Raw genomic sequence first — 113,493 nt, forward strand, 5'->3', positions numbered from 1 at the left:
TTCGAACTGCGCCTGGCTTCGCCAGCCGCCGGTCCCGCTTCGGCACTCAGAATGTGTCTCGTCCCACTCACGCGGGATTCGAACTGCGCCTGGCTTCGCCAGCCGCCGGTCCCGCTTCGGCGTGCCTTTGGGGCACGCCTCGGGCGGTCCCACTCGCAGGTTCGAATCCCAGGTCACTCCAGCAAAAAACCCCCGGCAAGCGGGGGCTTTTGCTGGAGCCAACTACAGGATTCGAACCTGCGACCTGCTGATTACGAAATAGTGTATCGCGGCTGTTCGGGGTGGTTTGGGTTCGTTGCCTAGCTGAAAAATATACACTTATTTTTAAAAAAATGGTGCGGAGTGGTTGACTGTGGTCCACATTCTCCGTCAGAATCCCGTCAAAGTGATTTTTTGGGGTTTGGCCGTGGCGCTCCGTCAAATTGAGATCAGCAAGGAATCCCTTGATGGCCTGAAGCCCGCAACGATGGCCTATGAGGTGATGGACACGAGGCTGGATGGATTCGGCGTGCGCGTGAATCCATCAGGAAAGATCGCCTTCATTCTTCGATGGAGCCTCCATTGCCGGGACGGGCGCGGAACGCTTGGAACTTACCCAGTGATGACCGTCGCGGCCGCCCGTAAGAAAGCCTCTGTGTGGATTGGAATGGTGGCCAACGGCGAGGATCCGCGTCTGGAGAAACAGCGCCTACGGGCCGCGCAGACAGTGAAGGAATTTATGAAGGACTGGCTCAGCAAGCACGTCTCGCAGCTGAGCAAGAAGACCATCAAGGATTACACCCGTATCGCGAACAAGGTGATCCTCCCTGCCCTCGGTACCCGCATGGTGGCAGATGTGACCGAGAAGGATGCCCTTGAGCTTCACCAGTCCTTAGCGGCCCACCCTCGTTCCGCAAATATGGCCCTTGCGGTGCTCTCCAGCGCCCTTTCCAGCGCCGAGGAGTGGAAGCAGCGGCCGCAAGGCTCGAATCCCTGCCTACACGTCCTCCGGTTCGAGGAGGAGGAGCGAGTCAGGTCTCTCAGTGAAGAGGAAATGGCCGCCTTCACAGCCTTCCTCGATCAGAACGAGGAGAAGCATGCCCTGCCAGTTGCTCAACTGCGCCTCCTCTTGATGACCGGTGCACGTCTCGATGAGGTTAAGAAACTCGAGTGGGCTTGGGTGGACTTGGAAGGGGGTGTGATCTGCATCCCGAAGGGTCAGCACAAGACAGGCCGAAAGACCCAGAAAAACCGCCTGGTGGCATTGGGACCGAACGCGGTGGAACTGTTGCGAGCGCGGGCCAAGCGGAAGCTGTCGAAGTGGGTCTTTCCTGGTGAAGATGGTCCCTATTCCGGCCTACATAGCTGGTGGCAGCGGCGACGGAACACCGAATTGAAGAAGATCGGCCTGAATGATTTTCACATCCATGATCTTCGCCACACATTCGCCACCTGGGCCAGGCTGAAAGACGTGGACCTCGATGCTGTGGGAGATCTCCTCGGGCACACCACGAGCCGTCAAACCCGCCGGTACGCCCATGTCATGCCCACCAAGCTGAGGGCTGATGTGGGTCTAGTCGAGCAAAGCATGTCCAAGGGAAGTTGATCTAGCGATTGAGGCATTGAGAAAGAGGAGTGGCAAGGAATTCATACGCAGGACAGAAGTAAACCAACAACCTCCCGAGTAACTCTCGGGCCAACCTTTCGAGAGGTAACGAATGGAAAGCCTTTCAAGTAATTCATCTTCAAATAGCACTGTGACCTCGGAATTCGCTGAATTCGTTTTCCAGCGCGCTCAGCGGTCTGGCTATCTCTTAGAGTCCCTGCGTCACGCTCTAGCTGATCTAGGCCGTCCTGATTTGATCGCAATTCTTGATCTGGTGAACCAGGACACCTTCAAAATCATGGAAACCAGTCGGGGACTCCAGGAAGAGTGCATCCGCTTTCAGACACTGGAGACCTTGGTTGACCTACAAAAAATGGCGAAGCTAGGCGGCCCCCGTGCCCGGCCTTTTGCATCCCGGATAGCCCAGCGCATCACAGCCTGAAGTAGTAATGGGGAGATCGGATGATGAACCTAATTGAGACTTCGACGGGATCAAGAGCGCGGGTTACGACCTTCGTTCCAAACACCAAGCCTGCCTCAAAGGAGAAACCAAAAACGGTTCTGGAGGTGTTTCGAGAACTCGCGGAAGAATGCGAAGCAATGCCGGTTCTTGTTCCTCCTCTCGCCTGCGACGTAAAGATTCGTGCTTCACTCCTGCGCCTTCCGAAGGGTTACCGAAGTGCCCTAAATCTTACAAAAGGGTGCAAAATCCGAGCGATCATACACAACGGATGGTTGGAGCTGAGGTTGAAGACGATTCGTCATCCCAAGGGTGGCAGCAATGGATGCGATAAATTAACTACCAGCGAGGCCCGTTGCGCCCCTGTCATGTCCATTGAGGCGGCTTCGTTTCAGGTTGAACATGAGCAATATCTTGCAGAGCTGGCTCGATTCGACCAGGCGCCCGAGATCGCCATCACCAGTCGGGGAGATTTCCGACTCAGTCACCCAGTGTTTATTCCGCTTGGATGGCGGGAGGGAGATTGGATCAGGGTTGTCCTTGAGGAAGATCACATGCGCTTAATGCGGGTCGGATGATGAGCCATATTGAGTCGTCCTTGATGATTGGAAGGGGATTAATCCGATTAACACCCCTGGGGGAACCACGGGCCATGGAGTGTGGCCCGCACCCTTGACCAGACGGGATGTGAGCAACAATCCAAAGAAAGGATGCTGTCCCCAGGTCAAATGCTTCGTTATCCAGTAGTATTTTTTCGGGTTTATCGTCGCATTTTATATATTCATTGCGCTTATTTTGTACCACGGAAGGTTCCAAATTTTTCTCCAGATCAACCCTACCTTGGGTTGTCAGCGGACCAGTAGTCATTCCCTGACATTCACGAGGCGGGCGAAATGGTTCAGGATTTTTCACGATCTTCAGGGCGGGCCAACCCCGCACTGTTGCGTTCGGAGTTGGTTGGACTTTATGTAATCGAGCAGCTGGCTGCCGGACGTGTCGTAACGACACAGGCGGCCGTTGAGGAACTCTTGGGGGCCGAGCTGCTCCCGCCAGGCCTGGAGCAATTCAGGGGGCTGCGCCCTTCACTCACGCGTGGCATACCGAGCGTCACGGCGTCCCTTGGCTGAAAATACGCCAGGAAACAAGATCTACGCGCCAATTCAGGAATGCGGTGGGTACATGCGCTTAGGAGGTGTGTGAATGGGTGTTAATTACAAAATCGATCAGACCATTAAAATCGTATCAATAGACAAGAAGACTCGAGATGAGGAAAAAGCCAAAGAAGATACGGCTGCGCGACTTGTCGCCAAACAGCGAGAGGCGAGGAATCAAAAGTTGGCTTTATATCGTTTTGCACATGCGGCGGTACGTGAATCCTTCCGAAGCGGAGTGAGTTTTGAAGGGGACATGCTCGACGCAGAGGAGTTCCTTCGTCACCTTACCGATGCTGATCGAATCTTTGTCTACAACGCAGGAGGAGGAGCTGAATGTATAACTTCCTCGCCGGTTCTGCTTAGGATCCTGGTTTCCGCTTACGGCACCAAAGCAGGAACAGAAGGGCAGGCTGCTCCATTACCGAAATCCGATGTGGACAAGTTTGGAGAGGCTCAGTTAGGTAGGTTGATTCGCTCCAATCACCATATTTCAATCCTTGCCCCTAAATGCAAGGTTTGGTGGTCTCCGGAAGGTCGGTTAGAAAATATTACCGGTCCTGTTCATCACGTTCATACAGATATCGTGAGGCGTGAAATCTATCGTTGGAAGGTCATCAGCCTTGGTTTGGAAGGTGCTGCATCGCATTTTCTCAACATTATAGGTAAAAAAGAAAGGGCGATGGAATGGCTGATGTCCTTAGTGTAAAGCTCACTGCAGACGGCATCCAGGATGTGGTTAACGCCTTGAAGAAGGTGGAAGACCAAGCCGGGAAAACAGGCAAGGTCCTTGGGGGGGCGCCTAAGGGCCTCAGTAGTCGCCATCTACATCAGCGGGATGAGGACTGTCGGCATCTTCAATAGGGGGAAGGTGTAAATGGAATTTCAACCCATGCTTTCACTCCGGACTATCAGCCTTCTAGCAGGTGTCTCACGTCAACGTGTTCTCCGAGAGATCGCCGCTGGTCACTTGAAGGCCCACACAGTGGGTAAGCGAACCGTCATTCTCGCATCGGACCTGGTGGAGTGGTTGGGTACGAATCCATCCAACAAACAAGGCGCATCGTCGGTTAAACCGACGGTCCCACTTTTGGCGGGGATTACGCCGGGGAACCCGATGCGTTATGTCCAGCGGATTGCCTATTCTGTTGCAGAATTTGCGGCCCTCACATCCCTATCCATCAAAACGATTCATAGGCAGATTGCAGATGGACGCTTGAGGGGGCTGAAAATCGGTCCAAAGGGACGCCTGGTCATCCCTGCCGAAGCGGCCGAAGAATGGCTTCGAAGTCTTCAGGTCAGGAAAGTGGGTTAGACATGGGGGTTCTGGTTGGTTTTCACAGTCTGGCGATGAGCATTGCAAAGGTCGAGGAGGAAGCTGCGCCTTCACGGGTAGTCATAGTTGAGCCTATCTCTGTTCGAGAGGCCCTTGCATCAGACATCCTCGGTATCCCAGTAGAAACATTGCGCCAGCACCGGAAACGACGCACCGGCCCCCGTTACAGGAAGGACGGGGCAAGCGTCATCTACCTGGTGAAGGATCTTCGTGAGTGGATCGAAAATCTACCTTCCCCAGAGTTGGCCTCGTGATCGGCCGGAAGTGGAATACCTGGGAATCGTCTGCCGACCTGGCAGCAGTACCCGGGCTTCGTGAAACCATTCACAGGGCTCAAACCCAGCCTTTGATCAACCCCAAGGAATCCGAAAACCTGCGCCGCACGGTGTTGGAGACCTTCGCGGAAATACTAGAGATCTACCTGAACGATAACGAGCTGCGATGGCGCTGCGACCTGGTCAGCCGCACCTACCCGCAGATGCCCATGCAGGCAGTGTTCAGGGCCATCGAGATCGAGATCGGTGTGAACGCGGCCTACCTCAAAAAGGTCTGGTATGGCAATCGCCGCAAGGCTCAGGTGCAGGAAATCGTCACACGGAAACTGAGGGACAATCGCAACGGCAAGGTGCAGGAATGAAGGCCCTGCCCTATTACAAATTCTACTGGCAGGATTGGCGGGCCTCGAGGACCGTCCAGCGGATGAATTATGTCGAGCGTGGGCTATACCGTGAATTGCTCGATGAATGCTGGGTCGAAGGATCAATCCCCTCAGATCATGTCGAGTTGGCCGACATTTGCGGGTGTCCCGAGCAAGTGCTAACGGATGCTTGGCAGATGCTAAGCAAGTGCTTCAAGGATGCTGGGAATGGACGTCTCATCAACCTGCGACTGAACGAAGAGCGTACAGAGCATGACCAAATAAGGGCCGCCAAAGCGATTGCCGGGAGATCTGGAGGCCTTGCTAAATCCAACAAGGTCACACCCCTTGTAGCAGATGCTAAGCAACTGCTCGCGGCGGCTAGCGGATGCCATATAGAAGAGAAAGAGAAAAAGAAAAAGAAGAGTAGAGAAGAAAAACACACCCCCCCACCCCCTAAAGGGGGAGGCTGTGAGGCTGATGAATGCGTAGATGAGGTTCTAACCATCTGGCGAGAGGTTTGTGTCCCTGCAGGGCTGCCTGAGGTGATCAAGGTCACTCCGCCACGCAGGAAGGCCCTTCGGGAGCGATTGAGGGACCAGGGTTGGATCGACCTTTTTCGAGAGGCCTGCATTTACGCGGCAAGATCTCCAGAGGGTTCCTGGATGCGTGGTGAAGGGGAGATGCGGTGGAAGGCTACCCTCGACTACTTCTTGAAGCCTGGGAGCGTCGAAAAGACCGTGGAGAAGGCCCGTGCTCCGCTTTCGGTGCTCAGGCCTCCATCCAATCGTCAGCCTGTGATGGCCGCCGATGAAGCGCACCGCCTTCAAGTCCAGAGAATGCCGGTCATGAAACTTGAACGTGTGGGTGCCTCATGACTATTCACGAATACCACCCTCGTACTCGAGAACTTCTCCAGAGAGCTGGCTTAAGTCGGAGAGAATTGCGCGCCCTTGAGGAAACACCCATTCATTCCCTCCCAGGCGAATCATCAGGCTATGGCCTCATTGGGCCTGTTGGATGCGGGAAGACGTGGTCCCTTATCCAGCGCATTGCACAGGAGATCAATGCCTACGTGCTTGATCAAGACAGTCCGGAAACCGCTTGGTTGAAGTCGATGATCGAGGTCATTGACGGAATCCGTTACGACGTGTGCCGGTCCATTGTGTGGGTGAGTTGGCCCGACCAGGCCGAGAATCTTAAACGCATGGTTCTTGACGCTCAGGCCGTGAGTGAATGGGTCAAACAGGCTTCCGAGTGCTGGTTGCTTGTGCTGGACGATCTTGGAGCGGAAAGAGTGCGTGGGGTCGACGACTTCTCGCGATCCGTGCTCGCAGAGGTCATCGATAGCCGGTACAGGAACGAGGAAATGGTTTGCTGGACCAGCAATTTGAGCGCAGAGGAATTGGCCGTTTTTTATCGCGGGCGAATTGCTTCCCGTCTTCTAAGCGCATGGCCACCCTTCGAATTGGAAGGCCCTGATATGCGACTACAAGCCATCAGCCCATTACCTGGGGAGGGGCTGCTATGACCTGACTACCTCTGAATTCTTCGGTCTCTCACGCGATTTAATCCTTCCATTTTTGGAGAACCCATGAAATTGAATGTCAAAGAACTGCAAAAGGAATTGGCTCAGGCTCAGAGTGAGCTTGGAATCCTGAACCAGACAGGTGAACAAGCTCAGAAGGCGATAGACCAGGCCCAAGAGCGGGTTGTATCCGCGACTGAGCGCATTGCCAAGGCCCAGGCAGCCTTCGGGCGGGCACTGGTGATGGGGAAGGGCGAAGAACCGGCGCGAGTCGAATTGGAGAACGCTCAACGCGATCTGGCCTCCACTCAAAACGAGATTGATGCAGTGCTCTTGGTCCACGAGGAATGCAACAGCCGTGATATGGATACCCGGAGGAACCAGATTGGCCTGAGGATCAGAGAATTGAATCGATTGGTCCGAGAGGCCATTGTTCAGCAAGAACTTTCCAAGGTTGATCAGAAGACCCTGCAACCTCTCCTGCGTGCCTGGGCCTTCGAAGAGGGGCCTGGAACTGGGCATGGCTTCGCGCAGTGGTTTTCCTCCCGGTATCAGAACTTCATCCTTCATCCGGAGGAGATGAAGCGATTGGGCGCGGATGTCCGATCCGAGTACGGCGTCTGAATCATCCACACAAGGGGTCACAACCGTTGTGGCCCCTTGTGCCACCTTCAAAAGGAGTCATTCCATGCAAATCAGTGAAACACAGAAACAGGCTGCCAAAAACTATGCTGATGCTATCGAAGACCTGATGAGAAAATCAGCCGCACAGGGCAAACCCATCACGGCATCCGAGGCAGCTCATGCACTTGGAATTACGCCCTTAGGCCTCTCTCTCTCTCTTGAGAGGCAGGAAGCCAATCGTGATCTTGAGAGGGCGAAAGTGTTGGAGGCGTCCTCAAAAAACGTCTCCGAGCATCGTTCATCTTTCCGATCCATAAAGGGTGCGGGTGGCGGCCAGACACAAAACAATGACCCACAACGTTCAGAGAGAATGGCCAGCTTTCGCCGCAACCCATTTTTCTTCCCTCGTTAGAACACAAGGGAGAGCCATGATTCACCTGAGTATCGACACCAAGGGCTTGATAGACAAATTGAAACTAATCCGGGAATCGGCCTTGAAATATGCGGTGAACATCGGCTTGAACAAAGCTGCTAGAGAAGCCGCTATTGCATTTCAAAATGAGATCAATACAAAGGTAGACCGACCAAACCCATTAACACAAAGGGCCTCAAAATTCCTTCCGGCGCAGAAATGGCCGGTTCCCAGATTTAGGTCCGGGCTAAATGTGAAGGTCGGGTTGAAAAAGAGAGAGCTAATGGCCGGTTGGCCAGGAGCTTCCAGGAGATGGTAGCTTGGCTTCCATCTCCGGAGAGGGTAGAGCAACGCTGGGAAGCGACTTGAGCGCTTCGGAGATGCACCGGACGGTGTTGGCCAGGGGAAACGCCCTGGCCTTTTCTGTCAGGGCGTTGGCCTCCACCGGGGGTGCCCAAAGCGATAAATCCCGGGGGTCCGGGGGCAGAGCCCCCGTCGCAGGGAGACCGAGCTGAGCCAGTTCAATGGTGCAGCGGAACTCGGTTGGGGTGAGGTAGCCCAGGCTGCTGTGCGGGCGCTCCTCGTTGTAGCGACGGCGCCAGGCTTCGACGATGACCTTGGCCTCAGCCAGGCTGGAGAAGGCCTCCATGTTCAGGCATTCGTCCCGGAACTTGCTGTTGAAGCTCTCGGCCACGCCGTTGGCCCAGGGCGAGCCCGGGGGGATGTAGAAGGTCTGGGCACCGGTGGCCATCAGCCAGACCTGGAGGTCATGGGCGATGAACTCGGGGCCGTTGTCACTGCGCAGGAATGCGGGCCATCCCCGGGTCTGGAACAAGCGTTTGAGGACCTGCATGACCTCCTCGGCCTTGAAGGAGGAGGCCACTTCGATGACCAACGCCTCCTTCGTAAACTCGTCGGTGAGCGTCAGGCACTTCACGACCTCGCCGTTCAGGCAGCTGTCGTGGACGAAGTCGTAGGACCAGACCTGGTTGGGATACCCGGATTTCATCGGCACATGCTGGCCGGTCCGGAGGTGCTTTTTGGGACGCCGCCGGACCTGGAGGCCATGGGCTTTGAAAACCCGGTGGACCCGTTTCAGGTTCACCCGGAGCTGGAGCCGCCTCAGGAGGGCCCAGACGCGCCGGTGGCCATAGCGGGGGTTGGCATGGGCAAGCTGGACGATCCGCTCGTCCAGCCCATCCAGTTTCACCCGGCGTGAATACCGGACATAGGAACGGCTCAGGCCCATGGCCCGGGCAGCGCGCCGCTGGGAGAAGCCGGTGGCCGTCAGGTATGCCGCCCCCTCCTTTCGCTGCGACGCGCCACTCATTTTTTTCGGAGAACCGTTTTCAGGGCTGCGATATCCAGCTCCCGTTCTGCCAGAAGGCGCTTGAGCTGGGCGTTCTCCTTCTCAAGCTGCCGCATGTGCCGGACATCGGAAACCTCGACTCCGCCATACTTCTTTCGCCATCGATAGAAGGTCTGCGCCGTGATCCCACGGGCCCGGCAGAGGGCATCGACCGTCTGCTCCCCCTTCTCCGCCTCTCTGAGAAGCCCCACGATCTGCTCCTCGGTGAACTTGCTTGTCCTCATTGGATCCGACTCCTTTGGAGTGGACCTTAACATTTAGCTTGGCTCTATTTGGAGGGGACAGGCCAGAAAGGGCGCGATGAGGCCTTGGTTTTTGTGATGGACGATAAAGACAAGGGTGTTCCACCTTCAAAATATCTAAAAGCACTTATCATGGGTGGATATCGCGCAAACAAGAAATCTGAAAACCTATTGCGAGCAAAGGGCATCCTTCCGCCAGGCTGGCAGATCCAACCCGGCGATGATGCACCCCTGGATCAGTACGGCAACCTGCGCGGTGGTGGCGCTCGTTACGTGCAGATCTTGTCAGGCCTCCAAGCTCACAGTGAGGCCGGTTTTCAAATGAACCGGACGAACCGGAGCATGGGACGGGCCATAGCTTCTGGGAAACCATTGAAGGAATTCTTCGTTCTGTACAGCACTCAAACCAAGACCCCCTTAGGCGTCTTCACACGCAGCGGGCGGAAGGGGAAAAAGGTCAGCCAGATCCTCAAGTTCACGCCGAAGCGGGCTCGCTACAACAAGCTCCTGAACTTCAAGGCGACGGTTGAAAAGGCCTTTATTGATAATTTTGAAAAATATTTTCGAGAGGGGCTTAAAACAATGATCCAAAAGGCGAAATCTTGGTAATTGGATTTTCTAACAGAGTAGAGGCATTCAATGAACAATGTAACGATGAAGCGCATCCGACTCTATGGTGCCCTGCGTTCCAAATTTGGAAAGGAATTCCGCCTGAATGTGGCCACACCGGCTGAGGCGGTCCGCGCCCTGTGTTCGATGGTACGGGGGTTCAAGGAACACCTGCAGAAACATTCAGAACCCGGGTACCAGATCATCGTAGGTGGTGAGGCCCGTGGTGAACAATTGCTCGAGGCACCCATGGGCGAAGAATTGATTCAGATTGTACCTGTGGTGGCGGGCGCCAAGGACGGGCTCACCACGTTGGTGCTGGGTGCCGCCCTGGTGTACCTCAGTGCGGGCACGGGGGCTTTCTCTCTGGCCGGGTGGGGTGCTTCCGCAGGAATGGCCAGCGCTGTGGGCAGCCTGGGCTTGGCCATGGTCATGGGTGGGGCAGCGCAGATGCTCAGTTCGCCGCAAGATCTGAACACCCAAGCCGGAGATAAGGGACCTGACGACACGCCCACTTATGCTTTCAGCGGCCCGCACCTCACCACAGGCCAGGGCAATCCAGTTCCAGTCGGCTATGGACGCCTGCGCATTGGAGGAGCCATCGTTTCCTTGGGCATCAGCCCGGAAACCTGGCCAGACAAGGGTTTCGGAGGTAAGGCCGCAGACAATAATGGGAACCCTGGCGGGACTGGCGACTTGACGCCTTGGGTGTGGGCCGTGGGTCCATCCTGACGGGTTTCCAAGAATTCCCGCCGCGGTGACACCGCACCGCGGGCACAAGGATGGCACGTTCTTGGCGGACAGAAGGATCCTCCATCTTTCTGGAAGTGGTGGTGGGGTGGCCTGGGTTTAGTGGGCTCAGGTGATACCTACCAAACAAAAGGCCGGTGCGCCGATCGGGGCATGGTGCCGCATGACCCCGAACTTTCGAATTCTCGATTCAGGTACTAGACCCTCATTTGAAATGAGGGTTCCTTCCTCGCCTAACTCACTGTTTTAAAGGAGCCATTACATGAGCAATCCTCAAATCGTCAAATGCTTCACAGCTGAAGGAACAATTCTTCCCTACCGTATCGTCAAGCCAGGTGCCGGTGATTTTGGTGTAGTTCAGGCAGCCGCAGCTGCAGACAAAATAATCGGCGTCACCATGCCATTGGTCAGCGTTGTTTCTGGTGACAGCGTTGAAGTCGCGCAGGAGGGCATTGCTGAAGTAAAACTTGGTGGAACTGTCACCCGTGGTGATTTCCTCGTATCAGATGCGAGCGGCCAAGCCATCACCGCCGCGCCGGCCGCCGGCACGAACAACGTGCTGCTGGGTCGAGCACAGATATCAGGCGTCTCAGGGGACATTATTCCTGTGCTGCTCACTTTGGGTTCATTCCAGGGTTAGCAGATGAACGAACCGGTGCGCCTTCCCCAAGTGCCCAAAAGCTATCGCTGTGGGCCTGTGACAATGATTCCGCGTGGTGGCCGTTGGCATTTTCGTTACCAGCTCGGGAACGAGCGGAAGCTGCGCACGACGCGGGAACCATTGAAGAATAGGGCCAGGGCAGAGCAAGTTGCATTGGACGCCTACGATGCAGCGAAATTGCGTGCGAGAGGCGAAGAACCAGAACCACGATTACACCAGGCCGTGGACCTTTGGATCCGAGCCAATGCCCTGGCCAAGAGCCGAAGTCACATCGAGAACATCGAGACCTTTGGAAGGAAACACCTCAACCACCTGGCTGACCTCCGGCTGACCCAGCTCACCACAGCCCAGGTTGAGGATGCCCGACGCATCTTCATGGAGACGCACGCCGCATCGAGCGCAAATCAGTGGCTGACCTACCTTCGCCTGATTTGTCATTGGGCAATCCGCCGCAAGATGATTCGTGCGATGCCCTTCGATGTGGCGGAATTGAAGGTCAAAAGGGTCAGGAAACCTCTGCTTCCCAAGGAGAAGGTTTCTGTTTGGCTGGCGGAAGTGGACGCTCTCACGGAACACGAACCAAGTCTGGGCCTAGTTCTACGTCTTGAGATTGGCCTGGGATTGCGGGGAAGTGAGGCGCGCCAGGCGCGTTGGGAGTGGCTAGATATCGAGCGCAGGACATACACCCCTGGGGATACCAAGGGCGGGGAGGCGTGGGCACGGCCGGTTCCCGAATGGTTGCTGGCAGAACTGCAGCGCATCGCCAAGCCACTCGGATGGATGGTGCCTGGATTGGCCGGTACACCCGTCAGCCTCTCGAGAGTGCAACGGATCATCGATGCCGCCTGCAAGGCAATTGGTATCCCCAGGTTCACAGCTCACAGGCTGCGTGCGACCTATGCCACCTGGTTGGCCGATGAGGGAGTACCACTTCACACCATCAAGAACGCCTTAGGGCACAAGGATATAAGGACGACAGAGGGCTACCTGCAGGTGGATATGCGAGGGGTTGCCGAGGCCCAGAAACGCATTGCCATCAAGACCGGCATGTCCGGGATCAAAAGTGGCAACCCAACCCGTACACATCGAGACTGATGCTGGATCTATCTTTTACCCTTAGTAGTGTTTCAGAAGGAATCGATATCAGGTCACCCAAGATTACAAATCGCGCCGCGTCTAACCAGCTCAGATCACGCGGTGCGTCAAGGTGCAACCCTTGCATGGTTTGGGGATGGCACCCTCCCCGGCGAGGCGTTCACGGGTCCTTCCAGCACCTATGCCTCGCGGGTAATTCCGACCCAAGGCCTATCAGTGCGTAGGGATTTGAAACACCGTTTCGTAATCGCCATGGGCAATGTGTAGGCATTCAATCAAAACCATTCTCAATATGTAAGGAATCATTGAGAGAACACAACGGATGGTGCCCCTGAATCTTCGCTTTGATCATCAAATAACATATTGAATTTAAAGGCGTTGGCTAAGTAATACGGTTCGTGGATGCTGCTGCCCAAGCAAGGGTCGGAATTCAAATCCGACCCTTGCAAAGGTGTGAAGGGAGCGTTCGCACCTTTGGCTTGGGACAACAGGGTGTTCCTGCTGATGATCTAGTTATGAATCAGCTTATGAATAAATTCAGGGCTCGACATGAAGTCGAACCCTGACCACCCTAGCTTTGAGCTAGGGGTACTTCTGGGGTGAGATTGCGGGGAAAATCCGGCAAATCAAATGCGAAAGTGAAACAGGCCATTCGCCAAACAAGGATTTCACCTTTTTCGCTGGAAATCCGAGGGTGGGGCACCAGCCCGGCATTTCGCCCGACGATCGGTGCTCACATCCGCATGGCCAAGGGTGCACGCCGTGCTCCACGGCCCCCGGCGCGGCCTCACTCAGGCCCAGTGCTAGGCCATGGGGTCTCTTTGCCCGATCTAGAGACTGATTTGTATGCTTGGCGTGGGTGGTTCGGTGTGGCGCTCAGCGTGTAGGCCAGTTTTCCCTTCTCAACCATTGGGGTGAGGTAATCCTTGAGCACGTAGTCCTTTGCCCTACGAAGCAATGTCGCGATCTGATCTGCGGTTAAGGGTTGAACAAGGCAAAGCTCATAAATGAACTGAGTTACCTTTTGTTTTGCTTGGTACTTCCCTGGACGATGAAGGTCCAGGAGCCGCCTAGCTTCAATCGAGGCCTCCAGAGACAGCCCCAGATGCTGGAATGGCCACTGCCTGGGGGACTCTGGTGATTCAAAGGTCAACTCTGGAGGTTTGGTGGGGAGGTCTGGAGATTTGAGTCCAATTTCTTTGTTTTCATTGTTTAACTCTGGAGGTTTGCCTTCACCCTCGATCAGGTTCCCCCCCGTCAGGTCCATGAGAGGGACTTGGACCCCAATGGGAATGGATTTGGGGCGGAGGGGAAAAGCGATTGGGTCGAGCAGAAATTGCGTCGGAACATAGTAGGTGGCCGCACCTTTTGCCTGAGACGCCAGCAATCCGATGTCTCGCAGCCTACGCAAACGACTACTGGCACTCAATGTGTCGAGCAAGGCGATAGTCCGGAAGGTGGCATTGTCGATTGCGCCGGATTCTCGAGCGTGAATGATTGCCTGGGTTTCTTCCGGGGATAATCCAAAGGATTTGAAGTTGCCCAGCCAAGCAATTGTTTGTTCATCAAGCAAATTGTGAAGCCAAAAAGTTGATAAAAAGAAATTGTTCTCACGATCCGATTCAAACGCAGGAGGTCCAAGGCCTGCTCCAGCCATTAATCGCTGCATTACTCGAATTCCGCTCCCTTTATTTTCTGCGAAGCGGGCTTCAAAAAGAATTTGGGCAATATGGGGATTCCTTGGCAATGAGCCTGGTTCCCCTAGGCGATCAATAGATTTGATCGAATATCCTGGGTTTCTTATTTCAATTCGATTGGAATAACGAATAACTTGTACTGGCGAAGATTCGCGGTAACTCCGGTGAATCAATGCATTCACAACGGCTTCGCGAATCACGGCAATCGGTATCGTGGGTGTGTCGGTTCGTTGAGCATCAGCTTCCTTTAAGGAGAAGGCTTTGGGGAGACTTTCAACGATAACGCCTTGGGTTTTTTGGATAAGACGGAACAAGGGTTCCCTGATCTCAAGGCTTTCGAATCGATTTTCAGGATCTTCAACCCATTCCTTACCGTGCACACGCAAATAATCAACTCTCATCATAGGGAACCATTTTCTAAGTGCCCTTTTGGTCCCGAACAGCACGATTCCTGCCACCGTAGGAGTCAGCTGACCTTGAAAATCCTTCACGCATCCAAGCGCATCCAGCAACTCCTCATCTGACCATCCCAGCACCTCAGGATCCTCACCACGCTCACGGCGTATTTTTCGATAATCCTCGATTACTTCTGGGTCCAGATCTTCGAGAGTGGCCCCACGAACCGGTGATGCGTCGAAGGTTTCGCTTCCCCTGCCGTCAAAAAGCAATGAAAGGTCCTCATCACTGCACACCTGGTCGGCAGACCCAATCCGCCGATATGTTCCCTTCGAAATTCCAAGGGCTTTGAGGTAGATCGGTTTTTCTGCTCGATTGGCCTCTGGAACATGAACACACAGAACGACCTTGCCATCGATGACAGCTGGTTCAATCTGTGGGCGGAGAGGGACGTTGAAGGCCTGTGAGCAGGCTGAAGCCAAGTCCGTTTGAATCTTGTCTGGATTGGTGATTCCACGAACCACATAGCTTGGGCTGCCGTCTTCGGTTGCCTCCCGCTCAACACCCAACAGAAGCATCCCACCCCCTAGGGCTGGTTCGTTGGAGAAGGCGGAGATCGTCTCTTTAATGGACCTTCCAACTTCATTGCAGAGCTTCGCTTCAAGCTTTGGATGCTCATCGACCTGGTTGAGCTCTTCTAGAAGCTTGATCGCGTCCATATCTCTTGGATGCCCTCGATTACCTGACGGTGAGTCGGCCGGGAACGGCCGTATGGAATGCATGATGCCCCGGAGAATGGCTCCAGGTCTGCGAAAATATCAGGGCATAACTCCACGAAGGGAGCTTTTTTGGCCACTCCAGACCTCAGCCGTCCGTACGTTCAAGCCTTTTGTGGGGGCAAATTTTTAAGTGGTACCCCTCGATACATTTTGGTCCAAGTGGCTGATTGGGCAGTTCAGGCGGAGTGTTTTCCCAATGTGGCCACCATGGTGAAGAAGAAGGGTGGCCGGATCGTGCTTGGGTGGCACCTATGGGAGATCCCGGGATTGCTTCTTGAGGCTGAATATCACTCCGTCTGGGAAAAACCATCGGGCATCCTGGTGGACATCACCCCTCAGCGCCCGGGATTTGAGGAGGAGCGAATTCTTTTCGTTCCGCGCCGGAAGGATCACCTGCCCAAAAACCCACCGGACAACATTCGTCAGCCATTGAGTGATGACCCAGATATTGCCTTGATGTGCAGCCTAAAGGCGCAGTACGTGAAGCTCAGTTCCCAAGGGGAACCTGAGAAAACGCCTGGTCATTACCGGCTACCCATTGATGTGGCAAGAAAGATCGAAACAGTAATGGCAGAGCACCAAGCAGTGATGGTTCGCCTTTCTGAGAAATATCCAGATCAGTTCAGGGCCTAGCGCTGTCATCGGGTACCAGGCACTCACCAAGCGGATTTGAAATCCAGGTGGCCAAGGGTGCACGCCGTGCTCCACGGCCCCCGGCCTCACCTGGGCAGCGCAGCGCAGCGGGGCGGCCTGGTGTCCACGGGGAAGAACCGGACCCAAGCTGCCGGATCTTTGGAAGGACGGCTCCGGAACTTCCGCTCAAAAATGAGCAAAAGCCACACTTTGAGGCCAGGACCTCAGATCGCAGCTCACGTCCCACCCGGTCAAGGATGCAGGCCGCGCTCCATGGCCCCGGATCCCCCCTGCACCGTCCTCACCTGGGCAGCGCAGCGGGGCGGCCTGGTGGCCACGCTGCAGCCCACGACCTGGTGGAGGCCTCCCTTCCTGGGTTCGTTGCTCGCGCAGCACCTGGTCAAGGGTGGAGGCCGTGCTTCCGGCTCCGGTGCACCCCCGGCGTGGCCTCACCTGGGCGGCGCAGCGGGGCGGCCTGGTGGCCATAGGGAAGCACAGAACCTGCTGGAATCCCAAAGGGTCACATTTAAAATGCGACCCTTTGACCCCCCCTTGTAGGCCTCACCTGGGCAACGCAGCGTGGCGGGCGGCCCAGGGAAGCATAGGAGCTGGTGGAATCCCAAAGGGTCGCGCTCCAAACGCGACCCTTTGCCCCCCCCCACTTGGTGGGCCTCCGTCAAAACTCCGTCAAACCCCAAAAAAAGGCCCCTGCAAAGGGGCCTAAGTGTGGAGCCAACTACAGGATTCGAACCTGCGACCTGCTGATTACGAATCAGCTGCTCTACCAGCTGAGCTAAGTTGGCGCTGGCCCTCCAGTTTGCCCTGGGAGGCCTTGGGAATCAACTACTGGCCGAACCCGGCGGGCAGTTTCATGCCCAGGTTCTTCACCAGGAAGGCCCAGAGGTCGGCCCGCTCGGCGATGAGCTTGGCGGTGGGCTTGCCGGCGCCATGGCCTGCGTTGGTCTCGATGCGGGTGAGGACGGGCGCCGGTCCAGCCTGATCGGCCTGGAGGGTGGCGATGAACTTGTGGCTGTGAGCGGGCACCACGCGGTCGTCATGATCGCCGGTGGTCACCAGGGTGGGCGGATACTTCACGCCGGGCTTCAGGGTGTGCAGCGGCGAGTACTTGATCAGGTTGGCGAAGCCTTCCGGGGTGTCGCTGGACATGTAGTCGCTCTTCCACATCCAGCCGATGGTGAACTTGTGATAGCGGAGCATGTCCATGACACCGACGGCGGGCAGACAGGCGCCGAAGAGATCAGGGCGCTGAGTCATGCAGGCGCCCACCAGCAGGCCGCCATTGGAGCCGCCCTGGATGGCCAGCTTGGGGGTGCTGGTGTATTTCTCCTTGATGAGCCACTCGCCCGCGGCGATGAAATCGTCGAAGACGTTCTGCTTCTTTTCGCGCTTGCCGGCTTCCCACCAGTCCTTGCCGTACTCGCTGCCGCCCCGGAGGCAGGCCACGGCATACACGCCGCCCATCTCCATCCAGACCTGGGCGATGGGTGAGTAGCCAGGAGCCTGGGGAATGTTGAAGCCGCCGTAGGCATAGAGCAGCGTGGGGTTGGCGCCATCCAGCTTCAGGCCCTTCTTGTAGGCCAGGAACAGGGGCACCTTGGTGCCGTCCTTGCTCGGGTAGAAGACTTCCTTCACTTCGTAGTCAGCGGGCCGGATGTCCACCTTGGGCTGCCGGAAGACGGTGCTGGTGCCGGTCTTCAGGTCGTAACGGTAGAGGGTCGGGGGCTGGTTGTACGAGGTGAAGGTGTAGAAGGTTTCTGTATCCTCGCGGCGGCCGCTGAAGCCGCTGAGGTTGCCCAGGCCCTCGGGCTGGATCTCTTTCAGGAACTTGCCTTTCAGGTCGTAGAGCTTCACCACGTTCAGGGCGTCGATCTTCCAGGTCACGGCGAAGGTGTTGCCGAACAGATCCACGGCGGAGAGGACATCCCTGCCCTTGCCCTCGGGGATCAGATCCTTCCAGGCGGCGGGCTCGGGGTGTTTGAGATCCACAGCCACCAGGCGATGGCGCGGCGCGCCGGCATCCGTGTGGACATAGAAGGTGTCGCCATCGTTGCCGATGATGCGGTACGAACCGTCGTACTTGTCGAAGAGGGGCTTCACGGGGCTGCCCGGCTGCTTCAGGTCCTTCAGGAACACCCGGTTCTTGCGCTCGGTGCCCTGGCTCTGGGAGATGATCAGCCAACGCCCATCATCGGTGATGCCTGCGCCAAAACCCCAGTCAGGCTGGTCGGGGCGTTCATAAACCACCACATCCTTCTCGACGGGATCGCCCAGCTTGTGGAAGAAGAGCTTCTGATTTTTGTAGACGGCAGTGAGGGCCTTGCCCGCCTCCACTTTCGGATAGTCCGTGTAGTAGAAGCCGCTGGCATCCTTGGCCCAGCTGTTCACAGCCAGGCGACCCGCGGGAAGCGCATCGGGCAAATCGACACCCGTAGCCACGTTGCGCACCTTCCAGGTGCTCACGTCGGAGCCGCCCTTGGACAGGTTGTAGGCCACGTATTCGCCCTGCTCGCTGAAGCGCATGCCGCCCAGGGCCACCGTGCCATCTGTGCTCAGGGTATTGGGATCGAAGAACACCCGGCCCTTCTCCTCCAGGCGCTCGGTCAGGTAGATCACGGCCTGGTTCTGCAGCCCGGAGTTGTAGGAGTAGATGTAGAACTTCCCATGCTTGCTGGGGGCGCCGTACTTCTCGTAGTTCCACAGCTTGGTGATGCGGGCCTCGATGATCTTCCGCTCGGGGATGCCTGACAGGTAGGCCTCGGTCACCTTGTTCTGGGCTTCCACCCAGGCCTTGGTTTCAGCGCTGTGATCATCCTCCAGCCAGCGGTAGGGGTCGGCCACCTTGGTGCCGAAGTAGTCGTCGACCACATCGGCTTTGCGGGTGGCGGGATAGGGGATGGGCGTCTGTGCGCTGAGAACGGTGGCGGCCAGGGCCGTGAGACAGAGGCGGGGCAAGGGGAAAGGCATGAAGGTTCCTCCTGAGGACAGCGGTTCCCCAGGATACCTCGTTAGACTAGGCTGCCAAGGTTTTCCCGCTTCGGCCCTCAGGGTTTCAGGCCCAGGTGCTTCACCAAAAAGGCCAGCACATCGGCCCGTTCGGCGATCTGCTTGGCCGTGGGCTTGCCCGCGCCATGGCCTGCGCTGGTCTCGATGCGGGTGAGGATGGGCGCGGGCCCCGCCTGGGCGGCCTGGAGGGTGGCCGTGAACTTGTGGCTGTGGGCGGGCACCACACGGTCATCGTGATCCCCCGTGGTGACGAGGGTGGGCGGATACGTCACGCCGGGTTTGATGGTGTGCAGGGGCGAATACCTCATGAGAGTCTCGAAATCCTCCTTCGTTTCACTGCTGCCGTAATCACTCTTCCAGCCCCAGCCCAGGGTGAATTTGTGGAAGCGCAGCATGTCCATGACACCCACTTCAGGCACCGCCGCACCAAACAAATCGGGCCGCTGGGTGAGGCAGGCGCCGATGAGCAAGCCGCCGTTGCTGCCGCCGTTGATGGCCAGCTTCGGGGTGGAAGTCACTTTCTGCGCGATGAGCCACTCGGCAGCCGAGATGAAATCGTCGAAGACGTTCTGCTTCTTCTCCTTCCGGCCCGCGTCGTACCACTCCAGGCCGTACTCCCCGCCGCCCCGCAGATTGGCCAGGGCATAGACGCCGCCCATCTCCAGCCAGACCATGGTGGAGACGGAGAACCAGGGCGTCAGCGAGACGTTGAAGCCGCCGTACCCGTAAAGCAAGGTGGGATTCTGGCCGGCCAGCTTCAGGCCCTTCTTGTGCACAAGGAACATGGGGATCTTCGTGCCGTCCTTGCTGGGGTAGAAGACCTGCTTCACCTCGAAATCCGCGGGTTTGAAAGCCACTTTCGGTTCGCGGAAGACGCTGCTCTTCCCCGTTTTCAAATCCAGGCGATAGATGGTGCCCGGATAGGCGAAGCTGCCGAAGGTGTAGAAGGTTTCCGTATCCTCGCGGCGCCCGCCAAAGCCGCCTGCTGTGCCCAGGGCGGGCAAGGCGAGGTCGCCTGTCTTCCGACCCTTCAGATCGTAGAACTCGACAGCGGAGTGGGCATCGCGCATCCAGGTGGCGATGAAGCGGCCTCCCACCAGGGAGACCGACTCCAGCACATCCTTGCCCTTGGCCTGGGGGATGATCTCCTTCCACTGGGAAGGCTCGGTCTGGCCACGGCGGATGGCCACCAGGCGGTTGCGGGGCGCGCCCTGGTTCGTGCTGACGTAGAACAGGTCGCCCTCATTGTCGACGATGCCGTAGGCCGCGTCCATCTTGTCGAGGAGGGGTTCCACAGCAGCGCCGGGCTGGCTCAGGTCCTTGAGGAAGAGGCTGCTTTCCGGATTGGTGCCCTTGCCGCAGGAGATCACCAGCCAGCGGCCATCGTCGGTGACACTGCCGCCCAGGTACCACTCAGGCTGATCAGTCCTCTGGTAGACCAGTTCATCCGCACTCTGAGGCGTGCCCAGTCGGTGGAAGCAGAGCTGGTGGTTGTTGTTCACGCCGGTCAGCGCCCCGCCCTCCTTGGGGGCCTCGTAGCGGCTGTAGAAGAAGCCGCTGCCATCCTTCAGCCAGGAGGCGCCGCTGGCCTTGGACCAGCGGATTTCATCGGGCAGATCCTGGCCGGTGGCCACGTCGTGAACTTTCCAGGTCTGCCAGTCGGAGCCCGCCACGGACACGGAATAGGCCATGAGGCGGCCATCCAGCGTGAGGCTGATCCCGCTGAGGGCCACGGTGCCGTCCTGGCTCAAAGTGTTGGGATCCAGCAGCACGCGCCCCTTGGCCTTGGGATCGTCGCTGACGAAGAGCACGGATTGGTTCTGCAGGCCGGTGTTGTAGGAATAGAAATAGCGCTTGCCGCGCTTGAAAGGGGCGCTGAATTTTTCAAAATCCCAGAGCTTCGTGAGCCTCGCCTGGATTTTGGCCCGGCCTGGAATCTGCTCCAGATAGCCGAAGGTGACCTTGTTCTGGGCCTCCACCCAGGCCTTGGTCTCCGCGCTGTTGTCGTCCTCCAGCCAGCGGTAGGGATCGGCCACCTTGGTGCCGAAGAAGTCTTCCACCACATCGGCTTTGCGGGTGACGGGGTAGCTCAGGGGCGTCTGGGCCGAAAGGGCGGTTCCAAGGGCGATGACCATGGGAAGGATCCTCATTGGATGATCTCCTGACGGGGAGCCATCTTCCCACCACCGGGTGCTCAAGCCTAGCCGTGCAAGGGGGCGCGCTTGGTGGTAGGGTGCCTCCATCCCTGGAGGTTTGATTTGGTCCCACCATCCAGCAAGAAAGTCTTCGTCCTGGATACGAACGTCCTCCTGCACGATCCGAATTCCATCCTCCACTTCCAGGAACACGATGTGGTGCTGCCCATCGTGGTGATCGAGGAAGTCGACCATTTCAAAAAGGATCAGACCGAGGTTGGCCGCAACGCGCGCACGGTCTCCCGCCTGCTGGACAAGCTGCGCGCCACCGGCAGCCTCAGCCGGGGCGTCCCCCTGGGCGGCGGTGGCACGCTCAAGGTGGACGTGGCCGCCCACAACCTCGACATCGGCATCCTGTCCGCGGACAAGCACAAGGCCGACAACCAGATTCTGGCCTGCGCCCGGGAGCTGCTGCACACCTGCAAGGACCGCGTGGTCCTGGTCTCCAAGGACACGAACCTCCGCATCAAGGCCGATGCCATCGGCGTCCAGGCCGAGGACTACACCACCGACCGCGTGGAGATGGATGAGCTCTACACCGGCCACAAGACCTGGGAGGTGGAGCCCACCAAGATCGACCTGCTCTACGACGGCGGCCTGAAGCCGGACGCGGAACTGTCCCTCTTCCCCAACCAGTATCTGACCCTGGTGGACCAGACCAATCCCAGCCACACGGCCCTGGCCCGGTTCATGGCTGCTGAGGGCCTGCTGCGCCCCCTGCGGCGCATGGAGTCCTATCCCTGGGGCATCAAGCCCCGCAACCGTGAGCAGCAGTTCGCGCTTGAACTTCTGCTGGATCCCACGGTGCAGGTGGTCACGCTCCTGGGCAAGGCGGGCACCGGCAAGACCCTGCTGGCCATCGCCGCCGGGCTGCAGCAGGTGGTGGATGACGAATCCTACGACAAGATCCTGGTGAGCCGTCCCGTCATGCCCATGGGCCGCGACCTGGGTTACCTGCCGGGCGACATCAGCGAAAAATTGCGGCCCTACATGCAGCCCATCTACGACAACCTCGAGTTCATCGTGGGGGCCAACACCGAAGCCCGGAAGCGCACCACCATGACCGCGGGCCAGCTGGAAGAGGCCGGGTATCTCAGCGTCGAGCCCCTCACCTACATCCGCGGCCGCAGCATCCCCAAGCAGTATCTGGTGGTGGACGAAGCCCAGAACCTCACGCCCCACGAGGTAAAGACCATCCTCACCCGTGCGGGCGAAGGCACCAAGGTGATCTTCACCGGCGATCCGCACCAGATCGACAACCCCTATGTGGATGCCAGCACCAACGGCCTCAGCTTCCTGGCCGAACACTTCAAGCACCTCGACATCTCCGGCCACGTCACCCTGCAGAAGGGCGAGCGCAGCAAGCTGGCCGAGCTGGCGAGCAACCTCCTCTAGGAGCCTGCCATGGCTGATTCTTCCTGGGATAACGGCGGTCAGGGCGTTCCCGTCAAGACGGGCATGCCCCTCTGGGTGAAGATCACCATGGGCTGCGGGGTGGCCTTCCTCCTCGCGGTTGTCACCTGCGTGGGGGCGGGTGCCTTCTTCGTCAACAAGGTCAAGAAGGATCCCGAAGGCTTCAAGAAGCAGGTGCTGGGCTTCGCCATCGACAAGATGAAGCCCGAATGGGAGGACTTCCGGGCCGTGGTGAATCAGCTGCGAACCCCGGCCGGCTGTCAGGCCCTGTACACCGCCAATCCGGAACTGGCCAAGACCTGGCCCACTGAAAAAGCCTTCCTGGAGGCCGCTGAAGGCTGGCGGAAGGACCTGGCCCCCACGCCTGAACTGACGCCGGAGCTCATGGAGCACCACGGCCTGCGCATGAACAAGAACTACGGCGGTCGGGTGGAAGTGGGCTGGAGTCCCAAGGAGGGCCGGGCCGTCTGCGTCACCTTCGACCGGGCCCGCCTGCCCGGAGACACCGGCCCCCGGCACGTGCTCGAACTGGACGTTCGCTAGCCCTTCCGCATTGAGCCTGCGCGGTTTTTCCGCCAAGATGCAGTTATGACTGCAGCTTCTGGATCCGTATCTGATGCCCTGGCCCTGCTCACGAAGGGCACGGTGACCTGCCACAAAATCGAGCAATTGGAAGCGAGGCTCAAGGAAGGCCGCCCCCTGCGGATCAAGGCGGGCTTTGATCCCACGGCCCCGGACCTGCATCTGGGCCACGGTGTGCTCATCCGCAAAATGGCGCAGTTCCAGAAGCTGGGCCATGAAGTGACCTTCCTCATCGGCGATTTCACGGGCCTCATCGGCGACCCCACGGGCAAGAAGGCCACTCGCCCGCCCCTCACCCGGGAAGAGGTGCTGGCCAACGCCGAAACCTACAAGGCGCAGGTCTTCAAGATTCTCGATCCAGAAAAGACCAAGGTCCGCTTCAACAGCGAGTGGCTGGGCAGCATGGTGGGCGAAGGGTGGATCCGCCTGGCCTCACGGTTCACCGTGGCCCAGATGCTGGAGCGCAACGATTTCGCCAAGCGCATGGAAGCCCGCGAGCCCATCGCCCTGCACGAACTGCTCTACCCCCTCACGCAGGCCTATGATTCCGTGGCCCTCCAGGCGGACGTGGAACTGGGCGGCAACGACCAGCTGTTCAACCTCATGCAGGGCCGCATCCTCCAGGAGGCCTCGGGCCAGAAGCCCCAGGTGGTCCTCACGGTACCGCTGCTGCTGGGCCTGGACGGCGTCGAGAAGATGTCCAAGTCGCTCGGCAACTACATCGGCTTCATGGAGGATCCAGACACCCAGTTCGGCAAGGCCATGAGCGTGAGCGACAGCCTCATGTGGGACTGGTATCTGCTGCTGACAGACAAGCTCCCCGCAGCCATCGAAGCCCTCAAACAGGGCCACCCCATGGACGCCAAGAAGGCACTGGCCCGCCAGATCGTGGCTGATTTCCACGGCCCGGCCGCCGGCCAGGAGGCCGAGGAACGCTGGATCAAACGCTTCTCGGAGCGCAGCCAGGAGCAGGCCCCCGAGGTGGCGGTCGCCGCCACGGAGGGCGAGGTCCAGCTGTCCCGCCTGCTGGTGGACCGTGGGCTGGCCGCCAGCCGCAAGGAGGCCGACCGGCTCATCAGCCAGGGCGCCGTGAGCCTGGATGGGCAGAAGGTCGGTGATGCCTCCCTGCGTCTGGCCCTGCAGCCCGGACAATCGCTGTTGGTGAAGGTAGGCAAACTCAAGCTCGAGCGATGGGTGGTCACATGAGCCTTCCGGCCCTCAAGGATCTCTTCGCCCGGCACCGGGCGCGCGCCACAGGCCTGTGGCGGCTGGGCCAGGAGCTCAACCGGACCGTGTTCATGGAGGCGGGCGATATCGTCTTCGCCGCCAGCACCCACCCCCTGGACCGCCTGACCCACCTGCTGGTGGAGCGCGGAAAGATCACCCAGGCCCAGCTGGACTACGCCATGGCCAGCCTCAACCCGGCCATGTCCATCGGCAAGAACCTCATCGAAATGGGCTTCATCACCCAGCGCGACCTGCTGGACGTGGCCCGTGCCCAGGTGGAGCGAGTGGTTTGGGCCTGCATGGCCAATACCGATCAAGTGCCGGTCTTCGAGGAGAAGGATCTCGATGCCACCACCGTCCGCCTGCCTTTCGACACCGCCGCCATGCTGCTGTCCGGGGTGCTGAACCTGGTGGACCGGGAGCGGGTGCTGGAGGAACTCGGCCCCCTCAACCAGGTGGTGGTTCTGGAGGGCCGCCGCCACCAGGAACTGAACCTGCCGCCGGATCTGGCCAAGCTGCCCGCCATGCTGGATGGCAGCCGCACCCTGATGGAGCTGAGCCGCGAAACGGCGGTGGAGCCCTTCCGGCTGGGAGCTTTCATCTTGTTCCTCCGGGAAATGGGCTGGGCCCGGCTCCACGAGCTCCCCCCCCTGGACCGGCGGGCCCTGGAGCTGGCCCTGGATCCACCAGAACCAGCCCAAACCACCCCCGCTCTCCCCGATCCCGCTCCGGCGCCCCAGCCTTCCCTTTTCGCCGAGATCCACGCCAGCCAGCACCCCACCACCAACCTGGAGCACCTGTCCGAGGCCCTGGACCAGTTGGGCCCAGAAGACGAACTGGAGGACCCCTTCCCTCCCACGCCCGCTCCCGAACCCGGGGCCCACCCCTTCCTCCCGGCCGAACCAGCGCTGCCCATCTCCCACGAGGCGGAGGGAACCACCGAAACCCTGGAGCCGCCCAAGGCAGAGGCCGATGGGGCCAAACCTTCCAAAGCGGTCTTGATCCTGGCGGCCCTGCTGGCTTTGGCGGTGGGTTCCTGGGCCGGCATCAGTTGGCTGCGTCGGCACCGGTCCACTGCTCCTATCCCCAAAGCCCCTGAAACTGCCTCACTGATCAAACCCAGCCCCAAACCTGTCGTCGCCGTTCAGCCTTCCCCTGCTCCGCCAAACCCGGAGACGGTCAAACCCGCACCTGAGTCAGAGAAAACGCCTGAACCGAAGCCTGAGCCCAAGCCCGAGTCCAAACCGGAGACCAAGCGGACCGCACCTGAACCTGCCAAGTCAGCCCCCCCAGCACCTGCCAAGCCCACGCCCCCACCACCTAAACCGGAACCAGCCGCCACGCCCTCGCGTGGAGAGCGCCTCCAGGCCATCGTTCAAGGTGACATGAAGCGCGCGGTGGCCCAGGGCAGCGCCCAGCGCAAGGCCATCCAGGGCCGCTGGACCCTCCGGCTGGAGATCGCCTGCCAGACCAACACCGTCCAGCATGCCGCGGACCTGCTCAAGACCCAGGACCCTGACCTGTTCCTGGTCCCCATGGTCATGCGGGATGGCCGCACCTGTTACCAGATCTTCTTCGGCTCCTATGGTTCCGAAGCCGCGGCCCGGGCCGCGGCCAAGAAGCTGCCCCCACCCTTCCTGGCCGAGGGGAACCGTCCGAAACCCTTCCGGGCTGCCCAGATTCCCGACCGTCAATAGCTTTTTGCAAATAGAACAACCACAGGGTATATGCCTATTCGCATGACCGCTCCTTTACAAAAGGTCTAATCTCGTTCATACTTAATATGTATACGAGATGGTTCATTTAATAGAACCAACTGATCTTTGTGGAGTCCGATGCTGTCCCCCTTTCACCCCACCAATTGGAGTCAGGCCTGTGCGTCGTGGATCCACGAGATCCACATCGCCTTCGACCCTCCAGTCCCGGTGGAGCCTGGCAAGGGCGGCTTCCTGCGCCTGATGCGCTGGAGCACGCCCCGGGTCGCCGGTCTGGTCATCCTCAGCTTCACCCTCCACTGCACCCGCCCCCCGGCCTACACGCCCGCCACGAACACCTCGCGCAGTGGCGGCACAAGCCTGGGTGCCCAGGCCTATGTGGAAGAGGGCATGGCCAGCTGGTACGGCGGCAATGATGATGGATTCGCTGGCCGACCGACTGCCAGCGGGGAAATTTTCGACCCCGAGCAGTACACCTGCGCCCATCGCACCCTCCCCTTGGGCAGCTTCGTGGAGGTTGAGAACCTCGACAACCACCGGCGTGCGGTCCTCCGGGTGAATGATCGAGGGCCGTTCATCAAGGGGCGGATTCTTGATCTCTCCAAGCGGGGCGCCCAGGATCTGGGCATCCTCGGCCATGGCACTTCCCGTGTCAGGCTGCGTTCGGTGGATGCCATGGGCCTTCCCACCGCCCTCGATCCCGCTGCCTCCCAGGCCGACCCCTTTGTTGTACAGGTGGCCTCGCTTTCGGATCCCAAAAACATCGATGCACTTACACGCGAACTTGAAAACACCTTCGGCGTGGTGTCTCTGCAAAGTGCCGTGGCTCGCAATGGTCAGGCCGTGAAGCGCGTTCGTGTGGGCAGCTACACCACCCGCCAAGACGCCGAGCAGGCCGCCGAACAGATCGCCAAACTCCTGAAGGACCGCGGTGTCGAACCCTTCATCACCCGCCAGCACTGACATGATCCGGGGGGGACCACCTACTCGCTCTGATCGCGATGTCCCCCCCGGAACCCCCCACGCGGTGCCCGGGCAGAGCCCGTTCACCACGTCTGACCCCCTGCGCCCCTTCCTGGTGATTCCGGCCGGGGGACGCGGGCTGCGCATGGGTGGCGGACTGCCCAAACAGTTTCGAGACTGGGATGGCCGCCCCCTCCTCCAGGTCACAGTTGAAGCCTTTTTGGCACCCGGCATGCCGCAACTCGCCGGCATCGCTCTGGCCGTGCCCGAGTCGCACCTGGAAGAAGCGCGCAGCTGGTCCTTCCAGGTGCCCTGTACGGTGGTGCCCGGCGGAGACACCCGCCAGGAATCCGTGTGGCTGGCCCTGCGGACCCTGCCCAACCTTCCCCTGGCGCCCGTGATGATCCACGATGCCGTGCGCCCCTTCCCCCCCGCCGCCCCGCTCTGGGAGGCCCTGGAAGCCCTCAATCGCTATGACGGTGTTCTGCTCGGAGAACCTTCCACCGACACCCTCAAACGGGTAGACTCCCTGGGCCGGGTGCTGCGAACCGAACCGCGGGAGGAATTCTTCCGGGCCCAGACGCCTCAGATCGCCCGCCTCGGTACCTGGCTTCAAGCTTTCCAATCGGCACATGAAGCAGGTTTTACGGGCACGGACGACGTGGCCCTGCTGGAGCGCCTGAGTCTGGCCGTGAAACTCATCCCCAGTCCCAGTTCCAACCTGAAGCTCACCACCCCCGAGGATTGGGAGCGCTCCCGGCCCCACTGACCACAGTGTGTGGTGACAGCGGCCACAGCATGTTGCCAATCATTAATATTTAAATCTTGAAATAATTTGAATAATCATATGGCATAGAAATGGCTTGAAGACCTGCGAGGATGCACCATGCCCCGCAGCACCACGCCCCAGACCCTGAGCCGCGAGATCACCATCTCGGGTCACGGTCTGCACGGCAACCGGCCCTGCACGGTCCGGCTGGTGCCCGTATCCAAGGCTTCAGGCTTGGTCTTCGTGCACACCCCCACGGGAACTGAAATCCCCGCCAAGGCCGACCTCGCGGGTGATCTGGTACTGTCCACCACTCTGGTGAAGGATGGTGTCCGCCTCCAGACCATCGAGCATCTCCTTTCCGCCCTCACCGGCCTGGAAGTTGAGCACCTCCGCATCGAAGTGGATGCCGAGGAACTGCCCATCCTCGATGGCAGCGCCGCCCCCTGGGTGGACGCCATCCTGCAGGCAGGCGTGAAGGGGCTGGAAGGCCGCCGCCGCTTCATGAAGATCACCCAGCCCGTGGAAGTGCGGAACGGTGACCGCTGGATCCGCGCCCTGCCCTTCGACGGCCTGCGTCTCCGCTACGTCATCGATTTCCCCATTCCCGCCCTGGGCCGCCAGAGCCGTGAGCTGAGCCTCACCCCCGAGAAGTACCGCCGGGAGCTGGGTGCCGCCCGCACCTTCTGCCTGGCCCAGGAAATCGACATGATGCGCGCCCGGGGTCTGGCCCTCGGCGGCAGCCTGGACAACGCGGTGGTCTTCGGTGCCGATGGCCCTCTGAACGAATCCCTCCGCTTTGAAGACGAAGCCGTGCGCCACAAAATGCTCGACCTGGTGGGCGACCTGGCCCTGCTGGGCGCGCCGCTGCTGGGTCTGGTCGAGGCTCACGCCGCTGGCCATGCCATGCACGTGGCCCTGGCCCAGGCCATCCTGGCCAACCCCAGCCACTGGGAGTGGACCGAGGACGCCGAGCCCGCCAACGTGCGGTTCTTCTTCCAGCCTTCTGAGCTCAGCATCGCCGCCCAACCGGCCTGATCGCGATTGCCCTTGGGCACGATTCAGGATTTGCGGTTGCGGTTCACGGCATGATGCTGGCAGTCTGGTCCCTTCACCTTCGAGGTGCACAGGTGTTACTTCATCTCCATCCATGACCTGATCGACCGGGCGGACCTGCCCGGATGGGTGGCCTCCCTGGCCAGGAACAAGGAGATGGAAGCGGATACCCAGCAGGCCGTGTCGGCCATCCTGGCTGACGTGCGCCTCCGGGGGTTGGCAGCGGTCCGGGATTGGACCGGGCGCCTGGATGGGGTCCAGCTGGAGCCCTCGGCCCTGCGGTTCCCCGTGTCGACCCTGGAAGCTGCCCGCCTGCACCTGGACCAGACTCAGCCCGACCTCATGGCCGCCCTTCGGGAACTCATTGCCAACGTGCGCCGCTTCGCCGAAGGCCAGCGCCGCAGCCTGCTGGATCTGGAGCTGCCCCTGCCCGGCGGCGGCACGGTGGGCGAGCGCTGGTGCCCCTTGCAGACGGCCGGGGTCTACATCCCCGGCGGACGGGCCTTCTATCCTTCCACCTTGGCCATGACCGTCATCCCTGCCCAGGTGAGTGGCGTGGCACGCATCGTCGGCGTCACGCCGCCCAAACCTCAGCCCACCCTGCCTGGCGCCTGGGGCGTGGATCCCCTGGTGCTGGCCTGCGCCGCGGAACTGGGCCTCACCGAGCTGTATCCGTTCGGCGGCGCCCAGGCCCTCGGCTGGCTGGCCCACGGCGAGCCCGCGGTGGATCTCATCGCCGGGCCCGGCAACCGCTTTGTGGCCGAAGCCAAGCGCCAGCTCATCGGCACCTGCGGGATCGATTCTCTGGCTGGGCCCACGGAGCTGCTGGTGATCGCCGATGGCAGCGCCGACCCCACCTGGCTGGCCGAGGATCTCATGGCCCAGGCCGAGCACGATCCCGATGCCGCCGCCGTCCTGGTGAGCGAAGACCGGGCCCTGCTCGAAGCCGTGGCCGCAGAGCTGCAAACCCGCACCGACGCTTCACCCCGCCGAGCCATCCTCGAACAGAGCCTGGCCAACCATGGGCGCCTCGTTTGCGCCAACCGCGAACTGACCATCGCCCTCGCCCAAACCTGGGCCCCGGAGCACCTGGAGCTTTGCGTTGCAGATGCGGACGCCTGGCTGCCCCACCTCACCACCGCAGGCGCCCTGTTCATCGGCAGTGCCAGCGCCGAGGCCTTCGGCGACTATGGCGCGGGCCCCAACCACGTGCTGCCCACGGATCGCAGCGCCCGCTACGCCAGCCCCCTGGGCGTGGCCACCTTCCTGAAGCGACAGAGCCTCCTCCGCCTGGCACCCGCGGACGCCGCGGCCATGGCCCCCTGGGTGAAACGCCTGGCCGAAGCCGAAGGCCTCACCCACCACGGCCGCAGCGCCGCCCTTCGCGGCCACCATCATCTCTAGGGAACGCCCGTTGCACCGGCGTTCCGCTTCGCTTCTCTCCCCAGGAAGCCTGGTTTCCTCCTACCCTCATGTCGAGTCCATCCATGTCGCTGCTTCGCCCTGACCTGTCCGACCTGCCCGCCTACCAGCGGCCTCCCGAGCCCTCCGGCGGCGTACGCCTGCACATGAACGAACCGGCCCAGGACTGGCCCCGGGAAGCCAAGGAGGCTCTGCTGGCGCGGCTCCGCGACCTGCCCTTCCACCAGTATCCCGAGCGTCAGGCCGAGCTCACGGAAAGGCTGGGCCGACGCCTGGGGGTACCCGAAGGTGGCCTGCTGCTGGGTCCGTCTTCTGGGGCGCTGCTGGATCTGGTGGCCATGGCCGGGCTGAGCGCGGGAGACACCGTGGCCATCCCCGAGCCCGGCTTCAGCCTCTACCCCATGTTGGTGCGGCGCCACGGCGGGCGCGTGCGCCTGGTGCCCCAGGGCACGGGCTTTCCCCTGGAGCCCTGGTTCGCAGCCCTGGATTGCCGACAGATCTGGCTGACGCTGCCGAACAATCCCACCGGCGCCTGGCTTTCGCCCGAAGAACTGGAGCCCCTGCTGGCGGCCATCGCCGCGCGGCCCAACCCACCCCTGGTGGTGCTGGACGAGGCCTACGCGGAGTTCGCCCCCGCCACCCACCGCCTGGCCGTGGACCGCTATCCCAACCTGCTCCTGCTGCGCACCTTCAGCAAGGCCCTCGCCTCCGCCGCCTGGCGCATCGGCTATCTGGTGGGAGATCCCACGCTGGTGGCCAAACTCGCCACGCTGCAGCTGCCCTATTCCCTGCCTTCGGCCAGCCTTGAAGCGCTGGATGTGGCTTTGGATTTCGCGGCGGATTTCGAGGCGGCCGTGCGCGCCGTGCCCGAGCGCCGCGACCGTTTCGCCACGGCCCTGACCAGCTATCAGGCTGCACCCAGCGCGGGCAACTTCCTGCACATCTCACCGGATCCCTCCTCAGCCCTTGAAGCCGCGGGCCTGAAGGCCCGCCGCCTGCCCGGCACCGACGCGGCGCGTGTCACCGTGGGCACCGAAGCTGACACCGCCCATGCGGCTTCGGCCCTGGGCGCCACCCTGCCCCCGCCAGCGCCCCGGCCTCGACGCAGGCTGCTGGTGCTGGACATCGACGGCGTGCTCATCGACGCGGGCCGCAGCTTCATGGATTCCGTGGCTCGGGCCCTGGCGGAGCTGCGCCCGGCGCTGCCCTGGTCCGACGACACCTTCCAGGCCTTCAAGCGGCTAGGCGGCTTCAACAATGATTTCCGACTCACGGCAGGGGCCCTGGCCCTGACGGAACGACATGGGGATGTGGATCTCCGGCCCCTGCTGGAAAGCGCCAGAGGCCGCGGCTTTCCCGAGCTCGAGCCGCGCATGCAGGCGCTCGAGCCCATCGCCCAGGGGGTGGTGCAGAAGCATTACGCGGACACCATCCACAGTGAGCGGCCCACGGTGACGCTGACGGAGCTCCGCAGCACCGGCTGGGATCTGGCCGTGCTGACGGGCCGTCCTCCCGACGAGCTGGAATTGGCCTGGCAGGTGCTCGGCTTCAAGTTGCCCGCGGTCTGCGACGCCGCTCCCCACCTGCGCAAACCGGAACCGGCGGGCCTGCTGCAACTGGCCGATGCCTTCCGCGCCGAGGATATCGTTTTCGCCGGCGACACCATCGATGACGCCCGGTGCCTCCGAGCTGCTGCGGCGCTGCGTCCCGAACTGCGGTGGCGCTTCGCGGCCATCGGTCCCGACCGCGCCCACTTCGCCGCGCCCCAGGACCTTTCCTTCGCCGGGCTTCGCGAATGCCTGCCCGTGTTGACTCAGGAGCTGCCATGAGGACCGCCACCATTCAGCGCGCCACCGCGGAAACCGAGGTGAAGCTCAGCCTAGGTCTTGATGGGGGCCCCGATGGGGGCGAAGCCCGCATTCACACGGGCCTGGGCTACTTCGATCACATGCTCATGCAATTGGCCCGGCACGGCGGCTTCGCGCTCGACGTAGAGGCCACGGGCGATCTGCCCGTGGACAGCCACCACCTGGTGGAGGATGTGGGCCTCTGCCTGGGCGACGCGCTGAAGCAGGCCCTGGGCGAACGTCGCGGCCTGGTGCGCTTCGCCCACGCCTACGTGCCGCTGGACGAGGCCCTCGCCCGGGTGGTGGTGGATCTCTCCGGCCGTCCCTGGTGCGAATTCCACGCCGACCTTCCCCCCATCATTCTCGGCGATGGGTTCCAGGTGGAGATGGTCCGGGAATTCTTCGTGGCCCTGGCCATGCGCGGTGGCCTCGCCATCCACGCCGATCTGCTGCGCGGCGTGAACACCCATCACAAGGTCGAGGCCCTGTTCAAGGCCCTGGCCAAGGCCCTGCGCCAGGCCACGCGCATCGAAGGCAGCGAGCTGCCCTCCACCAAGGGAACCCTCTCCGCATGAGCGAGACTGACGTCATCACCCTGATCGACTACGACGCCGGCAACCTGGCCTCACTGGAGGGCGCCCTGGATCGCCTGGGCCTGCCCTACCAGCGGGCCGCCACACCGGATGGCATTGCGCCCGGCGGCCCCATCATCCTGCCGGGCGTGGGCCACTTTGAAGCGGCGCAGCGCTCCCTCCGCGACCGCGGCTGGTGGCGCCTGCTGCCCACCCTCGTGGCCGAGGGCCGGCCCCTGCTGGGCATCTGCCTGGGCCTTCAACTGCTGGCCGAAGGCAGCGAAGAAGCGCCCCGCGCCTCGGGGCTCGGCCTCATTCCAGGCCTCGTGCGCCGCCTGGGCCCCGGCGTGAAGGTGCCCCACATGGGCTGGAGCCAGGTGAGCGAACACCACATGCATCCCGCGCTGCCGGATCTCGACCGTGCCTGGCTCTACTTCGTCCACAGCTACGCGCTGGAACCCACCGTGGAAACAATCTGTATCGCCGAGCACGGGCGGCCCTTCGCGGCCATCCAGGCCCGGGGGCTGGTGCTGGGCTTCCAGGCGCACCCGGAGAAATCGGGCGAGGCGGGCCTGTCCATGCTGAAGTCCACGCTCGCCTGGATGGGCGTGGCGGCGCCCGCACCGGAGGTACCGTGCAACTGATCCCCAGCCTCGACCTCATGCAGGGCCGCCTCGTGCGGCTGCGCCACGGCGATCCCAGCCAGGCGACCTTCTACGATCTCGATCCCGAAGCCTGGATCGCCAGCCTCGTCGAGGCTGGGGCCCGCCGCATCCACCTGGTGGATCTGGATGGCGCCTTCGGCCGCCCGCGCCAAGGCCGCTTCACGGAGTTCCCAGCGCGCTTTCCCCAGGTCCGCTTCCAGGTGGGCGGTGGGTTGCGCGACCGCATGGCCATTGAGGAGGTGCTGGCCCTGGGTTTCGATGCCGTGGTGGGCACCCTCGCCGTGGAGCAGCCTTCCGCCCTGCGCGGACTGCCCGGCAGCCACCTCATCGCCGCCCTGGATTTGAAGGGGGATCGCATCGTCACCCGCGGCTGGCAGGCCTCCAGCGAATGCGCGTCGACCGATGTCTTCGAGGCCCTGCTCAGTCTGGGTTTCCACCGCGCCCTGGTCACCGACGTCAGCCGTGACGGAACGCTGGAAGGCCCTGGGCTCGAGGCCGCCGCCTGGGTGGCCCGCGAGGGTTTCCAGGTGCAGGCCTCTGGCGGCGTGAAGGCTCTGGCGGATCTCAAGCCCCTGGCCCTCCTCCCCGGCGTGGTGGGCGCCATCAGCGGCAAGGCCCTCATGGAAGGCTTCATCCCCCTGGATGATCCGCGCACGCGCGCGGCGCTGGAAGGAGTGTCCTGATGCCTGCCAAGCGCATCATCCCCTGCCTGGATGTGAAGCAGGGCCGCGTCGTGAAGGGCGTGCAGTTCAAGGATCTCCGCGATCTGGGCAACCCTGTGCAGTTGGCCCGCCGCTACGATGCCGAGGGCGCGGATGAACTGGTGTTCCTGGACATCGCCGCCTCCATCGAGAACCGCGGCACCCGCGAAGCCTGGGTGCGCGAGGTGGCCCACGAACTCAGCATTCCCTTCACGGTGGGTGGCGGCGTCTCCCACGTGGAGGATGCCCGCAGTCTGCTGCGTGCCGGTGCCGACAAGGTGGCCGTGAACACCGCGGCCGCGCTGCGCCCCGCCCTGGTGCGCGAACTGGCCGAGGCCTTCGGCCGCCAGTGCGTGGTGGCGGCGGTGGATGTGAAGCGCGATGCGGCTCTGGGCTGGCGGGTCTACCTGAAGGGCGGCACAGAGCCCACGGAGCGCTCGGCCCAGGATTGGCTGTGGGAGCTGAGCGAGCTCGGTGCCGGGGAGATTTTGCTTACGTCCATGGATCGCGACGGCACGGGCGAGGGCTTCGACATCCCGCTGCTCGACCTCGCTTCCAAGCTGCCCATCCCCCTCATCGCTTCCGGCGGCGCGGGCCGGGAGATCCACTTCCTGGAAGCCCTGGAGCACGGCGCCGATGCGGTGCTGGCCGCCACCCTCTTCCATGAAGGCATCCTGTCCATCTCCCAGCTCAAGGCCTACCTGGCCCACAACGACCTTTCCGTACGGATCTGACATGGATATCAACGCCCTCCGCTTCGGCCCCGACGGCCTCATCCCCGGCATCGTGCAGGACCGCGCCGGCGCGGTGCGCATGATGGCCTGGCTCAACCGAGAGTCTTTGCAGATCACGCTGGACACCGGCTACGTCACCTTCTGGAGCCGCTCGCGCCAGGCCCTGTGGACCAAGGGCGAAACCTCCGGCCACCGCCTGAAGCTCGTCCAGATCCGGCCGGACTGCGACGCGGATGCGCTGCTCATCCTGGCCGACGCCGAGGGCCCCAGCTGCCATCGGGGGACCTTGACCTGCTTCGATGGTGAGCAGATGCCTGCCACCCTGCCCTGGCTGGATCAGCTGGAGACACTGCTGCAATCCCGCAAAGCACAGGCCGATCTGGCGGGCAGCTACACCCAGAAACTCTTCGCCCAGGGCGTGGATCGCATCGCCAAGAAAGTGGTGGAGGAGGCAGGCGAAGTGATCCTGGCCGCCAAGAACGAAGATCGCGAGGCCTTCCTCGGCGAAGCGGCGGACCTCCTCTTTCACCTGGAGCTGCTGCTCATCGAGCGCGGCGCCTGTCTGCAGGAGGTGGTGGAGGTGCTGCACAGCCGCCATGCGGAACGCTCGGGAGGAACCGCCTGATGCCCGTCCGCACGCCCCACTTCCCCGACCTGCTCTTCGACTCTGCGGCCCGGCTGCGACGCTGGGAGGGCGCCCTCATGGGCCTGCTGGAAACCCACGGCTACCGCGAGCTGCACCCTTCCCTGGTGCTGCGCGAAGCCATCCCGGAGGGCTCTCTGCGCTTTTTCGACGGGGACGACCTGGTGGCCCTGCGCTGGGATTTCACTGTGTCCCTGGCGGGCCTGCTGGCCCGGCGCTTCACCGAACCACCCCCGCGCGTGGCCTATGCCGGTGCTGTCTTCCGAAGGCCCGTGCAGCCCTGGGAGGCCGTGGAGCGCTTCGAGGTGGGCTGCGAGCGCATCCAGGCTGAAGGCGAGAGCACGGGCGAAGCCGACGTGGAACTGGCTCGCCTGCTCATGGCCATTCCCGGCGTACTGGGGCTGAAGAGCGCCATCCTTCACCTGGGCCACGCAGCGCTGGTGCGCCGTCCGCTGGAGGCGGAAGGGCTTGCGCCGGATCTGGCCGAGGCTGTGGTGGCGGCCCTTTCCCGGCGCGCGCCGCACCGGGTGCGCGAAGCCTTGGCAGGCCATCCCGCCGCCGCGCGGCTCTCGGCCCACGCCGAGGCCCTGCTCGCCGAACTGGATGGGCCGCGCACGCTGGAAGCCCTCAAAGCTAGCCCCTATGCGGGTCTGCTGCAGGAGGAGCGGGAGCACATGGAGCGCGCCCTGCAATCCCTGCTGCCCATCCTGCCGCCCAATCTGGAGCTGCGGGTGGATCTCGCCGACGTGGCGGGCCTGGGCTTCTACACGGGCCCCACCCTGCGCCTGTGGGCCCCGGGCGCGCAGCAGGAACTGGCCGCCGGTGGCCGCTATGATCGCCTCTTTCCTGGCCTGGGGCGCCCCTGGCAGGCGGCGGGCTTCTGCGTGCGGCTGTCACGGCTGCTGGACCTGGCCACCACCCGCCCTGACCTTTTTGAGCCACTCCCATGACGCCAGCCTCTATCCTCATCGCCTTCCCTAAGGGCCGCCTCGGCGACGAGCTGGTACCCAAGCTGGCGGGCACCCCGCTCGCCCTGGACGCCGCCGCCCTCAAGTCGCGGGTGCTGCGCATCCCCACCGCCACGCCCGGCGTGGCCGCCCTGCTCCTCAAGGGCACGGACCTGCCGCGCTACGTGGCCGCGGGCGTGGCGTCCCTGGGCATCGTGGGCTCCGACACCCTCGATGAATTGGACATGGACCTGCTGGAGCTGGCGGATCTGGGCTTCGGCGCCTGCCGCCTCTCCCTCTGCGCTCAGGAAGGCGTCACGCTGGAAGCCCTGCGCGCCAAGCCCCATCTGCGCCTGGCCACCAAGTTCCCCAAGGCCACTGAGGCCTGGCTCAGCCGCGAAGGCCTTACCGCCGAGCTGGTGCCCCTCAGCAGCAGCGCCGAGCTGGCGCCCCTGCTGGGTCTGGCCGACGCCATCGTGGATCTCGTGCAGACCGGCGGCACCCTCCGGGCCCATGGCCTGGTGGAGACGGCGGTGCTGGGACACTCCTCGGCCCGCCTCGTGGCGGCCCGCGGCGCCTACCTCAGCGAACCCAGCCGCATCCGGCCCCTGGCGGAACAGCTGCTGGTGGCGCTGCAATCCAGGTAGGTCACTTAGGAATCACGGGCTCGGGATTTGATTGTGTACTCGAACCAACTAATCAGCTTCGTCGAAACAGCGTAGAGGAGGTTCCACCCACCGGAAAGATATCCGCCGCGGCCCTCATGAGGTGCTGTTCATCATGCTGATTCCCATTCGCCCCACCCTCATCTTTGCCATGATGTTTGCACTCGGGCTATCGGCGCTACCTGTAAGTGCCAATCAGGTTGTTCACCCGAGATCTGGGAAGCTGAAAGCGCCAACAAACAGCTTTCTTGGAGCCTCGGGTGAACCTCCACAGTTCAGCAAAGTCTTGCCCCGCCAGTCGAGCATTAATGGTGAAGCGCGTTCTGGAGCCTTGGAACGGAAAAGATCATCCTCGTGGGTCATTCCTTTGGTTCGATTCTCGGACTGCGGATGGTGAAGGCGCGACCTGAATTCTTTCGCGCCTACGTCGGCACCGGGCAAGTGGCAGACAGCACGCAGAGCGACGCAGCCGCCTACCAGGGCTTGTTGAAGAAGGCCATAGCCAGCGGCAATCTGAGGGCCCTTGCCGCATTGAAAAGCATGGGTCAGCCTCCCTACGCTTCGGGGCAGGGATACCGCCTTCAGCGGACCTGGGCCAATCACTTCGAGGGGGCTGACCAGTTCCTGTTTGGCACCATTGGGCTAACGCTGGTTGCCCCCGGAAATTCGGTGCAGGACATCCATGATTCCGTGGCGGGACAGATGCTGAGCGGGGAGCGCCTTGTCCCGCAAACGACCTCCCTGACACCCAATGAGCTAGGGCTGGAATTCGCAGTGCCAATCCTCTTCTTCCAGGGAAGGGAAGACTTCACCACGCCAACCTCCCTCTCGGAACACTACCTCAACGCCATCAAGGCTCCACGCAAAGCATTCGTCCCCTTGGCAGGAGGTCATTTCACCGTATTCATGAACTCGCACCAATTCCTGGCCGAACTGATCGCGCGCGTCCTCCCTTTATGCGCGGAGAAATGATCCATCCTCGGACAAGCCTTCTTCCTCCAGGATTCCTGCTGTTCGAACGTCACCCCTCCACGGGAGCCGCCCTTCAGCGGAACGCCGATCGATGCTCCAGGGCCCACCGGGTGAAGGAGATGGGTTTCCGTCCCAGCACGCGCTCCACGGTGTCCGTTACCGTGGCCAAGTGCCCCTCCCGGACCGCCCTCCACAAGGCCACAAGGGCCTCCGCCACAGCCGGAGGCAGCCCCTTGTGGCAGAGCCCTTCAAATGCTTCCCCGTCGCTGATGGGGTGAAACCGCAGAGGTTTGCCGATGGCTCCGCCGATCCTGGCCGCCATTTCGGCATAGCTGAGCGCCTCGGGACCGGTAATGGGCCACGAGGTTTGATGCGCTCCGGAGAGCAAGGCTTTGACCGCCATCGCCGCGATGTCGTCATCGTGGATCATGGCGATGCGGCCCTCGCCCGTGCTGGCCCGGATGGCCCCCTCCGCTTGAATCGAGGACGCCCAGGCGAGGGCGTTGGACATGAAGCCCGCTGGTTGCAGGAAGGTATAGGAAAGCCCCGTAGCGCGGATGGCAGATTCTCCCTCGGCATGCCAGGCACCCACGGAAGATCCATCCGTCCGATGAACATCGAAGGAGGAGAGCTTCACCAGGCGCTTCACCCCCGCTTCCCGGGCCGCTTCCGCGGCGAGACCATCCAGCTTTCCCAGCGAGGGCCCCCCGTTCACCAGAAACAGGCCTGCCATGCCCTTGAGCGCCACCGAGAGCGAGGGCCTGTCACTCAGATCGCCCTCGGCCACCTCCACCCTATCCCCGAAGCGGGCCCAGGCTTTGTCGCGATCGCGCACGAATACCCGCGGGCGCAGGCCGAGGCCCGCAAGGCGCTCCACGACGCGGCCTCCGATGTTTCCGGTGGCACCAGTGATGAGATAATTCATGAGGTTCTCCCAGTATCTGTATGTTTGCTCATATATTGAAGTAGCCTATTTGGATGACTCATAAAGATAAACTCGCATACGAAATGACCACGGATATGCGTGGTTGCGATGGATGCATTCCTTACCTATAAATAAGCTCATGTTCTAAGGAACACCCATGCCCTCGAAACCCCCTGCGCCCCGCCGAAAACCCATTCAGCAGCGATCCCTCCAGACCGTGGACGCCATCCTGGATTCGGTGGTGAAGATCCTGAAACGGTGGGGGCTTGAGGCTGTCACCACCAACCGCATCGCCGAGGTGGCCGGAGTCAGCGTCGGTTCCATCTACCAGTATTTCCCCGACAAGCGGGCCATCTTCACCGCCCTGCACGAACGCCATGTGGAGGGCATCTGCCGCCTCATCGACCACACCCTCCGCGACCATGCGGCCACCTCGCTGGAGGCCTTCGTACGAGCCTTGGTGGAAGCTCTGATTGAAGCCCACGAGACCGATCCTGAGCTGCATGACCTGTTGAGTTCTGAGGTTCCCCACGGAGCCCAGGGCGCCCGCACCTATGACCTGCGTCTCCGCGGCGCCTTCCTGGTGGTCCTCGCCTCGGAATCCCAGTCGCGTCATCCGCCCAGCCACTGGAAGCGGAAGGCCTTCGTCCTGCCCCATCTGGTCGAGGCCCTATGCCACGGGGCCCTGCGAAACCGACCTTCAGGGCTGCCCCTCAAAGCCGCCAAGGAAGAGGCTGTCCAGGTCGTCCTCTCCTACCTGGGGCGCTGACCCGCAGGATTGGCGACGTCCATGCCAACGACCAAATCAGTCCGGCTGCGCGGCCAGCACCCGCTGGTGGCCCTCACCCCACCCGGCGATGGCATCGAGCACCGGGCGCAGGGTCCGGCCGTAGGCCGTGAGCGTGTAATCCACCCGCGGGGGAATCTCAGGGTAGATGTGGCGCTCCACGATGTCGTCCCGTTCCAGTTCCCGCAGGGTCTGGGTCAGCACCTTCTGGGAGATGGGCGGGATGCGCCGCTTGATCTCGCCGAAACGAAGCGCCTCTTCCCGCAGCACCCAGAGGATCACGGGCTTCCACTTGCCGCCCACCACGGCGAGGGCGGTCATGACGGGACAGGGACTGATCACGGACACGGCGGTTTCCTCGAGGTGACTTGGGCGCAAGAAGGTGCTTACTTGTGGGCCTCCCGGGCGCCCCCTATCGTCCAGCCATGGCAGGGAGCGCGCCGCTCCCATGATCCTCGAAAGGACCCCCCATGGCATCCCGAATCCTTCGCCTCGGTGTGATCTCCCTGGCCCTCGCCGGTCTCGGCGCCTTCGCCCAGGAGGCCCCGCGCCACAGCTTCACCTTCGCCGGCAAGCGGCCCTCCTACGACCGCAAGGAAGTGGTGTCGGACATCGCCCTGTCCTCCGTGCAGTCCGAGGGCCGCTTCTCCATCCTCGATGAGATCTGGCACTCCGACTTCGTGGTTCCGCCGCACTTCCACGCCACCCATACCGAAGTGTTCTACATCCTCGGCGGTTCCGTGGAGTGGACCGTGAACGGCGAAACCCACGTGATGAAGACGGGCGACATGGTCTACATCCCGCCCCGCTCCATCCATGCGGTCAAGGTGGTGGGCGGCAAGGACGCCCACATGCTCATGCTCTACGAGGCGGGCGGCTACGAAGAGCACATCCTCCGCGAACAGGCCTACACCGAAGAACAGATGAAGGACCCCAAGCTCAAGGCGGAACTGCGCAAGCTGAACGACTTCAATCCGGTGACCAAAACAAAGTAGGAATCAGCCAGACGAGCATGAATGGCGGGGCCGTCCTTTCCTGGGCGGCCCTCAGCTGCCCAGCCAGAGGAGGCGGCGGAGGAAGGGGATGCCCAGGTTGGAGTGAAGGGTGAACGAGACCACCACTCCCGCGGCAAAGCCAAGGCCGGTGCGGGTTCGGCACAAAGGCCTCGTGAAGCGGGGAAGGATCGTGCCCCAGAGCAGGCCCACCACCAGGGCCCAGAGGCAAACCCAAGCCGAGGGGTAAAGGACAAAGGCCAGCCCCAAGAGCACCAGCGGCACCGCGTTTGGCACATGGGAAAGGATCTCTCTCAGCCTGGGCAAACCGGCCACGGCCACGCCCAGGGCAAAGACCGCCAGCGCTCCAGGCCAGGTGCCCGCGAACTGGAAATCGAAGCCGGGTTTCGGCAGCACCAATCCAAGCAGGGCCGCTGCCCAGAAGGCATTGATGTGATGGGCGGAAGGCCAGGAGGGTTCTTCCTCGGGCAGTTGGCCAAAGGCCAACAGGAAGCCGGAGAGCCCCGCACCGAGGAGGGTCAGCGTGGGGTGCCAGGTGCCCGCGTATTCCCAGGCGGCCACCCAGATCCATAGGCCCGTGCCCGTGTGCTCACCGGGATGGGCCTGGGCCACCACCGAGAGGCACAACCCCAGGAGTGCGTAGACGGCCGCGAGGCCCAGGTGGGTGGTGTCGGCGAAGCCCAGGTTGAAGGTCCGGGTCAGGAACAGGGCGCAGATGAGAGCGATGAGCCCGGCAACCCGAATCGTCCCCTTGCGCAGCACCCAGGCCTGGTGACGGCAGATCCAGTCCATCAGAGGCAGGAGCAGGATCGGCAGCAGGAGCAGGAAGGTGGCCGGGCGCCGGAAATCCAGGCGGTAGAGGGTCAGCAGCCGCATCAGGCAGCCCAGGTAGAGGAAGAGCCAGACGGCGCTCATGGGCGACCTCCCTGAAGCCAGGTGCCCGAGGGCGTGCTGGCGATGGGGGTGGGGCTGGGTTGGCCCGGCAGGTCCTGCGTGTAGCGGACGAGCCTCCCCTTCTCGGTGATCAGAATCCGGTAGCCGTGGTAGCGCAGGGGCCAGCGGGTCACGCGGCGCAAGGCATCACCCAAGGCTGTGGTCACCACGAATTTCGTACCCGGGAAATCCGGTGTGTCATCGCGGAATCGGCCCGCGGCGTCGAACACCGCATCCTGATGCCAGTGCCCGGTGAGCACGATGGGCACCTGGCGGTCCAAGCAGAGCTTGACGAGACCCTCTCGGTAGCCGAACAGGGGCCCTCCGCTCTTCTCGCCATCCCCATGAATGGCAGGCCCGGGCGGGAAAACGGGATGGTGCAGCTGGATCAGGGGCACCCGGCCCTCCAGATCATCCAGCTGCCCGCGGAACCACTGGAACTGGCTTGGCGTCAGGCGGTCGCGGCCGTGGGCCGAATCCAGACTGAGGATGGCGAAGGGTCCGAGGTTGACGCGATGGGTGGTGTTGATGCCGAAGGTGTTCAGGTAGCGTGCCCAACCGCCCCGCTCGTGGTTGCCAGGACAGGCGATCACCGGAATGCCCAGGGCCTCCAGACGCCGGAATTGACTCACCAGGAAGGCGTACCACTTGGCGCTGGAATCATAGGCCAGGTCACCGGAAGCCAGGATCGCATGGGGTTTCAGGATGGCCATCTCATCCACGAAGCGCTCGAGCATGGCCTCCTTCCCCGTGCTGGGGAAATCCGCCACATGCACCAGGACCATGCGATCCGGAACTGCCCCTTCGCTCCAGTGCTCCAGCCCATCCAAGGGCAGCCGCAGCGCGCCCGCAACTGGGGTGGGATCCGCCAGGGTGATCCAGTGCTGGTTTCCCGTCTGGCGGTGGCTGAGGATGCGGCGTCCGCCCTGCTCCAGCCGCAGGCCCCACTGCCGCTCCAGGGCCGCTGCGGCGGTGCGCCAGGGGACGAAAGGAAGGCTGGTGGCGAAGGACACCTCAAAGGCCTTGCCTGCGGGCACGATGGCCGGTGAGCCGAAGCGAGGCGCGTCCAGGCGCGTTTTCAGGGGCAGGCCCACCGCCAGCAAAGCCAGGACGGCGCAGAAATAGGGGAGGATCCACGGTTTCATGGCCGCCTCGCGATGGGCTTGTTGTGGGAAAGCAGGAATTTCGACCACTGGTGAAAGCCCTTGCCCAGCCGGGTCATGGCCTGGGCGCGCACCGGCTCCTCCGCACCATGATCCCGCGGAACGGCTTCATCCAGCCGATAGAGGCGGGACACGCCATTGGGTTCCACATTCACATACCAATCGCCCTGGAGCAGCCCCACCCGGGCCGGGCGCCGGAACGTGGTAAAGGTGAAGGCCGCCGCCTGGCCATTCCAGGCTGGATTCAGGAGATCCTTGCCGAGGGTCTGGTGTTCCAAGGGCCGCCCCATCAGCGAAACCAAGGTGGGCAGCAAGTCCATCTGCGTGCCCACGGTGGAGACCCGCTGGGGTTTCAGCAGGCCAGGCGCGTAGATGACGCAGGGGATGTGGTGGATGCCCAGGGCCAGGTCGCCGAAGCGCTGGTCGGTCATGCCGCGGGGAATGCCGTGATCCGCCCAGAGCACGTAGATGGTGTTGGCGAAGGCGGGGCTCTTTTCCGCGCGCTCGAAGAACTTCCGCAGGCTGTAGTCCATGAGCCGCACGGCGTTGTATTCCTCGTTGTCGACGAAGCCCGCCCGCTCGAGTTCATCGCGGTTCCGCTTCTCCACCTGGAAATCCTTCAGGTGGCCTGGAATGGTGAAGGGCGGATGGTTGCCGCTGGTCTGGATGTAGGCCCAATAAGGCGCGCTTTCCTTTTCCAGCACGCCCTGCGCTTCCAGCAGGAGATCGGCATCGCAGACGCCCCACACATCCACCCTGGGGGCCTTGAAGAAGCCCTCTTCGTACAGCTTCAGATCCTTGAAATTGTTCTTGAGGATGCCGCGCATCTGGGCCCAGTTGGCGCTGCCGCCCAGGAAGTAGGATTTCCGGTAATCGCCAAAGGCGCTCAGGGCCGAGTGCTGATCCAGCAGCAGCGGGTTGCGAGTGGCATTCTCCACAGAGCTCACATCCGGAATGCCGAACAGCGTGGCAAACATGGAGCGGCTGGTGTTCTCCATGGCCACGTAGAAGCGGTCGAAGAAGATGCCCCGCGCCGCCAGGCCATCCAGGTAGGGCGTGGGCTTCAGGGGATTGCCCAGGATGCCGGTCTTGAAGCCAGCCAGGCTTTCCAACTGGATGAGCACGATGTTGGGCCGACCCTGGACCAGGGGGCGTGGCTCCTGATGGCGACGCAGGCTGGGCAGGCCCTGGTCGTCGGTTTCGACGGGAATGCCGAAATAGGCCGCCAGATCGGGCTGCGTGGCCTTCACCTGCGCCAAGTCGAAGCCGCCATCCATGTCCCGCCGGGTTTCCAGGAAAAACAGGACAGGGTTCAGGGCCAGATGCGCATGGAAGCTGGATTTCGCTTCAAACGCTTCCGACCAGCGCAGCGGATAGGCGCTCCACTTGGCCCACATGAGGGCAATGAGCAGGAACGTAAACGCAACATTCACGGTCCGCCGCGCCCAGGGCGCAAGCTCGAGCCCACGCAGGCCGCGGACCAGACGGCGGAGTCCCCACAGAGAGGCCAGGGTGAGCAGAATCAGCGCCAGGGCCAGGCGGCCGAAGGGATAGCTCTCCCACATCATGCGCAAGCTGGTCCGGGCATTCTCCAGGAACATCAGCAGGGTGCCATTGAGCCGTGTATGAATGTAGCCATAGCTGCCCGCATCCACCATGTAGGCGAAGATCAGCGTGACGATCAGGGCCGTGGCGAAGCTGCCCCAGATCCAGCGTCCGCTGCGCTGGGCGAGCCCGTGGCCTGGCGTTCCAAAGCGGTAGGCGGGCACCAGGACCAGGAACCCGAGCAGGAAGGGCTGGGCGGCGCGGTCATCCACCATGGCCACCAGCACCAGGGTCACGTAGCAAGCCAGGGCGAGAATCAGCAGCCAGGGCGCCAGGGCCTTCCGCCATGGCGCCACAGCCGGGGCGGCCTGGCCGTTGCCCAACAGCAGCCAAGTCGGCATCACCAGGATGGCGGCCAACCGCAGATCGAACTTCAGCCCCAGGTAGAGCCCACGCCAGGTATCAGGATCTTTCAGGCCACGCAGCCCCTCGAAGCCAGTCAGGAAGCCAAGACGGGCCAGGTTGAAGACCACGGCCAGGGCCATGAGCAGCAGCACCATGGACAAGAGTTTGGAGCGGTTCGGCGCACTGCGATCCATCCGGCGCATCCTCAGGGATTGGTCGAGATCAGGCGGGGCTTGGGTGGGGGGCTGAGAGGTGGAAGTGACTGAACCCTAGGGTTGGACTTTGCCGTAGATGTTGTCGCGCTGCCAGGGTTCGTACCCGGCGGCGGTGATCATGCGGGTCATTTCGTCCTTGTTCACGCTGTAGCAGGTGCCTGCGGCGCTGACGACATTCTCTTCCAGCATGAGGCTGCCCATGTCGTCGCAGCCGTAGTGAAGGGCCAGCTGCCCGGTCTTGCGGCCCATGGTCACCCAGCTGCTCTGGATGTGTGAGAAGTTGTCGAGGAAGATGCGGGCCACCGCGATGGTGCGCAGGTATTCCACATCGGTGGGCTTGGGCACCTTGCCTTCCCAGGGCGTGTGGCCGCTCTGGAAGGGCCAGGCGGCAAACGCCGTATAGCCGCCGCCGTTCTGCCGCGCCAGGGCACGGTCCTGCTGGTTGCGGAGCGCCTCGAAATGGTCGATGCGTTCCGCCAACGTCTCCGTGATGCCAAACATCATGGTGCCCGTGGTTTTCACACCTTCTTCGTGGGCGGCCTCCATCACTTCCAGCCACTTCTCGCGGCCGCCTTTGAGGGGCGCGATCTTCTTGCGGATGCGATCCACCAGAATTTCGGCACCGCCGCCGGGAATGGAGCCCAGGCCCGCGTCACGCAGATCCGCGATGGTCTTGCGAAGGGTCTGGCCGCTGAGCTTGGCCATCATCTGGATCTCCACAGGCGAGAAGCCGTGCACCCAGATGCCCAGATCGTGATGAAGGTAGCGCACCAGATCCAGGTAGTAGTCCCAGGGCAGATCAGGATTCACCCCGCCCTGCAGCAGGAAGCCCGTGCCGCCGATGGCCTGCGTTTCTTCGGCTTTCTGCTTCAGCTGCTCCTTTGTCAGCACGTAGCCGCGGCTGTCACCGGGCTTGTGATAGAAGGCGCAGAAGGTGCAATAGACGTTGCAGACGTCGGTGTAGTTGACGTTGCGGTCGATGACATAGCTCACCCGGGCAGGGTCATTGTGCCGGTCGCGCACGGCGGTGGCAGCCACGGCCAGATCGGGCAGGTCCGCCTGTTCCAAAAGGCACAGAGCTTCCGAAGCGGTGATGCGGCGTCCCTGGAGCACCTCCTCCAGGATCGCCTCGGAGGAGGCGGCTGTGATCATGGCTAGGCCTTGTAGCCCATCACCTGGAGGCAGCGGCGGCAGACGCACTCCTGCCCCTCCACGCCATGCTGGAAGTGATCCAGCGTATAGGGGCTGCGGCACTTCTCGCAGATCTGCGTGGGATCGGTGCAGGTCTTCGGGGCATACAGGTGCGTGGGATCAGGCATGGGCGACTCCGGACCCTCAAGAATACCAAAGGCGGCCCCGGAGAGCCGCCTTTGGCTGAAAAGAAGGAAGGGCTATTCCTCGACCGCGCCGGCCTTGGCACTGTCGTGGGGGCGGGTGGTGCGCTTGTCCTGGTGCTTGTGGGCCTGGGCCTCGAGCTTGTCCACAGCCTGAGTGATGCTGCCGTACATGTCGTCGGTGGTCGCCGAGGCCACGAAGGCGCTGGCCCGGGTCTTCAGGGTGATTTCCGCCTCGTGACGGTGCTTCTCCACGCTCAGGGTGACGTGGACATCGATGATGTCATCCAGGTACGTGGCCATCTTGTCCAGCCGCTCCTTGGTGAACTGCTTCAGGGGCTCGGTGAGCTCCATGTGGCGGCCGGTAAAATTGACCTTCATGGGACACTCCTGAAAGGGGCCGGTTGGCCCGGGATGATGGGGAATCCGACCCTTCTTATCGGCGTCGGCGCTGGGAAGCTGGAGGAATCTTCAACTCCTCCCGGTACTTGTTCACGGTGCGGCGGGCCACCTTGATGCCATCCCGCTCCAGCAGCCCGGCGATGGCTTCGTCGGACAAGGGCTTGGCCGGATCCTCCGCCTGCACGAAGGCCTTGATGCGGTGCTTCACCACCGTGGCCGAGACATCGGAATCCTTGGGCCGGGCCGAAAAGAAATAGTTCAGGTCGAAGAGCCCCTGCGGCGTGTGGATGGTTTTGGCTTTCACCACCCGGCTGATGGTGCTCTCGTGGAAGCCCGTGGCCTCGGCCACATCGCGCAGCACCATGGGCCGCAGCCGCTCGATGCCATGCTCGATGAACTCCTTCTGAAGTTCGACGATCTGAGCGGACACGCGCAGCACCGTCCGGTTGCGGTCCTCCACGCCGCGGATGAAATCCCGGGCGCTGCGGAAGCGCTCGCGGATGAAATCCTTGTCGGTCTTGGCCTCGCTGGAGGCCATGAAGCGAGGGTATTCCCCATTGACCTTCAGGCGGGGCAGGCCTTCATCGTTGAGATAGACCTTCCAGTTGCCATCTTCACCCTTGAGCACCACCACATCGGGTTTCACCACCCGCTCACCCTCTGGATCGAAGGCGCGTCCCGGCGAAGGGTTGAGGTGCTTGAGCTGCTCCATGGCCTGGTTCAAATCTTCATCGGTGCAGCCCAGGGCCTTGCGCAGCCGCGCGCTGTCCCGCTGGGAGAGCAGGTCGCAGAAATCCTGGATGATGCGCACAGCGAGATCGTCAGGCTCCGCCCCTGCATGTCGCAGCTGGAGCAGGAGGCATTCCTGCACCGAGAAGCAGCCCACACCGGAAGGATCGAATTCCTGGAGGACATCCAGGGCCGCGCGCAGCGCCTCTTCGCTGACGCCGAGATCGGCGGCCAGCAGGGCCGGAGTGGCTTCCAGCGAGGGCTGATCGGGGTCCAGGCGCAGGAAGCCCTTCGGATCCATGCGATCAATGAGGCGTTCCACCAGGGGCGCCCGGGGGTCCTCATGCTCCAGGGTTTCGTAGAGCTGGCCCAGCAGGTGGTCCTGCAGGGATTCAAAGGCGCTGAGCCGGTCCTCCCAGGAGAGGCGATCCTCCTCGGGCAGGTTGCTGGTGCGGGGCAGGTCCTGATCCCAGCTGTTTTCAGCACCCAGTTCGGTCTCCTGCACCTGGGCCACGCCCTCTTCCGTGAACCGCTCCAGGTCGCCCTCGGGGTTCATTTCCTCGGCGGCATCAAGGAGGGGACCCAGATCGACGGTATCCACCCCTTCCGGCAGTTCCACACCATCGGCCATCTGCTCGGCGGAGCCTTCAGTCACATCTGAATCGCGCCCCTCTTCGATGGCTTCCAGGGTGGGCACCTCGTCACTGTCGTCGGCCAGTTCCAGCAGCGGGTTGTCTTCCAGTTCACGCTCGATGGTTTGCGACAGTTCCTGCAGGTTCATCTGCCAGAGCTTCAGCTTCAGCTGCATGGCCGGCGTCAACGCCAAGGTCTGGCTCTGGGCCAGGCGCTGGGAAAGGAAGGGTCCGGCTGCCATCAGTCCAACCTGAACTTATCGCCGAGGTAAACCCGGCGGATATCCGGGTCTTCCGCGATCTCGCTGGGCAGGCCGTGTTTCATGATCATCCCGTCCGCCAAGATATAGGCCCGGTCGGCGATCTGCAAGGTCTCCCGGACATTGTGATCGGTGATGAGCACGCCGATGCCTCGCGCCTTGAGGTCGGCGATGAGGGATTGAATCTCCAGGACGGATTTGGGGTCCACACCGGCAAAAGGCTCATCCAGCAGCATGATGCGCGGCTCGGTCACCAAGGCCCGGGCCAGTTCGCAGCGCCGGCGCTCGCCGCCGGAAAGGCTCATGCCCAGCGTGTCGCGCACCTTGCCCAGGTGGAACTCCCCCAGCAGGCGCTCGCAACGCTCGATCTGCTCGGCCTTGGGGATGGGCTGCAATTCGCCCAGGGCCATGAGGTTCTCCCAGACCGTGAGCCCACGGAACACGCTCGATTCCTGCGCCAAGTAGCCAATACCGAGGCGGGCCCGGCGGTGCATGGGCAGGGCGGTGACATCGTGCCCCAACCAGCGGATGCTGCCCTGGTCGGGGGCTTCCACCCCCACCACCATGTAGAAGGTCGTGGTCTTGCCCGCACCGTTGGGCCCCAGCAGACCCACCACTTCGCCCATGCCCACGGCGAGGCTGACGTCCCGCACCACGGTGCGGTCGCCATAGCGCTTCTGGAGGTTCACGGCCTCTAGGCAGGGGGTGGGCTCTGTCATGGATCTATCAGAACACATGAGCGCACGCTTTGACTCAGGGGCCGCCTCCAGGACAGAGGAAGTGTGGGACATCACCATCCTGACCCCGAACCTTTGCCCCGCACATGGCCCTGCCAGCGCGCCGCCTGAAGCCCCGGCTCCAGTTCAAGCGCTTCGCCCTGCCCCTCGCCCAGGCGACCGCGCAGGGTGATGGCGCCCCGGGCCTGCACCAGCTGGACCGTGCGATCAGGCGCCAGGGTCACCACCACGGCATCCGCCGCGAGGCGCCAGCCCTGGCCCTGGCATTCCACGCCTCCGGAAAGAATGATTTTCTGGGCCTCGCTCTGGCCCCGCTCGGCCCTCAAAAAGAGGTCGCCATCCGCCGCGGCCAGGGTGCCATTCAGCCCCTCCGGGAAGGTCACCAGATCGCCCTTCCGCAGGATGCGCGGGCCGGAAAGCCGCTCTCGCAGCCGGTTCCAGGCCGCAGGGCGGCCCGTGAGCGTCCACAAGGCCTCCTCCCATACGAGCTTGGCGCCGCGCAGGCTGCCGCCGGTGAAGAGGTTCACCTGCACAGGGCCTTCGATGGTCCACACATGGGGATCGCCCTGGGCGGCTCCACCAGAGAAGGTGCCATCCTCGCTCCGACCCAGCACCGGCCCTTGGAGCTTCCAGCGGCGGGTGGCCCTTTCCACCAGGATGCGCGGCGAGGACAGGCTGCGCCTTCCCCAGGTGAGTAGCGCCTGGCCTTCGGCCTCGGCGAAACCCACAGGCAGGGATTCAGGCAGATCCTTGCCGGGAGCCTCCCGCAACAGCACCCGAGGGGCCCGTAACATGAGGCGCTGCCCTTCGGCCGGTTGATCCCAGATGACGTTTCCCTCCAGCCGCAGACCGGCGGGCGTCCAACGGGCACCGTCGGTGCTGAGCTGTTCCTCGCCGGTGGGCAGGGCCCGGCGGGCCTTGAACCGCTTCAGATCCACCTGCTGGAAGGTGGCGCCCGGCAGGGGCCTTGGCGCCACACCGCTTCGGGCCTCCCCGCGCCAGCCGTCCGTGCGCTCGAAGGAGAGGGGGCTGGGCCAGGTCACCGTATCGGGGGAAAGATCTGCCACCGAAGCCTGGAGGGAACCTTCGCTCACCTGGGCCTTCACCCCCTCCAGGTGGCCCGTGAGAAATCCCGGCGTGGCCCATAGCCGCTCGGCATCCATGCCGCGCAGGGTGGGCGGCGCGGGGCCATCCGCGGGGGCCTGCCAGCGCACCGGGCCCCGCTCCACCCGCAACCGCCCGTCCACCTCGCGGCGCCAACCGGCCGGCAGGTTCCAGGTGCCCCGGGAGGAGCCCTCCAGGGATTCCCAACGCAGCGGCGCCAGCCCTTCCCAGTCGCCGCCCGTCCAGCGGATGGCGGGCCCCGACGCGTCAATGCGCCCCTTCCCAAGGGGGACAGAGCTCACCGGATCGGCGACTCCCAGATCCATGGGCCCCTGAAGCGTCCAGATCCCGGCTTGACGACGAGCCGAGGGCGACAGCAAGCGCCAGCGCCCGGCAGGCTCGTCAAGGCGGCCCGTCACCTGCTCCAGGCGCAGGTCCTGCTCGGAGCCATCGATGGTCTTGTAGGAGAGCACCATGCGGTTGGGGCCCAGTTGCTCGGTGAGCGTGCCCACGCTGCCCCGGGTGCCTTCGCCGAAGAGGGGGTCACCACCGGCGGCGCGTCCTGGCATCCCGTCACTGCTCAGCGAAAGGAATGTCGCCGTGAACCCAAGGGTGCCCGCCACCAATACCCAGCCGAGCCCCTGCCAGAGGGGATGCCGGGCCGGAGGCAACTCCCGGAAGAGGGCGGAAACCTTCATGGGACCGCCTCGCCAAGCACCGCATCCACCAGCCAGGAGCGGCCCCAGCGAGCACTCCCCTGGGGCGCGGCGGCCACGGCCAGCCTCGATCCTGGGACGGGCTGTTCGGGTCGCGACGGCCCCGCGAACCAGGTGATGGGATCGGGAAGCCCTGCCAGGCGCACCTTCCAGTGATCCGCCCCGAAGACCTTGGTGGATTCAACCACTCCCTGCAGGCAGGCCAGGGGTGGCGCGAAGCCCTGCCCAAAGGGCTCCAGTGAGACCAGCTCGGCGTCTCCTGGCAGTTCTTCCGGAGCGCCATCCACCAGCAGCGGCGGCAGGTCACGGCCTTGGGCCTGGGCCATGGCCCCGCGTTGCAGGGCCTGGCGCACGAAGGCCAACCGAGACGCCTCGAAGCTGAGTCCCGCGGCCACACGATGGCCGCCCCCGCCCAGGATGAAGGGCTGGGCCAGGGCCAGCAGTTCGCCGAGGTCGTAGCCTTCCGGCGCCCGCAGGCTGCAGTGGGCGATGCCATCGATGACCGTGCAGACCCCGGCAGGTCGGCCGCTGGCGCGCATGCGGTGGCCCGCCACGATGCCGATGACACCCTTGTGGGCGGTGGGATCCAGCACCAGGTCGAAGGCTTCGGCGGTGGGTTCCGGCAACCGCGCGGCCAGATCCTGCTGGATGCTGCGGCGTTCCTGATTGAGGGCTTCCACACGGAGCATCAGCGTCTCCGCTTCTGCCTCGTCCCGGGTGAGCAGCAGGCGCACGGCATCCTCCGCGCCCCCCATGCGGCCCACGGCGTTGAGCCGGGGCGCGAGGCCGAAGGCGATGTCCTGACCCCCTGGAACGCCTTCCTTTTTCGCAGCCCGCAGCAGGGCGGCCAGACCGGGCCCGTTCTTGCTGCCCAGCGACTGCAACCCACGCCGCACCAGGAGGGCGTTCTCATCCACCAGGGGCATGACATCGGCCACGGTGCCGATGGCCACCAGCTTGAGCAGGCCATCCAGAAAGGCCGCGTCCGCCCCCACCGGATGGGGAACGGCGCCCAAGAGAGCCTGGGCCAGCTTGAACGCCACACCCACGCCAGCCAGGAAGGGATTGGAATACCCATCGAGGTGGGGATGCACCACAGCGCAGGCCGGCGGCAATCCCGCGCCCAGGGCATGGTGGTCCGTGATCACCCAATCAAGGCCCAGCTCCGCGCTGGCGGCCACCTCGATCACGCTGCGCACGCCGCAATCCACGGAGATGAGCAGGCCGGGATCGCGGCTGGCTTTCAACTCCTGGATGCACTCCAGATGCAGGCCATAGCCATCCGAGAACCGATTGGGAATGAAGAAGGAGACCTCCGCTCCGAGTTTTTCGAGCGTGCGCACCAGCAGCGCGGTGGCGGTAACACCATCCACGTCGTAGTCGCCGTACACCACGATGCGCTCATGGGCCTCGATGGCGCGGCGGATGCGCGCCACAGCCTGATCCACACCCGGCAGCAGGTGCGGGTCCGTGCTCCGCGCCCACGAGGCATCCAACCGCCAGGCCAGGGCCTCAGGCCGATCCACGCCGCGCAGCCAGGCCAATCGGGCCAGCCTGGGATCGAGGCCGCAGGCCTCGGCCAGAACTTTCCAGGGCGCTGTTCCCGCCGGAATGCTCCGGCGGATGCGCCACGGCATGGCTCCCATGCTCAGCTCACGCTGCCCATGCGGGCGAATTTCTGGTAGCGCTCCTCCACCAGCTGCTCGGCAGAGAGCTCAGAGAGTTCTGAGAAGGCGTCGATGATGGCCTCCTTCAGCGAGGCCGCGGCAGCGTCGAAGTCCGCATGGGCGCCGCCCAGGGGCTCTTTCACGATGCCATCGATGACCCCCAGCTCCAGCAGGTGCGGAGCCGTGAGCTTCAAGGCTGCGGCGGCTTTTGGCGCCTGGCTGGAATCTTTCCAGAGGATGGACGCGCAGCCTTCGGGCGAGATCACCGAGTAGATGGCGTTCTCCATCATGAGCACGCGGTCGGCCACGCCCAGAGCCAGGGCCCCGCCACTGCCGCCTTCGCCGATGACCACCGCCACCACGGGCACTTCCAGCTTGGCCATCTCCAGCAGGTTGCGGGCGATGGCCTCGGCCTGGCCGCGCTCTTCCGCATCCACGCCGGGATAGGCGCCGGGCGTGTCGATGAGGCAGAGGATGGGGCGCTGGAATTTCTCCGCCAGCTTCATGAGACGCAGGGCCTTGCGGTAGCCTTCGGGCTTGGGCATGCCGAAGTTGCGCAGGATCTTCTGCTTGGTGTCGCGGCCCTTCTGCTGGCCGATGATCATGACTGGGTTGCCCTCGATCCAGCCCAAGCCGCCCACGATGGCTGCGTCGTCGCCGAAACGGCGGTCGCCGTGCAATTCCTCGAAGCGCTCGCAAAGCCGTTCCAGGTAGTCCAGGGTGTACGGCCGCTTCGGATGGCGTGCCAGCTGGGCCCGCTGCCAATCCGTGAGGTGCGAGAAGAGTTCCGCCTTCAGCTTGTCGAGCTTCTTTTCCAGCTTCTCCCGCTCCTTGTTCTGGGAGGGATCCATCTCCATGGCCCGAATCTGGGCCTCCAGCTCAAGCACCGGCTTTTCCAGCTGGGAGAGATCCATGGCCTGTTCGGGGGACGCGTCTTTCATGAAGCCTCGAGCCGAGTTGTTCGACGGTCCAGTGTAGAGGGGCCGGGAAGGATTGGATAGGGCACCCTGACTTCGAGTAGGCAGGATTCCCCTCCTTCGATTCCCGCCCGCCGGTGCGTGGGGCACAATGCCCATCGAGGTGTGTTTCTGTTCCAGGCTCCCTTCCCCCTTCTCGGCCTCAGTGGCGGCATCGCAGCTGGCAAATCCTTTGTGGCTTCGCGTTTGGCCTCGCGGGGTTGGGTAGTCATTGATGCGGATGCCCTGGCCCGGGAAGTGGTGGTACCGGGCAGCGAGGGATTGCGGGAAGTGGCAGCGGCTTTTGGCCCCCAGGCCTTGAACGCCGACGGTTCCTTGGACCGCGTCTGGGTGGGCGCCCAGGTGTTCTCAGACGCCTCAGCGCGGACGAAGCTCAACGCAATCCTTCATCCCCGCATCGAAGCACTTCTGAACTTCCGCTTGAAGGAACTGCCGGCCAACACCCGCGGGGCCGTGTTGGACGCGGCGCTCTGGGTGGAGCGGGGTATCGCCCATCATTTCGATGCCTTCTGGACCGTGGATGCCCCGGAATCGCTCCGTCTGGAACGGCTGATGGTTCGGGATGGTATGGACCGCGAGGCGGCGCTGGCCCGGCTGCGGGCCCAGGCGTCCCCTGCGGAACGGGCCCTGCACGCAGACCTGGTGATTCCCAACGACGGCCGGGACCTTTCGACACTCCTTGAAGGAGCCGAAGCGGCCCTTCTGTCAGACTGGAAGATCCGCCGCAAGCGGATCTGGAGACCGAACATGCCTGCACCTTTCAGCGCGGACCAGCTGCGCGATGTCCTGACCAGCTTGCTCAGCCGCGGCGGCGACTACGGCGAAGTCTTCGTGGAGCGGCGCCGGGCTCATGCCCTGGGCATGGATGATGGCCGCATGGAAGATGTGCTGGCTTCGGAAACCTTCGGCGCCAGCCTGCGCCTGGTGGACGGCGACACCACCCGCTTCGCCGATCTCATCGCGCCCACCTTCGACGAACTGGTGGCTTCTGCCCACACGCTGGCGGCGCCGGGGCACGGGTCCGCCGCCACCCTTCCGGCTCTGACGGTCAAGGCCTTCCCCACGCCCAGCCCCGTGGCCCAGGATCCCGGCCAGGTGCCCCTGGCGGACAAGGTGGCCCTGGTGCGCAAAGCCGAGACCATCGCCCGCGAGCACGCGGAAACCCTGCGCCCGGGCGCCCTGAAGCAGGTGGCCGTGGGCTACGGCGACAGCACCCAGCGGGTGTGGATCGCCGCCGCAGAACTCAAGCAGGGAGCCTGGTCGGGCAGCCTCACCGAAGACCACCGCATCCAGGTGGTGCTCCGCGCCAATGTCACCGCCGGGGACGGCACCCAATTGCAAACGGGCTATCAGCCCCTGGGCGAGACCCGCGGCTTCGAGCTGTTCACTGATGAGGCCGTCACGCGCATGGTCCACGAAGCGGTGCGGCTGGCCATCCAGGCCCTGGACGCACAGCCTGCGCCCGCGGGCACCTTCCCCGTGGTGCTCAGCAGCAGCGCCGGTGGCACCATGATCCACGAAGCCTGCGGGCACGGACTGGAGGCCGATCTCGCGCTCGCGGGGATGAGTTCCTTCGCGGGCAAGCTGGGCCAGAAGGTGGCCGCCGAAGGCGTGACCATCATCGATGACGGCACCCTGCCCCATAAGCGCGGCAGTCAGGCCATCGACGACGAAGGCAACCCCGTGAGCCGCGTGGTCCTCATCGAGAACGGCATCCTCAAGGCCTACCTGCAGTCGCGGAAGACCTCGCGCAAGATGGACGTGGAACCCACGGGCAATGGACGGCGCGAGAGCTACCGCCACCTGCCCATCCCCCGCATGCGCAACACCTTCCTGGCCGCAGGGAGCGAGGCCCCCGAGGCCATCCTGCGCGACCTGGACCGCGGCCTGCTGGTGAAGCACATGGGCGGCGGGCAGGTGGATACCGTCACCGGCAACTTCGTGTTCCAGGTGACCGAGGGCTACTGGGTGGAGAACGGCGAGGCCAAATACCCGGTGAAGAACGCGACCCTCAGCGGCTGTGGCCCCGAAGTGCTGAAGGGCCTCACCCGCATCGGCAGCGACCTGCACCACTTCGACATCGGCACCTGCGGCAAGGACGGCCAGGGCGTACCCGTCAGCGATGCCCTGCCCACCATCCTCTGCCCCGCCCTCGTGGTCGGCGGCACCGCCGAAGCCTTACCGAGCGTGATGTGACCATGAGTGCCTTTTCGACTTTCCTCCCCGAATCCCTCGAAGCCCGGCTCCAGGACGGCATCCAGCATGCTCGGTCCCTGGGCGCCGAAGGGGCTGAGGCCTTTGTCTCCCTCTCTCGCTCCCGCAAGGCCAAGGTGCAGAACGGCGCCCTGGAGGATCTCACCGTCAGCAAGCGCGGCGGCCTGGGCGTGCGCGTCATCCGCGCAGGCGACCAAGGCTTTCGCACGGGCCTCGCCACCACCACGGATCTCGCGGCCACGGATTTCCGAAATCTCTTTGCCCAGGCCTGGGAGCTGAGCGCCCTGGGCGACGAAGATCCCTGGCTGCGCCAGGCCGACCCCGCCGGGGCCGATGATCTGCCCAGCCGCTTCGATGCGAGTGTGGAGGCCATCACGCCTGAGCAGCGCATCGCCTGGGCCCTGGAGCTGGAAACCCAGGCCCGCCGCGCCTCCACCAGGGTGGCCGCGGTGCGGGAATCCTCCTGGAGCGATGGTACGGGCGCCAGCCTCCTGCTTACGCAGAAGGGCGTGCGCACGCCCGACGTGTGGTCCAGCTGCTCCGCGTCCATTGAACTGGCGGTGGCCGAAGGCGACGAGCGCCAGGCCTCCTGGCACTGGGGTGTGGCCCGGCGCCCGGGGCTCGACCTCGCCGCCATCGGCGCGGAGGCCGCCCTGAAGGGCGAGCGGAAGCTGAATCCGCAGCGTCTGCCGGCCGGCAGATACTCGGTGGTGTTGCATCCGGAAGTGGCCGTGGATGTGCTCGGCATCGTGGCGGGCATGCTGGATGCGGAATCCGTGCTCAAGCAGCGCAGCCTCTTCGCGGGCAAGCTGGGTCAGTCCTTGGCTTCCCCCCTGCTCACGCTGGTGGATGATGGCCGCTTGGCTGAGGCACCGGGCTGTCCGGCCCTGGGTTCCGAGCCCTGGGATGCCGAGGGCCTGCCCACCCGCCGCAACGTGCTGCTGGAAGGGGGCGTGCTGAGGACCTACCTGCACACCCTCAAGACCGCCGCGGAGATGGGCATGGCCCCCACCGCCAGCGCGGGCCGCGGCTTCGGCAGTCAGCCCAGCGCCACCACCTTCAACCTGTTCCCCCTGCCCGGCACCACCGAAACGGGGGCCCTGTACCGCCTGGCTGGCAACGGCGTGCTCATCACCGAGATCATGGGCCTGCACACGGTGGATCCCGTCAGCGGCGACCTCAGCGTGGGCGCCAGCGGCATCCGCATCCGCAACGGAGAGCTCGCCGAACCTGTGGACAAGCTCACCTTCGCGGGCAACCTGTGTGATTTCCTGACCCGCATCGTGGCCCTGGGCAACGATCTGCGCTGGTACGGCAGCAGCGCGGGCCTGAGCATTCTGCTGGAAGACATCGCCCTGGGCGGAGCCTGAGTTCTGCATCATGATGAAAGGGCTGGAACACTGAGCCCACGGAGATCCACGGAGGACACAGAGACAAGCCGGTTTGAAACCACCCTCTCTCTGTGTCCTCCGCGGGAATTCTGCGTCCTCTGTGTTCCATTTTCAGGCCAGTGAAGTAGCCATCCTCTGAGAGGTCCCCATGTCCTTGAGCGCCGCGAAACAATACCTGTCCTACAGCCATCTCGAACCCGAGCTCCGCGCCGATCTCGAACCACTCGTCCTGGCCGCTGAAACGGGCGACGCCAAGGCCATCGCCGAATTGGAAGATCGCTTCTTCGAGCCCCTGGCCTTTGGCACGGGCGGCCTGCGGGGTTTCATGGCGGCGGGCCTGCGCCGCATGAACCAGCCCAACGTGCGCCGCACCACCTTGGCCCTGGCGGCGGTGGCCACGGCCCACGCGCCCGGGAAGAAGGTGGCCGTGGTGGGCTACGACACGCGCATCAATTCCGAAGTGTTCGCCGGCGAAAGCGCCAGGGTGCTTGCTGCGGCGGGCTATGAGGTGTTCCTGGGCACGCGGCCCCTGCCCACGCCCTTCCTCTGCTTCGCCATGAAGGCCCTGGGTTCGGCCTGCGGCGTGATCATCACCGCCAGCCACAATCCCAAGGAGTACAACGGCTTCAAGGCCTATAACGATCTGGGCGGCCAGGTGGTCGACCCCTGGGATGCGGAGATCGAGGCCCACATGGCGACGCTGCCGGTGGTGCCCGACCCCCCGGTCGCGCCCTCTGGCCGCATCAAGCCCATCCCGGCGGAGATCGAGCAAGCCTATGTCGCCATGGGAGAGGGCCTGCTCCAGCACCCGGTTAAATTCACGCCTGCCAAAATCCTCTACACGCCCTTCCATGGCACGGGCATCGCCTTTGTGCCCACCCTCTTTGAGCAGGCGGGCTTGCCCCTGTCCGTGAGCCCCAGCCAAGGTGTTCAGGACGGCACCTTCCCCACGGCCCCCCGGCCCAACCCCGAAGAGCTGGCGGCCTATGCCGCCCCCCTGCGGGAGGCCGAAGCCATGGGTGCGGAACTGGTGCTGGCCAACGATCCCGATGCGGATCGCATCGGCGTGGTGGCCAAGCGCCACGGCGCCTGGGAGCTGATGTCCGGCAACGATCTCGCGGCCCTCACCCTGGACTACTTCTGCACCCAGAAGGGCCGCCAGGGCGCCGTCGTGAGCACCGTGGTGACCTCGGATTTCATGGCCGAGGTGGCACGTCTCCACAAGCTGCCCGTGGTCTGGACCCTCACGGGCTTCAAGAACATCGCCGTCTGCATGGACCGGCTGGAAGCGCTGGGCGAAGCCTACGCCTTCGGCGCCGAGGAGAGCTACGGCATGCTCATCCCGCCCAGCCTGCGCGACAAGGATGGCGTCACCGCCGCCCTGGTGGTCGCCGAGATGGCGGGCCACCACAAGGCGTTGGGGAAGAGTCTCTTCGATGCCGTGGATGACCTCATGGCCAAGGTGGGCACTTTCCACAATCGCCTGGTGAACCTCGAGGATGCCCGGCCCGGCGGCGCCAAACGCTTCGCCGAGGCCATGGAGCGCATCCGCACCGCGGGCCTCGCCTCCCTCGGCGGCGAGAAGGTGGCCAGCTGGGAGGACTTCCAGACGGGCCTCTGCCATGGCCAGGGCCGAAGCGAAACCATCCTAGACCGCCCCGACAACCCCTCGGCTGCCCTGCCCATCCCCCGCAGCAACGTGCTGAAATTTCGCCTGGAGAGTGGAGCCTTCGCCGCCTTCCGGCCCAGCGGCACCGAGCCCAAATTGAAGGTCTACCTGCAGAGCCGCACCGACGCGGCGCTGCTGGATCGGATGGAGGCGGAAGCCCGCAAACTCCTCGGCCTGTAAAGAGGTTTGCCCTCAAAGAAAAGCGGCGCCCCAGGGGCGCCGCTTTTTCCATTCAGAGCGAAAAATCAGCCCTTCTTGGAGGTGAACTTGCCATCCACCATGCTGTGGCAGTCCTTGCACTTGTCTTCCTTGTACTTGGGGAACATCTTCTGAGCGGCGGGGACGAACTTCTTGTCCTTGGGAGCGCCCTCGTGGCAGATGTTGCACTTCGCGCCCTTCACGGTGGTGGGCTTGGCGCTGGCGACAGGGGCCAGGGCAAGGATGAGCGCGGCGGTGAGCAGGGTGATGCGACGCATGGATGCTCCTCTGTAGGTTGGGCCCGGTTCAAGGTTCGGGTCCTGGTTGGATTGCAAGGGATGTTCCAAGTCTACTTGGTGTGCTCGTCGGATTGGGAATCTTGCTTCTTCATGAGCTTGGCGTAGTACTCGGGGCGGGTTTCACGGATGTGATCCGCCGAGGCCTTGCCCGTGAGCCAGGCCATGTCCATGGGATAGACCTCGGGGTCGAAGATCACCAGGTACCAGTGCCACACGAGGATGGAAAGCGTGGCGAGAATCGCCTCATAGTAGTGCGCGGCTGTTGCAGCATCCATCACCCAGATGGGGAAGCGTCCCAGGCTCCAGTTCTGGGCCCAGAGGAGGACACCGGTCACCGCCATCACCACGGTGCCCCACATGAAGGCCCAGTATTCCATCTTCTCGGCGTAGCCGAACATGCCGAAGGTGGGCCGTTTTTGGGCCAGGCCCAGGTTGTAGAGAATCGCCTGGAGGATGTCCTTGGCGTCCTGCAGACCCGGCAGCAGTTCCAGCAGGATGACGCGGTCCTTCTTCACCAGGGCCAGGTGGACCAGGTGCAGCACGGTGGCGCCCATGATCATGACGGCCGCGATGCGATGCAGCAGGCCGCGGATGGAGCCGGAGCCACTCAAGCCGAAGATCTTCACCCAGCCCGCTTCGGGGAACTTCAGGGCAAAGCCGGTGACCACCAGGGTGATGAAGCTGACCATCACCATGCCATGGGTGATGCGGAACCACTTGTTCATGCGGGGCAGCTGCTCACCCGTGCCGTGGTGCGGCTTGTGACGGCGCACCTTGGCCAGCCAGTCCAGGCCGTTGTGGAACAGCATGAAGCCGATGGTCATGGGGATGAGCATGTAGTACGTGAGGCGGATCCACTTCACCGAGATGTGCTCGACGCCGCCCGCCATGCGCACGTGCACCTTGCTCACGGCGATCTTGTCGCCCACGCCCGGGTGGCACTGGCCGCAGGTCTGCTTCAGGTTCGCGGGGTTGATGGTGGAGCGGATGTCGGCGGAGGGCAGGATGTTGTGAACACCATGGCAGGAGGCGCAGTTGGCGGCAGTCTTCTGGCCGCCGCGGATGGCCAGGCCGTGGAAGCTGTCCTGGAAGGCCGGCACCTTGTCGCCGAACTCGTAGCGGGAATTCATGCGCTCGTCGCCGTGGCAGCGGCCGCAGGTCACGGTGGAGACGCGCGCGGCGTTCACCATGGAGCCGGGGTCCTTGGGCGCCAGGATGTTGTGCTCACCGTGGCAGCCGGTGCAGGTGGGCGAATCATTGGAACCCCGCTTCACGGCCAGACCGTGGACGCTGTCCGCATACACCGTCTGCACATCGGGATGGCACACGCCGCAGGTATCGGCCACGTTGGCGCGGTTCACCTTGGCCTTGGGATCGCTGGAAGCCAGGATGTCGTGGCTGCCATGGCAGTCGGAGCAGCTGGCGGCGGCGGTGTTGCCCTTGGCCACTTCGCGGCCGTGGACGCTGGCCCGGTAGGCCTCCACCGGCTTGGCGAAAGGGATCTTGTGCTTGGAGAGGAAGTCGGGATTCGAGTGGCAGGTGCCGCAGGTGTTCGCCAGGTTCTTCTTGTTCACATTGGAACCAGGCTCGCTGGCACCCAGGATCGTGTGTGGCGAACCGTGGCAGGAAGAGCAAGTGGCCGCGTCGGCCATGCCATTCTGTTTGGCCACGCCATGCACGCTCTTGGCGTAAGCCTTCACCTGGTCTTCATGGCAGGTGGCGCACTTCACGGGTGCCGGTTTGCCTTCGTGAGGCGCCTTCGTGATGCTGCTGTGACAGCCTGTGCAGCCCATGCTCGCGTGCTTGGAGGCTTCGAAGACCTTCAGGTCGACGTCATGACAACCCACGCAGTCCGAGGGGCTCGGCGCCGCGGCGGAGAGCACGACAGACAGCAATCCTGCGAACAGAAAACGCATAACAACCTCATCAGTCCTTTAACCCTAGCCTGACAAACCCGTGATGTGCTAGGCGCCGGTGATCTCTGTCACGACTGCTAGCCAAAGCTCAAGCCGCCCCGAAAAGCCCGAGGCGGCTTGCCTTTGACAAGATGGTTGCCATGGCCGTGGCTTACTTGCCCTTGTAATCCTTCAGCCAGGCGAGGTCGACTTCAGCGGCCTTCTTGGCGGCCTTGGTCGCCAGCAGGAACTTCCCACGCTCGTTGCCTTCGGAGGCGCCCTTCTTGGGCATCTTGTCCACATGACAGTACAGGCAGTTCTTGGCGTCGGCGTAGCCCAGTTCCTGCGCCTTCTTGACGAAGGGCAGCTTGGCTTGGGCGGGGACAGCGAGAATCAACGCCGAAGCGGCGATGAGGACAGCGATGCGCATGACGCCTCCAGTGGATGGGAGTTCCTTGGAAAGGAACGGCTGAGTTGGGGTTCTTTGCAGCAAGAGTGCCACGGATGCGTCACCAACCCCGGATCAATCCTGTGACCTGGAGCACGGATGCCGCCCCGCCACCCTTCGGCAAAGGTCAGCCCGGTCCTGGCCGGGAAAAGGCTCATACATGGAGGATGAATCAGAAGACCAGCTGCTCCTGGTATTCGCCGAACTCGGCCCTCAGGGCATCGCAGATCTCGCCGACCGTGGCCTCGGCCTTCACGGCATCGAGGATGCGCGGCATGAGGTTCTCGCTGCCCGCCGCTGCACTGCGCAGCGCGGCCAGGCGGGAAGCCACCTCGGTCTGGTTCCGACCCGCCCGCACCGCGGCGATCTGAGTGCGGCGCTGGGCGCCCAGGGCCTCGTCCACCCGCAGGAGGTCCGGGGCGGTCTCACCGGTCACGGTGAACTTGTTGACCCCCACCACCACCTGCTCGCCCTTCTCCACGGCCTTCTGGTAGGCATAGGCCGCGTTCTGGATTTCCCGCTGGGGGAAACCCTTCTCGATGGCGCTGACCATGCCGCCCAGGTCGTCCACCTTGGCCAGCAGGGCCGCGGCTCTGGCCTCCAGCTCGTCGGTGAGCGACTCGATGAAATAGCTCCCGGCGAAGGGATCCACCACATCCGCCACACGGGATTCATAGGCCAGGATCTGCTGGGTGCGCAATGCGATGCGGGCACTGACTTCGGTGGGCAGCGCCAGCGCCTCGTCGCGGCTGTTCGTGTGCAGGCTCTGGGTGCCGCCGCAGACCGCGGCCATGGCCTGCACCGTGGTGCGCACGATGTTGTTGTCCGGCTGCTGGGCCGTCAGCGTGCTGCCCGCCGTCTGGGTGTGGAAGCGCAGCATCTGGCTCTTGGCGTCGTCGGTCTTGAAGCGCTCCTTCATGATGCGGGCCCAGAGGCGGCGGGCCGCCCGGAATTTGGCCACCTCCTCGAAGAACTGGTTGTGGGCGTTGAAGAAGAAGCTGAGCCGGGGCGCGAAGGCCTCCAGCTTCAGGCCCGCATCCAGGGCCGCCTGCACGTAGGCGATGCCGTCGCCCAGGGTGAAGGCGATCTCCTGGGCCGCCGTGCAGCCGGCCTCGCGGATGTGGTAGCCCGAGATGGAGATGGTGTTCCAGTTGGGCACCTGCTCGGCGCAGAAGGCGAAGATGTCCGTGATGAGGCGCAGGCTCTGGCGCGGCGGGAAGATGTAGGTGCCCCGGGCCATGTATTCCTTCAGGATGTCGTTCTGGATGGTGCCGCTCACCTGCTTCCAGCTCACGCCCTGCTCTTCAGCCACCGCCAGATAGAGGGCCAGCAGCACCGCCGCCGGGGCGTTGATGGTCATGCTGGTGCTCACCTTGTCCAGGGGGATGTCCTGGAAGAGCCGCCGCATGTCGTGGATGGAGCTGATGCTCACGCCCACCTTGCCCACCTCGCCCAGGGCCATCTCATGATCGGGATCCATGCCGATCTGGGTGGGCAGGTCGAAGGCCACGGAGAGGCCCGTGGTGCCCTGCTCCAGCAGGTAGCGGTAGCGGGCGTTGCTTTCCTCGGCAGTGGCGAAGCCCGCGTACTGGCGCATGGTCCAGAGGCGGCCGCGGTAGCCGGAGGGCTGCACGTGGCGGGTGAAGGGGTATTTCCCGGGGGCGCCCAGATCCTTCAGCGGGTCGAAGTCGGGCAGGTCTGCCGGGGTGTAGCTGTTCTTCAGCGGAATGCCCGAGCTGGTCTCGAAGCGGGCTTCGCGCAGCTTGGCCGGATCTTCCTTCACCGTCAGCTGGGCGCGCACCTGCTCCAGGAAATCCCTCTGGTACATGAAACCTCCGAAGGTTCCACCTTAGCCCCCGGAGCGGGGCAGACGCTACACTGGGCCTTCCCCCTCGTGAGCTGACCATGCCCCTGCCGCCGCCTCCCCCTGCCCACGTCCAGATCCTCTCTGGTGCCGACCTGTGGACCGCCCAGGGCCCCCAGAAGGGCCAGGCCGTGGCCATCCAGAAGGGGAAAATCCTGGCGGTGGGATCGCCAGACAACCTATTGAAGGCGCACCCCAAGGCCCAGGTGGTGGAACTCCATGGCGGCACCCTGCTGCCGGGGCTCATCGAAGGCCACGCCCATGTGAGCGGCGTGGGCGCCCTCCGCCGCCAGGTGGAACTGGCGGGCCTCGACAGCCTGCCCGAGGCCCTCGCGCGCATCCGCCAATGGACCACCGCCCATCCCAGCGGATGGCTGCAGAGCCGGGGCTGGGACCAGAACCGCTGGCCCACCAAGGCCTTCCCCCGGGCCGTGGATCTGGATGTGGTCACCGGGGCACGCCCCGCCTACTTCCTGCGGGTGGATGGCCACGCCGCCTGGGTGAACACCGCCGCCCTGGCCAAGGCGGGCATCGGAATGGACACGCCGGACCCCGAAGGTGGACGCATCCTCAAGGATGCCTACGGCAGGCCCACCGGCATCCTGGTGGACGCCGCGGTGAACCTGGTGGCCAAGCACATCCCCAAGCTCACGCCTGCGGAGCTGGACGCCCAGATCAAGGATGGCCTTCTCGCCCTGAGGGCCGAAGGTTTCACCGCCGTGGCCGACATGGGCATCGGCGCCCCCGAGCTGGAGGCCTACCGGCGCCTGGCCGCGGCCCACGCCCTGCCCATCCGCGTGTTCGCCTACCTCACCCATGACCACGATCTGATGCTGGGCGAGCTGAAACACGGCCGCTCGAAGAAGGCCGGCTCCTTCCAGGTGCAGGGTGTGAAGTTCTACATGGACGGCGCCCTTGGCAGCCGGGGCGCGCGGCTGCTCGCCCCCTATGCCGATGAGCCCTCCACCACCGGACTGTGGGTAACGGACCCTGCCAAAGTCGCCGCCGATGCCGCCATCACCCTCCGGGCAGGCTACCAACCCGCCATCCATGCCATCGGGGATGCGGCCAACCGCGCCGCCCTGGACCTGCTTGAAAATGCCATGAAGAAACACCGCGGCACGCTGCATCCCCGCATCGAGCACGCGCAGATCGTGACCGCCGAGGACGCCGCCCGCTTCGGGAAGCTGGGCGTGGTGGCCAGCGTCCAGCCCGTGCACTGCACCTCGGACTGCAGCTGGACCCCGGCCCGCCTTGGCCCCGAACGGGTCAACGAAGCCTTCCCCTGGCGCAGCTTCGTCGAAGGCGGCGCCCTGCTGGCCTTCGGCAGCGATGCCCCGGTGGAGGAGGCCAATCCCTTCGTGAGCTTGGCCGCCGCGGAAACCCGGCAGGACCCCCAGGGCAACCCGCCCGGCGGCTTCCTGCCCAACCAGCGGCTCACCCGGCTTGAAGCCGTGCGGGCCTACACCAGCGGCAACGCCACCGTGCTGGGCCTGGGCAAGGAACTGGGCACCCTCCAGAAGGGCGCCGTGGCGGATCTGCTCTGGGTGCAGGCCCCCCTCGGCGACCTCAGCCCCGAGGCCCTTCGCAAAGTGAAGCCAGGGCGACTGTGGGTGAACGGCGTGGAAGCGCCCCTGGCACACTAGGGGCATGACCCTGCGCCCCGCCTCCCCGCTCCTGGCCCCTTCCCTGCTCTCGGCGGACTTCACGCGTCTGGGCGAGGAACTGCGCTTCCTCGAGGGTTCCGGCGCCCAGGTGGTGCATGTGGATGTCATGGACGGCCGCTTCGTGCCGAACATCACCATCGGCCTGCCCGTGGTGGAAAGCCTGCGCAAGGCGACCACCCTGGCCCTGGACTGCCACCTGATGATTGTCGAGCCCCTGCGCTACGCCGCCGACTTTGTGAAGGCGGGCGCCGACTGGGTGAGCATCCACCAGGAGGCGGATCCGCACCTGCACCGCACCCTCGCGGCCATCCGCCAAGCGGGTGGAAAAGCAGGCGTGGTGCTGAATCCCGGCACGCCCGTGGACACGCTTGTCGATCTCGTGGGCGACTTCGACTTCGTGCTGCTCATGAGCGTGAACCCGGGCTTTGGCGGCCAGTCCTTCATCCCGAGGGTGCTCGACAAGGTGCGCCGCCTCGATGTCCTGCGCACCGAGCGAGGCATCCCCTTCTTCATCGAGGTGGATGGCGGCGTGGGTCTGAAGAATGCCGCCGAGCTCATCCGCGCCGGGGCCGATTGCCTGGTGGCGGGCAACGCGGTGTTCAAGGCCGAGCACCCCAAGGCCGCCGTGGCGGGCCTGCTCAGCGAGATGGCGAAGGGGCGCTGACCTCCATAGGACGGTGCAGCACGGGGCCGCTGTCCCAGAGGATGGTCGCCCAGTAATGCATGTCCCCCGGCGGAATGACATGGGGCAGGTGATCCTTCCGCGAGACATGCGGCGCGTAGACCGCCACGGCCAGTTCGCTGCAGTAGTAGCGGTCGGGCGCATTCAGGCCGATCAGGCCCGTGAAGTCATAGGGTTTCCCCACCAGCGAGCGGGCCTTCTCCACGGCCGCGGCCTGGCGTTCCGGCGTGGTGGCCCACATGGGCCGCATGAGGATCACGCGGTGGGCCCGCTGCATGAAGTCCGCCAGGGGCGCCGTGCGCAGGCCTTTGCCCTCGGCCTCGATGACCTGGCCGCGCTCCGGATCGAGCACCGCCACGTGGCTGAAGGGCGCTGTGGTGACCGTGGCCACCAAATTGTCCGTGGCGTGGTAGCCGCGCATCACCAGCCAGTCGCCGGGCTGGCCGAGGCGGGTCACTTCCTTCAGGGCCAGAGCTTCGCGGGCCTCCCGGTCGGTGGGCGGATGCACCACCATCGGCGTGGTGCACGCGGCCGTCAGGGCCAGCAGGGAGAGAACGGCAAGGTTTCGCATGCAGCATTCTGCCATGGGGCCCTGCCGGATCAGGCACTCAGGAGGCGCAGCTTCGCGGCCCGCGACAGGCGCTTGACCACCCGCTCGCGCCGCAGGGCCTCGGCTTGGCCGGAGCAGGCTTCGCGGTAGACCACTTCCAGGGGACCGCGGCCCCGGGTGTACTTGGCGCCCTTCCCATCTCGGTGCTGCTTCAGCCGCGCCTCCACATCCAGAGCGATGCCGCAGTACAACGTGCCGTCGCCGCAGCGCAGGAGGTACAGCCACCAGGTCATTGCGCCCGCCAGGAAACCGGAAAGGCCTCGGCGAGAATCTGCTCGGCCGTGGCGCCCTCGGCGGCACGGAAACGGGCCGTGGCCAGGCAGAGGCCCACGTTGTGGCCCCAGCCGCAGCCATGCAGGCGCAGCGAACCATCCGCCTGCACCTCGCCTTCGCAGGCATTGCTGGGCCAGGTGGTCCAGCCGAAGCGGCGGCCCGCGGCCAGACGCAGGGCCTCCACCGCGTAGGGTCCTGAATCCCCCAGGCGCAGCCCCCGCTGACCGGGTGCGAGCCCCGGCCGCACGTCCCGCTTCAGGGCCGCCACCTGGGCGGCGCTGAGCCTGCGCTCCCACCGGGACCAGCGGTCATCGGGCACCTCCGCGGCCGCGCCTGCCTCCACGGGCCCCAGCCCCCACACCTGCCCGGGGCTGAGCGCCCGGCCTCCCGCCGAACCCGTGAAGAAGGCCCAGCGGGCATCCAGATCCAGCGGAGGTGACTGCGACACGGCGCGGACGGTATCGGCGGAAGCGCTGCCCCGCACCACGGCACAGTGGGTGAGCGGACAGAGTGTCCCGCCGGGATGCTGATGCTCATGGCCCTCCCGCCAGCGCCCCAGCAGGGCTGCCAGGGCCCGCCGCGCCTCGAAGGGAGCCTCGGCGCCCAGTTCCCCTTCCACGGCCGCGGCGATCCACGCGGTGCGGGGGGTCGTCCAGGTCACCTGCCACCCCTTGGCCGCGGCCCGCACCCGCACACGCCCCCGCAGGGGCCCGATGGGAAATCCGTCGTTGAAGCGGACGCGCCCCTGGAAGCGCCAGGATTTGCCCACATGATGCGACAACCGCTGTCCATTGACTGAGAGCGTCCCTCGCAATCGCTCCGGGGGCCAGACCACGGTCACGGGATCTTCCAGCGGAGCGGCCTCCTTGGTCCAAACGTCCGGCGCAGCTTTCCGGGCCGAAGGCGCTTCCGGCAGGGGCTCCCCTCGCAGCCAGGCGCGGAGCCAGCGGTAGGCCCAGGCCTGTTCGCGGGTGGTGCCGCCCGCCAGGGCTCGATCAAGGTGATTCTGCAGGGTGGCGGCAGGTGAAGGCGGCAGTGGCTGGGGCGGCCGATGGTGGGTTTCGGCCCAGAGGCAGCGGGCCTCCTCCTTCCAGCGGCGAAGCCCGGCCTGTGCCAGGCGCCGATGGGTCAGTTCGTGGCGGAGGATGGCGCCGACATCCCGTCGCCGCAACTGGTCCCAGGGGCGCAGGTGCAGGCGGTCCCCCACCCACTGGGCGCTGCGGCCCGGCGGGGCTCCCGTGGCCCGCTCAAACGCCGCGGCCTCGGCATGAACCAGCACCTGCCAGGGCCCCGCGGGCCAGTGGCCCTGGGATTCCGTGGCCGCAAAGGCCGCCTTCAGCGCCACCTCCACGGCGGCCTGCGCCGCGGGATCGCCCTCGAAAATCGGGGGCGTGAAGGCCTGCGCTGGAACGGTTAGGATCAGCAGCATCATGCCGTTTCTCGTTCAATCGTGAAGGATGCACCACGGAGACACGGAGCCTGGGCACACAGGGGCCGGTGCCTGGCGCCCCCTGTGGCTTCCAGCTCCGCTGGAAGCGGCCTTAGGCCTGCCCAGAAAGGAGGGACACGGAGGCCTCTGTACCACCTCCGCGGCCTCGGTGTCTCCGTGGTGGATCTCTGTCGTTGATGGCGAATGGGCATCAGTCCTTCAGCTTGAGGATCTGGCGCATGCGCATCAGGCCATCCTGCTTGCCCTTGCCCCGGGGCAGATGGAGCACCGCCAGCAGGCGACCCCGGCCACCGGCCACCCAGGCGCTGGTGGCGGAGGGATCGCCAGGCACGGGGGCGGTGCCGGTCTTGAACCACCAATCCTCTTTGCCGAAGAGCGTTTTCACCTCCACCCAGCGTCCCGCCAGAAAGCGCTGGCCGAAGGTGACCACCTCGCTCTGCTGCGGCTCTATGAGCCACCGGAGAAAGGCGTCGGGACTGGTGCGCAGCAGATCCCCGTCGCCCACCCAGGCGGGCGTCAGGGGCGGCAGGCCCTCACCGGGCGGCAGGCGTCGCCCGAGGAAAGGTGAGAAGACATCCTCCATACGGGCACGTCCGGCGGCTTCCCCGTAGAGTTCCCTCCAGCGGGACTGAGAATCGGCGATCCAGGCCAGGAAGGCCAGGTTGCAGCTCTCGGCCAGTGCCTTGCCCACATCCACACGGCCGTGGCCTTCGCGGTTCCAGCAGGTGAAGGACCCGGCGCTGCCCGTGCACTTGTACTGCAGGCTGCGGCTGGACCATTCCGCGCCCTCCAGCCGCATCCACACCAGCTTGGCCAGGCTGCCCATGGGGGCTTCCTTCGTGGCCTCGCCGTAGGCACGCACCTCACCGTCGCCGAGCGTGATGGCGAAGCCCTCCCCCGGCAGCAGGAGGGGGGCTGGCATCGCTTCGGGGGCTGGCTGGGCCGCCAGACAAAGGGCAGCCAACCAACCCAAAAGCAGCGCCCTAGGGTTCCACATCAAAGGTTCCCAGGGTCACAGGTCCTGCGCCCGGAAGGATGAGGCGCTCCCAGGTCCAGCGGCGCTCTTGATCGGTACCGCCGTCGAGCAGGGCCTCCACCCGCACCCGCGCGGGCTTGGCGCCCCGCCATCCGCCGCTCCACTTCAGCGTGTAGGTGCCGGGCGGTGGCGTCTCGTGGGTGTACTCGCCTGACCAACGCAGCATGCCGCCGGAGGGCGTGCGGCGTCCCCCTTCGGCCACGGCGCCATCGGGCTCGAGCACTTGGAGGTTGCCGCTGGCGTACTCGTCCTGGGCCTGGATGGAGACCACGCGCAGGCGGGTGCGCGCCGTGGACACCCACCAGCTGCGCACCACGCGCAAGCCGGAATCAGGTTCCAGGATCTCCAATCGGTTTTCGCCATTCTGGGCGGTGATCTCCTGGTTCGTGGAATGACCCACCTGCACCGACCAGGTGAGCGTGGCGCCGTTGAGCCACACTTTGAGGGTGCGCTGGCGCCAGGCGTTGCGGGCTGCTTCCGCTTCGCGGTCGAGGCGGGCCTGCTTCAGCTGCTCTGCTGTCCGGGTGTCCTGTTCCCCACCTTCGCCGGGGTCGTAGCCGCCTTCCTCATCCTCGTAGTCGAAGCGGCGCGGCTCGTCCTTGGGCGGATTGGGATCCTTGGGATCCACCAGCTTGATCCGCAGGGACACCGTGCGGTCGCTGGACCAGCCACCCAGATCCGGGGAGAGGTCCAGGCGCCACTGCTTGAGGTCGGGCGTGTAGGCGACCGGAGATGGCTGCTTGGGCTTCGGGGCCTTCTGAGCACCGAGAACGGCGGCGCTCAGGGCCAGCGCAAGGATCAACTGCGTCCTCATCAGCGCTCTCATCGGGCACCTCCATCCACCACCTTCAGATCCAGGCCATCGCAGGTGGCCCACTGCCCTTCGTTGGACATGAGGCTCAGCTTGGCCGGGCGCAGCCGGTAGCTGCCCGCCATGCCCGCCCGCAGGTGGATGCGCACGGACTGCGTGCTCCAACTGTAGGTGCGGTTGAAGAGGAAGGTCACCTTGTCGGGATGCACTTCGATGCGGGGTTTCATCCAGGCATCGGAAGAGCCCTCATCGGTGAAGGGCTTGCCCTCCAGCACGAAACCTTCCAGCTTCACGGTGGGATTGAGTCCGCCGGGAATGGGCACTTCGAGCATCACGTAGTCCGCGTCGCGGTCCGTCCGGAACTGCACCTGCATCCAGGCCTCCTCACCGGCCTTCATCGTTCCGGTCCAGGGCTGGCGGACCCAGCCCTGACGGGCATTGCCCGTTTCCTGGGGCGTCTTCAGGCGCCACAGGTTCCGCGTCACGGACAAGCGCAGGGCAGAGGACGCATCCCCCTTGGGCACGCCGGCCGCACTGCCCGGCACCTGGTAGGCGTAGGTCCACACCAGCAGGCCTCGGCCAGAGGCGGTGACGGTCACGGGCTTGGGCTCGGCCATGGGATAGCTGCCGGCCCTGGGCTCCCGCGCATTCCAGCGGCGGGTCTCCGGCCGCTCCTTGAACTCGAAGGAGGGCCCACCCTGCACTGCCGCCTGGATGGCCAGCGGCCCCCAGTCCAGCTTGCGGGTCTTCATGAGGTAGGGCAGCAGGTCGACGATCTGGCCCGTGCTCCAGGTGGAATACCAGCCGTAGCCGCGGTATTCGGAGGCCAGGAAGGTCTCGCCCTGACGGATGAGCGGCGATTGCGGACGGGCGAGGCTCAGCGCCTTGAGGGCCATGACCGTGGGCACCACATCGCCGGAGGCATAGCTCCACCAATCCTCGCGGCGCCCCTCCCAGCGGGCCAGGCCGCCTTTCACCACGGCCTTCTGCTCGAGGGCCGCGACCAGGGCCGCGGCCTTGGGATGCTTGGCCGTGGCTGCGGCCAGGGCCGTCATGGCATGCACGTGGGCGCCGGTCCACTTGCCGTTCAGCACCTTGTCCGCAGCGCTGTCCAGCAGGCCTGCGATGGGTTCTCCTGTCTGGGCCAGGGACACCAGCAGGAAGGCCGCATCAGCTTGCGGATCCGCCGACTGCCCGTGCGTGCTTCGCTGACGCTGGGCGGGCGTGGCTGAGTCCGCCTGCCGGGCCACCTGTTGGAAGAGGCTCAGGGCCGCCTGGCGGCCGCGGCGATAGACGCCTTCATCCACCGCATAGCCCAGCCGCTTCATGGTGGCGAAGCTCTGGATGGCATAGCCCGTGGTGTGCGGATTGGCGTCCAGACCGAAGTCGTTGGGCGCGTACCAGCCCCAGCCGCCATTGGGCTGCTGGTAGCCGTAGACCTTGAACACGCCATCGCGGATGTTGCGGTCCAGGTCTGTCAGCTTCTTCCAGTCCAGGTCGGGCATGGCCCCCTGTTTCACGAGGTCGGCCACCAGCAGGTTGGGCACGAAGCTCGATAGGGTCTGCTCCACACAACCATAGGGGTAGCCAATGAGATAGGGCAGCGACGGCGCGGCCAGATGCTCCAGGTTGCCCACGGGTGTGAGCACCAGCGTGGCCTCGCCCTTGGCGGCGGGAGGCGCGGGCACGGTGAAGGTCTGGGCCGAGCCATCCAGCACCACGGAGCCCGACAGGGAAGCGGGCACCAGCTGATCCTGCACAGTGACCTTCTGGCGCTCGGCGTCCTTCAGGCCCCCGCCTTCCACCCGGGCCGTGACCGTGAGCGGCCCGGTCTTGTCGGAGAAGAGCGGCAAGGCCAGGCGATACTCGCCCTGATCCTGCAGACTGAAGCTGCCTTCGGGCGTGCCTGAGAAGCGGCCGTTCTGAACCTCCAGCCGGATCTTGCCCTGGATGGGCTGGCCTGACAGGTTGCGCACCAGGGCGATGGCGCGGGCCTCCTCGCCCACACTCAGCGTGCGCGGCAGCGTGAGCGCCACCTGCAATGGCTTGGACGAGGGCTTGGAGCTGCGGCCCACACCCACCTTGGTGTCGCTGGTCACGGCGGTGGCCGTGGCGCGCCAGGCCGTGAGGTTGTCCGGCAGCACCAGGTCGACACTGGCCTTGCCATCGCGGCCCGCGGCCACGAAGGGTGCCCAGTGGGCGGTGTCCTTGAAGTTCTGACGCACCTTGTCGTCGTCATCGGCCTTGAAGTCGCCGCGCTTGGTCTGCTTCAGGCTCCAGACCGGACGCTGGCGGCGCAGCAGGTCATGGAAGCTCCAGTCCGTCGAACCCGATCGCAACACACCGTGGCGACGCGTGGGATGGAAGAAGCGCACGGGATCGGGATGCAGTTCCTGGCTCAGCGCGTAGATGGCTTCGTCCACCACGCCCACGCTGAGATCCGCCGCTGAGGGCTTGCCCGCGGCATCGGTGACCGCCACGGAGACCTTCATGGGCTGGCCGGGCTGGTAGCGATCCTTGTCGGTGGTGACGGCCACCTGCAGGCGGCGGTCGCGCTTGGGCACGCGGAGGGGCACTTCCACCATCTGGCGGCGGCCCTCGGCCACGATCTCGAAAACGGCCCAGACATTGGGCTGCATGGCGGCGGTGATGGGAATGTCCACCAGGGCGGTGGTGCCCAGCACGGCGCGGCTCTGCCGCTGGCCCAGGCCCTCATGCTCGATGGCCCAGTGGAGGGTGAGCTTGGGCCGGGGCAGCTGCACGAGGATGCGCGCCGTGTCGCCGGGCTGGTATTCGGGCTTGTCGGCCGCGGCGCGAAGGTCGGGCACCGCGGGCAGCGGTGTGCCTTCGGCGGCCACCGTCATCTGCCGCTGGGCCACCACGGGGCGGCCCTTGGAATCCTTGGCCTCGGCCACCAGCAGGAAGGCGCCGCCTTCCGGAATGCTCAGCATGGCCTGCGGCCCCGGCGCCGAAGCCACCGTCTCGCCGGGCTTCAGCGCGCTGGGCCGGGACCACCAGTAGGCGTTGTCCTTCAGCGCGATGATGCGGGCTGCGCGCAACGTGATGGCCACGCCGGGCACTTCTTTGCCGTCCAGATCCAGCGCCCGCGCCGTCACCTGGAAGGGCTTGCCCGGCAGCGCCACCTGGCGGTCCGCGGCGATCATCAGCACCAGGTCGCCCGCGGCGGCGCGCACCTGCGCCTGACCGCTGTTGCGCTGGCCCGCGGCATCGGCCACCTTCACCACCATGCGCCACAGGCCATCGCTCTCAGCCTTGAAGCTGGGCAGGTCCACCTGGCCTTCGTCGTCCAGATCCACCTGGCCGCTCTCCATGAGCTCGGGCGCAGGGCCTGCGTCCTCGTCATCCCAGATCCACTTCGACTTGGGCGGCACCACCTTGTAGAGGAACCAGTCGGCCTTGGCGCCGCGCACGGCGGCACCGTAGAAGTAGCGGGCGGCGGCGTGGAAGTTCAGTTCATCGCCCAGGCCCACCTTGGACTTCTCGGTGGTGACCTTCACCTCGAAGGCGGGCTTCACGAACTGCTCGACCTTGAATTCAGCCTGGCCGGGGCCCTGCGGGCCCTGGAAAACGATGCGGTAGAGGCCGAGGCGACCGGCGCCCGGCAGGTTGAACTGGGCACCGTAGGTGCCGGTTTCGGCGTTGAGCAGCTTGGCCTGACCCTCGGTGACCTTCGTGTCTTCGGGATCCAGCACCGTGAAGGCCAGGTTCGCCGCGCCGCTCACGACACGGTTCTCCCCATCATCCACGCGCCGCAGAATGGCCTTGGCGAAGACTTCCTGGCCGGGCCGGTAGAGGGGCCGTTCCGTGAACGCGTAGAGGCGCTGGCGCACGGAGGCCGCGCTCTGGCCTTCGCTGGCGAGGATGGCGAGGCTGGCGCCACTGCGCGCCACGACGATGCGCCGCACCCCGGGGGTGACGGCGACTTCCGCCTTGCCCGCGCCATCGAAGCTGATGGGCTGGGCCTTGGCTCCTTCGAAGATCTGGCCAAGGATCGTACCTCCGCCCTTCGGCGCACCGTCGCGGCCATCCACCGCCTGGACACGCAGACGCGCGCCGTCCTGCTCGGAAAGCAGGGCCAGGTCGGACACCATCCAGGGCACGTAGGCCGCATCGCTGCCGCGCAGCACTTCCACCAGGTAGAGGCCCGCGGCCTGGGCCGGCAGCTCGACGCGGCTGAGGAAACCCTCCTCGCCGGATTCGTCATCCTCATGCCCCTTCTTGCCCGCGATGTCCTCGGCGACCTTGGGCACGATCTCGGTGACGAATGTGATGCCGGGTTGGCCCTCCAAGGGCAGCGCCGAGCCTTCGCGCACATGGGCGGGCGAGGTCTTGGCCGAGGTGAGGCGATCCGTCTGCTTGGCTGCGTCTCGCAGGGATTGGCTGGCGGTGCGGTGCACCGTGACGAAGGCGCGGCGGCCTCCCCAAAGCACGGCCTCGCGCAGCACGTCGAGCGGATCCTGCACCCCGCGGCCCCCTTCCGCCGCTGCGGCGCCACGGTCCACCAACACCTTCTTGAGGAAGGCGTCAGGATCTTCCACCCGGTAGATGCGAATGCGGGCCTCGGAGGGAATCGGGCCCGCCGCTTCCAGCTGCCCCGGCTTGCCGGGCAACGTGGGGCGCAGGGTGGCGAAGGCGCCGGTCCAGCCGCCTTCGCGCCAGGGACCATCAGCGCTGCGTTTCTGCGCCGTGCCCATGGTGGGCAGCAGCAGCAGGGCGGGCATCAGCAAGGTGAGGAGAGGACGGAACCAGCGCATGTCAGGACCTTGGGGCGGAAGAAAGGTCGGAGGGCCCATTCACCAGCAAGCGCCAGCGATAGAGCCCCAGGAAGGCGGCGTTTTCAGGCAAGGGACGGAAATCGGGATCGGGATGGTGCAGCAGATCATCGAGGCGGGCGCGGCGCACTTCTCCGGGTTGCGTGCGGACGCCGCTGCCCTCCGGGCCGGTGTGGTAGAGCAGCATGGGCGCTCCGTCCACATCAGGGCGCACGAAGGCCATGGCGTGGTCCGGCTGGGCGTGGGCGCCGCCGCGAGCGAAGAAGATCAGGTCACCGGGCTTGGCCAGTTGCAGATCGCGGCCCAGGAATTCGCAGGCGAAGCGCCGCAGGTAGGCGCCCTTGGCGAAGGGTTGCGGACCATCCGGTGTGGGGAACCCCGCCCGCCAGTCACGAACAAAGCCCGGTGAAGGATCCTGCGCCGGGGCCCCGGACGTGAAGGCGACGCGTTCACGCCAGGCGGCGGTGTGTGTGGCCAACGCCTCACGGAACGCGAAGCGGAGCAGGCCCGCACAGTCGCGCTGAGCGGGTTCCCAGGCGGGGCTGGGCGCCTCCACCTGCTGCTCGAGCAGGGCCACGAACCAGGTGCGGAAGGCCTGGCGGTCACCCTCTTCGCTCAGGGCCAGGGTGATGGCAGGTGAGGCGTCCATGGACAGGGATTGTCTGAACCCCGGCCAGGCCGTGACCATGGCCTGAACGGGCTGCTCGGCCCGCAGAAAGAAGCCTTCCCGGGCGTTCCCCCACACTGGGGCGCCCGTCACCGCCACGCCCCATCCAGGGCGCCTGAGGCCAACCAGGCTTCGGCTCTCAATGCGGAGGTGGCGCACCGGGTTTGTGGCGGAAGATTCCACCACCACATGATGGCGCACGGGAACCAGCAGCAGGATGGCGCCTGCGCCCACGGCCAGGGCCGCCGCCAGAACGCGGACCGGCTTCATCGGGGGCGACCCTCCAGGCCAGCGGCGGTCCAATTCCAATCGATCTTCACGGGGCCGAGGGCCTTCACGGCGCCCAGAAAGGGCCCCAGGCTGAAGGCCAGTTCAGCGGCAGCCTCGTCTTCGGTCGTCGTCTCCCCGATCCACCAGCCGCTGCTGGTGCGGCTACGGAGGAAGGCCAGCAGCAGGTTCTCCAATTCCTTGGAAGCCCTGGCGCCATCGAGCTCCATGCGACCCCAGGCATTCGACGGGCTGTCGGCCAGGGTGGGCGCCTGGCCCTGAAGGCCCGCCGACACGGCCTTCACGGCACCTTCGTCGGTGCCCAGCACCAACGTATCGCCCACCAGCGACCAAGCGGGACGGAAGGCCTGGGCTGTGGCCAGGCGATGGATCTCGGCACTGCCAAAGGCCTGCTTCTGGTTCTGCCCCTTGAAGAGTTTGGGCAGCAGCTTCTTCAGCAGGTTCTCCACCTGGACCCGCTTCGCCCCCTGCACGGGCAGGGCCAGGGCCAGGCTGGGCGCCATGCCGGGTTCGCCGAAGCCGCCAAACGCCGAGATCTTGCCGTCGCGCTGGGCCTGCATGGCTCGCCAGGGATCCTCTTTGCGCAGCCTGCCCAACTCGGCCAAGGAGGCCTTTTCGGAGGGGTTCAGCGCAGGGGCGGTCACCCAACCGTTCCAGAACAGCGCCGCGCCACGGAGATCCAGGCAACCTTGCAGGGCCGTCGCATCCTGCCGGAGTGCCGACCGCTGGCGCTGCCGATCCTGGGCTTTGGCCAGGGCATCCTGGTAGTTCTTCCGCTGTTCTGGGGTCAGGTTCTGTCCGCCGTTGGCGAAGTCAGGCAACTGCGGCAGGGCGAACTCGCTGTCGTCATCCACGCGAAGGATGCTGTCCACGAGTTTTTCCGTCGGTCCCGCGCCCAGCGCGAGACTGAGCGCGCCGGTGCGAGGCGCAGCCTTGGCCACGAAGGGATTCGGCCAGGTGCCCTGCTGGGCGTTGATCCCTCGCCGTCGCAGCGCCTGGATCTCGAAGGAGGCATCGGCACCGATGCGCGGGGCCAGCCAGAAGGAGAGCTCGGTTTCGGGGTTCATGGCGGATAGCGCCACGCGGGCCCATTCGCGCCGCTCACCCAAGGTGGGGTCGGGCCCAGAGAACAACAGCGCGCGCAAGGGCGCTTCCCGGTCGCTGATCCATGTCCCTTCGGCCCGCTGGATCATGTGGAACACGCCGCCGGATCCCCGCAGTTGCTGAACATCCGAGGATGCGCCAGGCCCTGTCCATTTCGCCACCCGGGATCGCGCGCCCGAACTCAGCGGATTCAGCTTGAGTAGCGACATCATGAGCTGGGTGCGGGTGGGCAGGTCACCGGGGATGAAGACGAGGGTGCCCTGTAGGTTCCGTCCACCGTCGCGTTCCACCCCGTAGTGCAGCAGCCACGCTTCGCGGTTCGCCAGCGGCTCCAGCGCGGGCGAGGCCTGCTTCAGCCAGGGTTCCAGGTGACGTGCCGCAAACCCCGCACGGCTGCCCTGGGCCAGGGCGGGCACGATGCCCGCCGCAGGCGCTCCCGTGGTCGGAGCCGCCGTTCCGCCCGCCAGTGCCACCAGTTTTTCCAGGCCGGGACGGAGCTGCTTCAGGTGGATGAGCACACCAGGCTGGGCCGCGGCCTCCATGCCTTTGGGCAGGGCGGCGCTGCCCGTTTGCGTGAACAGAGCCGGGCTGGGGATCCACTGGAAGCGCCAGGCCCCACGGTCGAGATGAAGGCCGAGGCCATGGGTCCAGGGCCGCTCCACGCGGTCTGGCGAGCCCAGATAGGCATAGGCATCCGCCCCGCTCTGGCGGTAGCCGCGCTGGAACAGGAACAGCGCCGCATCGGCCCCGCCGTTCTTCAGGGCCTCGCCGGCCCAACTGCCCGTGGACCAGGCGGTGAGCGCCCACAGCGCAGCGCGGCGGTCACTGGCGTTGCGCAGCCGCGCCAACGCTTCGGCGCGCTGATCATCTGCGGGGGCCTGCTGCCACTTGCGGCTGTTCCATTGCGAATGGCCCTGAGCATCGTAGTGGGACACGTTCCAATCGCGGATGCGCTCGCTGGCCCAGGCCGGAATCTGGGTTTGCGCCTGAGCAGGCAGCGCCACTCCCATGAACATGAGCGCGCAGAAGCCCTGTGCGAGGTGTCGCCTTCCCAATTCCCTGCCCTGCACTGGAACCTCCCGGTGTCGAGCGATCCTAACAAGGGATCCCCCCAGCGCCCAGACCGGGAGGCGTGATTTTTTACATCCACCATCCCTGGCAGACTGGTGCCATGGCAGACCGTCGCGTCCTCACCAACCTCCGGGGCCTGTGCACCCCCGATCCCGCCCGTGCCTGGGCTGTGGACCGCATTCCCGATGCCGCCCTGGCCCTCGAAGGTGGCCGGGTGGCTTGGATGGGCCGCGCCGCAGATCTGCCCGCGCACTGGAACGACGCCCCCAAAGTGGACGGCGGCGGCGCCTGGGCCACGCCGGGCTTCGTGGATCCCCACACCCACCTGCTCTTCGGCGGCAACCGCTCCGGAGAATTCAACCGGCGCCTGGCCGGCGTCAGCTACCAGCAGATCGCCGCAGAAGGCGGTGGCATCCGCGAGACCGTGCGGGCCACCCGGGCCGCCACAGTGGAGGAACTGGTCACCACGGGTGAAGCGCGCCTGCAGGCCTTCCGGCAGCGGGGCGTGGTGCACCTGGAATGCAAGACGGGCTACGGCCTGGAACTGGAGGCGGAATCCCGCATGACAGCCGCCTATGCGGAGTTGAAGCGCCGGGGCTGGAGCCTGGACGTGACGCTGCTGCCCGCCCACGACATCGCCCCGGAATTCCATGGCGATGCCGAGGCCAACCTCCGTGCGGTTTCCGAAGACTGGCTGCCGGAACTGGTGCGTCGCCATCCAGGTGTGGCCCGTTTCTGCGACATCTTCGTGGAGACTGGCGTCTACACCCAGGAACAGGGACGCCGCATGTTCGCCGCGGGCAAGGCCCTGGGCCTCATCCCCCGCGTGCATGCGGACGAGCTCACCTGGACCGGCGGCGCCGAGCTGGCCGCCGAAGTGGGCGCCGCCAGCGCGGACCACCTGATGTTCTGCAGCGAGGCGGGCATGAAGGCCATGGCAGCCGCCGACGTCACCCCGGTACTGCTGCCCGCCACTACGCTGTTCCTGGGCATGCGCGACTGGGCTCCGGCCCGCAAGATGATCGAGGCGGGCTGCCGCGTGGCCCTGGCCACGGACTTCAACCCTGGCTCCTGCCCTTGTGTGGATCCGCTTACCGTGCTGCGCCTGGGCTGCCTGCAGCTGCGCATGACCTTCGAGGAGGCCTTTACGGCCATGACGCTCCACGCCGCCCGCAGCCTGCGCCGCGACGACCTGGGGCACCTGCACCCCGGCGCCAAGGCAGAGGTGCTGCTCTGGGATGTGGAAGAACTGCTCGAGCTGGTCTACTGGGTGGGCGAACCCTACCGCCCGCGCTTCCTCAACGCCTGATTCAGGAAATATCCGCCAGGGCTTTGCGGCGCCGCCGCGCCTTGGCGTGCTCGCCCCAGAGCGGGTCCTCCTTCAGCACGTGCACCTTGATCCAGGCGTAAAGCACCTGTGAGAGCTCCAGACCGGCGCTGCGATCGCCACTGGCAATGCGTTGTTGGAAGAGCTGCAGCTGGTGACGGAAGGTTTGATGCAGGTTCCGGTGATTGGCCAGTCCCGGGAACTCGATGTGCTCCAGATAGGCTTCCTCCAGGGCCAGATGGCCCTCCAGGTGGACTTCCAGGGTTTTGAGGGCCGCGTCCATCCCCACGGTGTCCGCCCCGGCCTTGATCAGAGCCTGGAATTGCTTGACAAGGCGGAAGAGGATTTCGTACTGCTCATCCAGCCGGGTGACCCCGCACCGCCACGGTGTCGATCGCTCCCCGGAAGGCGAATGGATCTTGCTTGAGTTCAGGCCAGCAGGCCGAGCGGCGGCATCCTGCGGTTCCTTCAGGAAAAAGCGTTGGATAAAAGCCTGCAGGCCCATGTACAGGATCCGAAATCGCCTTGGCTGTCTCCGCTCGACAAACGCTGCTGGCACGATGACTCCTGTGGTGGAAATAACGGATTCCGGATGGGAATCTCCATTCCTACCACACAAAGTCGCTCGTAAATCATTAGCAAACGTTAATCAAACCCTTTTAAATCATTAGCAAGCGTTAACAAAAACAAAGCCCTGGGACTTCATTCCCAGGGCTTCCCCCGCATGGGGTTGATCGGTAACGCCTACTGATCAGCGTGTTTGGAGACCTCCTGCACGATGTGGTAGATGCGTTCTTTGGCGCGCAGCTTGATCTTCTTCAGCTCCACCTCTTCCAAGGATTCCTTGGCGGAAAGGCTGGGCTTTTTCTGGAGATCACCCAGCCGCGAGTCGGCGGACTTGTGTTCCTCCATGAGCTTGCGAAATTCGAAATGCTCCTTCATCAGGCGCTCTTGAACATCTGGGCGCAGGAAATCCATGCTTCCTCCATGCCATGGCGGGACCGTTGCGAGTTCCGCAGGGTGATTGGGTGGACCAAGGGTAGGACCGCCATCGGGAACGTCAAGCCCTATTCCGGGGGGCTTTGGATTTCCTATGACAGCCGTCACTTCCATGCGAACCTTTCGCCCATGTCCCTCACCATCAATGGCTTGGTCCTGCACCGGACGGACGGGGTGCGCCTGCTGGGCCCGCTCAGTCTGTGCCTGCATCCGGGCGACCGGGTGGGGCTGGTGGGGGAAAGCGGATCGGGCAAGAGCCTTCTGGTCCATGCACTCTTCAGGGCCCTGCCTCGTGGCGTGGTGCAAACCGCTGGAGAGAGCCAGGTTTTCGGCACCTTAGTGAGCCAGATCCAGGGTGAGGACCCCACCCTGGGTGGGCGCATGACCTGGGTGCCGCAGGACCCGCGGGCAGCACTCAATCCCATGCTGACCCTCGGCGAGCACCTGGCCCTGTTGCCCGGTTTCCACAGGAGGGAAAGGCCAGGCGCCGCCTTGGCTCGCTTGAAGCCTTTGCTCGAGCAACTTGGCCTGCCCACGGACCAGGGCTTGCTCGGCCGGTTTCCCCACCAAGCCAGCGGCGGCCAGCGCCAGCGGATCTGCCTGGCCATGGCTCTGTCCTGCGACCCCGAACTGCTGGTGCTGGACGAACCCACCACCGCCCTCGATCCCCTGGCCCAGCGGGAGTTCCTGAACCTGGCCCTGAGCCTGCAGCGGGAGCGCGGCCTTGGTTTCCTCTGGATCACTCACGATCTCGCTCTGGCAGCCGAGGCCTGTGATCGCCTGCTGGTGATGTACGGCGGGGAAGCCATGGAGGCGGGGCCAACCCGAGTTGTGCTTGCCAGGCCGCGCCATCCCTACACCGCCCGGTTGTTGTCAGCAGCCCGGCAGGAGCCATCCACGGACGCCGGCTACCTCCCCGCCCCTCAACATCGACTGACCGGCTGTCCATTCCAGCCACGTTGCCTCCAAAGGGAGGACTCCTGCGCCACCTGGGGGGCCTGGAGCGCTGATGGGGACGTCGATCAATATGGCGTCAAAAAAGGCTTTGGCCTGCGTTGCGAACACCCCCTCTGACCCCTATCGTGTGGTCACCATGCACCCGCTGCTCCGATCGCTCGACTTAAACCCAATCGCTGGGAATGAGACCACTGTGTACGGTGTGCATCCCATTCGAGAAGCTGCTCCAGCTCGATCCAGGGGCATTCCCATCCTCTTCAGTTTGGGAATGACGCCACTGATCCTCTATGGACTTTCCATCAGTCTGACCCATGGCCATTTGGATTCGTTGATCCGAAGAGAACCAAGCCAGCACCGCGAATCCGTCTCCCTTACGGTTCAGGAAGCAGAAGTAGCCTTTATCAGGCCTCCGACCAAGTACCTCATGGGATCAGAGTCCCCTGGAGGTGAGGGCCATCGAGAGGGGACCGATGGTCTTGATCCCCGTTTGGTGGCCCATACATCCATCTTCTCCCAGCCCAGCGACGCCATCGATCCCGATGAACTGACCCTGTCTCCCAGGGCAACACCAGTTTTTTTGTCTCTAAATCCAACCCTTCCGCTTCGAAGCGGTGGCAATGGTTTGGCAAGCGGAACCGGACGAGATTCAGCCAGGGGTTCTGGCGGGCATATTCGAGAGCAAAAAACCTATGACTTCAAACTCATTCCGACTCGACAGGTCAGCGTAAGGCATCAACTGAAGCCGGGCGAACCAACCAAGGTCGCCGCAGATGTCTTGGTGCGGTTGCAGATTGGAGAGGATGGTGTGCCCATGGATGCAAGTGTCCTCTCCGGCCCGGCCTTCCTTCATGCGGAATCCATCCAGGCAGCCTTGCAGTGGCGGTTTGAGCCCTTGGCCCCCCACGGACTCAAGGCTCCCTTGTCACTAACCTTGGTGTTCCAGCCTTTCCTGCTGCCGGCGCTATAGCCCGCCCTGGAACCCGCGCCCCGCCCGTGAGACCATGGGTTGCAAGGTCCCGCAGGTCGCGGGCCCGGACAAAGGCTTCCCATGCTGACCTTGCCCCTGATGCGCGCATTGACCTTCGACGACGTTCTGCTCGTTCCGGGGTTCTCGGAGCTCCACCCCAACCAGGTGGATCTGGGCACCCGGATCACCCGCGACATCGCCCTGCGCATCCCCCTGATCTCGGCCGCCATGGATACGGTGACCGAAAGCCGCATGGCCATTGCGCTGGCACAGCTGGGCGGCATCGGCATCATCCACAAGAACCTCAGCCCCGAGCGCCAGGCCGAGGAGGTGGACAAGGTGAAGCGCAGTGAATCCGGCATGATCACGGATCCCATCACCATCGAGCCCGACGCCCCCATCCGCGAGGCCGAGGCCCTCATGGCCAAGTTCCGCATCAGCGGCGTGCCGGTGGTGGAAGGGCACAAGCTGGTGGGCATTCTCACCAACCGCGATCTGCGCTTCGAGACCCGCTGGGACATCCCCGTGCGCGAGGCCATGACCAAGGACAACCTGGTGACCGTGCCCGTGGGCACCACCCTGCAAGAGGCCCGCGCCATCCTGCAGAAGCACCGCATTGAGAAGCTGCTGGTGGTGGACGGCCAGGGTCAGCTCAAGGGCCTCATCACGGTCAAGGACATCGAGAAGTCCATCGAATACCCCAACGCGTGCAAGGACGCCTTCGGCCGCCTGCGCGTGGGCGCCGCTGTGGGCGTGGGCAAGGATCTGCTCACTCGTGCGGCCGCGCTGGTGGAGGCCAAGGTCGACGTGCTCTGCCTCGACAGCTCGCACGGGCACAGCCAGGGCGTGCTGGATGCCGTGAAGGCCCTCAAGCAGGCGCATCCCCAGGTCCCAGTCATCGCAGGCAACGTGGCCACCTACCAGGGCGCCAAGGATCTCTGCGCCGCTGGCGCCGACGCCGTGAAGGTGGGCATCGGGCCCGGCTCCATCTGCACCACCCGCATCGTCACCGGCGCGGGCATGCCCCAGATTACGGCCGTGAGTGAAGCCAGCCGGGCCTGCCGCGAAGCGGGCGTGGCCTGCATCGCCGATGGCGGCATCAAGTTCAGCGGCGACGTGGCCAAGGCCATCGCCGCTGGCGCGGACTGCGTCATGATCGGCAGCCTCTTCGCAGGCACCGACGAGGCCCCGGGCGAAACCATCTTCTTCGGCGGTCGCACCTTCAAGGCCTACCGCGGCATGGGCAGCCTCGGCGCCATGAAGCAGGGCAGCAAGGACCGCTACTTCCAGGAAGGCAAGGACGACACCAAGCTCGTGCCCGAGGGCATCGAAGGCCAGGTGCCCTACAAGGGGCGCATGGCCGACCTGGTCACCCAGCTCATGGGCGGCCTGCGCGCCGGCATGGGCCTGAGCGGCGGCAAGAGCATCGCCGACTTCCAGCAGAAGGCCACCTTCGTGGAGATCAGCGGCTCCGGCCTGCGCGAAAGCCACGCCCACGACGTGATGATCACCAAGGAAGCGCCGAACTACCGAATGGAGTAGCCTCCATCAATCCACCACCAAGACGCGAAGCCACCAAGAAAAGCATGACGGACTTGGCAGCCACAGGCCTTGGTGTCTTGGTGTCTTGGTGGTTAGCTTTTTCTTGGATTGATCCCTCCTCGGAGCCTCCTATGTCCTTCCTTGTGAAAAACGTCCGCCTGATCGATCCTGCCCAGGGCTTCGACGGACCAGGAGCCCTGCTGGTGTCTGAAGGCCAAGTCGTGGCCGCCGGGGTCGAGGCAACAAACCACCCCCAGGCGGCGGGAGCCGAAGTGGTGGATGGCGGCGGCGCGGTACTGGCGCCCGGCTTCGTCGATCTGCATGTGCACTTCCGCGAGCCCGGCCAGACCCGCAAGGAGAGCATCGAAAGCGGCAGCCGCGCCGCCATCGCCGGCGGCTTCACTGCCGTGTGTGCCATGGCCAACACCAAGCCCGTGAACGACTCAGTGGCCATCACCGAGATGATGCTCACCCGCGCCGCCAAGGCCGAGCTCTGCCGCTACTTCCCCATTGGCACCGTGAGCCGCGAGATGAAGGGCGAGGAACTGGCCGATATGGGCACGCTGAAGGCCGCGGGCTGCGTGGCCTTCTCCGACGACGGCCTGCCCATCTCCAACGCCTCGCTCATGCGCCGCGCCCTGGAATACACGCGCTGGCTGGACGTGCCCGTGGTGGCCCATGAGGAGGACAAGGATCTCGCCGGCAAGGGCTACATGCATGAAGGCGCTGTGAGCGCGTCGCTCGGTTGCCTGGGCATTCCCGCCGCCGCCGAAGAGGCCATGGTGGCGCGCGACATCATCCTGGCCGAGCACACCGGTGGTCACTTGCACCTGGCCCACCTCAGCACCAAGGGCTCCATGCGCATGGTGCGCGAAGCCAAGGCCCGCGGCCTGAATGTCACCTGCGAAGTGACGCCGCACCACTTCGCCCTGTCGGACAAGGAGCTCATGAAGTTCGACAGCGACTACAAGATGAACCCGCCCCTGCGCACCGAGGCCGACATCCAGGCGGTGCTCGAAGCCATTGCCGACGGCACGGTGGATGCCATCGCCACGGACCACGCGCCCCACGGCTGGGATGACAAGGAAGTGGAGCTGCCCATCGCCGCCTTCGGCGTCATCGGCCTGGAGACCGCCCTGCCCCTCACCCTGGAGCTGCTGGTGAACCGCGGCGTCATCAGCCTCTCGAAGGCCATCAGCCTGCTGGCCTGGGAGCCCGCCAAGGTCTTCCACCTCGATCGCCAAGGCCTCGGCAGCCTGAAGCCCGGCGCCCCCGCCGACTTCGTGCTCTTTGATCCCACGGCCAAGGTGCAGGTGGACCGCGCCTTCATCCAGTCCAAGTCCTACAACACCCCCTTCAAGGGCTGGAGTCTGCCCGGCAAAGTGCTGAGCACCTGGGTGGCCGGCAAGCGCGTCTGGGGCTAGGCCCGACCCCCAGACACCCGCCCCTCAACGCCCCTCAAGCCTCAGGCAGACGGCTTCTCGCCCTGGAGGATGTCGGGGCGCAGGGAGCCCATGGTGAGCACCATCAGCAGCAGGCGGGAGGCCACCGAGCCCCAGCGCCGGAGGTTGACCAGGCCCAGCTGACGCAGCTCGGCCTCGTACTCCGCCACGTGGCGGATGTCGTGGATGAGCAGGCGACCCCCGGGCCGCAGCACCCGGGCGATCTCGGCCATGGCCTGGGCCCGCCCGGAGGCCTCGTAGATGTTATGGATGGCCACGTTGGACACCACCACATCGAAGCTGGCATCCGCAAAGGGCATCTCCCGCATGTCGCCGGTCTCCACCGCCACCCGGTCCGCCACGCCTTCACGCCGGGCATTCTCCAAGGTGGCTTCGGGGCGGTTGCCCGAAAGGTCCTCCTGACTCCAGAGGTCGAGGCCTGTGGCACGGCCGGTGCTCAGGCGCCGGGCGGCCCCCACCAGCAGCAGGCCCCGGCCGCAGCCCACATCCAGCACCTGCTCAGCCCCGGTGAGGGCCACACGATCCAGCAGACGCTCCCGCTCCTTGTACTTGCCGATGCGGCTGTCGTAGAGCATCCAGCCCGCCAGGAATCCACAGGTGCAGGCCACCCCAATGCCGGTCTTCGCCAGATCCACGTGGGCCAGCACACCCGACCAGAGCCCCGCGGCCGCGGAGGCCCAGGCCGACAGCCCCGCCAGAGCCACCAGCAGGAGGTTGCGAATGACGCCTGGGGCATCCACGCCATAGTCAGGCCGGAGGGTTTGAGGGTTCGCGGTCGGGAGGGGCATGGGGGCAGCATGCCATCTCCACTCGGCGGAGGCCAGATGCACGGGCGAACCTCTTGAACAGAGCCGCTGCGGAACTCGATGCCGCCCCCCCAAGGGCTGACGGGGCAGCCTCACACCAGTTCCGGGCGACAGAGCGTCAGGGCTTGCTATCCTCGACCCTGATCCGTCCTCGAAGGCCGGTCTTCCCCGGCCTCTTCCCCGGAGCACCCATGTCCCACGCCGTCATCCTGCAAGCCCTCCGCAGCCCCATTGGCAAGTTCCAGGGCGCCCTGGCTCCGCTCGCGGCGCCGGATCTGGCCGCCCAGGTGATCAAGGCCCTTCTGGCCGCGGTGCCCGGGGCCGTTCCGACGGAGGCCATCCTGGGCAATGTGGTGAGCGCGGGGGTGGGCCAGGCTCCGGCCCGCCAGGCGGCGTTACGAGGCGGACTCGCTTCCTCCATTTCGGCCCTCACCATCAACAAGGTCTGCGGCAGCGGCCTCAAGGCCATCCAACTCGGCGCCAATGCCGTGCGCCTGGGCGACCATGACGTGGTGCTGGCGGGCGGCATGGAATCCATGTCCAATGCTCCCTACTTGATGCCCAAGCTCCGCGTGGGCGCCCGCATGGGCCACACCGAGGCCAAGGACGCCATGATCCTCGACGGCCTCTGGTGTGCCATGACGGACCAGCACATGGGGCACACGGGTGAACTCGTCGCCACCAAGTACGGCGTGAGCCGGGAAGCCCAGGATGCCTGGTCCGCCGAGAGCCACCGCAAGGCCGTGGCGGCGATTCAAAGTGGCGCCTTCAAGGCCGAAATCGTCCCCATCGCCGTGCCTGGTCGGAAGGGCGATTTGATCGTCAGCGAAGATGAAGGCCCGCGCCCGGACTCCACCCCCGAATCCCTGGCCAAGCTGTGTCCGGCCTTCAAGAAGGACGGCACCGTCACCGCGGGAAACGCGCCCAGTGTCAATGACGGCGCCGCGGCGGTCCTGTTGAGCTCGGAAGCCTACGCCAAAGCCCACGGTCTGCCCATCCAGGCCCGGATTCTGGGAACAGCTACCGCCGGACTGGATCCCGAATGGGTGCTCATGGCGCCCGTGGAAGCCATCAAGAAGCTGCTGTCCCAAGTGGGTTGGGCCGTGGGCGACGTGGACCTCTGGGAGATCAACGAGGCCTTCGCCGTGCAGATGGTGGCCACCGCCCAGGAGCTGAACTTGCCCGTGGACCGCATCAACATCCATGGCGGCGCCGTGGCCCTGGGCCATCCCATCGGGGCCTCCGGCGCCAGAGTGATGGCAACCCTGCTCCATGCGCTGGAGCGCCAGGGCAAGCAGCGCGGCGTGGCCGCCCTCTGCCTCGGCGGCGGCAACGCCATTGCCATGGCCGTTGAGCGAATCTGATGTCTCGGCCAGACCAGGAAAGGGCCCGGAGATCCGGGCCCTTTCCTGTTTGAAGCCAGCAGCTCAGAAGCTGTAGCGCACCTGGGCGCCAAGGATGTTGATGGCGGCCTTGATGCTGCCGCTGAGGTTGCCACGGAAGACATCAGGGTCCGCAGGCGTGCTGCCGGACACCAGGTTGACCTTGCCATCGCTGATGAACAGGCGGCTGTAGCCCACATCCACCGAGACCTTCTTGGAGATGGTGTAGCTCGCTCCGAGCGAGACCCATTTACGGTCGTTGTCGGGGATGCGGGGGGTGCGGTGGGCATCATCCACGGCGCTCTTGTCAAAGGCCGCGCCAGCACGAAGGGTCCACTCTGAATTCAGCTTCCAGGTGCCGCCCAGGGAGATGAAGGTGGTGTCGTTCCAGCTCTCATCCGTCACGGAATCCGTGAGGCCCGTGTCGAATTTGATACGCAGTTCCTTGAAACGCGACCAGGTGGTGCGGGCCACTTCACCCTGCAACGAGAAGGTGGGTGAGGCCTTCCAGTCGAAGCCCAGGGAGGTGGTCGCAGGCAGGTTCAACTCAGCTTCGCCCTTGCCATTCTTGAGGCCCTTGGCGGCCAGACCGTTGGCCAGGAAATAGGGACCCGCGTTCGGAATGGTGGAGGGGATCTCGAAGGTGGCATCGCCCTTCAGGGTCATGGTCATCGCCCCCTGGTGCGAGAGGCCGACTTTGAGATCGGCATTGGGCTCCCAGACCAGGCCCGCCTTGAAGCCGTAGCCCCAGCCATTGCCCTTCAGGCCGCCCTTGCCGTCGTAGGCGCCCGGCGTCGCCCCGATCAAAAGGGCCATGTTCGCCGCGGTGGAGGGCGGGGTCACACCAGCCTGGATGAACCCGGAGGCCGCAGAGGAGGCCAGCAGCGTGCCGTAGTCCACCGCGTTGGTGAGTTCGGCGTCCGCCTTGCGGGCGATGAAGGCCACGCCTCCGGACCATTCCGGGCTGAAACGATAGGCGATGCTCGGCGCAATGTCGATGGTCCGCAGATCCGACTTGAGCGCGTGGTAGCGGCCAACCCAATTGCTGTCGTATTCGGTGGTGAGGCCGAAGGGCACGTTCAGCGACAGGCCCACCTTCAGATCCTTGTTCACGCTGTACATGATATTGAATTCAGGCAGCACCGCAGAGATGGCGGCATTGCCGTGGTTCGGCGCGCCCGAGATGGGCAGGAAGGTGGAATTGAACCCCAGGCCGGACAGCATGGGGGTGCGGGAGCCGGAACCATTCTCGAACTTCGCGCTCAGGCCCACGTAGGTGCCGCCCAGGGAAAACTGGGTGCCGTTGTACTGGGTCATCACCGCGGGATTGAAGAAGAGGGCGCTGATATCGCCACCGCCGGCGCTGATGCCGGCGAAGGCATTGCCCTGGGAGAGGGGGCTCTGTTCGCGCAGCTGGAAACCGCTGGCCTGGGCCTGAGGCGCGAAGGCTCCAGCGGCGACAAGGGTCAGGACCGTGAGGGTGAGGCGCGAACGGTGGCTCATAGAGGCAATGCTCCCGACCCGGTTTCCCGGGGTGCTTGGCTGTTTTCAGCCGATTCGATAGGGATGAAGGATGAAGAATGGATCACAATACCAAAACGTCACCATCCTGCAACCGATCCCAACATCCTACCGTAAGGAAAGATCATTCACGACTTATGAATCTCCAACCAAGGGATTCACAAGCGTTCCGCCAGGGCCCCGCGCAGGCTTAGACCCCGGGCCAGGTCCTGCACCAGGGCTGATCCGATCACGGGGGTGGCTCCCATGGCCCGCACCGCTGCAAGGCTGGCCGCGTCGGACAGGCCGAAACCCACGGCCAGGGGGCGGTCGGTTAGAGCTCGCAGCTCCGCCACCCGGGCAGCCACGGCCTCCAGGTCCGTGCCCTGCCCCGTACCCGTGACGCCCAGGCGTGCCACCACGTAAGCGAAGCGCTGAGCATAGGAGGCCGTGGGCCCCGGATCGGGCCGTTCTGCCAGCAGCTGGGCAGCCCGTGCCACCGTGGTGGTGGGCGCCAACAGCGGCACCACGGGCAGGCCCACGGTACGCAGCTCCGCTTCCAGTTCCGGCTCTTCACCAAAGGGCAGATCCACCACCAGCAGAGCCTTCACGGGCGTGGGCGCGAGCAAGGCCCTGAGCCGCTCCACACCGAGCTGCAGCAGCGGGTTCAGGTAGGTGAAGAGGATGAGGTCGGGGCTCTCCGTCTGGCCCGCCAGGGCTTCCAGCACCTTCAGGGGTGTCGCGCCCCGGGCGATGGCGCGGTGCGCCGCGGCCTGCAGCACGGGGCCATCGGCGATGGGATCGGAGTGCGGCAGCCCCACCTCGATGGCCTCCAGGCCCAGGGCCTTCGCCTGGGAAAGCAAGGCAGGAAGGGCGTCCAGCGAGGGGTCGCCCGCCATGATGAAAGGAAGGAGCGGATTCAAGGTCATGTCAGATCCCCAGACGCGACTGGTAGGTGGACAGGTCTTTGTCGCCGCGGCCGCTGAGCCCCAGCAGCACCGTGGCGGCGCCTTCGGCGGCAAGGCTGGGCAGCAGGGCGAGGGCGTGGCTGCTCTCCAGGGCGGGCAGGATGCCTTCGCTTTCGCAGAGCAGCCGGGCGCCTGCCAGAGCCTCCTCGTCGGACGCGCGCCGCACCTCGACCTTCCCATCCAGGGCCAGGGCCGCCAGTTCGGGGCCCAGCGCCGGATAGTCCAGCCCCGCGCTGATGCTGGCAGTCTCGGCGGTGTGGCCATGCTCGTCCTGCAGAAGCAAAGTCTTGCAGCCGTGCAATACGCCCATGCGGCCCCCATCGAGCCGCGCGGCGTGTTCGCCCAGGGTGGCGCCGTGGCCTCCGGCTTCCACGGCCACACGGCGCAGCCCATCCCCTAAGAAGGGCACCAGCAGGCCCAAGCCGTTGCTGCCGCCCCCTGCACACGCGATCACCACCTCGGGCAGAGCTCCGGATTGTTCCAGGGCCTGGGCGCGGGCCTCTTCTCCGATGACGGTCTGAAAGCTGCGCACCAGGGTGGGAAAGGGATGCGGACCCAGCGCCGAACCCAGGATGTAGTGGGCCTGGTCGCAGCGGCCCGCCCAGGCACGCAGGGCCTCGTTCACGGCTTCCTTCAAGGTGCCCTGCCCCGCTTCCACGGGCACCACCTTGGCGCCGAAGAGGCGCATGCGGGCCACATTCGGCGCCTGGCGCGCCATGTCGGTGACGCCCATGTACACCGTGCAGTCCAGGCCCAGGCGCGCGCAGGCCGCCGCCGTGGCGACCCCGTGCTGACCCGCGCCGGTCTCGGCGATGATCTCGCCCTTGCCCATGCGCCGGGCCAGCAGGGCCTGGGCCAAGGCATTGTTGATCTTGTGGGCGCCCGTGTGGGTGAGGTCCTCCCGCTTGAGGAAGAGGGCCTTGAGACCCAGCTTTGCCGCCAATCGGGGCGCAGGGGTGAGCGGCGTGGGACGCCCCACGAAGTGGCGGAGCTCCGACTTCAGCTCCACTTGAAAAGCTGCGTCCTCAACCGCGGTGCAGAAGGCGGCCTCCAGATCGAGCAGCGGTTGCATCAGGGTTTCGGGGGCATAGCAGCCGCCCAGGGCCTGGGCCCCGAAGCGGGTGGGGAGGCTGAAACCAGCGGTCATGGAAACTCCAGGTGATGGGCCATTCGGATGTAGTCGCGCACTTGGTCTGGAGCTTTCACACCGGGCGCCGCCTCCAGGCGGCTGGCGGCGTCCACGCCGCGAAGCTGTGCCCGCACGGCAGGCGGAAGCGAGGCCACGCGCTCCGTGAGATTGGCGGCGTCGAGGCCCCCCGCCAGCAGGAAGGGGCCGGGCGGGGGAAAGGCCATGGCATGGGCCTGCCCCGACCCTCCGGCCACGCCAGTGGCCTGGGGGCTGGGCTCCCAAAGGTAGAGGTCCGCGGTCACCGGGACCTGTCCGGCTTCATCCGCCCAGGGCAGCAGCACGAAAAGCCCGGCATCGCGCAGTAGACGCACGCCGCGAACCCGCTGGTCCGCAGGCAGGTGCGGCTGCACCCGGCGAAAGCCATGCTGCTTGGCCAGTGCCAGGATGGCCGCGGCGGTCTCAGCGACCATCACCAGGACGGCGCGATCCAGAAAAGGTGCTGCGACTGAAAGATCATCGCAGTGCCGCGGACTGGGAGGATGCACGACGAAGCCCATCAGATCGGCCCCCTGGGCCACGGCGAAGGCGACATCTTCCGCGCGGACCAGGCCGCAGACTTTGGCGAGGAGCGTCACGACACCTCCGTCCGCAGCTCGGCCAGGGCCCGCTTCAGGAAGCCCCGGGGGTCCGCGCTGCGCATGAGCGCCTCGCCGATGAGCACCGCGTCGAAACCGGCGCGCAGGGCGGCGCGAGCATCCTCCGGCGTGGCCAGGCCGGATTCGCGGATGAGCACCGCGTCCGGGAAGGCCCGCCGCAGCGGCGCCGCCGTGGGTTCGCCCAGGGTGAAGGTGGAGAGGTCACGGGCATTGATGCCCACCAGCCTTGCCTCGGCCTCCTGCGCGAAGCCCACCTCCGTGAGGTCATGCAGCTCCACCAGGGGCTCCAGCCCCCGGGCGCGGGCGGCCTTGGCGAAGGCCGCCGTGTGGCCCTTCAGCACCCGGGCGATGAGGAGCACGGCCTCGGCGCCGGTGGCTTCCGCTTCGGCCAGCTGCGCTTCAGCGATCACGAAGCCCTTGTAGAGCCTCGGCAGGCCCAGTTCCGCGGCAGCCTGCAGATCCTTCGTTGACCCCTTGAAGTAGGCGGGCTCCGCCAGGATGGAGAAGGCCGAGGCCCCACCTTCCTGGTAGGCACGCAACTGGGGGAGCAGCGGCGTGCCCTGGGCGAAGGGCCCCAGCGAGGGCGAAGCCTGCTTGTATTCGGCGATGACCGCCCCACCTTGCTGGGCCGCATCGCGGCGCAGCGCCGTCTCGAAGGGGCCAGCGCCGGACAGGGCCTGGCGGGCGAGGGGCGTGACCGTCAGCTGGGAGAGACGTGCCAACTCAGACACCAGCACCTTCTGCAGGTGGGACGTGGTGCTGAGGCCCGTGCCATGGACAAGATTCGCAGGATCGGGAAGATGGCTCATGACTGCACCTGACTGGTGAAAGGAAGCGTGAAGCCCTGGTCGAGGCGGCTGCGCACCTCGCGCAGGGTTTCGGCAAGGCCCTCGAGGCCGAGATCGCGGTGCAGGTGCAGACCCAGAGCCGCCTGCAGGGCCACGGCATCGGCCACGGCGGGACGGAAGTCGGCATGGGCCGAGCCGCCGAACAGGCCATGCGCCACGGCCAGCGCCTCGGCGCGATCATGCACGCGCAGGGCGTGCCGGGTGGGCGGAGTGAGCCCCAGTTCCCGGGGCACCAGCACCTGGGGCGCGGCAACATTGCCATCCATCACTGCCAATACGGTGGTGGGCCCTTCGATGGAGGCCTCGTCGAGGCCCTTCCCTTCCGCATCCTTGCCATGGATTACGAAGGCCCGGCGCAGGCTGGGTCGCCGCGCCAGGGCCCCGGCCATGGGCGCGGTGAGTTCCTCGCGGGCCACGCCTAGCAGTTGCAGGGGTGGCAGGCCAGGATTCAGCAGCGGCCCCAGCAGGTTGAAGATGGTGGGGATGCCCAGGCGCTTGCGGATCTCGCGCAGGCGGCCCAGCAGCGGATGGTAAGCCGGGGCAAAGAGGAAGGCGAAGCGGCGCGTGCTGAGATCCGCAGACAGATCGGCGCTGGCTCGAGCCAGGTCGTAGCCCAGGGCCTCCAGCAGGTCCGCGCTGCCACAGACGCCCGTGGCGGCGCGGTTGCCATGCTTGACGATGGGCACGCCGAACTGCGGCAGCAGCAGGGCCGCCAGGGTGCTGAGGTTGGCGGTGGAGGAGCCATCGCCGCCCGTGCCGCAGGTGTCGAGGGCGTCCTCGGGTACCGGCGGGAAGGGCACCGCGACTTCGGACAGCGCATCGGCGAAGGCCGCCAGCTCGTGGGCCTCAGGCACCCGCTGGGCCAGCAGGGCCAGACAGGCGCCCACCAGCAGGGCGTCCGTGTCCTGATCGATGAAGATGCGCATGAGCTCCGACGCCGTGTCGGCCGGAAGCGGGCGAATGGGATTGTGGGTGGTGAGGAGGGTCATGACTGGCGTTCCTTGAGGCTGAATTCCTGGGCGAGTCGGAGGAAGTTGGCGAGCATGGCGGGGCCATCGGGCGTGAGGATGCTTTCGGGATGGAACTGCACGCCCCAGCGCGGCAGATGGCGGTGTTCCATGGCCATGATCTCCCCGCCGGGACTGCGGCCCGTGACGCGCCAGCAGACGGGCAGGGATGCCGGATCCGCGATGAGGCTGTGGTAGCGGCCCACCGGCAAGCCCGCAGGCAGGCCCTGGAAGAGGCCCGTGCTCTCGTGTTCCAGGGACGTGGCCTCACCATGCAGCGGCTCGAGGGCGCGGGTGACCTTGCCCCCGGTGGCCGCGGCCAGGGCCTGATGACCAAGACACACACCGAGCAGGGGCACCGCCCAATCCGACGCACCGAGGGCCATGTGGGCGGGGCTCTCGGTGGGATGGCCCGGACCCGGCGAAAGCACCACCGCCTGGGGGTTCAGGGCCTTCGCTTCGGCCAGCGTGATGGCATCGTGGCGGATGACCTTCACCTCGGCGCCGAGGGTCTCGAAGGCCTGCACCAGGTTGTAGGTGAAGGAATCCAGGGCATCGATCAGCAGGATCATCGGGTGGCTCCGGGCAGCTGCACGCCCAGGGCCTGGGCGATGGCGCCCAGCTTGTGCAGGGTTTCAAAGTATTCGGCCTCGGGCCTGGAGGCGCGCACCACGCCCGCACCCGCCTGGATGTGGGCCGCACCATCCGCGTAGACGGCGGTGCGGAGGATGAGGGCCGTGTCGAGCACACCGTCGGCGCCCAACCGCAGCAGCACGCCGCCATAGGGGCCGCGCACCTCGCCTTCCAGCTCGGCAATGCGCTGACAGGCCCGCAATTTGGGCGCGCCGCTGACGGTGCCTGCAGGGAAGGCGGCCGCCAGCACGTCGAGTGCATCCACACCTGGCTTCAGCTTGGCCTTCACGGTGGTGGTGAGGTGCAGCACGTGGCTGGTGCGCTGGAGCGCCAGGGGCAGTTCCACGCGCACCCCGCCGGGCACGCCCACGCGGCCCAAATCGTTGCGGGCCAGGTCCACCAGCATCTGGTGCTCAGCCAGTTCCTTGGGATCGCGCTTCAGGGCCTCGAAGCGGCAGGCATCTTCCTCGGCATTGGCGCCGCGGGGCACGGTGCCCGCGATGGGCAGGGTCTCGGCTTCGCCGTCCTGGACCCGCACGAGCATCTCCGGCGAGGCGCCCACCAGGGCGAAGCCCTCCCACTCCAGCAGGAATCCGTAGGGGCTGGGATTGAGGCGGCGCAGGCGACGATAGGCTTCCAGCGGCAGGGGCGGATCCTCGACGCGGAAGCGCTGGCTGGGCACCAGCTGATAGATGTCGCCGTCGAGAATCAATTCCTGGGCGGCGGCCACGGCGCCTTCATAGGCCTCGCGGGTCATGAGGGCCTTGGCGACGGGCTTCGCCTGGCCGGGACCAGGATCCTTGGCGCCTTCCAGCAGCCGCCGCCTCAGCTCCGCCAGTCGGGCGAAACCCGCTTCGGGGCTCGCGTCCAGGGTCTGCAGTTCCGCCACCTGGTGCAGGTGGTCGAAGACCAGCGCCGTGTCGAAGCGCCGCACCCAGAGCCCCGGCAAGCCGAGGGTGTTCTTGGCTGGAAGGCTCAAGGTGGGTTCCAGGGCCCCCATGGCCTCGAAGCCCAGGTAGCCCGCGCAGCCAACACCCACGGGCAGGGTCTCGCGCAACGCTGGAAGAACGGCGGCGGTATCGTGCAGCGTGTCCACGGGTGCAGCGCCCGCCAAGCTCCGCAGAGCCTCCACCCAGCCGGTGGCAGGCGCGGGCAGGCGGCATTCGCCCTCCCCTTCCAGCAGGACGAAGCTGTGGCGACCCACCCGCTCGCCCTGGTCGCAGGACTCCAGCAGCAGGCTGGCCCCGGCAGGCCGCAGGGCCAGGTAGGCCGCCAGGGGCGTGAGCAGGTCCGCCGGGAGCGGATGTCGGATCAGATGTCTGGGTGAGGGCGTCATCTTTCAGTCCACAACGAAAAAGCCCGACCATCAGGTCGGGCTCGGAGGGTCCGGAATGGCTAGGCCGCTAGGCCTCGCACAGGGAGCCGTCCGAGCCCATACGCCACCACCAAGCCTCAGAGGAGAGGCCCTGGCAGGGGACGGGGAAGGACAGCAGCATGAAAGGGATGAAAACCCATCGGGGCCGCCCCTGTCAAGCCCCCCGGGGTCCCCGCCCCGTCAACTCCCCGGGCCCCTGCCCGTCAATTGTGGTTTGATGAGAGATTGCTAGCGGATGGCCATGGAACCCACCGAACGCCCCACCACCATTCACATTTCCGAGGAGGACCTCGCTCCCCGGGGGCCCTGGTCCTTCCTGCGGTCCTCGCTGCCCGGGGGCTTCACGCGGTGGGGCTGGGGCCTCATGGGCGGTTGGATGCTCGCGCTGCTGGGCTCCACCCTCGGCTGGGCCGGCCACCTGCGCCGGGCCGCGGGCTGGAGCGCCCTGCCCAGCCACTGGGGTGAGAGCCTCAGCGCCCGCGATATCTGGGAGCTGGTGGAGAACGGGGGCCTCAAGCACAGCTTCACCAATTCACCCACCGTGCACCTCTTCGCCCTCGGCATCATCATCGTGCTCTGGTGCGGGTGGCGGCTGCAGGCGGAGGAAGCGGCCCTCAAGGCCCGGCTCAGCTCCTGGCTGCTGGGCGCCCTGGACACACTCCTCATCGGCTTCCTGCCCCTGGGCCTGGTGGCCTGGCTGGTGGACCTGTTCTTGGCCAAGCTGGGCGCTTCTGGCATTGAAGCCCTCGGCTGGACCGCCTTCTTCGGTCGGCCCCTGGTGTGGATGGGCCTCGTGGCGGCCCTGAACCTCCAGTGGTGGTTCTGCCGCCTGGGCCGGTTGGCGGGGCCTCCGCGAGGCTACCGGGCGCATCTCGCCGACTCTTTCCTGCGCCTCTGGTCGCACCCCATCCAGTGGGGGTTGATCTCCGTCGGCGGGGCCGCCCTGCGCGCCCTCCTGCCCTTCCTTGTCCTCCTCCTGGCCTGGCGCATGGGAGGCGGCACCACGTTCCGGGTCTGGCTGTTCCTCCTCCTCCAACTCCTCGTCACCGCCATCAACGGCTGGCTCATGGGCTGGCTGCTGAGGCTGGCCGCCCAGTTCTGGTCCCATGACGTCATCGTGCGGGATGTCCGCGCGGCCCTGAAGGAATCTGTCCGTGAAGCTTCAGCCCTGTAGCGTCCTGCTCTATTCCCTGCTTTCGCTCCCCCTCTCGGCGCAAGCGACGAACACCAAAACGGAAGTCGTCCCCATCGCTGCCACCATCCCCGAGGACGAGGCCATCCAGAAGGTCATCGCCCCCCTGGCGGCCGAGATCAAGGCCACCTTCGACCTGCCCCTGGTGCAGGCGCCCCAGGGCCTGTTCCGTGGCCGCCGTGGTGAGGAGAACCTGCTGGGCTACTGGACTGCCGACGTCATGCGCCGGACCGCGCAGAACGTGGTGGGCGCGGCCGTGCGCTTCGCCATCACCAACGCCGGCGGCCTGCGCTCCAACCTGCGGCCCGGCCAACTGAAGGTGGGCGACATCTTCGAGCTGATGCCCTTCGAGAACGAGCTGGTGGTGGTCGAACTCACCGGCGCCGAAGTGATCCAGGTGGTGAAGGAGGGCATCGTGCGCCGGGGCGGCGAACCCTGTTCCGGCGTGAAGGCCCTGGTCGGCGGCACGCCGGAAGCGGGCACCTACAGCCTCGTCTGGGAGGATGGCAGCCCCATCGATCCCAAGGAAACCGTGAAACTGGCCACCTCGGACTACCTCTACGGCGGCGGCGATTCCATCCCCACCCTGAAGCTGGGCCGCAAGCCCTTCACCACCGGCGTCACCCTGCGCCAGATGCTGCTGGATGAATGCGCCGCCCTGGCCAAGGCCAAGAAGGACCTGCTGCCTCCGCCCCCGGGCCGCTACACCATCCCCGCGCCCATTCAGGAAGCCATCCGCGACAAGAAGTTCAAGCTGTAGGAGGCGTGATGGACCGCCGACAATTCCTCGCCTCCCTGAGCGCCGCCGCCGTCGCTTCCCAGCTGCCCCTGCGGGCCGGGGCGGATGCTGCGCCTGCGGGCTCAGGCCGCATCACCCTGCTGCACACCAACGATACGCATTCCCGCATCGAGCCCTTCGGCCCCGGCAACGGCGCCATCAGCGGTCTGGGCGGCGTGGCCCGCCGGGCCACCCTGGTGAAGCAGTTGCGGCAGCAGCTGGGCGCCGTGCTGCTGCTGGATGCGGGCGACACCTTCCAGGGCACCCCCTACTTCAACCGCTACAAGGGCCGCCTCGACTACCAGCTCATGCGCATGGTGGGCTACGATGCCGGCACCCTGGGCAACCACGACTTCGACAATGGCGTGGGCATGCTGGTGGAGGCCATGGAATCCATGGAGCAGCTCCAGCACGCCAACCCGCCCTTCGCCTTCGTGAACTGCAACTTCGATTTCAAGGGCGCGCCCAGTCTCGGCAAGCGGGTGCGGCCCTACCTGGTGAAGGAGGTCTCCAACCTTCGCGTCGGCATCACCGGCGTGGGCGTGGCCTTCGCGGGCCTGGTGGCCCCCAAGAACCACGAAGGCATCACCTGGAAGGATCCCTACGACAGCCTGAAGCCCATCGTGAAGCGGCTGCGCGAGGTGGAGAAGGTGGACCTGGTGGTGGTGCTCTCCCACCTCGGCTACAACCTGAACGGCAGCGCCCCCGACGATCTGCAGATGCCCGGCCAGGTGGCGGGCATCGACGCCATCATCGGCGGCCACAGCCACACCTTCCTGGACAAGCCCACCAAGGTGCCCCAGGCCCAGGGCGAAACCCTGGTCTTCCAGGTGGGCTTCGGCGGGGTGAACCTGGGCCGCATGGATTTCGCCGTGGCCAAGGGCGCCGTGCGGGCCGCTTCCGGTTCCGCCATGCCTGTCATGGGCTCCATCGTGACCTAGGTCCCATTCCGCCCTTCCTTCGGGAAAGCCGCTTGAAGCGCCGCTTTCCCCGTGGGAGTCTGCCTTTCTATCCGTTCTTCGCACACCGATGAGCTAGCCGGCCCCCTGAGGCCAGCGGAGCCTGAACATCCAAGGAGTCGCCATGACCACGCAGAAAATCATCTGGACCGAGATCGACGAAGCGCCTGCCCTCGCCACCTATTCCCTGCTGCCGGTCATCCAGGCCTTCACCCATGGCACCGGCATCGAAGTGGAGACCTCCGACATCTCCCTGGCGGGCCGCATTCTGGCGGCCTTTCCCGAGAGGCTGACCGAGGCCCAGCGGGTGCCCGACAACCTGGCCCGCCTGGGCGAACTGGCCCTGAAACCCGAAGCCAACATCATCAAGCTGCCCAACATCAGCGCCTCCATCCCCCAGCTCATCGCGGCCATCAAGGAGCTGCAGTCCCAGGGCTACGCTGTGCCTGACTATCCGGAACAGCCCACCGAGGAAGTGGACAAGGCCATCCAGTCCCGCTATGCCAAGGTGCTGGGCAGTGCCGTGAATCCCGTGCTGCGCGAAGGCAACTCCGACCGCCGCGCGCCGCTCTCCGTGAAAAATTTCGCCAAACAGCACCCCCACAAAATGGGAGCCTGGGCCCCGGATTCCAAGGCCCGCGTGGCCCACATGACCGGTGGCGACTTCTACGGCAGCGAAGCCTCCGTTACCCTGCCCAAGGCCACCACGGCCCGCATCGAATTCGTGGCGGCAGACGGCTCAGTCAAGGTGCTGAAGGAGAAGCTGGCCCTGAAAGAGGCCGAGGTGCTGGACGCCTCCGTGATGAACGTCCGCGCCCTCCGGGCCTTCTACGCCGAGCAGATCGACGTGGCCAAACACGAAGGGCTGCTGCTCTCGCTGCACCTGAAGGCCACCATGATGAAGATCTCCGATCCCGTCATGTTCGGCCACGCGGTGTCCGTGTACTACCAGGCGGTCTTCGACAAGCACCTGGCCACCCTCAACGAACTGGGCATCAACACCGCCAACGGCCTGGGCGATGTCTACGCCAAGATCCAGGCCCTGCCCGAAGCCCGCCGCGCCGCCATCGAGGCGGACATCCAGGCGGTGTATGCCACGCGCCCGGCCCTGGCCATGGTGGACTCCGACAAGGGCATCACCAACCTGCACGTGCCCAACGACATCATCGTGGACGCCTCCATGCCCGTGGTCGTGCGCGACTCCGGCAAGATGTGGGGCGCGGACGGCAAGCTGCACGACACCCTGGCCATGATTCCGGATCGTTGCTACGCCACCATCTACCAGGCCATCATCGAGGACTGCCAGCAGCATGGCGCCTTCAATCCAGCCATCATCGGCAGCGTGCCCAATGTGGGCCTCATGGCCCAGAAGGCCGAGGAGTACGGTTCCCACGACAAGACCTTCTTCGCCCCGGCCGAAGGCACCATCCGCATCGTCGATGCCGATGGCGCCACCCTGCTGAGCCAGAAGGTAGAGGCCGGCGACATCTTCCGTGCCTGCCAGACCAAGGATGCTCCCATTCAGGACTGGGTGAAGCTGGCCGTGTCGCGCGCCCGCATCACCGGCGCGCCCGCGATCTTCTGGCTGGACCGGCAGCGCGCCCATGACGCCCAGGTCATCGCCAAGGTGGAAACCTACCTGAAGCAGCACGACACGGCGGGTCTCGACATCCGCATCCTGCCTCCGGTCGAAGCCATGAAGCTCTCCTGCGAGCGCATCCGCAAAGGACTCGACACCATCTCGGTCACCGGCAACGTGCTGCGCGACTACCTCACCGACCTCTTCCCCATCATCGAGCTGGGCACCAGCGCCAAGATGCTGTCCGTCGTACCGCTCCTGGGCGGAGGCGGCCTGTTTGAAACCGGCGCCGGCGGCTCGGCCCCCAAGCACGTGCAGCAGTTCCAGAAGGAGGGCTACCTGCGCTGGGACAGCCTGGGCGAATTCTCCGCCTTCTGCGCCTCCCTCGAACACGTGGCCAACGCCTTCCAGAACGCCAAGGCCGCGGTGCTCGCCGAAACGCTGGATCAGGCCATCGCGAAGTTCCTGGACAACGACAAGTCCCCCGCCCGCAAAGTGGGCCAGATCGACAACCGCGGCAGCCACTTCTACCTGGCCCTCTACTGGGCCCAGGCCCTGGCCGCCCAGACCAAGGACGCCGACCTGCAGGCCCGCTTCGCCCCCGTGGCCCAGGCCCTGGGCGGCCACGAAGCGAAGATCAACGACGAACTCATCGCCGCGCAGGGAAGGCCCGTGGACATGGGCGGCTACTACCACCCCGACAAGGCCAAGACCGCCGCCGCCATGCGCCCCAGCGCCACCTTCAACGCGATCATCGATGGGTTGAAGTAGACAACCGGCGGTACAGTCAGTCCATGCGCCGTCTGAAGGAGATCGCCATCCACCGGTTCCGTGAGAAGGCCTCGGTCTTTCTCACGGAGTTGCATCCGGCGCGGGATGCGGAGGAGCGGTCGGCGGTGCTGGCCCTACTGCGCAAGAGGGATTTCGACGCCACCCACCACTGCAGCGCCTGGCGCGAGGGGGTGCCGGTCTCGGCCTTCGGCGCCGACGATGACGGCGAACCCTCGGGCACGGCCGGCCGTCCCATGCTGGCGGTGCTGGAGGGCGCCGAGGTCACGGATCTCATCGCGATCTGCATCCGCTGGTACGGGGGCACCAAGCTGGGCACCGGGGGCTTGGTGCGGGCCTACACGGAGGGTGTGCAGGGGGCCCTGGCGGAAGCCGATGCTCTTGGTCTCTGGGAGGAAGTCCGCATCCTCCGCACGGGGGAGATCCGCGTCCCCGCCGCCCAGGCCCACCTGCCCTTCGCCCTGCTGGGGGCCTTCCCCGCCGCGGCGGTACTGGAGCAGACCTTCGATCAGGAGGCGGCGGTGCTGCGCTTCCAGTGCCCGCCGGACCTGGTGCCCACCCTGGAGCACACCTGGCGCGAACGCAGCCGGGGCGGCAGCATTCACTGGGAATGACCGCTCGCCGGTTCTGGCCCGTCATTCGCCGATCCCTGCCCGACATGGCCACGGGATGCCCGTAGCTTGGTCACTGAGGAGGAAAGACCCATGGTCCATGCGGGATGGTTCATCGACGGCGCCTGGTGGCTGCTGCTGCTGTGCCTGCCCTCCCTGGCCTATGTGTCGCCCTTCGGATCAGGCAGAAAGGAATACCACTCATGAATGTCCAGGAACGACGCCCCCTCTTCTCCACCAAGCTGGTGTTCGGCCTGACGGTCCTGGCCGTGGGCCTCATCCTCATGGCTGACAGCCTTCACTGGTATGACGCCTGGCATCTGCTCACCTGGTGGCCACTGGCCTTGGCGGCCTTCGGGCTCGCGCGCCTGGCCCAGGATGGCATCCTCAGCCTGCGCGGCCATGTGTGGCTGGCCTTCGCAGCGGCAGGGTTCATTTCTCAGTTCGGCCCCTGGGGCTTGCTGGAACGTTGGTGGCCGGGCTTCATCATCTGGGGTGGCATCATCGTCACCCTGCGGGCCATCTTCCCCCAGCCGAAGCGCCCTAAGAAGGGCAAGGACATCCCCCCATCGCCAAGGACCGCCGTTTCCGGCGATGCTGAATCAGACACCACCCAGGTGAGGCCATGACTCCTGTTGACGACACCAAACCCCCGAGCCCCTTCAGCCCCAAGCTGGTGCTCGGCATCGCCATCATCGCGCTGGGCCTGATTCTCACGCTCGATAATTTGAACCTCGTCGAGGCCCACACCATCCTCAAACTCTGGCCCCTGGTGCTCGTGGTCATGGGCTTCGCCAAGATCCGACAGGAAGGCAGCGAGGGCGGCATGGGCGGCTGGCTGCTGGTGCTGGGCGGCAGCTTTTTGCTGCTGGTCACCTTCGCCCGCGGGCACCTGGCTGATGCCATCGGGCCCATGCTCGTGGTGGCGCTGGGCATCCTCATCGTCGTCAAGGCGCTCAAGCAGAACCGGCGCGTGCCGCCGGAGTTGGCCCAATCCGAGGATTTCCTCCGTGGCACGGCCATCTTCGGGGCCTTCAAGCGGCGCATGTTCAGCCATGCCTTCAAGGGCGGCGAGCTGACGGCCATCTTCGGGGGCTACGAAGTGGATCTCCGCCAGGCGATGCTGGAATCGGGCCAAGCCCGCATCGATGTCTTCATCCTCTTCGGCGGCGGTGAGATCCGCGTGCCTGAGGGTTGGGAGATCGCAAACCGCGCCACGGCCATGTTCGGCGGCCTGAGCGACGCCACCCACCACGGACCGCCCAGCCATGCGGGTGAGCGGCCACGGCTGGTGATCACAGGCCTGATCCTCTTCGGCGGCACCGAGGTCAAATCCTGATGCACCCCCTGCTGGCCAGCCGCGCGCGCCTGGGGGCCTACCTGCTGGGGTGGGTCCCCATTGCGCTGCTGCTCATCGCCATCGCCCGGTCCCAGGGCTGGAGCTGGGAGGGGGCGGTCTCCCTCGCGGTGCCGCTCTGCCTGCTGGCCGCCCTCCTGTTCCTGTCGGCCTGGTTCCTCTGCCGGGCCCTTCCGCTGGGCCGGACCGTGGAGGGCCTGGGCCGCCACGGCGCTGCCTGGGCCATGGCGGCCATCTTCATGGGCAGCCTCTGGTCAGGTCTCGCCTGGATGCTCGCGCGGCTGCTGGCCTGGATTCCGGGCCTGGGCGACCTGCCCCCGCGGGTGGACACCGCGCTGCCGGTGCTCACGGGCCTCGGCATCCTGCTGTACCTCGCCTCCGTGGCCCTCAACTACCTGATCCTCGCCCAGGAACGCGCGGTCGAGGCCGAGCGCAAGGGCGCCGAGCTGCAGCTGCTGGCCCAGGAATCCGAATTGAAGGCGCTGCGGGCACAGCTGAATCCGCACTTCCTCTTCAACAGCCTCAACTCACTGTCGGCCCTGACGGCGGTGGATCCTGCACGAGCGCGCGAGATGTGCGTGCTGCTGTCGGATTTCCTCCGTCGCAGCCTGGGCCTGGGTGAGCGGCGGCTGGTGGCGTTGCGCGAAGAGCTGGATCTGGCCAAGGCCTACCTGGCCATCGAGCAGATCCGCTTCGGCCAGCGCCTGCAACTCGCCTGGACGGTGGATCCCGCCGCCGAGCCCGCCCTCCTGCCCACCCTGCTGCTGCAGCCCCTGGTGGAGAACGCCATCAAGCACGGCATCGCGGCCCTGCCGGAAGGCGGTGTCCTCGCGGTCAGCGCCGAGGTGCTGGATGGGCACGTCATCTTGAAGGTGGACAACCCGCTGGATCAGGATGCCCCGGTGCCGCAGGGCCTGGGCATCGGCCTGCGGCAGGTGCGCCAGCGGCTGCTGGGCCGATTCGGCAGCCGCGCCCGCTTCGAGGCCGGCGTGCGCGAGGGCGTCCACCACGCCACCTTGGTATTCCCCCTGGAGACTGAACCATGAAAGGCCTGATCCCATGAAAGCCCTGATCATTGACGACGAGGAACTGGCCCGCGCCGTGGTACGCGAGCATCTGGCCGCCCACCCGGATGTGGAAGTGGTTGCCGAATGCGCCAACGGATTTGAAGCCATCAAGGCGGCTGCCCAGTTCCAGCCCGACCTCATCTTCCTGGACATCCAGATGCCCAAGCTGGATGGCTTCGAGGTGCTGGAACTGCTGGAAGCCGAAGGCAAGCGGCCCGCCGTGGTCTTCGTCACCGCCTACGATCAGCACGCCCTGCGGGCCTTCGAGGCCCATGCCGTGGACTATCTGCTGAAGCCCTTCTCGAAGGATCGCTTCGACGGCGCCTTGGCCAAGGCGCGAGCCCTCCAGTCGGCCCAGCCCGCGAGCGCTTCCACGCCTGCAATCACCGCCACGGAATTGGCCACCTCCGCCCGCCAGGGCAAGCCCCTGGAACGCATCGTCGTGAAGGATGGCCCCAAGGTCACCGTGGTGCATCTGGACCGCCTGGACTGGGTGCAGGCCCAGGACGACTACGTGCTGCTGCGCACCGAGGGCAAGAACCTGCTCAAGCAACAAACCCTCGCCAGCCTTGAGGCTCAGCTCGATCCGAACCGCTTCATCCGCATCCACCGCAGCTACATCCTGAACCTGGACCGGCTCGTGCGGGTGGAGCAGGACACGAAGGAACACCGCGATGCCATCCTGCGGGATGGCGCCCGGCTGCCCGTCAGCCGCGCCGGGTACCAGCGTCTGCGGGAACTGTGGGAAGGCGCCTGAAACCGTTTCGCTCTAAATAAGAAAGGATCCACCACGGAGCCACGGAGTATGGGCACACAGGAGGCGGAGGAGCCGGATGCCCTCGAAGAAATCCGGCGCCACCGCCTCCTGTGGCTTCCGGCCTTGCCGGAAGCGGCCAACGGCCTGCCCATGACAGAGGAGCACGGAGGCCTCCGTACCCTCTCAGTGGGCTCGGTGTTTCCGTGGTGGATCGCTATCGTTGATGGCGATTCGGCAAGATGCCTCTTGAAGGGTTCAGATCGGCGCGTGCAGCTGGCAGGGGTGACAGTCGCAGTGCCCGCACCGCCCGCTGCAGGGCAGGCCGTTGTCCACCACCACGGAAGGTTCGGGTGCCTTGACGGGGCCCGCGGCCTGCCGCTCGATGGTGGGGATGGCCTTCGCCATGCGAAGGACGCCGACAGCCGAAGCTGGAGAGGACTGCTGGGGTTTGCGGGAATTGCCTCTGGGCATGGTTGCTAGACCTCCGGCCGCCGGAAACTCTTGGCCACCTTCTGCATGAGCAGTGGGTCCCCTTCGATCTGGATCTTTCCGGTCATGAAGGCCTCCTGGGCGTTCAGCGTTCCGGTGCTCATGGCGACAAAGTCGTCAGCTTTCGCTTTCAAAAGCGTATCACAGGGTTTGAGTAGGCGAGGGAAGACCATGCAGGTTCCGTTGCGGATTAACACTGTGTAACCCATGTCGTCGATTTGATACCCCACAACAGCTTCGAGATCCCCTGCCTTTTCCGCATTGAAACGCTCGGGCATGGATTCCAGAAGGCCCTGCGCCGGGTTCACATCCGCATCGAAGTGGGCCGTGTAGGCCGCCACCTGACTCATGTCCCCCTTCACCGTGATGGCACCACCCAGCAGGGCCGCCACCAGGTTGAGCTTGCCGGCGTTGAGCGCCGCGAAATCGGCATCGGAGATGCCCAGCGCGGCTCCCCCTTCCACCTCGCCCGGGCGCACGGAAAGGCCCTCGGGGCTGAAATCGAGGCGGTAGGGCACGCCCTCCACCTTCACTTCCAGGGTGCCGGAGGCGCCGCCCCTGTAGCGGCGGCGCAGGGTCGCCAGGGCCTTGCCGCCGGGGGTGTCCGGGAAGGTGATTTCCGGCTCCGCCGACCAGGTCTTCCAGGCCTTGCGCAGCAGGCCCATGTCACCTTTGAACTGGAGCTGGCCGCCGAGCAGCGCGGGGCCTGGATCCGCGAGGCCGCATACCAGGCCACGCACCGCCGCCTCGTCGCCGAGCACCTCGGCGCCGTCGCCCCAACTCTCGCCGCCGACGCTGACCTCGAGGCCCGCTCCGACGAGGCCCAGGCGGGCAGGAACCAGGTCCTTCAGTGGCTTCACAGGGCCGCCCTGTTTCTGGGGCTTCTTGAAAAACTTCGGGAATTTCTGAAGCAGGCCGAGATCGCCGGTGCCTTTGAGCTTGCCAGTCATGAAGGCCTGCATGGGATCGAGCTTGCCCTCGTTGAGGGCGATCCAATCCTCGCCACTGATCACCACCACGGAGGTGGCATCCGGCTTGGCCTCGCGCTTCAGCGTGAAGGCGCCGTTCTCGATGAGGCAGGTGTAATCGCCACCGCCCTCCCCCGTCACCTGATAGTAGACGGAGACCGTCAGGCCCTGGGCCTTTTCGGGAAGAAAGAGCTCGGGCATCAAGGCGAAGATGCCGTCCACCGTCAAAGCCATGAAATCACCTCGGAATGTGGGATCGAGCATGGCCGGGCCTCCGGGGCCCGCGCAACGGTTACCAGAGGTCAGGTGTGGGATGACGCAGGATCCGCCACGAGCTGGCTATTTCGTTTCCTGGAACAGCAGGTCCTTCACCTCCTGAGCCCCGGGTTCGCCTGCCTGAATGGCGCGGTCCAGCCACTGCCTCGCGGCGACCTTGTCCGCGGGAATGGACTTGCCATGAAAGAGCAGCACGCCTGTCTCGAGCATGGCCTCGGAGCTGCCCCTTTCGGCGGCCTTCAGATACCAGATGAACGCCTCGCGTTCGGCCGGTTCCCCGAGCTTCGTCAACCGCTTGGCGATCGCCAGCAGATCAGCCACTTCGCCGGAGGTGGTGGCTTCCCGCAGGGCCGCCAGTTCCCGCTGGGTCTCCGGGGCGTTGTATTCCGCCAGGGTCTCCTTCTGGTACGTGCTCCAGTCCCGGGTTTCCGGCGCAGCGTGAGGCACCGCCGATCGGACAGCCAGGATGCCGCCGGATTCCAGATCCACCGCCAAGGCGTGTCCGCGGCGGGTCTCCACCCAAAGGGCCTGCTCGCTGAGGCTGATCCAGCTTGGCGCTTCGCCCTCCGTCCAGGTTCGCCAGTTGTGCTGACTGGGAAAGCCCCGCTCCTTCCAGGCCCAGGCCAGGTGCCCAGGCGCCCAGAGCAGGCGCACGGTCTTCTTGCCGACATCGAGATCTTGCCCTTCCTGGGGCCGCTGGAAGGGTGCCCAATTCGCAGGGAACACCAGGCCGGGCACCGGACGCACCAGGCTCTGCCCGATGGCCGCCAAGGCCCATGTGAAGCCATCGGCTTGGCCCCGGGCGAAGGCGTCACTCTTCGCGCCGCTGGCGGGAACCATCAGCAGCCCCGTTTCGGAATCCACCTCCACCACAGGCGCGGCGACCACCCGCTCCACCCCCTCCGGCAGCGGACCCATGGCTTGAGGCGCCGCGCTCGGCTGGTGCAGGACGGGCCGGAAGGGCCGCACGCCTGCCTTCAACGATTGATGGACCATGGCCGCGCCATCACCAAACCCTGCCTCATACTCAGCGCGCTCATCGGCGCTGAGACCGGCCACGTTCCGCGCCAGGGCCGCCTGCACCTGCTGTGGCCAGACATCGATGCGGGGCTTGTTGCAGCCGCCCAGCATCAGGAGAGACAAAGGAAGAAAACCCTTGAGCCAAACGTTCACCATCAACCTCGAACCAGGCGGATTCCAAAACGAAGCGGGCCCACATCGCGCTGCACTTTCTCCGGATGGCCGTTCCCAGCCACCCGGAGAAAGTGAAACAGCATTAGAGCAACCTGAAAGGCATGGTCAGCTTGAAGCGGGCGGGCACAGACTTCCCGTTCAGCTTGGCCGGCTCGAAGATCCAGGCCTTGGCGTAGTCCACGGCGCACTCATGCAGTTCTTCGGGGCCAGAAATGGCCTTGGCCGAGGACACCAGGCCTTCCACATCGATGGTGAGGAGCACCACCACGGTACCCTGGATGCCGGCCTCCTTGGCCTCAGGCGGATAGGACGGCGCCTCCGGTTGATGCTTGATGACGATCTGTTTGAAGTCCATATCGACCGGTTCCTCGGCCTTGGTCTCGGACTTGGGAGCGGCTGTCGGCTTCAGCTCATCGGCAGGTCTTGCGGTGAGGCTGGCCGTTCCCAGCATGGCTGCCAGCAGGCAGGCGGGAAGCAGGAAGAGCGCCGGGGAAATCGCGCCTGACATGGGACGGGGACGGAGAAGGCGTTGGATGCGGGACATGAGTCGACCTCCACTGGCCGCAACGGCCAGATCGGGAATCAGCTTGGGCTGGGTTCGCAGTTCCTCCAGCCCCAGGAGGGCAGAGGCGTACAGGATCGGATCGCCGCAGGCCTGCACTGCCGCATCATCGCAGCAGTGCTCACGCTCCTGGCGGATGCGCCCGGAGAGCCACCAGACGGCGGGGTGGTAGAACAGGAGCGATTCGGCGAGGGTCTGGACGAGGTTCGCCAGGTAGTCCCCGCGGCGGATATGGGCCAGTTCATGAATCAGCAAAGCTTCCAGGGCTTCGGGTGGCATGGCCAGGAAGGCGCTGGTTGGCACGAGTATCACGGGCCGCAGCCATCCGAGCACCAGCAGCGAATCCACGCTGCGGGAACTGGCGAAGCGCACCATGCGGCGAATGCCGGATGTTCGGTGAAGGGCATCAAAGCGCCGCTGCCAATCGTTCGGTGGCGGTTCAGCTCCGTCCAGGCAGGGCCCGTAAAGCCAGACCAATCCCCCTGCGACTTTGAAGAGACGAAGGCCAAGACCCAGTCCCCAGACCAAAGTCAGCCAGGGCACCCAGGAGGCGATGGAAGCCCATAGCTGGGGCCACCTTCCGCCAAACGAGTTTGAGCCTAGGATCGGGGCCAACAGCGCCCCTTCCGCGGAAAGCGCCGCATTCCCATGCGGGAGCATCCAGACAAAGGTTCCAGCGAAGGCCAGGATGATGATGGCCAGGCTGGTGGCCGCCAGCCGGTAGCGGATGGCAGGTGCCCAATCCCGGGCTGCGTGGAGACATCCGGCCGCCAGGAGGCCGACCACCGCCCCCTGCCAGAGGCTGTGCAGCAGGGCCCAGCCCAGAGCCCGCGCCAGGGGTAGCAAATCAAATGCGTTCATGAAGCCCTCCCCTTGGCGGCCTTCAACATCTGGCGGATGTCCTCCAATTCCTCGGCCGAGGCGGGCTCGGCTTCAAGGGCCTGGAGGACGAGTTCCCGGCGGCTGCCTGCGAAGGCCTTGTGCAAGAGCTCCTTCAGCAGGCAGCGCTGGGTTTCAGCTTCACCTTGGAGTGGCCGGTAGGTGTGGGAACGCGCGCGTTCGTCCCGCGCCACCAGGCCCTTCTCCACCATGATCTGCATGAGCTTCAGCACAGTGGTGTAGCCCATGTCCCGGTCCTTCGACAGCTCGGTGTGCACATCCCGAACCGTCGCAGGCCCCCGGGCCCAGAGCACCCGGAGGATGGCGAGCTCGCCATCGGAAGGGCGGATGGGCGCGGTGGACATGGAGCCTCCAGGGGGTCTGGAGACAACATACGAACCAGTTCGTAATTTGTCAACGAACTGGTTCGTACTTTTTTGGGGAACCTTCAAGTGCTGTCCGACCCGTCGACAGGGAACACCTATGTGGGCAGCCCTTTGCGAGATTGTTTTTTTCAGACATGTTTTAAAAGGTGATTGGTTTTGATCTAACATGGAGTGAGTTGATATGGCCCGTCCCGGGTTCGTTGAGTTCCCCACGTGTGTCCATCCAGGAGTCGCAGGGCCATGGGGATTTCAAAACCGGAGGTGGGCCGTTTTCGGTGGTTCAGAACCTACCGGTTGTTGAACGGCAGAGCGGGACAGCCCCCCTTCTGGCCCAGCCCCAAGGTTCCCATTCCAATATCCGGTTGCCCCTTGATTGAGGTGAGGTAGATGTCGCTAGTCCAGACCTGGATCGCTCGATTCAAACAATTGTTCGAAGGCTCATCTTTCGCCAAGCATGTGATGGTGGTGAGCGGCAGCGTCTTCATCGGGCAGGCGCTCAGTGTGGTGGTCGGTCCGATCAACTCCCGCCTCTACACACCGGGAGACTATGGAACCCTGGCCGTGTTCGGGGCCATCTTCAGCCTGACGGGCGTGGTGGGAACCCTCCAATACGAAATGGCCCTGGGAACCATCGAGGATGACTCAGAGGCCTTCCATGTGCTGGTCCTGTGCCTTCTCTTCACCGGGGTATGGGTTGCGGGATCAGTCGTTGTCACCGTGTTTGCGGGTGCACCCTTCGCCCGCTGGATATCCAAGGGCGACGAACAGTTCGGCCGTTTCCTCTGGTATCTCCCCCTGGGCATTGGATTCGTCTGCCTGTACAGCGCGCTCTCCCGTTGGGCCATGCGCAAGCGGGCCTTCCCGAAGCTATCCCTGACCTCCGTGCTCTCAGGGGTCATCGCATCATCATGCACGGTGGGACTGGGATTCCTGCATGCCGGGCTCATGGGGCTGGTCGTCGGGTCATTGGCTGCCAATGTCTATCAGACAGGAACACTGTCCCATCTGGCTTTCTCGGATTACCGGACCCAGCGCCAAGGCTTCAGCTTCGAAAAGCTGAAGGCTGCCGCCAAGCGCCACTACCGCTATCCGCTCTACACCACCTGGTCCGTTCTTCTGAACAGCCTCAGCGTCTACATTCCCGTCTTCCTGCTCGCCAAGGGATTCGGAAGCGTCTGCACGGGCCAGTTCTCTCTCAGCCAGCGTCTGCTCTTTCTTCCTACGATGTTGATCAGCGGGGCGATCACGCCGGTGTTCTATTCCAGGGCCAAGCAGGCTCAACAAGAGGGCAAACTCACCAGCCTGACCCTGCGCCTGATCAACAGCATCAGTGGAGTGAACGCTTTCTTCCCTGTGTTTCTGGCCCTGTTCGGTGAGTTGATCTTCGTCATGGTCTTCGGGGCCAAATGGCGCAGGGCAGGCCAGTACTCGGCAGCGTTGGCGCCGTGGGTTTTCTTCAGCTTCCTGGTCTATCCCCTTGAGGCACTGCCTCTGATTCTGGAACGCCAACGCACCAGTTTTCTGTTCCAAATCGCCCAGTTCATTCTGCGGGCCGGATCGCTGATGGTGGGAATCGCCTTCCACAATGACCTTCTCGCCATGTGGCTTTTCGGAGGCACCAGCGCCCTGTACATGCTGGTTTACTTCGTATGGCTCTTCAAACTCGTCGACGGCCCCATTCCCAAGGTGCTTGGAAAATTGGGGAAGGACCTGGGCCTGTCCCTGGTGTGCTTCGGAGGCTGCCGACTGATACTGTGGTGGTCGCACGGCAACTTGATCCTTACGGCCTGCTTCCTGGTTCCCATTCTGGTCTTCTTCAGCATCCGCGGCGTCCGTCAGATCCTCCAGGGAAAGCAGGAAGCGATTGCCGCTGAAGCACAACCTGAGCCCCTGTCCTGATGTCCCTACTCACAAGGTTTTCCGAGCAACCCGCTGACGGAAAGATCACCCTGTCATATGTTGTGATGGTGATCATCCTCACGATCATGATCGAAGGCGCCTTGCCTTCCATTATTTACGTCTCTTCTCGGAACACCCTTTGGCTGGTGTGGGCCATCTTTTTCACCTGCATCATCATTCTCGGCTTGCAGTTGTGGCTGCCCCGCCTGATCCGGCCTGCCCTGCCCCTGGTTGCCTGGCTGACGATCTACATCTGCTGGGGGACCCTCGCAGCGCCCTATCCGATCCTGGCTTCGGGATTACGGCTCTGGTTTCGTTTTCTCTGCATCATCGGAGCCATGGCGATTGTGACCAGCCATCCGAGGCGATTTCGGTTCTTCGCCAACGCCACACAGTGGGGGCTTCTGGGAAACCTGCTGGTGACCATGTGGCTCATTTCGTTCCCGGAGTATCAACAACACCCATTCTTCTTGCGCATCAACGCCACCCTCGGTTCAGACCGCTTCGCCGGACTTTGGGGGAACGCCAACGAGGCCGGATTGGCGGCCCTTTTCCTACTTGTGCTCTCATTCTGGGCCAGCCGATGGATCGCTTGGCTGGGCCGGATTTCAGGGGTCTTGATCATCTACCTGACGGCCAGCCGAACCGCGTTCTGGATCGCGATCATGCTCGCCTTGCTCTACCTCATCTTTGCCGCCAGCAAGAAAAGAAAGGTCCAGGCGGTCCTGGTTGCCACGGTCCTGCTCCTTTTCGGAGTGGGCTTCCTGAGTTCCTCGAAAGGTGGCGGATTCAGCTTCATCAAAGAGAGCCCCACGCTTTCGCGCGTGCTCGACCTGAGTGAATCCAAGACTCGAGAACGGGGCGAGGAATCCCGGATGGATCTTGCCAAACAGTGGCTGCCCTTTATCGCCCGGGAACCTTGGTACGGATACGGTTTATACAGCGCGGAAGGGGATGAATCCAAGGAAACCCTGACGAGACGTGGCTTCCCGGGACAGGGCACCCACAACCTGTACATGGCTTTGTTTGTTGATGCGGGCTGGGTGGGATTGCTGACCTTCCTCGCCACCATCGCTTTCCACATCTCACGTACTCGGCAGCAGCCCCTGGAACCATCGGTTCATCGAATGTTGTTTGCCCTGTGCTTCATCCTGCTCGCCTTCTCGTTGGCCAATCACCAGATGCTGACGGACTTCACCGGTTGGATCGGGTTCTCCCTCCTCTTTCTCCTTCCCATGAGTCCGGCGCTGAGGGATCTCGATCATTTCGATTCGAGTCTGCCGCCACACGGATTCCGCTGAAGACCCCATCAGCGGGCGGCGGGCCTGGAGCCGGTCCAATTCCGCAGGGTTTTTGAAAGCGCGGGGCGAAGGCGGTGCCCCCACATCAGGCTGTAGGAGGCTTGGAGGCGGTCCAACCAGGGCCGCCTCAACCCTGAGAACGCCTTCACCACCGAAGGCAAGTCCGTGATGCGGTCCGAATACAGCGCGAGCATGTCGCCGAACCACTCCACCCTTTCGTCCGTCCAGGAGTTGTGGTGATTGCAAACGGTCCACACGCCTGAAGACTTCGCCTGGAAGGACCACAGCTGTTGGGGAATCCAAGTCATGCCCGCTGCATCCGTGAAGGGGCGTGAGCCCAATCCGTCACTGATGACCGAGACGCCCAATTTCCCAAGAATCTCCACCGTACAGGCGTCAAAGGAATGGGAGGGCGCAACCCAGGCGTCCGCCCGGACGCCTTGCTCGGCGAAAATGGCCAAGCCGCTGCTGAGCTTGCGCTCCTGCTCCTGATAGGAGAGCCCTGCGAACTCACTTTGAGCGGTCACTCCAATCATTCCGGGATTCTTGTTCACGTAGACATGCTGGAACCCGTGAAGCGCAATGGTGTAGCCCCTGGCCTGCCAAGTGCGAACACGGTCCCAGAAGGCTGGATTCGGGGCATCGACCATCAATTTCGGATCCCGGTTGTCAGGAACCACTGCGAGAATCGGGCGCACGGAGTATCTCAACAGGTGGGCCTCGATGGCCTCCCAGGCCTTCCAGTTCATCGTCGGGCAGATGTCGTCGAATCGGATCAGATAGTGGGCCCCGTTTGATAAGGGTGTCGCACGGGCGGCATTGGAACCGTCGGTGTTCCACG

103 protein-coding genes and 1 tRNA gene are annotated in these 113,493 nt (G+C 64.8%); 56 read left to right on the top strand and 48 right to left on the bottom strand.

From position 1 onward, the window contains the following. The first annotated feature begins 352 nt into the window (after positions 1–352). From Q9293_RS10100 to Q9293_RS10145, 10 genes are all read left to right on the top strand, one after another. A complete protein-coding gene (locus Q9293_RS10100) occupies positions 353–1,585 on the top strand; it encodes a site-specific integrase (protein ID WP_306246032.1) in 1,233 nt (410 codons plus the stop codon). 112 nt (positions 1,586–1,697) lie between these two features. Beyond that, positions 1,698–2,027, top strand: coding sequence for a hypothetical protein (locus Q9293_RS10105; protein ID WP_306246034.1), 330 nt, complete (start codon positions 1,698–1,700; stop codon positions 2,025–2,027). A 305-nt stretch (positions 2,028–2,332) separates the two neighbouring features. Continuing rightward, entirely contained in the window at positions 2,333–2,623 is a 291-nt protein-coding gene (locus Q9293_RS10110) for a hypothetical protein (protein WP_306246036.1), read from the top strand. Between the two features lie 622 nt (positions 2,624–3,245). Further along, entirely contained in the window at positions 3,246–3,905 is a 660-nt protein-coding gene (locus Q9293_RS10115; RefSeq protein ID WP_306246038.1) for a hypothetical protein, read from the top strand. Between the two features lie 168 nt (positions 3,906–4,073). Continuing rightward, positions 4,074–4,511 (top strand): helix-turn-helix domain-containing protein, encoded by a 438-nt coding sequence (locus tag Q9293_RS10120; protein ID WP_306246040.1) that lies wholly within the window; start codon positions 4,074–4,076, stop codon positions 4,509–4,511. A 235-nt stretch (positions 4,512–4,746) separates the two neighbouring features. Further along, positions 4,747–5,169, top strand: coding sequence for a hypothetical protein (locus Q9293_RS10125; protein ID WP_306246042.1), 423 nt, complete (start codon positions 4,747–4,749; stop codon positions 5,167–5,169). Next, entirely contained in the window at positions 5,166–6,047 is an 882-nt protein-coding gene (locus Q9293_RS10130; protein ID WP_306246044.1) for a DUF1376 domain-containing protein, read from the top strand. Before Q9293_RS10125 ends, Q9293_RS10130 begins: the two co-directional genes overlap by 4 nt. 65 nt (positions 6,048–6,112) lie before the next feature. After that, on the top strand, positions 6,113–6,700 hold the full coding sequence (locus tag Q9293_RS10135; protein WP_306246045.1) for a hypothetical protein: 588 nt from the start codon (positions 6,113–6,115) through the stop codon (positions 6,698–6,700). 63 nt (positions 6,701–6,763) lie between these two features. After that, on the top strand, positions 6,764–7,321 hold the full coding sequence (locus Q9293_RS10140; RefSeq protein WP_306246047.1) for a hypothetical protein: 558 nt from the start codon (positions 6,764–6,766) through the stop codon (positions 7,319–7,321). A gap of 64 nt (positions 7,322–7,385) precedes the next feature. Continuing rightward, positions 7,386–7,733, top strand: a complete 348-nt coding sequence (locus Q9293_RS10145; RefSeq protein WP_306246049.1) for a hypothetical protein — start codon at positions 7,386–7,388, stop codon at positions 7,731–7,733. A 280-nt stretch (positions 7,734–8,013) separates the two neighbouring features. Here the strand turns inward: Q9293_RS10145 and Q9293_RS10150 are convergent, their stop codons facing one another. Continuing rightward, complete coding sequence (locus Q9293_RS10150) at positions 8,014–9,063, bottom strand: IS3 family transposase (RefSeq protein ID WP_306246055.1); 1,050 nt, start codon at positions 9,061–9,063, stop codon at positions 8,014–8,016. Beyond that, the gene (locus Q9293_RS10155) at positions 9,060–9,326 is read right to left on the bottom strand and encodes a transposase (RefSeq protein ID WP_306246057.1); all 267 of its coding nucleotides are present in this window, start codon (positions 9,324–9,326) and stop codon (positions 9,060–9,062) included. Before Q9293_RS10155 ends, Q9293_RS10150 begins: the two co-directional genes overlap by 4 nt. A 96-nt stretch (positions 9,327–9,422) precedes the next feature. Here Q9293_RS10155 and Q9293_RS10160 point away from each other — a divergent pair, with 96 nt between their 5' ends. The 4 genes from Q9293_RS10160 to Q9293_RS10175 all read left to right on the top strand — a co-directional run bounded on the left by Q9293_RS10160 (position 9,423) and on the right by Q9293_RS10175 (position 12,459). Next, a complete protein-coding gene (locus Q9293_RS10160) occupies positions 9,423–9,953 on the top strand; it encodes a hypothetical protein (RefSeq protein ID WP_306246060.1) in 531 nt (176 codons plus the stop codon). Positions 9,954–9,998: 45 nt separating this feature from the next. Then, on the top strand, positions 9,999–10,685 hold the full coding sequence (locus Q9293_RS10165) for a tail assembly protein (protein WP_306246062.1): 687 nt from the start codon (positions 9,999–10,001) through the stop codon (positions 10,683–10,685). 280 nt (positions 10,686–10,965) lie between these two features. After that, positions 10,966–11,343 carry a capsid cement protein gene (locus Q9293_RS10170; RefSeq protein ID WP_306246064.1) on the top strand — a complete coding sequence of 126 codons (378 nt, stop codon included), beginning with the start codon at positions 10,966–10,968 and terminating at the stop codon, positions 11,341–11,343. A gap of 3 nt (positions 11,344–11,346) precedes the next feature. Then, on the top strand, positions 11,347–12,459 hold the full coding sequence (locus Q9293_RS10175) for a site-specific integrase (protein WP_306246067.1): 1,113 nt from the start codon (positions 11,347–11,349) through the stop codon (positions 12,457–12,459). 787 nt (positions 12,460–13,246) lie between these two features. On the opposite strand, the gene Q9293_RS10180 is transcribed toward Q9293_RS10175, so the two are convergent. Next, positions 13,247–15,271: an ATP-binding protein gene (locus Q9293_RS10180; RefSeq protein ID WP_306246069.1), complete on the bottom strand. Its 2,025-nt coding sequence runs from the start codon at positions 15,269–15,271 to the stop codon at positions 13,247–13,249. A 267-nt stretch (positions 15,272–15,538) separates the two neighbouring features. Here Q9293_RS10180 and Q9293_RS10185 point away from each other — a divergent pair, with 267 nt between their 5' ends. Further along, positions 15,539–15,964, top strand: a complete 426-nt coding sequence (locus Q9293_RS10185) for a hypothetical protein (protein ID WP_306246070.1) — start codon at positions 15,539–15,541, stop codon at positions 15,962–15,964. Positions 15,965–16,691: 727 nt separating this feature from the next. Here the strand turns inward: Q9293_RS10185 and Q9293_RS10190 are convergent. The 3 genes from Q9293_RS10190 to Q9293_RS10200 form a co-directional block, all read right to left on the bottom strand. Further along, positions 16,692–16,767: transfer RNA gene (locus Q9293_RS10190), tRNA-Thr, on the bottom strand. 40 nt (positions 16,768–16,807) lie between these two features. After that, positions 16,808–18,949 carry a prolyl oligopeptidase family protein gene (locus tag Q9293_RS10195; protein ID WP_306246072.1) on the bottom strand — a complete coding sequence of 714 codons (2,142 nt, stop codon included), beginning with the start codon at positions 18,947–18,949 and terminating at the stop codon, positions 16,808–16,810. Positions 18,950–19,026: 77 nt separating this feature from the next. After that, positions 19,027–21,138 carry a prolyl oligopeptidase family protein gene (locus Q9293_RS10200; protein ID WP_306246075.1) on the bottom strand — a complete coding sequence of 704 codons (2,112 nt, stop codon included), beginning with the start codon at positions 21,136–21,138 and terminating at the stop codon, positions 19,027–19,029. Between the two features lie 108 nt (positions 21,139–21,246). Between Q9293_RS10200 and Q9293_RS10205 the strand changes: the two genes are divergently transcribed. From Q9293_RS10205 to Q9293_RS10285, 17 genes are all read left to right on the top strand, one after another. Further along, positions 21,247–22,578, top strand: coding sequence for a PhoH family protein (locus Q9293_RS10205; protein WP_306246077.1), 1,332 nt, complete (start codon positions 21,247–21,249; stop codon positions 22,576–22,578). A 9-nt stretch (positions 22,579–22,587) separates the two neighbouring features. Next, positions 22,588–23,139, top strand: a complete 552-nt coding sequence (locus Q9293_RS10210) for a hypothetical protein (RefSeq protein ID WP_306246079.1) — start codon at positions 22,588–22,590, stop codon at positions 23,137–23,139. A 45-nt stretch (positions 23,140–23,184) separates the two neighbouring features. Continuing rightward, positions 23,185–24,384 (top strand): tyrosine--tRNA ligase, encoded by a 1,200-nt coding sequence (tyrS, locus tag Q9293_RS10215; RefSeq protein WP_306246081.1) that lies wholly within the window; start codon positions 23,185–23,187, stop codon positions 24,382–24,384. After that, the gene (locus Q9293_RS10220; protein WP_306246083.1) at positions 24,381–26,102 is read left to right on the top strand and encodes a DUF4388 domain-containing protein; all 1,722 of its coding nucleotides are present in this window, start codon (positions 24,381–24,383) and stop codon (positions 26,100–26,102) included. The genes tyrS and Q9293_RS10220 overlap by 4 nt, the downstream gene beginning before the upstream one ends. A 138-nt stretch (positions 26,103–26,240) precedes the next feature. After that, positions 26,241–27,083, top strand: coding sequence for a septal ring lytic transglycosylase RlpA family protein (locus Q9293_RS10225; RefSeq protein WP_306246085.1), 843 nt, complete (start codon positions 26,241–26,243; stop codon positions 27,081–27,083). Positions 27,084–27,147: 64 nt separating this feature from the next. Beyond that, positions 27,148–27,852 carry an IspD/TarI family cytidylyltransferase gene (locus Q9293_RS10230; protein WP_306246087.1) on the top strand — a complete coding sequence of 235 codons (705 nt, stop codon included), beginning with the start codon at positions 27,148–27,150 and terminating at the stop codon, positions 27,850–27,852. A gap of 117 nt (positions 27,853–27,969) precedes the next feature. Next, entirely contained in the window at positions 27,970–28,890 is a 921-nt protein-coding gene (gene lpxC / locus Q9293_RS10235; protein WP_306246089.1) for a UDP-3-O-acyl-N-acetylglucosamine deacetylase, read from the top strand. 174 nt (positions 28,891–29,064) lie between these two features. Continuing rightward, positions 29,065–30,312, top strand: coding sequence for a histidinol dehydrogenase (hisD, locus tag Q9293_RS10240; RefSeq protein ID WP_306246091.1), 1,248 nt, complete (start codon positions 29,065–29,067; stop codon positions 30,310–30,312). 83 nt (positions 30,313–30,395) lie between these two features. Then, the gene (locus Q9293_RS10245; RefSeq protein ID WP_306246093.1) at positions 30,396–32,159 is read left to right on the top strand and encodes an aminotransferase class I/II-fold pyridoxal phosphate-dependent enzyme; all 1,764 of its coding nucleotides are present in this window, start codon (positions 30,396–30,398) and stop codon (positions 32,157–32,159) included. Next, a complete protein-coding gene (gene hisB / locus Q9293_RS10250) occupies positions 32,156–32,752 on the top strand; it encodes an imidazoleglycerol-phosphate dehydratase HisB (RefSeq protein ID WP_306246095.1) in 597 nt (198 codons plus the stop codon). Before Q9293_RS10245 ends, hisB begins: the two co-directional genes overlap by 4 nt. Further along, complete coding sequence (gene hisH, locus Q9293_RS10255) at positions 32,749–33,393, top strand: imidazole glycerol phosphate synthase subunit HisH (RefSeq protein WP_306246097.1); 645 nt, start codon at positions 32,749–32,751, stop codon at positions 33,391–33,393. The genes hisB and hisH overlap by 4 nt, the downstream gene beginning before the upstream one ends. Beyond that, positions 33,384–34,097 carry a 1-(5-phosphoribosyl)-5-[(5-phosphoribosylamino)methylideneamino] imidazole-4-carboxamide isomerase gene (locus tag Q9293_RS10260; protein ID WP_306246100.1) on the top strand — a complete coding sequence of 238 codons (714 nt, stop codon included), beginning with the start codon at positions 33,384–33,386 and terminating at the stop codon, positions 34,095–34,097. Before hisH ends, Q9293_RS10260 begins: the two co-directional genes overlap by 10 nt. Continuing rightward, positions 34,097–34,849 carry an imidazole glycerol phosphate synthase subunit HisF gene (gene hisF / locus Q9293_RS10265; protein ID WP_306246102.1) on the top strand — a complete coding sequence of 251 codons (753 nt, stop codon included), beginning with the start codon at positions 34,097–34,099 and terminating at the stop codon, positions 34,847–34,849. The genes Q9293_RS10260 and hisF overlap by 1 nt, the downstream gene beginning before the upstream one ends. Position 34,850: 1 nt before the next feature. Continuing rightward, a complete protein-coding gene (hisIE, locus tag Q9293_RS10270) occupies positions 34,851–35,474 on the top strand; it encodes a bifunctional phosphoribosyl-AMP cyclohydrolase/phosphoribosyl-ATP diphosphatase HisIE (RefSeq protein WP_306246104.1) in 624 nt (207 codons plus the stop codon). Next, positions 35,474–36,442 (top strand): ATP phosphoribosyltransferase regulatory subunit, encoded by a 969-nt coding sequence (locus Q9293_RS10275; protein ID WP_306246106.1) that lies wholly within the window; start codon positions 35,474–35,476, stop codon positions 36,440–36,442. Before hisIE ends, Q9293_RS10275 begins: the two co-directional genes overlap by 1 nt. Beyond that, complete coding sequence (hisG, locus tag Q9293_RS10280; protein WP_306246108.1) at positions 36,439–37,086, top strand: ATP phosphoribosyltransferase; 648 nt, start codon at positions 36,439–36,441, stop codon at positions 37,084–37,086. Before Q9293_RS10275 ends, hisG begins: the two co-directional genes overlap by 4 nt. A gap of 408 nt (positions 37,087–37,494) precedes the next feature. Beyond that, positions 37,495–38,076 (top strand): hypothetical protein, encoded by a 582-nt coding sequence (locus Q9293_RS10285; RefSeq protein WP_306246111.1) that lies wholly within the window; start codon positions 37,495–37,497, stop codon positions 38,074–38,076. 73 nt (positions 38,077–38,149) lie between these two features. Here the strand turns inward: Q9293_RS10285 and Q9293_RS10290 are convergent, their stop codons facing one another. Then, the gene (locus Q9293_RS10290) at positions 38,150–39,001 is read right to left on the bottom strand and encodes an SDR family oxidoreductase (protein WP_306246114.1); all 852 of its coding nucleotides are present in this window, start codon (positions 38,999–39,001) and stop codon (positions 38,150–38,152) included. A 157-nt stretch (positions 39,002–39,158) separates the two neighbouring features. On the opposite strand from Q9293_RS10290, the gene Q9293_RS10295 reads away from it, so the two are divergent. Continuing rightward, positions 39,159–39,770: a TetR/AcrR family transcriptional regulator gene (locus tag Q9293_RS10295; protein WP_306246115.1), complete on the top strand. Its 612-nt coding sequence runs from the start codon at positions 39,159–39,161 to the stop codon at positions 39,768–39,770. 36 nt (positions 39,771–39,806) lie between these two features. Here Q9293_RS10295 and Q9293_RS10300 read toward each other — a convergent pair whose 3' ends face one another. Beyond that, positions 39,807–40,136: a helix-turn-helix domain-containing protein gene (locus Q9293_RS10300; protein ID WP_306246117.1), complete on the bottom strand. Its 330-nt coding sequence runs from the start codon at positions 40,134–40,136 to the stop codon at positions 39,807–39,809. Between the two features lie 122 nt (positions 40,137–40,258). Between Q9293_RS10300 and Q9293_RS10305 the strand changes: the two genes are divergently transcribed. Further along, positions 40,259–40,783, top strand: coding sequence for a cupin domain-containing protein (locus Q9293_RS10305; protein ID WP_306246119.1), 525 nt, complete (start codon positions 40,259–40,261; stop codon positions 40,781–40,783). Positions 40,784–40,834: 51 nt separating this feature from the next. Here the strand turns inward: Q9293_RS10305 and Q9293_RS10310 are convergent, their stop codons facing one another. The 11 genes from Q9293_RS10310 to Q9293_RS10360 form a co-directional block, all read right to left on the bottom strand. Beyond that, the gene (locus Q9293_RS10310; RefSeq protein WP_306246121.1) at positions 40,835–41,716 is read right to left on the bottom strand and encodes a hypothetical protein; all 882 of its coding nucleotides are present in this window, start codon (positions 41,714–41,716) and stop codon (positions 40,835–40,837) included. Beyond that, positions 41,713–42,879, bottom strand: a complete 1,167-nt coding sequence (locus tag Q9293_RS10315; protein WP_306246123.1) for a metallophosphoesterase — start codon at positions 42,877–42,879, stop codon at positions 41,713–41,715. Before Q9293_RS10315 ends, Q9293_RS10310 begins: the two co-directional genes overlap by 4 nt. Beyond that, positions 42,876–45,041, bottom strand: coding sequence for an LTA synthase family protein (locus Q9293_RS10320; protein WP_306246125.1), 2,166 nt, complete (start codon positions 45,039–45,041; stop codon positions 42,876–42,878). Before Q9293_RS10320 ends, Q9293_RS10315 begins: the two co-directional genes overlap by 4 nt. Positions 45,042–45,116: 75 nt before the next feature. Beyond that, positions 45,117–46,214 carry a CofH family radical SAM protein gene (locus Q9293_RS10325; RefSeq protein WP_306246127.1) on the bottom strand — a complete coding sequence of 366 codons (1,098 nt, stop codon included), beginning with the start codon at positions 46,212–46,214 and terminating at the stop codon, positions 45,117–45,119. A gap of 2 nt (positions 46,215–46,216) precedes the next feature. Further along, a complete protein-coding gene (locus Q9293_RS10330; RefSeq protein ID WP_306246129.1) occupies positions 46,217–46,381 on the bottom strand; it encodes a hypothetical protein in 165 nt (54 codons plus the stop codon). 72 nt (positions 46,382–46,453) lie between these two features. Then, complete coding sequence (hpf, locus tag Q9293_RS10335; RefSeq protein WP_306246131.1) at positions 46,454–46,777, bottom strand: ribosome hibernation-promoting factor, HPF/YfiA family; 324 nt, start codon at positions 46,775–46,777, stop codon at positions 46,454–46,456. Positions 46,778–46,832: 55 nt separating this feature from the next. Beyond that, positions 46,833–48,401, bottom strand: a complete 1,569-nt coding sequence (rpoN, locus tag Q9293_RS10340) for an RNA polymerase factor sigma-54 (protein WP_306246133.1) — start codon at positions 48,399–48,401, stop codon at positions 46,833–46,835. Beyond that, complete coding sequence (gene lptB, locus Q9293_RS10345; RefSeq protein WP_306246135.1) at positions 48,401–49,138, bottom strand: LPS export ABC transporter ATP-binding protein; 738 nt, start codon at positions 49,136–49,138, stop codon at positions 48,401–48,403. Before lptB ends, rpoN begins: the two co-directional genes overlap by 1 nt. Before the next feature lie 71 nt (positions 49,139–49,209). Beyond that, the gene (locus Q9293_RS10350; RefSeq protein ID WP_306246137.1) at positions 49,210–50,958 is read right to left on the bottom strand and encodes a hypothetical protein; all 1,749 of its coding nucleotides are present in this window, start codon (positions 50,956–50,958) and stop codon (positions 49,210–49,212) included. After that, the gene (locus tag Q9293_RS10355) at positions 50,955–52,613 is read right to left on the bottom strand and encodes a DHH family phosphoesterase (protein ID WP_306246139.1); all 1,659 of its coding nucleotides are present in this window, start codon (positions 52,611–52,613) and stop codon (positions 50,955–50,957) included. The genes Q9293_RS10350 and Q9293_RS10355 overlap by 4 nt, the downstream gene beginning before the upstream one ends. An 11-nt stretch (positions 52,614–52,624) precedes the next feature. Beyond that, on the bottom strand, positions 52,625–53,557 hold the full coding sequence (locus Q9293_RS10360; RefSeq protein WP_372342207.1) for an acetyl-CoA carboxylase carboxyltransferase subunit alpha: 933 nt from the start codon (positions 53,555–53,557) through the stop codon (positions 52,625–52,627). 168 nt (positions 53,558–53,725) lie between these two features. Here Q9293_RS10360 and coaE point away from each other — a divergent pair, with 168 nt between their 5' ends. The 3 genes from coaE (at position 53,726) to Q9293_RS10375 (ending at position 59,074) form a co-directional block, all read left to right on the top strand. Then, positions 53,726–55,816 (top strand): dephospho-CoA kinase, encoded by a 2,091-nt coding sequence (gene coaE / locus Q9293_RS10365; protein WP_306246144.1) that lies wholly within the window; start codon positions 53,726–53,728, stop codon positions 55,814–55,816. A 2-nt stretch (positions 55,817–55,818) separates the two neighbouring features. Beyond that, positions 55,819–57,204 (top strand): TldD/PmbA family protein, encoded by a 1,386-nt coding sequence (locus Q9293_RS10370; RefSeq protein WP_306246146.1) that lies wholly within the window; start codon positions 55,819–55,821, stop codon positions 57,202–57,204. A 169-nt stretch (positions 57,205–57,373) separates the two neighbouring features. Further along, positions 57,374–59,074: a phospho-sugar mutase gene (locus tag Q9293_RS10375; protein ID WP_306246148.1), complete on the top strand. Its 1,701-nt coding sequence runs from the start codon at positions 57,374–57,376 to the stop codon at positions 59,072–59,074. A gap of 65 nt (positions 59,075–59,139) precedes the next feature. On the opposite strand, the gene Q9293_RS10380 is transcribed toward Q9293_RS10375, so the two are convergent. The 4 genes from Q9293_RS10380 to Q9293_RS10395 form a co-directional block, all read right to left on the bottom strand. After that, positions 59,140–59,370: a hypothetical protein gene (locus Q9293_RS10380; protein WP_306246150.1), complete on the bottom strand. Its 231-nt coding sequence runs from the start codon at positions 59,368–59,370 to the stop codon at positions 59,140–59,142. A 71-nt stretch (positions 59,371–59,441) separates the two neighbouring features. Next, complete coding sequence (locus Q9293_RS10385) at positions 59,442–61,307, bottom strand: cytochrome b/b6 domain-containing protein (RefSeq protein ID WP_306246152.1); 1,866 nt, start codon at positions 61,305–61,307, stop codon at positions 59,442–59,444. Positions 61,308–61,458: 151 nt separating this feature from the next. Beyond that, on the bottom strand, positions 61,459–61,716 hold the full coding sequence (locus Q9293_RS10390) for a hypothetical protein (protein ID WP_306246154.1): 258 nt from the start codon (positions 61,714–61,716) through the stop codon (positions 61,459–61,461). Positions 61,717–61,906: 190 nt separating this feature from the next. After that, positions 61,907–63,562, bottom strand: a complete 1,656-nt coding sequence (locus Q9293_RS10395; RefSeq protein WP_306246156.1) for a methylmalonyl-CoA mutase — start codon at positions 63,560–63,562, stop codon at positions 61,907–61,909. A 77-nt stretch (positions 63,563–63,639) separates the two neighbouring features. Between Q9293_RS10395 and Q9293_RS10400 the strand changes: the two genes are divergently transcribed. Then, positions 63,640–65,244, top strand: a complete 1,605-nt coding sequence (locus tag Q9293_RS10400; protein ID WP_306246158.1) for an amidohydrolase — start codon at positions 63,640–63,642, stop codon at positions 65,242–65,244. A 4-nt stretch (positions 65,245–65,248) separates the two neighbouring features. Next, on the top strand, positions 65,249–65,929 hold the full coding sequence (rpe, locus tag Q9293_RS10405; RefSeq protein WP_306246160.1) for a ribulose-phosphate 3-epimerase: 681 nt from the start codon (positions 65,249–65,251) through the stop codon (positions 65,927–65,929). On the opposite strand, the gene Q9293_RS10410 is transcribed toward rpe, so the two are convergent. The 8 genes from Q9293_RS10410 to Q9293_RS10445 form a co-directional block, all read right to left on the bottom strand. Continuing rightward, complete coding sequence (locus Q9293_RS10410; RefSeq protein WP_306246162.1) at positions 65,904–66,518, bottom strand: YiiX/YebB-like N1pC/P60 family cysteine hydrolase; 615 nt, start codon at positions 66,516–66,518, stop codon at positions 65,904–65,906. The genes rpe and Q9293_RS10410 overlap by 26 nt on opposite strands. 29 nt (positions 66,519–66,547) lie before the next feature. Continuing rightward, positions 66,548–66,790, bottom strand: a complete 243-nt coding sequence (locus tag Q9293_RS10415) for a GIY-YIG nuclease family protein (RefSeq protein WP_306246164.1) — start codon at positions 66,788–66,790, stop codon at positions 66,548–66,550. Next, complete coding sequence (locus tag Q9293_RS10420) at positions 66,787–68,262, bottom strand: hypothetical protein (protein ID WP_306246166.1); 1,476 nt, start codon at positions 68,260–68,262, stop codon at positions 66,787–66,789. Before Q9293_RS10420 ends, Q9293_RS10415 begins: the two co-directional genes overlap by 4 nt. A gap of 208 nt (positions 68,263–68,470) precedes the next feature. Continuing rightward, on the bottom strand, positions 68,471–69,202 hold the full coding sequence (locus Q9293_RS10425) for a hypothetical protein (RefSeq protein WP_306246168.1): 732 nt from the start codon (positions 69,200–69,202) through the stop codon (positions 68,471–68,473). A 61-nt stretch (positions 69,203–69,263) separates the two neighbouring features. Next, on the bottom strand, positions 69,264–70,130 hold the full coding sequence (locus Q9293_RS10430) for a hypothetical protein (RefSeq protein WP_306246170.1): 867 nt from the start codon (positions 70,128–70,130) through the stop codon (positions 69,264–69,266). 8 nt (positions 70,131–70,138) lie between these two features. Then, positions 70,139–74,902 carry an alpha-2-macroglobulin gene (locus Q9293_RS10435; protein WP_306246172.1) on the bottom strand — a complete coding sequence of 1,588 codons (4,764 nt, stop codon included), beginning with the start codon at positions 74,900–74,902 and terminating at the stop codon, positions 70,139–70,141. A 1-nt stretch (position 74,903) separates the two neighbouring features. Next, entirely contained in the window at positions 74,904–75,857 is a 954-nt protein-coding gene (locus Q9293_RS10440; RefSeq protein WP_306246174.1) for a DUF1175 family protein, read from the bottom strand. Then, positions 75,854–77,995, bottom strand: a complete 2,142-nt coding sequence (locus tag Q9293_RS10445; protein ID WP_306246176.1) for a hypothetical protein — start codon at positions 77,993–77,995, stop codon at positions 75,854–75,856. Before Q9293_RS10445 ends, Q9293_RS10440 begins: the two co-directional genes overlap by 4 nt. Before the next feature lie 155 nt (positions 77,996–78,150). On the opposite strand from Q9293_RS10445, the gene hutI reads away from it, so the two are divergent. Continuing rightward, on the top strand, positions 78,151–79,359 hold the full coding sequence (gene hutI / locus Q9293_RS10450; RefSeq protein WP_306246178.1) for an imidazolonepropionase: 1,209 nt from the start codon (positions 78,151–78,153) through the stop codon (positions 79,357–79,359). A 1-nt stretch (position 79,360) separates the two neighbouring features. On the opposite strand, the gene Q9293_RS10455 is transcribed toward hutI, so the two are convergent. Both Q9293_RS10455 and Q9293_RS10460 read right to left on the bottom strand, forming a co-directional pair. Continuing rightward, positions 79,361–79,882 carry a bacteriohemerythrin gene (locus Q9293_RS10455; protein ID WP_306246180.1) on the bottom strand — a complete coding sequence of 174 codons (522 nt, stop codon included), beginning with the start codon at positions 79,880–79,882 and terminating at the stop codon, positions 79,361–79,363. 239 nt (positions 79,883–80,121) lie between these two features. Next, a complete protein-coding gene (locus Q9293_RS10460) occupies positions 80,122–80,355 on the bottom strand; it encodes a YdcH family protein (protein WP_306246182.1) in 234 nt (77 codons plus the stop codon). Positions 80,356–80,505: 150 nt separating this feature from the next. On the opposite strand from Q9293_RS10460, the gene Q9293_RS10465 reads away from it, so the two are divergent. The 4 genes from Q9293_RS10465 to Q9293_RS10480 all read left to right on the top strand — a co-directional run bounded on the left by Q9293_RS10465 (position 80,506) and on the right by Q9293_RS10480 (position 85,266). Continuing rightward, positions 80,506–81,450 carry an ABC transporter ATP-binding protein gene (locus tag Q9293_RS10465; protein ID WP_306246185.1) on the top strand — a complete coding sequence of 315 codons (945 nt, stop codon included), beginning with the start codon at positions 80,506–80,508 and terminating at the stop codon, positions 81,448–81,450. Then, the gene (locus Q9293_RS10470) at positions 81,386–82,300 is read left to right on the top strand and encodes a hypothetical protein (RefSeq protein WP_306246187.1); all 915 of its coding nucleotides are present in this window, start codon (positions 81,386–81,388) and stop codon (positions 82,298–82,300) included. Before Q9293_RS10465 ends, Q9293_RS10470 begins: the two co-directional genes overlap by 65 nt. Before the next feature lie 81 nt (positions 82,301–82,381). After that, positions 82,382–83,842 (top strand): IMP dehydrogenase, encoded by a 1,461-nt coding sequence (guaB, locus tag Q9293_RS10475; RefSeq protein WP_306246189.1) that lies wholly within the window; start codon positions 82,382–82,384, stop codon positions 83,840–83,842. Between the two features lie 131 nt (positions 83,843–83,973). Continuing rightward, positions 83,974–85,266 carry a dihydroorotase gene (locus Q9293_RS10480; RefSeq protein ID WP_306246191.1) on the top strand — a complete coding sequence of 431 codons (1,293 nt, stop codon included), beginning with the start codon at positions 83,974–83,976 and terminating at the stop codon, positions 85,264–85,266. Positions 85,267–85,307: 41 nt separating this feature from the next. On the opposite strand, the gene Q9293_RS10485 is transcribed toward Q9293_RS10480, so the two are convergent. Next, positions 85,308–86,093, bottom strand: coding sequence for a class I SAM-dependent methyltransferase (locus Q9293_RS10485; RefSeq protein ID WP_306246193.1), 786 nt, complete (start codon positions 86,091–86,093; stop codon positions 85,308–85,310). A gap of 209 nt (positions 86,094–86,302) precedes the next feature. On the opposite strand from Q9293_RS10485, the gene Q9293_RS10490 reads away from it, so the two are divergent. Then, entirely contained in the window at positions 86,303–87,475 is a 1,173-nt protein-coding gene (locus Q9293_RS10490; RefSeq protein WP_306246195.1) for a thiolase family protein, read from the top strand. Positions 87,476–87,538: 63 nt separating this feature from the next. Here the strand turns inward: Q9293_RS10490 and Q9293_RS10495 are convergent, their stop codons facing one another. The 8 genes from Q9293_RS10495 to Q9293_RS10530 all read right to left on the bottom strand — a co-directional run bounded on the left by Q9293_RS10495 (position 87,539) and on the right by Q9293_RS10530 (position 95,570). Beyond that, positions 87,539–88,996 carry an OmpP1/FadL family transporter gene (locus Q9293_RS10495; protein WP_306246197.1) on the bottom strand — a complete coding sequence of 486 codons (1,458 nt, stop codon included), beginning with the start codon at positions 88,994–88,996 and terminating at the stop codon, positions 87,539–87,541. 176 nt (positions 88,997–89,172) lie between these two features. Further along, a complete protein-coding gene (gene trpA / locus Q9293_RS10500; protein WP_306246199.1) occupies positions 89,173–89,922 on the bottom strand; it encodes a tryptophan synthase subunit alpha in 750 nt (249 codons plus the stop codon). Position 89,923: 1 nt separating this feature from the next. After that, on the bottom strand, positions 89,924–91,108 hold the full coding sequence (gene trpB / locus Q9293_RS10505; RefSeq protein WP_306246201.1) for a tryptophan synthase subunit beta: 1,185 nt from the start codon (positions 91,106–91,108) through the stop codon (positions 89,924–89,926). Beyond that, the gene (locus Q9293_RS10510) at positions 91,105–91,725 is read right to left on the bottom strand and encodes a hypothetical protein (RefSeq protein ID WP_306246203.1); all 621 of its coding nucleotides are present in this window, start codon (positions 91,723–91,725) and stop codon (positions 91,105–91,107) included. Before Q9293_RS10510 ends, trpB begins: the two co-directional genes overlap by 4 nt. Beyond that, positions 91,722–92,555: an indole-3-glycerol-phosphate synthase gene (locus tag Q9293_RS10515; RefSeq protein ID WP_306246205.1), complete on the bottom strand. Its 834-nt coding sequence runs from the start codon at positions 92,553–92,555 to the stop codon at positions 91,722–91,724. Before Q9293_RS10515 ends, Q9293_RS10510 begins: the two co-directional genes overlap by 4 nt. Continuing rightward, complete coding sequence (trpD, locus tag Q9293_RS10520; protein WP_306246207.1) at positions 92,552–93,583, bottom strand: anthranilate phosphoribosyltransferase; 1,032 nt, start codon at positions 93,581–93,583, stop codon at positions 92,552–92,554. The genes Q9293_RS10515 and trpD overlap by 4 nt, the downstream gene beginning before the upstream one ends. Beyond that, the gene (locus Q9293_RS10525) at positions 93,580–94,173 is read right to left on the bottom strand and encodes an aminodeoxychorismate/anthranilate synthase component II (RefSeq protein ID WP_306246209.1); all 594 of its coding nucleotides are present in this window, start codon (positions 94,171–94,173) and stop codon (positions 93,580–93,582) included. Before Q9293_RS10525 ends, trpD begins: the two co-directional genes overlap by 4 nt. Then, positions 94,170–95,570, bottom strand: a complete 1,401-nt coding sequence (locus tag Q9293_RS10530; RefSeq protein ID WP_306246211.1) for an anthranilate synthase component I family protein — start codon at positions 95,568–95,570, stop codon at positions 94,170–94,172. The genes Q9293_RS10525 and Q9293_RS10530 overlap by 4 nt, the downstream gene beginning before the upstream one ends. 280 nt (positions 95,571–95,850) lie before the next feature. Between Q9293_RS10530 and Q9293_RS10535 the strand changes: the two genes are divergently transcribed. The 9 genes from Q9293_RS10535 to Q9293_RS10575 all read left to right on the top strand — a co-directional run bounded on the left by Q9293_RS10535 (position 95,851) and on the right by Q9293_RS10575 (position 104,698). Next, positions 95,851–96,783 carry a hypothetical protein gene (locus Q9293_RS10535; protein WP_306246213.1) on the top strand — a complete coding sequence of 311 codons (933 nt, stop codon included), beginning with the start codon at positions 95,851–95,853 and terminating at the stop codon, positions 96,781–96,783. Further along, complete coding sequence (locus tag Q9293_RS10540) at positions 96,764–97,561, top strand: 5'-nucleotidase C-terminal domain-containing protein (RefSeq protein WP_306246215.1); 798 nt, start codon at positions 96,764–96,766, stop codon at positions 97,559–97,561. The genes Q9293_RS10535 and Q9293_RS10540 overlap by 20 nt, the downstream gene beginning before the upstream one ends. A gap of 8 nt (positions 97,562–97,569) precedes the next feature. Continuing rightward, positions 97,570–98,520 (top strand): bifunctional UDP-sugar hydrolase/5'-nucleotidase, encoded by a 951-nt coding sequence (locus Q9293_RS10545; RefSeq protein ID WP_306246217.1) that lies wholly within the window; start codon positions 97,570–97,572, stop codon positions 98,518–98,520. A gap of 142 nt (positions 98,521–98,662) precedes the next feature. Continuing rightward, the gene (locus Q9293_RS10550) at positions 98,663–100,888 is read left to right on the top strand and encodes an NADP-dependent isocitrate dehydrogenase (protein ID WP_306246219.1); all 2,226 of its coding nucleotides are present in this window, start codon (positions 98,663–98,665) and stop codon (positions 100,886–100,888) included. A gap of 23 nt (positions 100,889–100,911) precedes the next feature. Further along, a complete protein-coding gene (locus Q9293_RS10555; protein WP_306246221.1) occupies positions 100,912–101,520 on the top strand; it encodes a YigZ family protein in 609 nt (202 codons plus the stop codon). A gap of 200 nt (positions 101,521–101,720) precedes the next feature. Continuing rightward, positions 101,721–102,146 (top strand): LiaI-LiaF-like domain-containing protein, encoded by a 426-nt coding sequence (locus Q9293_RS10560; protein WP_306246223.1) that lies wholly within the window; start codon positions 101,721–101,723, stop codon positions 102,144–102,146. Further along, positions 102,143–102,856 carry a LiaI-LiaF-like domain-containing protein gene (locus tag Q9293_RS10565; protein ID WP_306246225.1) on the top strand — a complete coding sequence of 238 codons (714 nt, stop codon included), beginning with the start codon at positions 102,143–102,145 and terminating at the stop codon, positions 102,854–102,856. The genes Q9293_RS10560 and Q9293_RS10565 overlap by 4 nt, the downstream gene beginning before the upstream one ends. Continuing rightward, positions 102,856–103,920 (top strand): sensor histidine kinase, encoded by a 1,065-nt coding sequence (locus Q9293_RS10570; RefSeq protein ID WP_306246227.1) that lies wholly within the window; start codon positions 102,856–102,858, stop codon positions 103,918–103,920. Before Q9293_RS10565 ends, Q9293_RS10570 begins: the two co-directional genes overlap by 1 nt. A 13-nt stretch (positions 103,921–103,933) precedes the next feature. After that, positions 103,934–104,698: a LytTR family DNA-binding domain-containing protein gene (locus Q9293_RS10575; protein WP_306246229.1), complete on the top strand. Its 765-nt coding sequence runs from the start codon at positions 103,934–103,936 to the stop codon at positions 104,696–104,698. A gap of 255 nt (positions 104,699–104,953) precedes the next feature. Here Q9293_RS10575 and Q9293_RS10580 read toward each other — a convergent pair whose 3' ends face one another. From Q9293_RS10580 to Q9293_RS10600, 5 genes are all read right to left on the bottom strand, one after another. Next, on the bottom strand, positions 104,954–105,169 hold the full coding sequence (locus tag Q9293_RS10580) for a hypothetical protein (RefSeq protein WP_306246231.1): 216 nt from the start codon (positions 105,167–105,169) through the stop codon (positions 104,954–104,956). Between the two features lie 5 nt (positions 105,170–105,174). Beyond that, the gene (locus tag Q9293_RS10585; protein ID WP_306246233.1) at positions 105,175–106,419 is read right to left on the bottom strand and encodes an SCP2 sterol-binding domain-containing protein; all 1,245 of its coding nucleotides are present in this window, start codon (positions 106,417–106,419) and stop codon (positions 105,175–105,177) included. Positions 106,420–106,494: 75 nt separating this feature from the next. Further along, positions 106,495–107,607 (bottom strand): tetratricopeptide repeat protein, encoded by a 1,113-nt coding sequence (locus Q9293_RS10590; RefSeq protein WP_306246235.1) that lies wholly within the window; start codon positions 107,605–107,607, stop codon positions 106,495–106,497. Between the two features lie 100 nt (positions 107,608–107,707). Beyond that, complete coding sequence (locus Q9293_RS10595) at positions 107,708–109,048, bottom strand: M56 family metallopeptidase (protein ID WP_306246237.1); 1,341 nt, start codon at positions 109,046–109,048, stop codon at positions 107,708–107,710. Then, on the bottom strand, positions 109,045–109,431 hold the full coding sequence (locus Q9293_RS10600; RefSeq protein ID WP_306246239.1) for a BlaI/MecI/CopY family transcriptional regulator: 387 nt from the start codon (positions 109,429–109,431) through the stop codon (positions 109,045–109,047). Before Q9293_RS10600 ends, Q9293_RS10595 begins: the two co-directional genes overlap by 4 nt. A 408-nt stretch (positions 109,432–109,839) precedes the next feature. On the opposite strand from Q9293_RS10600, the gene Q9293_RS10605 reads away from it, so the two are divergent. After that, positions 109,840–111,351 (top strand): oligosaccharide flippase family protein, encoded by a 1,512-nt coding sequence (locus tag Q9293_RS10605; RefSeq protein ID WP_306246241.1) that lies wholly within the window; start codon positions 109,840–109,842, stop codon positions 111,349–111,351. Between the two features lie 65 nt (positions 111,352–111,416). Then, positions 111,417–112,652, top strand: coding sequence for an O-antigen ligase (locus Q9293_RS10610; RefSeq protein WP_306246243.1), 1,236 nt, complete (start codon positions 111,417–111,419; stop codon positions 112,650–112,652). 8 nt (positions 112,653–112,660) lie between these two features. Here the strand turns inward: Q9293_RS10610 and Q9293_RS10615 are convergent, their stop codons facing one another. Further along, positions 112,661–113,401, bottom strand: a complete 741-nt coding sequence (locus tag Q9293_RS10615) for a DUF2334 domain-containing protein (protein WP_306246245.1) — start codon at positions 113,399–113,401, stop codon at positions 112,661–112,663. Positions 113,402–113,493 lie beyond the last annotated feature (92 nt).

It is taken from the genome of Geothrix sp. PMB-07 (assembly GCF_030758935.1).
In the GTDB taxonomy this organism is placed as follows: Bacteria; Acidobacteriota; Holophagae; order Holophagales; family Holophagaceae; genus Geothrix.

Coding starts and splice junctions, on each gene's coding strand:
- Q9293_RS10105 (WP_306246034.1), top strand. CDS start 1,698: ATGGAAAGCCTTTCAAGTAATTCATCTTCAAATAGCACTGTGACCTCG.
- Q9293_RS10115 (WP_306246038.1), top strand. CDS start 3,246: ATGGGTGTTAATTACAAAATCGATCAGACCATTAAAATCGTATCAATA.
- Q9293_RS10120 (WP_306246040.1), top strand. CDS start 4,074: ATGGAATTTCAACCCATGCTTTCACTCCGGACTATCAGCCTTCTAGCA.
- Q9293_RS10130 (WP_306246044.1), top strand. CDS start 5,166: ATGAAGGCCCTGCCCTATTACAAATTCTACTGGCAGGATTGGCGGGCC.
- Q9293_RS10140 (WP_306246047.1), top strand. CDS start 6,764: ATGAAATTGAATGTCAAAGAACTGCAAAAGGAATTGGCTCAGGCTCAG.
- Q9293_RS10145 (WP_306246049.1), top strand. CDS start 7,386: ATGCAAATCAGTGAAACACAGAAACAGGCTGCCAAAAACTATGCTGAT.
- Q9293_RS10150 (WP_306246055.1), bottom strand. CDS start 9,063: ATGAGTGGCGCGTCGCAGCGAAAGGAGGGGGCGGCATACCTGACGGCC.
- Q9293_RS10155 (WP_306246057.1), bottom strand. CDS start 9,326: ATGAGGACAAGCAAGTTCACCGAGGAGCAGATCGTGGGGCTTCTCAGA.
- Q9293_RS10160 (WP_306246060.1), top strand. CDS start 9,423: ATGGACGATAAAGACAAGGGTGTTCCACCTTCAAAATATCTAAAAGCA.
- Q9293_RS10165 (WP_306246062.1), top strand. CDS start 9,999: ATGAAGCGCATCCGACTCTATGGTGCCCTGCGTTCCAAATTTGGAAAG.
- Q9293_RS10170 (WP_306246064.1), top strand. CDS start 10,966: ATGAGCAATCCTCAAATCGTCAAATGCTTCACAGCTGAAGGAACAATT.
- Q9293_RS10175 (WP_306246067.1), top strand. CDS start 11,347: ATGAACGAACCGGTGCGCCTTCCCCAAGTGCCCAAAAGCTATCGCTGT.
- Q9293_RS10180 (WP_306246069.1), bottom strand. CDS start 15,271: ATGGACGCGATCAAGCTTCTAGAAGAGCTCAACCAGGTCGATGAGCAT.
- Q9293_RS10185 (WP_306246070.1), top strand. CDS start 15,539: ATGGTGAAGAAGAAGGGTGGCCGGATCGTGCTTGGGTGGCACCTATGG.
- Q9293_RS10195 (WP_306246072.1), bottom strand. CDS start 18,949: ATGCCTTTCCCCTTGCCCCGCCTCTGTCTCACGGCCCTGGCCGCCACC.
- Q9293_RS10200 (WP_306246075.1), bottom strand. CDS start 21,138: ATGAGGATCCTTCCCATGGTCATCGCCCTTGGAACCGCCCTTTCGGCC.
- Q9293_RS10210 (WP_306246079.1), top strand. CDS start 22,588: ATGGCTGATTCTTCCTGGGATAACGGCGGTCAGGGCGTTCCCGTCAAG.
- tyrS (WP_306246081.1), top strand. CDS start 23,185: ATGACTGCAGCTTCTGGATCCGTATCTGATGCCCTGGCCCTGCTCACG.
- Q9293_RS10220 (WP_306246083.1), top strand. CDS start 24,381: ATGAGCCTTCCGGCCCTCAAGGATCTCTTCGCCCGGCACCGGGCGCGC.
- Q9293_RS10225 (WP_306246085.1), top strand. CDS start 26,241: ATGCTGTCCCCCTTTCACCCCACCAATTGGAGTCAGGCCTGTGCGTCG.
- lpxC (WP_306246089.1), top strand. CDS start 27,970: ATGCCCCGCAGCACCACGCCCCAGACCCTGAGCCGCGAGATCACCATC.
- hisD (WP_306246091.1), top strand. CDS start 29,065: ATGGAAGCGGATACCCAGCAGGCCGTGTCGGCCATCCTGGCTGACGTG.
- Q9293_RS10245 (WP_306246093.1), top strand. CDS start 30,396: ATGTCGCTGCTTCGCCCTGACCTGTCCGACCTGCCCGCCTACCAGCGG.
- hisB (WP_306246095.1), top strand. CDS start 32,156: ATGAGGACCGCCACCATTCAGCGCGCCACCGCGGAAACCGAGGTGAAG.
- hisH (WP_306246097.1), top strand. CDS start 32,749: ATGAGCGAGACTGACGTCATCACCCTGATCGACTACGACGCCGGCAAC.
- hisF (WP_306246102.1), top strand. CDS start 34,097: ATGCCTGCCAAGCGCATCATCCCCTGCCTGGATGTGAAGCAGGGCCGC.
- hisIE (WP_306246104.1), top strand. CDS start 34,851: ATGGATATCAACGCCCTCCGCTTCGGCCCCGACGGCCTCATCCCCGGC.
- Q9293_RS10275 (WP_306246106.1), top strand. CDS start 35,474: ATGCCCGTCCGCACGCCCCACTTCCCCGACCTGCTCTTCGACTCTGCG.
- hisG (WP_306246108.1), top strand. CDS start 36,439: ATGACGCCAGCCTCTATCCTCATCGCCTTCCCTAAGGGCCGCCTCGGC.
- Q9293_RS10285 (WP_306246111.1), top strand. CDS start 37,495: ATGGTGAAGGCGCGACCTGAATTCTTTCGCGCCTACGTCGGCACCGGG.
- Q9293_RS10290 (WP_306246114.1), bottom strand. CDS start 39,001: ATGAATTATCTCATCACTGGTGCCACCGGAAACATCGGAGGCCGCGTC.
- Q9293_RS10295 (WP_306246115.1), top strand. CDS start 39,159: ATGCCCTCGAAACCCCCTGCGCCCCGCCGAAAACCCATTCAGCAGCGA.
- Q9293_RS10305 (WP_306246119.1), top strand. CDS start 40,259: ATGGCATCCCGAATCCTTCGCCTCGGTGTGATCTCCCTGGCCCTCGCC.
- Q9293_RS10310 (WP_306246121.1), bottom strand. CDS start 41,716: ATGAGCGCCGTCTGGCTCTTCCTCTACCTGGGCTGCCTGATGCGGCTG.
- Q9293_RS10315 (WP_306246123.1), bottom strand. CDS start 42,879: ATGAAACCGTGGATCCTCCCCTATTTCTGCGCCGTCCTGGCTTTGCTG.
- Q9293_RS10320 (WP_306246125.1), bottom strand. CDS start 45,041: ATGGATCGCAGTGCGCCGAACCGCTCCAAACTCTTGTCCATGGTGCTG.
- Q9293_RS10325 (WP_306246127.1), bottom strand. CDS start 46,214: ATGATCACAGCCGCCTCCTCCGAGGCGATCCTGGAGGAGGTGCTCCAG.
- Q9293_RS10330 (WP_306246129.1), bottom strand. CDS start 46,381: ATGCCTGATCCCACGCACCTGTATGCCCCGAAGACCTGCACCGATCCC.
- hpf (WP_306246131.1), bottom strand. CDS start 46,777: ATGAAGGTCAATTTTACCGGCCGCCACATGGAGCTCACCGAGCCCCTG.
- rpoN (WP_306246133.1), bottom strand. CDS start 48,401: ATGGCAGCCGGACCCTTCCTTTCCCAGCGCCTGGCCCAGAGCCAGACC.
- lptB (WP_306246135.1), bottom strand. CDS start 49,138: ATGACAGAGCCCACCCCCTGCCTAGAGGCCGTGAACCTCCAGAAGCGC.
- Q9293_RS10350 (WP_306246137.1), bottom strand. CDS start 50,958: ATGAAGGTTTCCGCCCTCTTCCGGGAGTTGCCTCCGGCCCGGCATCCC.
- Q9293_RS10355 (WP_306246139.1), bottom strand. CDS start 52,613: ATGCCGTGGCGCATCCGCCGGAGCATTCCGGCGGGAACAGCGCCCTGG.
- Q9293_RS10360 (WP_372342207.1), bottom strand. CDS start 53,557: ATGGATCTCTCCCAGCTGGAAAAGCCGGTGCTTGAGCTGGAGGCCCAG.
- Q9293_RS10370 (WP_306246146.1), top strand. CDS start 55,819: ATGAGTGCCTTTTCGACTTTCCTCCCCGAATCCCTCGAAGCCCGGCTC.
- Q9293_RS10375 (WP_306246148.1), top strand. CDS start 57,374: ATGTCCTTGAGCGCCGCGAAACAATACCTGTCCTACAGCCATCTCGAA.
- Q9293_RS10380 (WP_306246150.1), bottom strand. CDS start 59,370: ATGCGTCGCATCACCCTGCTCACCGCCGCGCTCATCCTTGCCCTGGCC.
- Q9293_RS10385 (WP_306246152.1), bottom strand. CDS start 61,307: ATGCGTTTTCTGTTCGCAGGATTGCTGTCTGTCGTGCTCTCCGCCGCG.
- Q9293_RS10390 (WP_306246154.1), bottom strand. CDS start 61,716: ATGCGCATCGCTGTCCTCATCGCCGCTTCGGCGTTGATTCTCGCTGTC.
- Q9293_RS10395 (WP_306246156.1), bottom strand. CDS start 63,562: ATGTACCAGAGGGATTTCCTGGAGCAGGTGCGCGCCCAGCTGACGGTG.
- Q9293_RS10400 (WP_306246158.1), top strand. CDS start 63,640: ATGCCCCTGCCGCCGCCTCCCCCTGCCCACGTCCAGATCCTCTCTGGT.
- rpe (WP_306246160.1), top strand. CDS start 65,249: ATGACCCTGCGCCCCGCCTCCCCGCTCCTGGCCCCTTCCCTGCTCTCG.
- Q9293_RS10410 (WP_306246162.1), bottom strand. CDS start 66,518: ATGCGAAACCTTGCCGTTCTCTCCCTGCTGGCCCTGACGGCCGCGTGC.
- Q9293_RS10415 (WP_306246164.1), bottom strand. CDS start 66,790: ATGACCTGGTGGCTGTACCTCCTGCGCTGCGGCGACGGCACGTTGTAC.
- Q9293_RS10420 (WP_306246166.1), bottom strand. CDS start 68,262: ATGATGCTGCTGATCCTAACCGTTCCAGCGCAGGCCTTCACGCCCCCG.
- Q9293_RS10425 (WP_306246168.1), bottom strand. CDS start 69,202: ATGCCAGCCCCCCTCCTGCTGCCGGGGGAGGGCTTCGCCATCACGCTC.
- Q9293_RS10430 (WP_306246170.1), bottom strand. CDS start 70,130: ATGAGGACGCAGTTGATCCTTGCGCTGGCCCTGAGCGCCGCCGTTCTC.
- Q9293_RS10435 (WP_306246172.1), bottom strand. CDS start 74,902: ATGCGCTGGTTCCGTCCTCTCCTCACCTTGCTGATGCCCGCCCTGCTG.
- Q9293_RS10440 (WP_306246174.1), bottom strand. CDS start 75,857: ATGAAGCCGGTCCGCGTTCTGGCGGCGGCCCTGGCCGTGGGCGCAGGC.
- Q9293_RS10445 (WP_306246176.1), bottom strand. CDS start 77,995: ATGTTCATGGGAGTGGCGCTGCCTGCTCAGGCGCAAACCCAGATTCCG.
- hutI (WP_306246178.1), top strand. CDS start 78,151: ATGGCAGACCGTCGCGTCCTCACCAACCTCCGGGGCCTGTGCACCCCC.
- Q9293_RS10455 (WP_306246180.1), bottom strand. CDS start 79,882: ATGGGCCTGCAGGCTTTTATCCAACGCTTTTTCCTGAAGGAACCGCAG.
- Q9293_RS10460 (WP_306246182.1), bottom strand. CDS start 80,355: ATGGATTTCCTGCGCCCAGATGTTCAAGAGCGCCTGATGAAGGAGCAT.
- Q9293_RS10465 (WP_306246185.1), top strand. CDS start 80,506: ATGTCCCTCACCATCAATGGCTTGGTCCTGCACCGGACGGACGGGGTG.
- Q9293_RS10470 (WP_306246187.1), top strand. CDS start 81,386: ATGGGGACGTCGATCAATATGGCGTCAAAAAAGGCTTTGGCCTGCGTT.
- guaB (WP_306246189.1), top strand. CDS start 82,382: ATGCTGACCTTGCCCCTGATGCGCGCATTGACCTTCGACGACGTTCTG.
- Q9293_RS10480 (WP_306246191.1), top strand. CDS start 83,974: ATGTCCTTCCTTGTGAAAAACGTCCGCCTGATCGATCCTGCCCAGGGC.
- Q9293_RS10485 (WP_306246193.1), bottom strand. CDS start 86,093: ATGCCCCTCCCGACCGCGAACCCTCAAACCCTCCGGCCTGACTATGGC.
- Q9293_RS10490 (WP_306246195.1), top strand. CDS start 86,303: ATGTCCCACGCCGTCATCCTGCAAGCCCTCCGCAGCCCCATTGGCAAG.
- Q9293_RS10495 (WP_306246197.1), bottom strand. CDS start 88,996: ATGAGCCACCGTTCGCGCCTCACCCTCACGGTCCTGACCCTTGTCGCC.
- trpA (WP_306246199.1), bottom strand. CDS start 89,922: ATGACCTTGAATCCGCTCCTTCCTTTCATCATGGCGGGCGACCCCTCG.
- trpB (WP_306246201.1), bottom strand. CDS start 91,108: ATGACCGCTGGTTTCAGCCTCCCCACCCGCTTCGGGGCCCAGGCCCTG.
- Q9293_RS10515 (WP_306246205.1), bottom strand. CDS start 92,555: ATGAGCCATCTTCCCGATCCTGCGAATCTTGTCCATGGCACGGGCCTC.
- trpD (WP_306246207.1), bottom strand. CDS start 93,583: ATGACCCTCCTCACCACCCACAATCCCATTCGCCCGCTTCCGGCCGAC.
- Q9293_RS10525 (WP_306246209.1), bottom strand. CDS start 94,173: ATGATCCTGCTGATCGATGCCCTGGATTCCTTCACCTACAACCTGGTG.
- Q9293_RS10530 (WP_306246211.1), bottom strand. CDS start 95,570: ATGACGCCCTCACCCAGACATCTGATCCGACATCCGCTCCCGGCGGAC.
- Q9293_RS10535 (WP_306246213.1), top strand. CDS start 95,851: ATGGAACCCACCGAACGCCCCACCACCATTCACATTTCCGAGGAGGAC.
- Q9293_RS10545 (WP_306246217.1), top strand. CDS start 97,570: ATGGACCGCCGACAATTCCTCGCCTCCCTGAGCGCCGCCGCCGTCGCT.
- Q9293_RS10550 (WP_306246219.1), top strand. CDS start 98,663: ATGACCACGCAGAAAATCATCTGGACCGAGATCGACGAAGCGCCTGCC.
- Q9293_RS10555 (WP_306246221.1), top strand. CDS start 100,912: ATGCGCCGTCTGAAGGAGATCGCCATCCACCGGTTCCGTGAGAAGGCC.
- Q9293_RS10560 (WP_306246223.1), top strand. CDS start 101,721: ATGAATGTCCAGGAACGACGCCCCCTCTTCTCCACCAAGCTGGTGTTC.
- Q9293_RS10565 (WP_306246225.1), top strand. CDS start 102,143: ATGACTCCTGTTGACGACACCAAACCCCCGAGCCCCTTCAGCCCCAAG.
- Q9293_RS10570 (WP_306246227.1), top strand. CDS start 102,856: ATGCACCCCCTGCTGGCCAGCCGCGCGCGCCTGGGGGCCTACCTGCTG.
- Q9293_RS10575 (WP_306246229.1), top strand. CDS start 103,934: ATGAAAGCCCTGATCATTGACGACGAGGAACTGGCCCGCGCCGTGGTA.
- Q9293_RS10580 (WP_306246231.1), bottom strand. CDS start 105,169: ATGCCCAGAGGCAATTCCCGCAAACCCCAGCAGTCCTCTCCAGCTTCG.
- Q9293_RS10585 (WP_306246233.1), bottom strand. CDS start 106,419: ATGCTCGATCCCACATTCCGAGGTGATTTCATGGCTTTGACGGTGGAC.
- Q9293_RS10590 (WP_306246235.1), bottom strand. CDS start 107,607: ATGGTGAACGTTTGGCTCAAGGGTTTTCTTCCTTTGTCTCTCCTGATG.
- Q9293_RS10595 (WP_306246237.1), bottom strand. CDS start 109,048: ATGAACGCATTTGATTTGCTACCCCTGGCGCGGGCTCTGGGCTGGGCC.
- Q9293_RS10600 (WP_306246239.1), bottom strand. CDS start 109,431: ATGTCCACCGCGCCCATCCGCCCTTCCGATGGCGAGCTCGCCATCCTC.
- Q9293_RS10605 (WP_306246241.1), top strand. CDS start 109,840: ATGTCGCTAGTCCAGACCTGGATCGCTCGATTCAAACAATTGTTCGAA.
- Q9293_RS10610 (WP_306246243.1), top strand. CDS start 111,417: ATGGTGATCATCCTCACGATCATGATCGAAGGCGCCTTGCCTTCCATT.
- Q9293_RS10615 (WP_306246245.1), bottom strand. CDS start 113,401: ATGAACTGGAAGGCCTGGGAGGCCATCGAGGCCCACCTGTTGAGATAC.